Source organism: Spirosoma oryzicola, from assembly GCF_021233055.1.
GTDB lineage: Bacteria > Bacteroidota > Bacteroidia > Cytophagales > Spirosomataceae > Spirosoma > Spirosoma oryzicola.
In genome coordinates, this window is the sequence record NZ_CP089540.1 from 115,343 (window position 1) to 230,685 (window position 115,343).

General features: G+C 47.5%; 91 protein-coding genes (2 of these 91 running past the window's edge). 31 read left to right on the forward strand and 60 right to left on the reverse strand.

Annotated features, from left to right (window positions below; all coding sequences use genetic code 11):
- Positions 1-166, forward strand: partial view of an SDR family NAD(P)-dependent oxidoreductase gene (locus tag LQ777_RS25780; RefSeq protein ID WP_232563320.1) — the 3' end only. Its footprint begins 587 nt before the window's first position; the window shows 166 of its 753 coding nt (coding positions 588-753); its start codon lies off the left edge, out of view; its stop codon occupies positions 164-166.
- Positions 167-313: 147 nt separating this feature from the next.
- Here LQ777_RS25780 and LQ777_RS25785 read toward each other — a convergent pair whose 3' ends face one another.
- From LQ777_RS25785 to LQ777_RS25795, 3 genes are all read right to left on the reverse strand, one after another.
- On the reverse strand, positions 314-802 hold the full coding sequence (locus LQ777_RS25785; protein ID WP_232563321.1) for an RES family NAD+ phosphorylase: 489 nt from the start codon (positions 800-802) through the stop codon (positions 314-316).
- 5 nt (positions 803-807) lie between these two features.
- The gene (gene parS / locus LQ777_RS25790; protein ID WP_232563322.1) at positions 808-1,218 is read right to left on the reverse strand and encodes a type II RES/Xre toxin-antitoxin system antitoxin; all 411 of its coding nucleotides are present in this window, start codon (positions 1,216-1,218) and stop codon (positions 808-810) included.
- Between the two features lie 191 nt (positions 1,219-1,409).
- On the reverse strand, positions 1,410-2,306 hold the full coding sequence (locus tag LQ777_RS25795; RefSeq protein ID WP_232563323.1) for an SDR family oxidoreductase: 897 nt from the start codon (positions 2,304-2,306) through the stop codon (positions 1,410-1,412).
- Between the two features lie 353 nt (positions 2,307-2,659).
- Between LQ777_RS25795 and LQ777_RS25800 the strand changes: the two genes are divergently transcribed.
- From LQ777_RS25800 to LQ777_RS25855, 12 genes are all read left to right on the forward strand, one after another.
- Entirely contained in the window at positions 2,660-3,718 is a 1,059-nt protein-coding gene (locus LQ777_RS25800; protein WP_232563324.1) for a LacI family DNA-binding transcriptional regulator, read from the forward strand.
- 178 nt (positions 3,719-3,896) lie between these two features.
- Complete coding sequence (locus LQ777_RS25805; RefSeq protein ID WP_232563325.1) at positions 3,897-4,910, forward strand: Gfo/Idh/MocA family protein; 1,014 nt, start codon at positions 3,897-3,899, stop codon at positions 4,908-4,910.
- A 41-nt stretch (positions 4,911-4,951) separates the two neighbouring features.
- On the forward strand, positions 4,952-6,319 hold the full coding sequence (locus LQ777_RS25810; RefSeq protein ID WP_232563159.1) for a Gfo/Idh/MocA family protein: 1,368 nt from the start codon (positions 4,952-4,954) through the stop codon (positions 6,317-6,319).
- A gap of 35 nt (positions 6,320-6,354) precedes the next feature.
- Positions 6,355-7,554, forward strand: a complete 1,200-nt coding sequence (gene nagA / locus LQ777_RS25815; protein WP_232563160.1) for an N-acetylglucosamine-6-phosphate deacetylase — start codon at positions 6,355-6,357, stop codon at positions 7,552-7,554.
- A gap of 49 nt (positions 7,555-7,603) precedes the next feature.
- The gene (locus LQ777_RS25820; RefSeq protein ID WP_425276963.1) at positions 7,604-8,770 is read left to right on the forward strand and encodes an acyltransferase family protein; all 1,167 of its coding nucleotides are present in this window, start codon (positions 7,604-7,606) and stop codon (positions 8,768-8,770) included.
- A 338-nt stretch (positions 8,771-9,108) separates the two neighbouring features.
- Positions 9,109-12,180: a SusC/RagA family TonB-linked outer membrane protein gene (locus tag LQ777_RS25825; protein ID WP_232563161.1), complete on the forward strand. Its 3,072-nt coding sequence runs from the start codon at positions 9,109-9,111 to the stop codon at positions 12,178-12,180.
- A gap of 14 nt (positions 12,181-12,194) precedes the next feature.
- The gene (locus tag LQ777_RS25830) at positions 12,195-13,622 is read left to right on the forward strand and encodes a RagB/SusD family nutrient uptake outer membrane protein (RefSeq protein WP_232563162.1); all 1,428 of its coding nucleotides are present in this window, start codon (positions 12,195-12,197) and stop codon (positions 13,620-13,622) included.
- Between the two features lie 43 nt (positions 13,623-13,665).
- Positions 13,666-14,433: a glucosamine-6-phosphate deaminase gene (locus tag LQ777_RS25835; protein ID WP_232563163.1), complete on the forward strand. Its 768-nt coding sequence runs from the start codon at positions 13,666-13,668 to the stop codon at positions 14,431-14,433.
- A 129-nt stretch (positions 14,434-14,562) separates the two neighbouring features.
- Positions 14,563-15,879: a sugar MFS transporter gene (locus tag LQ777_RS25840; protein ID WP_232563164.1), complete on the forward strand. Its 1,317-nt coding sequence runs from the start codon at positions 14,563-14,565 to the stop codon at positions 15,877-15,879.
- Positions 15,880-15,896: 17 nt separating this feature from the next.
- On the forward strand, positions 15,897-17,486 hold the full coding sequence (locus tag LQ777_RS25845) for a beta-N-acetylhexosaminidase (RefSeq protein ID WP_232563165.1): 1,590 nt from the start codon (positions 15,897-15,899) through the stop codon (positions 17,484-17,486).
- Positions 17,476-18,690, forward strand: a complete 1,215-nt coding sequence (locus LQ777_RS25850; RefSeq protein ID WP_232563166.1) for a Gfo/Idh/MocA family protein — start codon at positions 17,476-17,478, stop codon at positions 18,688-18,690. The genes LQ777_RS25845 and LQ777_RS25850 overlap by 11 nt, the downstream gene beginning before the upstream one ends.
- A gap of 20 nt (positions 18,691-18,710) precedes the next feature.
- Entirely contained in the window at positions 18,711-19,790 is a 1,080-nt protein-coding gene (locus LQ777_RS25855) for an FAD:protein FMN transferase (RefSeq protein ID WP_232563167.1), read from the forward strand.
- Positions 19,791-19,815: 25 nt separating this feature from the next.
- On the opposite strand, the gene LQ777_RS25860 is transcribed toward LQ777_RS25855, so the two are convergent.
- Both LQ777_RS25860 and LQ777_RS25865 read right to left on the reverse strand, forming a co-directional pair.
- Positions 19,816-20,805: an acyltransferase family protein gene (locus LQ777_RS25860; RefSeq protein ID WP_232563168.1), complete on the reverse strand. Its 990-nt coding sequence runs from the start codon at positions 20,803-20,805 to the stop codon at positions 19,816-19,818.
- Positions 20,806-21,102: 297 nt separating this feature from the next.
- Positions 21,103-21,396, reverse strand: coding sequence for a winged helix-turn-helix transcriptional regulator (locus LQ777_RS25865; protein ID WP_232563169.1), 294 nt, complete (start codon positions 21,394-21,396; stop codon positions 21,103-21,105).
- Between the two features lie 427 nt (positions 21,397-21,823).
- On the opposite strand from LQ777_RS25865, the gene LQ777_RS25870 reads away from it, so the two are divergent.
- The gene (locus LQ777_RS25870; RefSeq protein ID WP_232563170.1) at positions 21,824-22,726 is read left to right on the forward strand and encodes a ClpXP adapter SpxH family protein; all 903 of its coding nucleotides are present in this window, start codon (positions 21,824-21,826) and stop codon (positions 22,724-22,726) included.
- A gap of 423 nt (positions 22,727-23,149) precedes the next feature.
- Here the strand turns inward: LQ777_RS25870 and LQ777_RS25875 are convergent, their stop codons facing one another.
- From LQ777_RS25875 to LQ777_RS25885, 3 genes are all read right to left on the reverse strand, one after another.
- Positions 23,150-24,541, reverse strand: a complete 1,392-nt coding sequence (locus LQ777_RS25875) for a SusD/RagB family nutrient-binding outer membrane lipoprotein (protein WP_232563171.1) — start codon at positions 24,539-24,541, stop codon at positions 23,150-23,152.
- A 19-nt stretch (positions 24,542-24,560) separates the two neighbouring features.
- Entirely contained in the window at positions 24,561-27,590 is a 3,030-nt protein-coding gene (locus LQ777_RS25880) for a SusC/RagA family TonB-linked outer membrane protein (protein ID WP_232563172.1), read from the reverse strand.
- Positions 27,591-28,038: 448 nt separating this feature from the next.
- Positions 28,039-28,914 carry a helix-turn-helix transcriptional regulator gene (locus tag LQ777_RS25885; RefSeq protein ID WP_232563173.1) on the reverse strand — a complete coding sequence of 292 codons (876 nt, stop codon included), beginning with the start codon at positions 28,912-28,914 and terminating at the stop codon, positions 28,039-28,041.
- Between the two features lie 146 nt (positions 28,915-29,060).
- Here LQ777_RS25885 and LQ777_RS25890 point away from each other — a divergent pair, with 146 nt between their 5' ends.
- The 3 genes from LQ777_RS25890 to LQ777_RS25900 all read left to right on the forward strand — a co-directional run bounded on the left by LQ777_RS25890 (position 29,061) and on the right by LQ777_RS25900 (position 32,356).
- On the forward strand, positions 29,061-29,984 hold the full coding sequence (locus LQ777_RS25890; protein ID WP_232563174.1) for a dihydrodipicolinate synthase family protein: 924 nt from the start codon (positions 29,061-29,063) through the stop codon (positions 29,982-29,984).
- 42 nt (positions 29,985-30,026) lie between these two features.
- Complete coding sequence (locus LQ777_RS25895; protein ID WP_232563175.1) at positions 30,027-31,031, forward strand: 4-hydroxyproline epimerase; 1,005 nt, start codon at positions 30,027-30,029, stop codon at positions 31,029-31,031.
- A gap of 80 nt (positions 31,032-31,111) precedes the next feature.
- Entirely contained in the window at positions 31,112-32,356 is a 1,245-nt protein-coding gene (locus LQ777_RS25900) for an NAD(P)/FAD-dependent oxidoreductase (RefSeq protein WP_232563176.1), read from the forward strand.
- A 53-nt stretch (positions 32,357-32,409) separates the two neighbouring features.
- Here LQ777_RS25900 and LQ777_RS25905 read toward each other — a convergent pair whose 3' ends face one another.
- A complete protein-coding gene (locus tag LQ777_RS25905) occupies positions 32,410-34,785 on the reverse strand; it encodes a glycoside hydrolase family 127 protein (RefSeq protein WP_232563177.1) in 2,376 nt (791 codons plus the stop codon).
- A 199-nt stretch (positions 34,786-34,984) separates the two neighbouring features.
- Complete coding sequence (locus LQ777_RS25910; RefSeq protein WP_232563178.1) at positions 34,985-37,420, reverse strand: glycoside hydrolase family 127 protein; 2,436 nt, start codon at positions 37,418-37,420, stop codon at positions 34,985-34,987.
- A 241-nt stretch (positions 37,421-37,661) separates the two neighbouring features.
- Between LQ777_RS25910 and LQ777_RS25915 the strand changes: the two genes are divergently transcribed.
- Positions 37,662-39,071, forward strand: coding sequence for an APC family permease (locus tag LQ777_RS25915; RefSeq protein ID WP_232563179.1), 1,410 nt, complete (start codon positions 37,662-37,664; stop codon positions 39,069-39,071).
- 39 nt (positions 39,072-39,110) lie between these two features.
- Complete coding sequence (locus LQ777_RS25920) at positions 39,111-40,856, forward strand: DUF885 family protein (RefSeq protein ID WP_232563180.1); 1,746 nt, start codon at positions 39,111-39,113, stop codon at positions 40,854-40,856.
- A gap of 439 nt (positions 40,857-41,295) precedes the next feature.
- Here LQ777_RS25920 and LQ777_RS25925 read toward each other — a convergent pair whose 3' ends face one another.
- From LQ777_RS25925 to LQ777_RS25940, 4 genes are all read right to left on the reverse strand, one after another.
- Complete coding sequence (locus LQ777_RS25925; RefSeq protein ID WP_232563181.1) at positions 41,296-41,487, reverse strand: penicillin acylase family protein; 192 nt, start codon at positions 41,485-41,487, stop codon at positions 41,296-41,298.
- A gap of 222 nt (positions 41,488-41,709) precedes the next feature.
- Positions 41,710-44,112 carry an ABC transporter permease gene (locus tag LQ777_RS25930; RefSeq protein ID WP_232563182.1) on the reverse strand — a complete coding sequence of 801 codons (2,403 nt, stop codon included), beginning with the start codon at positions 44,110-44,112 and terminating at the stop codon, positions 41,710-41,712.
- Positions 44,113-44,161: 49 nt separating this feature from the next.
- Entirely contained in the window at positions 44,162-44,653 is a 492-nt protein-coding gene (locus tag LQ777_RS25935) for a hypothetical protein (RefSeq protein ID WP_232563183.1), read from the reverse strand.
- A 44-nt stretch (positions 44,654-44,697) separates the two neighbouring features.
- Positions 44,698-45,051, reverse strand: coding sequence for a PadR family transcriptional regulator (locus tag LQ777_RS25940; protein ID WP_232563184.1), 354 nt, complete (start codon positions 45,049-45,051; stop codon positions 44,698-44,700).
- A gap of 506 nt (positions 45,052-45,557) precedes the next feature.
- Between LQ777_RS25940 and LQ777_RS25945 the strand changes: the two genes are divergently transcribed.
- On the forward strand, positions 45,558-45,974 hold the full coding sequence (locus LQ777_RS25945; RefSeq protein WP_232563185.1) for a hypothetical protein: 417 nt from the start codon (positions 45,558-45,560) through the stop codon (positions 45,972-45,974).
- A gap of 785 nt (positions 45,975-46,759) precedes the next feature.
- Positions 46,760-48,481, forward strand: a complete 1,722-nt coding sequence (locus LQ777_RS25950; protein WP_232563186.1) for a GH39 family glycosyl hydrolase — start codon at positions 46,760-46,762, stop codon at positions 48,479-48,481.
- Between the two features lie 257 nt (positions 48,482-48,738).
- Here LQ777_RS25950 and LQ777_RS25955 read toward each other — a convergent pair whose 3' ends face one another.
- The 37 genes from LQ777_RS25955 to LQ777_RS26140 all read right to left on the reverse strand — a co-directional run bounded on the left by LQ777_RS25955 (position 48,739) and on the right by LQ777_RS26140 (position 86,677).
- Entirely contained in the window at positions 48,739-49,248 is a 510-nt protein-coding gene (locus LQ777_RS25955) for a UpxY family transcription antiterminator (protein ID WP_232563187.1), read from the reverse strand.
- Positions 49,249-49,362: 114 nt separating this feature from the next.
- Positions 49,363-50,505, reverse strand: a complete 1,143-nt coding sequence (gene wecB, locus LQ777_RS25960; protein WP_341871383.1) for a non-hydrolyzing UDP-N-acetylglucosamine 2-epimerase — start codon at positions 50,503-50,505, stop codon at positions 49,363-49,365.
- A 14-nt stretch (positions 50,506-50,519) separates the two neighbouring features.
- Positions 50,520-51,272, reverse strand: coding sequence for a hypothetical protein (locus tag LQ777_RS25965; RefSeq protein ID WP_232563188.1), 753 nt, complete (start codon positions 51,270-51,272; stop codon positions 50,520-50,522).
- Positions 51,273-51,294: 22 nt separating this feature from the next.
- Positions 51,295-52,374 (reverse strand): DUF354 domain-containing protein, encoded by a 1,080-nt coding sequence (locus tag LQ777_RS25970; protein ID WP_232563189.1) that lies wholly within the window; start codon positions 52,372-52,374, stop codon positions 51,295-51,297.
- Positions 52,355-53,536, reverse strand: a complete 1,182-nt coding sequence (locus LQ777_RS25975; RefSeq protein ID WP_232563190.1) for a DegT/DnrJ/EryC1/StrS family aminotransferase — start codon at positions 53,534-53,536, stop codon at positions 52,355-52,357. Before LQ777_RS25975 ends, LQ777_RS25970 begins: the two co-directional genes overlap by 20 nt.
- Positions 53,533-54,549, reverse strand: coding sequence for a lipid II:glycine glycyltransferase FemX (locus LQ777_RS25980; RefSeq protein WP_232563191.1), 1,017 nt, complete (start codon positions 54,547-54,549; stop codon positions 53,533-53,535). Before LQ777_RS25980 ends, LQ777_RS25975 begins: the two co-directional genes overlap by 4 nt.
- 34 nt (positions 54,550-54,583) lie before the next feature.
- Complete coding sequence (locus tag LQ777_RS25985) at positions 54,584-55,675, reverse strand: hypothetical protein (RefSeq protein ID WP_232563192.1); 1,092 nt, start codon at positions 55,673-55,675, stop codon at positions 54,584-54,586.
- Positions 55,672-56,829 carry an N-acetyl sugar amidotransferase gene (locus LQ777_RS25990; protein WP_232563193.1) on the reverse strand — a complete coding sequence of 386 codons (1,158 nt, stop codon included), beginning with the start codon at positions 56,827-56,829 and terminating at the stop codon, positions 55,672-55,674. The genes LQ777_RS25985 and LQ777_RS25990 overlap by 4 nt, the downstream gene beginning before the upstream one ends.
- Positions 56,826-57,533 (reverse strand): AglZ/HisF2 family acetamidino modification protein, encoded by a 708-nt coding sequence (locus tag LQ777_RS25995; RefSeq protein WP_232563194.1) that lies wholly within the window; start codon positions 57,531-57,533, stop codon positions 56,826-56,828. The genes LQ777_RS25990 and LQ777_RS25995 overlap by 4 nt, the downstream gene beginning before the upstream one ends.
- 169 nt (positions 57,534-57,702) lie before the next feature.
- A complete protein-coding gene (gene hisH / locus LQ777_RS26005) occupies positions 57,703-58,329 on the reverse strand; it encodes an imidazole glycerol phosphate synthase subunit HisH (protein ID WP_232563195.1) in 627 nt (208 codons plus the stop codon).
- Positions 58,330-58,380: 51 nt separating this feature from the next.
- Positions 58,381-59,124, reverse strand: a complete 744-nt coding sequence (locus tag LQ777_RS26010; RefSeq protein WP_232563196.1) for a TauD/TfdA family dioxygenase — start codon at positions 59,122-59,124, stop codon at positions 58,381-58,383.
- Between the two features lie 113 nt (positions 59,125-59,237).
- Positions 59,238-60,173: a glycosyltransferase gene (locus LQ777_RS26015; protein WP_232563197.1), complete on the reverse strand. Its 936-nt coding sequence runs from the start codon at positions 60,171-60,173 to the stop codon at positions 59,238-59,240.
- Positions 60,174-60,175: 2 nt separating this feature from the next.
- Positions 60,176-61,606: a glycosyltransferase family 39 protein gene (locus LQ777_RS26020; protein WP_232563198.1), complete on the reverse strand. Its 1,431-nt coding sequence runs from the start codon at positions 61,604-61,606 to the stop codon at positions 60,176-60,178.
- Positions 61,607-61,642: 36 nt separating this feature from the next.
- Positions 61,643-62,797, reverse strand: a complete 1,155-nt coding sequence (locus LQ777_RS26025; RefSeq protein ID WP_232563199.1) for a glycosyltransferase family 4 protein — start codon at positions 62,795-62,797, stop codon at positions 61,643-61,645.
- A gap of 26 nt (positions 62,798-62,823) precedes the next feature.
- Positions 62,824-63,834 (reverse strand): glycosyltransferase, encoded by a 1,011-nt coding sequence (locus LQ777_RS26030; RefSeq protein ID WP_232563200.1) that lies wholly within the window; start codon positions 63,832-63,834, stop codon positions 62,824-62,826.
- Positions 63,835-63,844: 10 nt separating this feature from the next.
- Positions 63,845-64,816 carry a glycosyltransferase family 2 protein gene (locus LQ777_RS26035; RefSeq protein ID WP_232563201.1) on the reverse strand — a complete coding sequence of 324 codons (972 nt, stop codon included), beginning with the start codon at positions 64,814-64,816 and terminating at the stop codon, positions 63,845-63,847.
- 146 nt (positions 64,817-64,962) lie between these two features.
- Positions 64,963-65,775 carry a glycosyltransferase family 2 protein gene (locus LQ777_RS26040; protein WP_341871384.1) on the reverse strand — a complete coding sequence of 271 codons (813 nt, stop codon included), beginning with the start codon at positions 65,773-65,775 and terminating at the stop codon, positions 64,963-64,965.
- A 31-nt stretch (positions 65,776-65,806) separates the two neighbouring features.
- A complete protein-coding gene (locus LQ777_RS26045; RefSeq protein WP_232563203.1) occupies positions 65,807-66,532 on the reverse strand; it encodes an NAD-dependent epimerase/dehydratase family protein in 726 nt (241 codons plus the stop codon).
- The gene (locus LQ777_RS26050) at positions 66,529-67,770 is read right to left on the reverse strand and encodes a glycosyltransferase (protein WP_232563204.1); all 1,242 of its coding nucleotides are present in this window, start codon (positions 67,768-67,770) and stop codon (positions 66,529-66,531) included. The genes LQ777_RS26045 and LQ777_RS26050 overlap by 4 nt, the downstream gene beginning before the upstream one ends.
- Positions 67,771-67,773: 3 nt before the next feature.
- The gene (locus LQ777_RS26055; RefSeq protein WP_232563205.1) at positions 67,774-68,700 is read right to left on the reverse strand and encodes a nucleotide-diphospho-sugar transferase; all 927 of its coding nucleotides are present in this window, start codon (positions 68,698-68,700) and stop codon (positions 67,774-67,776) included.
- Between the two features lies 1 nt (position 68,701).
- Positions 68,702-69,553 carry a glycosyltransferase family 2 protein gene (locus LQ777_RS26060; protein ID WP_232563206.1) on the reverse strand — a complete coding sequence of 284 codons (852 nt, stop codon included), beginning with the start codon at positions 69,551-69,553 and terminating at the stop codon, positions 68,702-68,704.
- The gene (locus tag LQ777_RS26065) at positions 69,550-70,257 is read right to left on the reverse strand and encodes an FkbM family methyltransferase (RefSeq protein ID WP_232563207.1); all 708 of its coding nucleotides are present in this window, start codon (positions 70,255-70,257) and stop codon (positions 69,550-69,552) included. The genes LQ777_RS26060 and LQ777_RS26065 overlap by 4 nt, the downstream gene beginning before the upstream one ends.
- On the reverse strand, positions 70,254-71,111 hold the full coding sequence (locus LQ777_RS26070) for a glycosyltransferase family 2 protein (RefSeq protein WP_232563208.1): 858 nt from the start codon (positions 71,109-71,111) through the stop codon (positions 70,254-70,256). The genes LQ777_RS26065 and LQ777_RS26070 overlap by 4 nt, the downstream gene beginning before the upstream one ends.
- Positions 71,112-71,168: 57 nt before the next feature.
- Positions 71,169-72,149 carry a GT-D fold domain-containing protein gene (locus tag LQ777_RS26075; RefSeq protein WP_232563209.1) on the reverse strand — a complete coding sequence of 327 codons (981 nt, stop codon included), beginning with the start codon at positions 72,147-72,149 and terminating at the stop codon, positions 71,169-71,171.
- Positions 72,150-72,191: 42 nt separating this feature from the next.
- Positions 72,192-73,130 (reverse strand): nucleotide-diphospho-sugar transferase, encoded by a 939-nt coding sequence (locus LQ777_RS26080; RefSeq protein ID WP_232563210.1) that lies wholly within the window; start codon positions 73,128-73,130, stop codon positions 72,192-72,194.
- Between the two features lie 51 nt (positions 73,131-73,181).
- On the reverse strand, positions 73,182-74,048 hold the full coding sequence (locus LQ777_RS26085) for an FkbM family methyltransferase (RefSeq protein ID WP_232563211.1): 867 nt from the start codon (positions 74,046-74,048) through the stop codon (positions 73,182-73,184).
- 81 nt (positions 74,049-74,129) lie between these two features.
- Entirely contained in the window at positions 74,130-75,131 is a 1,002-nt protein-coding gene (locus tag LQ777_RS26090) for a glycosyltransferase family 2 protein (RefSeq protein WP_232563212.1), read from the reverse strand.
- 9 nt (positions 75,132-75,140) lie between these two features.
- Entirely contained in the window at positions 75,141-75,992 is an 852-nt protein-coding gene (locus LQ777_RS26095; protein ID WP_232563213.1) for an FkbM family methyltransferase, read from the reverse strand.
- Positions 75,989-77,260 carry an ABC transporter ATP-binding protein gene (locus LQ777_RS26100; protein WP_232563214.1) on the reverse strand — a complete coding sequence of 424 codons (1,272 nt, stop codon included), beginning with the start codon at positions 77,258-77,260 and terminating at the stop codon, positions 75,989-75,991. Before LQ777_RS26100 ends, LQ777_RS26095 begins: the two co-directional genes overlap by 4 nt.
- 14 nt (positions 77,261-77,274) lie before the next feature.
- Positions 77,275-78,150: an ABC transporter permease gene (locus LQ777_RS26105; RefSeq protein ID WP_232563215.1), complete on the reverse strand. Its 876-nt coding sequence runs from the start codon at positions 78,148-78,150 to the stop codon at positions 77,275-77,277.
- A complete protein-coding gene (locus tag LQ777_RS26110; RefSeq protein WP_232563216.1) occupies positions 78,128-79,105 on the reverse strand; it encodes a Gfo/Idh/MocA family oxidoreductase in 978 nt (325 codons plus the stop codon). Before LQ777_RS26110 ends, LQ777_RS26105 begins: the two co-directional genes overlap by 23 nt.
- 45 nt (positions 79,106-79,150) lie before the next feature.
- A complete protein-coding gene (locus tag LQ777_RS26115; RefSeq protein WP_232563217.1) occupies positions 79,151-79,777 on the reverse strand; it encodes an acyltransferase in 627 nt (208 codons plus the stop codon).
- Positions 79,728-80,870, reverse strand: coding sequence for a DegT/DnrJ/EryC1/StrS family aminotransferase (locus tag LQ777_RS26120; protein WP_232563218.1), 1,143 nt, complete (start codon positions 80,868-80,870; stop codon positions 79,728-79,730). Before LQ777_RS26120 ends, LQ777_RS26115 begins: the two co-directional genes overlap by 50 nt.
- A 21-nt stretch (positions 80,871-80,891) precedes the next feature.
- Positions 80,892-81,998: a sugar transferase gene (locus tag LQ777_RS26125; RefSeq protein WP_232563219.1), complete on the reverse strand. Its 1,107-nt coding sequence runs from the start codon at positions 81,996-81,998 to the stop codon at positions 80,892-80,894.
- A 72-nt stretch (positions 81,999-82,070) separates the two neighbouring features.
- Positions 82,071-83,342 (reverse strand): nucleotide sugar dehydrogenase, encoded by a 1,272-nt coding sequence (locus tag LQ777_RS26130; protein WP_232563220.1) that lies wholly within the window; start codon positions 83,340-83,342, stop codon positions 82,071-82,073.
- Between the two features lie 31 nt (positions 83,343-83,373).
- Complete coding sequence (locus LQ777_RS26135; protein WP_232563221.1) at positions 83,374-85,731, reverse strand: GumC family protein; 2,358 nt, start codon at positions 85,729-85,731, stop codon at positions 83,374-83,376.
- Positions 85,732-85,810: 79 nt separating this feature from the next.
- The gene (locus LQ777_RS26140; RefSeq protein WP_232563222.1) at positions 85,811-86,677 is read right to left on the reverse strand and encodes a polysaccharide biosynthesis/export family protein; all 867 of its coding nucleotides are present in this window, start codon (positions 86,675-86,677) and stop codon (positions 85,811-85,813) included.
- Positions 86,678-88,456: 1,779 nt separating this feature from the next.
- Here LQ777_RS26140 and LQ777_RS26145 point away from each other — a divergent pair.
- From LQ777_RS26145 to LQ777_RS26155, 3 genes are all read left to right on the forward strand, one after another.
- Positions 88,457-89,644, forward strand: a complete 1,188-nt coding sequence (locus LQ777_RS26145) for an MFS transporter (protein WP_232563223.1) — start codon at positions 88,457-88,459, stop codon at positions 89,642-89,644.
- 163 nt (positions 89,645-89,807) lie between these two features.
- Positions 89,808-90,641 carry an SDR family NAD(P)-dependent oxidoreductase gene (locus tag LQ777_RS26150; RefSeq protein WP_232563224.1) on the forward strand — a complete coding sequence of 278 codons (834 nt, stop codon included), beginning with the start codon at positions 89,808-89,810 and terminating at the stop codon, positions 90,639-90,641.
- A gap of 44 nt (positions 90,642-90,685) precedes the next feature.
- A complete protein-coding gene (locus LQ777_RS26155) occupies positions 90,686-91,600 on the forward strand; it encodes a helix-turn-helix domain-containing protein (RefSeq protein WP_232563225.1) in 915 nt (304 codons plus the stop codon).
- A gap of 101 nt (positions 91,601-91,701) precedes the next feature.
- Here the strand turns inward: LQ777_RS26155 and LQ777_RS26160 are convergent, their stop codons facing one another.
- Together LQ777_RS26160 and LQ777_RS26165 are read right to left on the reverse strand one after the other, a co-directional pair.
- Complete coding sequence (locus LQ777_RS26160) at positions 91,702-94,317, reverse strand: MGH1-like glycoside hydrolase domain-containing protein (protein ID WP_232563226.1); 2,616 nt, start codon at positions 94,315-94,317, stop codon at positions 91,702-91,704.
- 50 nt (positions 94,318-94,367) lie between these two features.
- Complete coding sequence (locus tag LQ777_RS26165) at positions 94,368-95,339, reverse strand: TIGR03885 family FMN-dependent LLM class oxidoreductase (protein ID WP_232563227.1); 972 nt, start codon at positions 95,337-95,339, stop codon at positions 94,368-94,370.
- A gap of 482 nt (positions 95,340-95,821) precedes the next feature.
- On the opposite strand from LQ777_RS26165, the gene LQ777_RS26170 reads away from it, so the two are divergent.
- The 5 genes from LQ777_RS26170 (at position 95,822) to LQ777_RS26190 (ending at position 102,924) form a co-directional block, all read left to right on the forward strand.
- A complete protein-coding gene (locus LQ777_RS26170; protein ID WP_232563228.1) occupies positions 95,822-96,256 on the forward strand; it encodes a hypothetical protein in 435 nt (144 codons plus the stop codon).
- 694 nt (positions 96,257-96,950) lie between these two features.
- Complete coding sequence (locus LQ777_RS26175) at positions 96,951-99,395, forward strand: TonB-dependent receptor domain-containing protein (RefSeq protein WP_232563331.1); 2,445 nt, start codon at positions 96,951-96,953, stop codon at positions 99,393-99,395.
- Between the two features lie 4 nt (positions 99,396-99,399).
- On the forward strand, positions 99,400-100,848 hold the full coding sequence (locus LQ777_RS26180) for an ABC transporter permease (RefSeq protein ID WP_232563229.1): 1,449 nt from the start codon (positions 99,400-99,402) through the stop codon (positions 100,846-100,848).
- Between the two features lies 1 nt (position 100,849).
- Positions 100,850-102,202 carry a DUF3526 domain-containing protein gene (locus LQ777_RS26185; RefSeq protein WP_232563230.1) on the forward strand — a complete coding sequence of 451 codons (1,353 nt, stop codon included), beginning with the start codon at positions 100,850-100,852 and terminating at the stop codon, positions 102,200-102,202.
- Positions 102,203-102,222: 20 nt separating this feature from the next.
- Positions 102,223-102,924, forward strand: coding sequence for an ABC transporter ATP-binding protein (locus LQ777_RS26190; protein WP_232563231.1), 702 nt, complete (start codon positions 102,223-102,225; stop codon positions 102,922-102,924).
- A 112-nt stretch (positions 102,925-103,036) separates the two neighbouring features.
- Here LQ777_RS26190 and LQ777_RS26195 read toward each other — a convergent pair whose 3' ends face one another.
- Both LQ777_RS26195 and LQ777_RS26200 read right to left on the reverse strand, forming a co-directional pair.
- Positions 103,037-104,659, reverse strand: a complete 1,623-nt coding sequence (locus LQ777_RS26195; RefSeq protein ID WP_232563232.1) for a GAF domain-containing hybrid sensor histidine kinase/response regulator — start codon at positions 104,657-104,659, stop codon at positions 103,037-103,039.
- A 620-nt stretch (positions 104,660-105,279) separates the two neighbouring features.
- Entirely contained in the window at positions 105,280-107,175 is a 1,896-nt protein-coding gene (locus LQ777_RS26200; RefSeq protein ID WP_232563233.1) for a YgiQ family radical SAM protein, read from the reverse strand.
- A gap of 737 nt (positions 107,176-107,912) precedes the next feature.
- Between LQ777_RS26200 and LQ777_RS26205 the strand changes: the two genes are divergently transcribed.
- Positions 107,913-108,599: a CAP domain-containing protein gene (locus tag LQ777_RS26205; RefSeq protein WP_232563234.1), complete on the forward strand. Its 687-nt coding sequence runs from the start codon at positions 107,913-107,915 to the stop codon at positions 108,597-108,599.
- A 607-nt stretch (positions 108,600-109,206) separates the two neighbouring features.
- Positions 109,207-110,190, forward strand: a complete 984-nt coding sequence (locus tag LQ777_RS26210; RefSeq protein WP_232563235.1) for a substrate-binding domain-containing protein — start codon at positions 109,207-109,209, stop codon at positions 110,188-110,190.
- Between the two features lie 261 nt (positions 110,191-110,451).
- Here LQ777_RS26210 and LQ777_RS26215 read toward each other — a convergent pair whose 3' ends face one another.
- The 5 genes from LQ777_RS26215 to LQ777_RS26235 form a co-directional block, all read right to left on the reverse strand.
- Positions 110,452-111,363, reverse strand: a complete 912-nt coding sequence (locus LQ777_RS26215; RefSeq protein WP_232563236.1) for a ThuA domain-containing protein — start codon at positions 111,361-111,363, stop codon at positions 110,452-110,454.
- An 85-nt stretch (positions 111,364-111,448) separates the two neighbouring features.
- Positions 111,449-112,837, reverse strand: a complete 1,389-nt coding sequence (locus LQ777_RS26220) for a glycoside hydrolase family 140 protein (RefSeq protein ID WP_232563237.1) — start codon at positions 112,835-112,837, stop codon at positions 111,449-111,451.
- Positions 112,838-112,863: 26 nt separating this feature from the next.
- The gene (locus LQ777_RS26225; protein ID WP_232563238.1) at positions 112,864-113,781 is read right to left on the reverse strand and encodes a sugar phosphate isomerase/epimerase family protein; all 918 of its coding nucleotides are present in this window, start codon (positions 113,779-113,781) and stop codon (positions 112,864-112,866) included.
- A 19-nt stretch (positions 113,782-113,800) separates the two neighbouring features.
- Positions 113,801-114,694 carry a phytanoyl-CoA dioxygenase family protein gene (locus tag LQ777_RS26230; protein ID WP_232563239.1) on the reverse strand — a complete coding sequence of 298 codons (894 nt, stop codon included), beginning with the start codon at positions 114,692-114,694 and terminating at the stop codon, positions 113,801-113,803.
- 127 nt (positions 114,695-114,821) lie between these two features.
- Positions 114,822-115,343: the 3' portion of a Gfo/Idh/MocA family protein gene (locus LQ777_RS26235; RefSeq protein WP_232563240.1), read on the reverse strand. Its footprint extends 639 nt past the window's final position; 522 of the gene's 1,161 nt are visible here — the last part of the coding sequence; the start codon falls outside the window, past its right edge; its stop codon occupies positions 114,822-114,824.

The following is a 115,343-nucleotide window of genomic DNA, read 5'->3' on the forward strand; positions in this document are numbered from 1 at the left end:
TATGGAAGATACCCCGGCGATGCGGAATTTCGTGGCGGGTGTTACGGCCTTGGGACGCGTCGGCTTACCAGACGATATCGGGGGCGTGGTGGCGTTCTTGTGTAGTGACGACGCCAAATGGGTGAATGGTCAACGAATTGAGGTTACCGGCGGCATGAATCTTTGATCGATGAGCGCTCTTTCGGGCGCTCATTCTTCTGTATTATGAGCAATAGTAAACAACGTCAACTTTATCGGTAAATTCTGGGTACAACGTTGGTTAACTGATTATTCGGTTGCGATCCGGACGGTTTACCCGTACACAAAACTTACTTTATTCGGTTTCGGAAGAAAGCCCTTCGTCACGCCATAATCGTCGCTCAACCGGGAAGATTTCTTGTTTGATGATCTCGATCTCACGGAAGCGGGGATGAGCGGGATGAAGTAAGTAGTTATAGGACATCGGAACCACAACCGAAGGCACCGCGGCTACTAAGTTCGTCGGGGCCGTGAGCCAGTCGCGCAGCAACCATTGGGTGCGCTCATAACTTTCCTCATTCCAATAGGCCGGAAGCGACTCTGCGGGGAAAAAGACTACGTCGTCGGGTACTTGCAGGGTAAACAACACCAGTTTCGGCAGCTTCTCGTACTTTACCCGAGGTTGGTGAACCAGCGATTCCACCAGGGCAAGGGCGGGGGAGGAAGTGGTGTACAACAAGGCATATCCTTTTGGATTCCACCGACCGCCAAACAAGCGCGCTCCTTCGGTAGCTAAGGGTTCCTGGCTGTATTTGGCTTTTACAGTGCGGTAAACAGTCAGCATTGCCCTTATCCAACAATGCCGTGTTCAATACGACCCAGCACATCATCGACCAGCCCAAAGCCAGTTGTCGTATCCAGCAATTGCAGGGGCGATTGGGAATTCAGCTCACGAATGGGTGAGCGCAACCAGTCGGCGAGGGTTTCCGCATCATCGTCAAAGACATCCAGCCCATGCCGAAGCAAATTGGTCAATAGCAATAATCGTTCGGAGGTATCGCGAGACAACCGCTCCTGGGGTTTCAGGCGATGCAAATTACGATCCGACATACTAAGGGTGCGGGCCATCTCAATATCGGTTAAGCCCACCATGTTTGCTACCTGATCGACTTCTGAACGAAGCACGCCCTGACGTGACTTGTCAATCAGCGTATAAGGCGCGTAAACAGCCGTGTGAGGAGGAAGTGTTGCGGAAGCCATAAGTAGTGACCGAAATTTGTCAGTCTTATAACCGCAATATGGCGCATTGGGTTCATCTGGGCAACTCGCTTAGTCGGTTATCTACGTGATTTGTCTTTACTGGTGGGCCTTTGCCGAGCCAAAAGCCGGGCAAAGGCCCTATCCAGCATGCTTCGAGCAAGTGCGTGATAGCCACCGCTACGTTCTTCTCCCTAGATCGTTGGCGTACCACCAGTCACCTGCACGGTACTGCTCGTCATGTAGCTAGAATCATTGGATGCCAGCAGCACGTAAGCCGGAGCCAGTTCGGCGGGTTGACCTGCTCGCTTCAACGGCACATCCTGACCAAAACTTTTTACTTTTTCAGGAGGCATCGTCGAAGGAATCAATGGCGTCCAGATCGGGCCGGGCGCAACGCAGTTTACCCGAATGCCTTTTTCGGCCCATAGCTGCCCCAGATTAGCCGTAAAATTTTGAATAGCTGCCTTGGTAGCCGCATAATCCAGCAATGTAGGGCTGGGCTTGTAGGCATTGATCGATGTTGTGTTGACCACCGTACTACCCGGCTTGAGGTGATTTTCAGCTGCTTTGCACAGAAAAAACATCGAGAAAATGTTAGTGCGGAATGTTCGCTCTAACTGTTCCTCGTTAATATCCTGCAAAGACTCCTGCGACATCTGATACGCGGCATTATTGACCAGAATGTCCAGACCGCCTAACTCATCCACGGCACGCTGCACGAGTTGCTGGCAATGCGCTTCACTGCGGATATCGCCAGCCATCAGCACCGCTTTTTGCCCCGCTTCTTCGACATAGCGGGCGGTTTCGCGCGCATCGTCCTCTTCGTCCAGATACGCAATAAGTATGTCGGCCCCTTCGCGGGCAAAAGCAATTGCTACAGCCCGGCCAATGCCCGAATCGGCTCCGGTGATGAGCGCTTTACGCCCTGTCAACTTTCCTGAACCTTTGTACGATTCTTCCCCATGATCGGCCTTAGGCTGCAACTGATCTTCATGGCCTGGTACATCCTGTTGCTGCTCAGGATGAGGAGGTTGAGGGTATTTTTTCAGCGGGTCCTCCATTGAGGACGTTGTGGGTTGAGCTGTCATAGTTGTTGGTTAAATTTTTGCGACCTATGGCAATAACCGCTTCGCAACCGGGATAAGACGGTAAAATTTTCCTGAGTAAGGAAACGGTACCGCAACATTGAAAGGCTTTTAGGTCAGCATCTCTGGAAGCTGATGCGTCTTGTTACGTAGCATTTTTGGAGAAGTTACCGATTTGCTTTTCGAGGTCAGTGTACCTGAGTAAATCGAATCTGTAGTCCTTCTTTTACCGCCGTGCTTGTCAGTAAGTCCGATTCGTCAGCGCAGTTTTTGGGGAGAACGTCCATAATTATTGCCTAACTTTCGTGAAATACTGAACTGATCCAGGTTTCACGGCCTATCCGTTATTGCAACCAATGAAAAAAAAGGAGATACCAGGTGTTAAAGAAATTGCTCGTCGTGCCAACGTCGCTATCGCCACCGTCGATCGGGTAATTCATAATCGAACTGGTGTTTCGGCTAAAACGCGGGAAAAAATAAACCAGATCATCGCCGAGCTTAATTACCAACCCAACCTGCTAGCCAGGCGATTAGCTTCCAATAAGATTCTTTCCATTGCCGTTTTGATTCCGTCGGTCACCGAAGAAACCGACTTCTGGGAAGCGCCGTTGCAGGGAGTCCGACAGGCCGAAGCCGAAATCCGACAATACGGAATCAACGTTGATCTTTATTTTTTCAACCTAAGCGATCCCCGCACTTTTGTCGAACAGGCGAACCGAATTGTAGACGCTTCCGTCGATGGCCTTGTTTTAGCGCCCTCCTTTGTGGACGAAGCCCGTGAGTTTACCGACGCATGTCAAAAAGCCAATATCCCGTTTGTCTTCATCGACTCCACTATACCCAATCAACGGAGCCTGTCTTACATCGGTCCGCCGTTGTTTCAGAGTGGTTATCTGGCCGGAAAATTATGTACCTATCGCTTGCAGGAGCACAGTAAGTTGCTGGTTGTTAATATCGCTACGTCGCTGGATAGCTTTACGTACCAGCAAATTGAAGAAGGATTTCGGGCTTACTTTACCGACCACAAGCTGACCTACCCAATTTTAAAGGCCAATATCCAGCAGACCGACTACCCCTCTATTGCTCTACACTTGCAAGATCTGTTTACCGCTCACGAAGCGATTGATGCCGTGTTTGTTAGTAATTCCCGCGTCTTCTCGGTTGCCCGTTTTCTCGAAAGTGCCGATTTACTAAAGAGACCGCTGTTGATCGGTTATGATTTCGTTAATGAAAACATCCGCTTTCTGGCTAGTGGTATCATTGATTTCCTGATTTGCCACCAGCCAAAAGAACAAGGCTACCGAAGCATCATGGCTTTATACCAACACTTAATTCTTTCGGCTTCCGTCGCGAAGGAACATTACATGCCCATCGACATCGTCACCCAGGAAAACCAGGCTTTTTATCGAAATTAATTAGCTAGGGTCACAAAGCTTTAGGCCATACTTTATCGCTGTCAAACTTTATCAGGCAGAATTAAATGAAACTTTTGGACTGATTTATTGCTACTCTAAAAATGTGTGTATATTTACGGGTACGTACCCGTAAAAACGTATTTCTCCTTCGTTCACCCCGCTATCAGCCATCCGTTTTATGACTACTTTATTGCACGATCGTCGGCAATTTATCCAGAAAGCTTCGTTGGGAAGTCTGGCACTTGGCTTATCACCAATGGCATGGTCAACAAAACAGGAATCGGCAGAAGGTAAGCGGGTGGGAATCATTGGCCTGGATACATCGCACAGCGTAGCTTTTACGAAAGCCTTGAACGGAGGTGGTTCAGACTATGCCAATTACAAAATAGTAGCTGCTTACCCGTATGGGAGCAAGACGATTGAGAGCAGCGCGAAGCGAATTCCTGACTACATCAACGAGGTAAAAAAATTAGGGGTTGACATCGTCGATTCAATTGATGAGCTGCTCAAAAAAGTTGACGTGGTTTTGCTGGAAACCAACGATGGTCGGCTTCATCTGGAACAGCTTAGACCGGTACTCAAAGCCGGGAAGCGCGTTTTTATCGACAAGCCCATCGCTGCGTCACTAAGCGACGTAGTAGCCATATTTGATCTGGCTCGTTCCTATAATCTACCTATTTTCTCAGCCTCGTCGCTGCGGTATATCAAGGGCGTTGACAGCATCGATAAAAGTCAGGTGCTGGGAGCGGATACGTTTAGCCCGGCGGTATTGGAAAAAACACATCCCGACTTTTTCTGGTACGGCGTCCACGGCGTTGAAACGCTGTATACTGTTATGGGAACGGGTTGCCAGCAAGTAATTCGGGCGCACACCGATGGAACCGACGTTGTCGTCGGAACGTGGGCGGATGGTCGGATTGGTACGTTTCGGGGAACGCGGACCGGCAAACACGAATACGGAGGAACCGTTTACACGCAGGCTGGTGCTGTCAAGCTGGGTCCTTACGACGGGTACAATGCCTTGTTGAAGGAAATCATTACCTATTTCGAAACCGGTAAGCCTCCCGTATCGCCCGAAGAAACAATCGAAATCTTTACGTTCATGGAAGCCGCCGATGAAAGTAAACGACAGGGGGGAGCGGCTGTCGTTCTGGCGAGTGTCCTAGAAAAAGCAAAACGAAAAAATCCTTAGTCAACCCAGCGTTCCCAGGCATTCCTAAACCCAACTTTTATATGCATAATGAGGAACAGACTCATTTCGACAGCGCACGCCGACGTTTCATTAGCCGTACTTTGACAGGCGCTACTGCGTTGGCTGTGGGTGGCATACTACCGAGCTTTAGCCCTAAAAGTTATGCACGTATTCTTGGAGCCAACGAAAAAGTACGAGTGGGCATGATGGGTGTAAACAGCCGGGGCCTGGCACTAGCCAGTAACTTTGCTTTACAACCCAACTGTGAGGTAATTTCGATTTCGGATGTCGATCAGCGAGCCGCTGCCAAATGCCTGACTACTGTTGAAGGCATTCAGCAAACGAAGCCCAAAAATCTGCCTGATTTCAGGAAGGCGCTGGAAAACAAAGACCTGGATGCCTTAATTATTGCTGCGCCGGACCACTGGCATGCCCCAGCCGCCCTGCTGGCGTCTAAAGCGGGCAAGCATGTTTACCTCGAAAAGCCGTGTAGTCACAATCCGCACGAGGGTGAACTGCTGGTAGCCAGTGTCAAAAAATATAAGAATGTTGTCCAGATGGGCAATCAGCGCCGATCCTGGCCCAACGTAGCCCAGGCGATCAAGGACGTTCAAGGTGGCGTTATTGGCCGGCCTTATTTTGCGAAAGGCTGGTATACCAACAACCGCGCTTCGATTGGCACGGGTAAAGCGGTCGCCGTACCATCCTGGCTGGATTACGAACTCTGGCAGGGACCGGCTCCGCGCCAAACCTTCAAAGACAACCTTATTCACTACAACTGGCACTGGTTCTGGCACTGGGGCACCGGTGAAGCCTGCAACAACGGTACGCACATGCTCGACCTGATGCGGTGGGGGCTGGGCGTCGATTATCCGACCAAGGTAACCTCAACGGGTGGCCGTTATCGGTACAAAGACGACTGGGAAACGCCCGATACGCAGGTCATCAATCTGGAATTTCCGAATAATACGGCCATGACTTGGGAAGGCCGAAGCTGTAATGGCCGAACCGTTGAAGGCACCAGCGTGGGGGTTATGTTTTATGGCGAATCGGGTTCGCTTCTGATTGAATCCGGCAATTCGTACAAAGTTTTTGATCTGGAAAACAAGCTGGTGAAGGACGTCAAGAACGATCTTCAGATTGATCCGAGAAATCGGATGAATCCATCGCAGGCGCTCGATGCCATTCATATCCAGAACTTTTTCGACAGCATCAAAAAAGGCGCAACGCTAGCATCCGATATTACCGGAGGACATAAAAGCACATTGCTTTGTCAACTCGGTAACATTGCGCAGCGGACGGGCGGAATGCTCGCTATTGACCCGTCAAACGGGCACATCAAAAACAACAAAGAAGCCGAAAAACTCTGGCGCCGGACGTACCAATCGGGTTGGGAGCCAACGATTTAAACGGATCATCGTGTCAACCGCATATCAGCCGTAGCATGGGCTATCTTAAACTTAAAAATGGAACGCTCATCACACCCTTTCGGTATATCCGGGGTGGAACAGTCGTGATGCAGGATGGGTTGATTGTCGGCGTTCACGAACGGGATGTCGACGTACCCGGTGCCGTCGAACGGGATGTGGAAGGACGCTATGTAGCGCCGGGTTTTATTGACATTCACGTTCACGGGGGAGGAGGACACGATTTTATGGATGGTACCGACACGGCATTCCTGAAAATCGCTGAATTGCACGCTCAATACGGAACGACATCGCTGGTACCAACTACGCTAACGGCTGAAAAAGAGGATCTGCTTAAAACGCTGGACAATTACGAGCGCGCTAATCAACAGAACCGTCAGGGTGCAAATTTTCTGGGCATTCACCTGGAGGGACCTTACTTTGCGTTAAGTCAGCGGGGTGCTCAGGACCCGCGTTACATCCGCAATCCGAACCCCGCCGAATACGAAGAAATACTGGCTTATTCATCGTCCATCGCCCGGTGGAGTGCGGCCCCTGAACTGAATGGTGCTATTTCGTTTGGCCGTCGACTACGCGAAAAAGGCATTCTAGCCGCCATTGCCCATACCGACGCCGTTTACGAAGACGTGCTCGAAGCGTATGAGAACGGGTATACACTGGCTACCCACTTGTACTCGGCTATGTCGGGCGTAACGCGCCGGAACGCGTTCCGTTACGCGGGGGCTATTGAAAGCGCTTTGCTACTCGATATGGACGTTGAAATCATCACCGATGGTATTCACCTGCCTCCTCCGTTGTTGAAACTGGTATACAAAATTAAAGGTGCAGACCGAACGGCGTTGATCACAGATGCTATGCGGGCGGCTGGTATGCCAGAAGGAGACAGCATTCTTGGCTCACTGACCAACGGGCTACCTGTTCTGGTTGAAGACGGCGTAGCGAAACTGCCCGACCGATCTTCGTTCGCGGGGAGCATCGCTACGGCTAATCAGTTGGTTCGTAACATGGTTCAACTGGCTGACGTGTCATTGCTCGATGCCGTTCGCATGGCCAGCACTACGCCCGCCCGTATTATGAGCGTCGATTCCAGAAAAGGGTCGCTGGTTGCTGGTAAAGATGCAGACGTAGTGGTTTTCGATGAGAATATCACGATTGATACTACGATTGTCGGGGGAAACATCGTCTACTCGAAAGCGCAGGTTGCTCATACCATTTAGTGCATACCATACTGTTCAATGCCTTACTCTCTAGCTAAATCCGAAAAAGATGCTGACCGACCTTTCTGCTGAACAGGCAAAGACTGAACCTAACCAGCTGCCATTGGATTCCTCAGCGCCATTTCGGCTGCAATCCCTGGATACATTGCGGGGATTCGATATGTTCTGGATTGCGGGGGGCGACAAGCTGGTCCATGTGTTGGCCGACGTAACGGGCTGGGGTTGGGCACTGGTGGTGGCTGATCAATTTACCCATGTTTACTGGCACGGTTTCCACGCTTATGATCTGATTTTCCCGCTGTTCCTGTTCCTGGCCGGCGTTTCTACTCCTTTTTCGTTAGGCAGCCGACTGGAAAAAGGAGTAAGTCCCAACCAGTTGATTCGAAAAGTAATCCAACGTGGGATTGTCCTGGTTTTGCTTGGGATTTTGTACAACAATGGCTTATTCAAAACCGAATGGACGCATATGCGCTACCCAAGCGTATTGGGACGAATTGGGCTGGCGGGCATGTTTGCCCAGCTAATTTATCTATACGCGTCCCGGCGATCGCAGTACGTGTGGTTCGCCGGATTGCTCATTGGTTACTGGCTAATCATTCAGTTGGTGCCCGTTCCCGGTTGCGGAGCTGGTTTGATTACTCCTGAATGCAATCCGGCAACGTACCTGGATAAGACCTTATTACCGGGCCGAATGTACAATGAAGTCTATGACCCGGTGGGTATCTTATCAACATTGCCCGCTATTGCTACCGCTTTACTGGGAATTTTTGCGGGTAATCTGCTCCGAACACCAGAACAAACATTGTCCAAATCCCGAAAAGCGATGTGGCTTACAGGGAGTGGTTTAGTATGCCTGGTCGTTGCGCTAGGCTGGAATCAGGTTTTTCCCATCAACAAAATTCTTTGGTCGAGTTCATTCGTCATGCTGACGGGTGGTTTTAGCTTGTTGTTACTAGCGCTCTTTTATAGCATCATCGACATTCTCCACTGGCGTCGGTGGACCTTCTTTTTTATTGTTATCGGCATGAATTCCATCGTCATCTATATGATCGGCGGATTCGTTGACTTTCGGTACACCGCCAAAGCGTTGTTTGGCGGGATGCTAGGCTTTTTTCCTGAACCTGTTCAGGCCGTAGGGTTAGTGATAGCCACAATAGCGGTCCTGTGGAGCTTTATGTATGTATTGTACAAACAGAAATGGTTTCTCAGATTGTAAGCTGTATAAGCGTAAGTTCAAACAGGAAAAATATTATGTACTTAGTTCAAGCATAAATTGCTCGTTAATTTTCTTTGAATAGAGATGTGCAAAATAAATTTCTGTCAATGATTTGATTGTATTTAATTGTTTTTTACTTTTCGGGTACGTACCCGAAACCGTTCAAGCTAAAGTAAGAATGTGATCGTCAACGTCCCTGGAAAGGAATAGGCGAGTGGCAAATCATAAAAAAGTAAAGCGTAATCAATTCTGATTATTTTTTTGTCTGGTTGCGGGTACGTACCCGCAACCAGACAGACGTAAACGTAGCCTTACCTATATAGACCAATTCTACATCTATGATTCGACTAAAACTACTTATCACAGGCATGCTCTGGCTCATCCTGATAACAGCCGAGGCTCAAACGAAGCGGATATCCGGTAAGGTGCTGGATGCGCAGAATGCTCCGTTACCAGGCGCGTCGGTTCTGCTAAAAGGAAGTACGACGGGTACTGTTACCGATGCCGAAGGCACCTTCACGATTAATGCTCCTGCTAATGCAGTGCTGGTCGTTTCTTACACCGGCTACCTGGCTAAAGAAGTGCCTGTTGGTCAATCGACAACGCTGAACATTACCCTTGCTGAGTCGCCCCAGTTGTTGAGTGATGTTGTTGTGGTTGGTTACGGTACGCAGCGAAAAAGGGATTTGACCGGATCAATTGCTTCTATTTCGCAGACGGAAGTAAAGAATCTGCCCATCGCCCGGGCCGATCAGATTCTACAGGGCCGTATCAGCGGAGTGCAGGTCACCCAAACCAATGCGGAACCGGGCGGTAACATCAGCATTCGCATCCGGGGGACAAACTCCATCAACTCGGGCAACGAACCGCTGTTTGTGATTGACGGCTTTCCGGGCGCAGGCGATCTGAATTCCATAAACCCCAGCGATATCGAATCCATTGAAGTGTTGAAGGATGCTTCTGCTACGGCTATCTACGGAAGCCGGGGGGCCAACGGTGTCGTGATCGTTACGACGAAAAAAGGGTCCAGCAAACAATCATCCATCAATTTTGAAGCGTATCACGGTGTTCAGTCCGTCAGCAAGCTGTACGATATGATGAACGCCAGAGAGTTTGCGACCTATCTGAATGACGTTCAGGGTCTGATTAATCAGGAAACGCCCGCTTCTGCGAAAGCACTGCCTTACACCCCAGAACAGGTTGCGGCATTGGGCGAAGGCACAAACTGGCAAAAAGAAGTGCTGCGAACAGCGCCGATCAGTAACTACCAGCTTAACTTCCTGGGCGGCAACAGCGATACCCGCTACAACCTGAGCTTCAACTATTTTAACCAGCAGGGTATCGTCATCAATTCGGGCTTCCAGCGAGGCTCTATTCGGTTTAATCTGGACAAAAAGATAAGCGACAAAATCAATGTTGGCTTCACGTCACAACTGACCCGGTCGGGAGAGAACCGCGCGTTGGTCAATACTGCCGGATCGACGGAAATGGGTGGTATTATTCTGGATGCCATGCGTTTTAATCCGGCACTGCCAGTTCGTGATCAGGCGGGAACTTATACGTACCTCAATGGTCCTGCGGGCTATCTGGAGCTAGTCGGTAACCCTGTCGCCTACGCCAACAAAGTCAAAAATCAGTACAACAACCTGCGGGGTCTACTTAATTTTTTTGCTGACTATGAGATCGTCAAAGGACTTAAGCTTAGAAGTACCGCCGGAACGGATTTTAATTATGCGTCGCTGGAGTATTATGTACCGTCCGATATTTACGCCGGTTCGAATAGCAAAGGCACCGCTACGCGCTCATCGGGAAACCGTTACAGCTGGGTTAACGAAAATACCTTGACCTACGACCGGGAGTTCAACAAATCGCACGCGCTCACGCTTCTCGGTGGTCTGACGTTTCAGGAATTTTACAACACCGACTTCGCGGCATCGAATAGTAATTTCTTCACGAATCTGCTGGAATCCGACAACATCGGCATTGGTGCCAACGTATTGCCACCGAGTTCAAGCCGTACCAAAAATAGCCTGATGTCTTACTTTGGCCGGGCCAACTACCGCTTTCTGGATAAGTACTTGTTTACGTTCACGATGCGGGCCGATGGTTCATCGCGCTTCGGACCGAACAACAAATGGGGCTATTTTCCCTCGGGGGCTTTCGCCTGGCGCGTCATCGACGAATCCTTTATGAAGTCGGTACCCGTCATTTCTGATCTGAAATTACGGGCAAGCTACGGCATCACCGGTAATCAGGAAATCGCATCGTATTCGTCGTTTGCCCGCTACACTAACAACGCTTACACACTGGGGGGCGGCACACGCGTGATTGGTTTATCGCCGAACAACATCCCGAACCCAGGTATTAGCTGGGAATCAACCGCTTCGTTGGATTTCGGTGTTGACCTGAGTGTGTTAAGCAATCGAATTACGTTTACTGCGGACTATTACTACAAACGCACGAGAGACTTACTACTGAACGTGTCGATTCCGGTGTCAACGGGCTACAGCACAGTCCTGTTAAACGCGGGTGGGGTGCAAAACAAAGGGATCGAGCTGAGTGTCAATAGCGTCAATATGAATTCGGGTCGCTTCAAATGGACAACAGCCGCCAACCTTTCCGCCAACCGCAATAAAGTTCTTGACCTGAATGGCGAATACGAACGCTTTGTCGGTACGTCGAGCGGCAGTCTTTTCCCGAGTGCCAGCAATGGCGCAACCAGCGTTCTGCGCGTAGGCGAACCGATTGGCTCTTTTTACGGATATGTATTCGAAGGTATCTGGCAAACACCCGACGAAATCAGCGCCAGCAAACGAACGGGTGTTCGTCCGGGCGATCCGCGCTACGCCGATCTCAACGGCGATGGCGTACTCGACGCGAAGGATCGCACCATCATTGGTCGGGCGCAACCCAAGTTTATTTACGGACTTACCAACAATTTCACGCTGGGCAATTTCAACCTGAACGTTTTCCTGCAAGGCGTTCAGGGTAGCGACATATTGAACCTCAACCGGTATTACCTAGAAACGGGCGGCTATATTAACGGCAACAAACTAAAGTCGCAGACGCAGCGCTGGACCGGGCCGGGTACCAGCAACACCATTGCCAAGGCAAACAGCACTCTACGGCGTGGAACTGGTATCACGAGTGATGTGGTTGAAGATGGCAGTTTTCTGCGCGTTAAAACCGTTTCGCTTTCCTACACGCTACCGAAGTTAGGCTCAATCAGCAACGTCCTGAAATCGGCGAATGTCTACGTTACCGCTCAGAACCTGTTCACCTTCACCAAGTATTCTGGCTACGATCCGGAAGTCAACTCGTTCGGAGCTTCCAACCTCAGTCTGAACACCGACTTCAACGCGTATCCAAACGTCCGAACATTCACCGCCGGTATTCGCCTTGGCCTCTAATCCACCTGACACCCATGAAAACTACGAAAAAAGGTTTGTTGCTCCTGTTGGGAGCGCTTGCGATGACGGGCGTTTCCTGCGACAATTTTTTGAAGGAAGAACCCTACGATTTTGTCAGCACCGATAATTTTTACCGGAGCGAGGCCGACGCCGTTACCGCGCTGAACGGTGTATTCAATCTCATGCAGAATGGATTGTACTACGCCCGTACGTTCTGGATCTTGTCGGAGTTGACCGGTGATCTGATGAAGGTCGGAAATCCGCAGGCGGGCCGGCCTGATCTGGATGAACTAACGTATACGTCCACCAATCCGGAAGTAGCCAACTGGTGGACGTACTCGTACCTGATGGTCAACCGCGCGAATGATGTCATTGCTAATACGCCGTCGATTAGCATGGATGCCGCCAGACGCGCCAATATCGAAGGAAACGCTCGTTTTCTGCGGGCGCTGGCTTATTTTGATTTGGTGCGTAGTTACGGCGATGTTCCGCTGCTGACCAAGCCAACCGGAGCAGATGGTAATTTACGACCCGCCCGAACACCGATCAAAGATGTATACAAGCAAATCGTTGATGACCTGACCTTTGCCGAAGCGAACTGCCTTCCTGAAAATAAAATTACGGCGGCTGAAAAAGGGCGCGTATCCAGCGGAGCAGCCGCTTCCTTGCTGGCTAAGGTGTATCTGACCCGGGCTTCTTCATCAGCTGCCGAAGCAACGGATACTCAGTCAGCCCTCGACGCTACCAACCGGGTGATCAACTCGAAAATTTATTCGCTGGTGCCTTACGCCAACGTATTCGATGTCGCCACCGAAAATGGTCCTGAACACATTTTCTCAGTTCAGTTCGATTTGCCGCCCAACGCGGGTAACATCACGGCGCGGATGCATTTGCCTGCGTCGCTAGACGGCAATCAGGCGTTTTACGTTGAGGAATGGTTCTACAACTCGTTCGCGCCTGCTGATACCATTCGTAAGAACTGGACGATGACCAAAAAAGCCGGGAGTCAGACATTAGCTAACGCGTATTACGTCAAGTTTCGGGACCCGCTTAGACAAGGAAACAACGCCCGCAACAACACGCTGATTTTACGCTATGCCGATGTACTGCTGATGCAATCGGAGGCCATGAATCAACTCAATCCGGCCAATGCGGCCAAATTTGACGGTATCAATGCTGTCCGGACGAGGGCGGGTATCAGCAAGCTAAGTTTGACGACGACTCCTTCAAAAGAAGACTTTATTACGGCTTTGGTCGATGAGCGGGGTTGGGAGTTCAGCGCCGAAGGAATCCGTCGGTTCGATCTTCTACGGCTGGGTCGGTACAAGGAAGTTCAGAAGCGGGTGTACAACCGGACCGTTGACAATAAATACCTGCTTTACCCGATTCCGCAGACCGAAATAACCTTGAATCCTAATCTGACACAAAATCCTGGTTTTTAGGCTAATTTAAAGCCAGGATAGTTTTTTACTTAGCAACAAAATAATGAGATTAACAGTCGAACAGGTTGACGCTCTGCAAGTGCGCGTTTTTGAAACCAGACAAGAAATGGGTGTCGCTGCCGGCGCGGATGTTGCCCTTAAAATCAGAGAGCTACAAACCGAGCAGGCAATTCTCCGAATGGTGTTTGCGGCAGCCCCTTCCCAAAACGAAATGCTGGATTATCTAGCCACCGCCGAGGGTATTGACTGGTCACGGATTGATGCCTTTCACATGGACGAATACGTGGGCCTACCCGCAGACGCACCCCAGCGGTTTGGTTCTTTCTTGACCACAAAGTTGTTTAGCCGGGTATCACCCCGTACTGTCCATTTGATCGATGATTCAGCGGGCGCAACGGAAGCCTGCCAGCGGTACAAACAGTTGCTGGAGGAAGGGCCAATCGACATCGTTTGCCTGGGTATAGGAGAAAATGGGCACTTGGCGTTCAACGATCCACCCGTAGCTGATTTTGATGATCCTGAAGTGATTAAGCGCGTTCAACTCGATGATGTGTGCCGCCAGCAACAGGTAAATGACGGTTGCTTCGATACCTTCGACGACGTTCCAGAAGAAGCGCTGACCCTGACCATTCCGACGTTATTATCCGGTCGTCACCTATTTTGTGTGGTTCCCGGCAAAACGAAGCATCAGGCGGTGAAAGCAGTGCTCAATGGGCCAATTACAACGGCCTGTCCCGCTTCCATACTTCGTCAGCATCCTGACTGTACCCTGTATGTCGATCAGGATTCATACGGAGCTATAACGGAGTAAATACGTTTTATCCGCGCGATCAATTACCCCCGCGCATTCCCGTATCGTACCGCAGCTAAATCGCGGGAGTAACTGATCGTAATAAACGTCAACCTAAACGGCCTAACCCAGCTTTTCTGCCCTTCGACTATGGTTACCACAAACGCAGTAAATAACAAGGCTACCCAAGTGCAGCGAACAACGGGTCCCATTATCATCATTGGGGTGATGTTTTTTGTGTTTGGTTTTGTGACGTGGATCAATTCCATCCTGATCCCTTATTTCAAAATAGCCTGTGAGCTAACACACTTTCAGTCGTATCTGGTTGCCTTTGCGTTTTACATCTCCTACCTGGTGATGTCGATGCCCGCATCGGTGCTGCTGAAACGGGTTGGTTTCAAACGGGGCATGATGGTTGGGTTTTTCATTATGTCGCTGGGGGCGCTGCTGTTTGTTCCGGCTGCATACACGCGAACGTACGCACTGTTTCTGACGGGTCTTTTCACCATAGGAACGGGACTAGCGGTGCTCCAGACAGCCTCTAATCCGTACGTAACGATTCTAGGGCCGATCGAGCGGGCCGCCCAGCGAATCAGCATCATGGGAATTTGCAATAAGACTGCTGGCATTGTGGCGCCACTCCTGTTTGCCGCCGTTATTCTGCGCTCGTCGGACGCTGCCTTGTTTAAGCAACTGCCCCTGATGACAGCCGAAGCGCGTAGCGTGGTGCTCGATGAGTTGATTCGCCGGGTAATGGTCCCCTACGCCTGCGTAAGCATCGTACTGTTTGGTCTGGGGTTATTCATCCGCTATTCCTCCCTGCCCGAGATTGACACGGAACAGGAAAGCGCGGAAGTTTCTGTTGCCAACTCCGACAAGACAAGCGTGCTGCAATTCCCGCATCTGGTGCTGGGTGCGCTGGCCATCTTTTTTCACGTTGGTTCCCAGGTTATTGCGATTGATACCGTCATCGGTTACGCCAGTTCGATGGGAGTATCGTTGCTGGAAGCCAAAGGGTTTCCGTCCTACATCCTGTTTGCGACGATCTGCGGCTACGTGATTGGCATCATCACCATTCCCCGGTTCATCCGACAGGTCAACGCGCTCCGAATCTGTACCTTGCTGGGTGTATTATTTAGCGTTGGTATCCTGTTTGCATCAGGTAGTCTTACCCTGTTTGGGCATGCTATGCCGCTATCGTTTTGGTTTCTGGTAAGCCTGGGTCTCCCAAATTCGCTGGTTTGGGCGGGTATCTGGCCGTTGGCGCTAGCCCGGCTGGGACGTTTTACCAAAGCGGGCGGTTCGCTGATGATCATGGGACTTTGCGGGAACGCTCTGATGCCGCTTGTCTACGGCTATTTTGCGGATTCTTTATCCCTTCGCGAAGCGTATTGGGTGCTTGTACCTTGTTATCTCTACCTGCTCTTTTACGCCGTTTACGGCCATACCATAAAACGCTGGCGGTAATCTGATTCTATCGTATTATGAAACATTTCTTTTTCGCCCTGCTATTCATCGTGCTGGGATTCCAGCCGGGTCTAAGCCAGCAACTAGCTCAAAGCTCCTCGTCTAAAACGGTGAAAGGATTTCATCTTGATCTGCGGATTCAGGTCATGACGATGAGCGCCCTTAAAGAACTTGCCCAGAAGCTTCAAAAGCAGGGCGTCAATACCCTGATCATGGAATGGGAAGCCACCTACCCATTTGAGAAGCATCCGATGATTCCCAACCGATACGCGTACAGCCGGTCGGATGTGACGTCGTTCGTGAAGTATTGCAATGGTCTGGGTATCGACGTGATTCCCCTGCAACAAAGCTTCGGACACGTAGAGTACATCCTGCGCAACCCTCGGTATACGACTTTACGGGAAGATCAGAAAGACTTCTCGCAGGTATGTCCCATCGAAAGCGAAGCCAATAAAGCCTTGTTCACGGATCTCTTTCGTGATCTGGTGTCTACGCATAACTCTCCTTATTTTCATATTGGGGGGGACGAAACGTATCTGCTCGGTCATTGCCACAAGTGCCAGGCAAAAGCCGCCAAAGAAGGAAAGTCAAAACTGTTTGTCGATCACATCAAGATGCTGTGCGACATTGTTACGAGTTTGGGCAAGCGTCCGGTTCTCTGGGCCGACATCGCGCTGAAACATCCTGAATCACTATCGCTGCTTCCCAAAGAAACGATTTTGATAGACTGGAACTACGGCTGGGCGCTGAACCGCTTTGGTGACCCCCGCAAATTAATCGAAACCGGGTTTGAAATCTGGGGAGCCCCTGCTTTGCGAAGTGGTCCCGATAACTACTTCGTGACCCAGTGGGAAAAGCATTTCAAGAATATCCGTGACTTTATTCCCACCACGAAGCAACTGGGTTACAAAGGTATTGTGATGACTTCCTGGTCTACTTCCGGCTTGTATTCGCCTGTTTTCGAGTCCGGCTCCGACATCGTTGACCTGTATGCCATTCGGCACGTTTATCCCCTGTCTGGTTTTACTATGTTGTTGGCCGCTTATGGCGAAAGTCTGAAAACGACGCAGCCGCTAAATATCGGGCAGTTTGTTGAGACATACACGAGAGACACCTACGGGTTTACCAAAGAACAGGCAAATCAATTCTGGCAGGCGCTGATCACGGCTCCTTATGAAGTGAAACAAGGTGTGGTTGCTTCCCCCAAACCCATGACGGTCCAGGCATTATTGGACAGCACCCGATGGGCGGCTAAGACCTTACACGACTTAAACCCCGTCAGGAACAAGCCAGAATTTGAACAGTACCGCCTTATGATGGACATTCGACTGGAATACCTGACTTATCAGGCGCTCGAAAAGGAAGTCAATGAGCCTAGTTTTACAACCGCGCAGATGCCGACTGTTTTGTCCAAGCTAAAAACCCTGATCGCCGATTCCGAAAAGATCAGCAATCGGTTTATCGCTTTAAACAAAAATTACTTCCATCCAGCTGAACTCGAACAAGAAGTTTATTGGCGGACAATTAAACCCCGTTTACTGTACGAACGCCTGGCCCGAGTAACGAGTCAGACTCCCACCGATTTCCCTTCAAATCATGGCAACTAATTTAACTTCCCGCCGACAGTTTATTGAAACGGGGGCTACAGCCCTTACGGGTCTACTCGCAATTGGCTCCGCAGCCTGGGCCAGACCGACCGCCAAAGCGGATACCCTTCGGCTGGGCATGATTGGCACGGGGGCTCGCGGGGCGGGGCTGGCTACGCTTATCCGGAACATGCCGGGCGTTGAACTCGTAGCCTGCTGCGACACCATTCCAGAGCACTTACAAAAAGGCATGGCTCTGGCCGCTAAGGGTGCAAAAGCGTATACGGATTACCGAAAACTACTCGATGACAAAACCATTGATGCGGTTGTCATTGCTACTCCGCTGTATCTGCACTATCCAATGGCGGTGGCAGCCATTCAGGCTGGCAAGCATGTCTATTTGGAGAAGTCGATGACGTATGATATTCCGCAGGCGATTGATCTGGTAAAGAAAGTACGCGACGCCAATCTGATCTTTCAGGTAGGGTATCAGTATCGCTATTATGATCTTTACCACCGGGTGAAGGAAGTGATTAACCAGAACTGGCTGGGCAAGATTACCCACTTTGAGTGTCAGTACAACCGAAACTCCAACTGGCGATTTCCAGTGAGTGATCCAAAGCTGGAACGGGCTATCAACTGGCGGATGCACCGGGAATACTGCGGAGGGCCACTGTCTGAACTGTGTGCGCATGAAATTGACGTGGTGAATTTTATGCTGAACGCGCATCCCGCCAAAGTGGTGGGTGTTGGCGGAATCAACTATTGGAAAGACGGACGCGATACGTACGATAATATTCGAACCGTTTATGAATATCCCAATGGCGTTAAGGCCAGCGTTACGTCGGTTCTATCGAACGCGTACAATGGCTATAGCATCCGGATCCTGGGCGACAAAGCAACTGTCGAAATCCTGCGGGATAAAGCGTACATCTACGCCGAATCAACCAACAACGTTCGCGGTACGGTCGATGGGGTGACGGGAGCGACCATTGCCGTAACGACTCAGGGTAAAGGCGTTGAACTGGACTTTGGAAAACCCGGTGAACCTAAGCTTGAACCAACAACCTATGCGCTTCAGGACTTTTTTGCCTGCATTCGTACCAAAAAACAACCCTTCTCGAACGTAGAGACTGGCCGTGATGGGTCTATTGCCATTCACTTGGGTAACGCGGCAGCAGATACCGAAACGGTTCAGTTCTGGAAGCCTGAGTACTCAGTCTAATCCACATTCTCTCAAAGGGCATGGCTGCACAATCCATCAACAAGTCGGCGAAATTTTCGCCTGCTATTGGCCGACCGCCAGGTAGTAACACCCTGTTATGGTCGGGCGTCGGCCTGTTGATGCTGTGCTTGACTTTTACGTCGTTTCGGGATAATAGATCGCTACAGCCTTTCCGAATAACGGGTCTGGCTCAGGGAACAAGCTATTCCATTACGTACTACCACCAGCGGGAACTAGTGCATCAGCGGCAAATCGACAGTATTTTCAACCGGCTCGACCAATCGCTTTCCATTTATTCGCCGACTTCGCTCATCAGTCGGTTCAATCAGTCCGCAACGGGTATCGAAGTTGACATTCACTTGCGGAAGGTAACTAAACGATCGCTGGAGATTTTCAACGATACCGATGGCGCATTTGACATAACGGTTTATCCGCTGGTTAAAAAATGGGGGTTTGGCGTAGAGAAAGTAGCGCTATTACCCGACTCTGCTACGATCCGTTCCATACTGCCTTGCGTGGGTTCGGGAAAAATTCGATTGGTCCAAAACCAGTTGGTGAAGGCTGTACCGTGTACCCAGATTGACGTGAACGGTATTGCACAGGGCTACAGCGTTGATGTTATTGCGGCTTATCTCGAAAGAAAAGGCATTCGAAACTACCTGGTAGAAGTCGGCGGTGAACTACGCGTGAAAGGCCGAAAATACCCTGAAAACAAGGTTATGTCCATTGGCATTCAGACGCCAACCGAAAACGATTTCGAATCGGGCGACATTCAGCGTGTCATTGAAATCGATCAGGGGGGTATCACAACATCCGGAAATTACCGCAAATACCGGCAAATTGGCTCCCGCCGACTCTCTCATATCATTGATCCGAAAACGGGTTTTACGACGCAAAGTGAAATCATCAGCGTTACGGTTCTGGCCAAGGATGCGTTGACTGCCGATGGGTATGATAACGCCTTGCTGTCTATGGGCTTACCAAAAGCCTTGTCTTTCCTCGAACACCACCCGTCGCTGAACGCTTACATTATCTACCAAAAACAGGATGGATCGGTCAGTGACACAGCGACTGCTGGCTTTTATAAATCGAACCGATAGTGGTCCCGCTGTGCCTGGAACTATGCTATACTTTTTCGACCAGGGCATAGCGCCGAAAATTACCCGTCAACAGGCGAAAGCAACGGGGGCTAATCCGATCTAGAAAGAGAAACAGGCAAAACAGAATCAGCAGGGATAAAAACGGATTAAGCCAGTAAGAAATCGTGCCCGGTTTCGACCACGCTTTGGAAAGCAAGTAATTAACCGCAGGGTGATACAAGTAAAAAGCCATGGAGTACCGACGGCCATAATGGCTTAGCACATTATTTTCGGGTATCCGTGATTGCAGGGCTACGAAGAACATACCTACCGAAAAGAGCAGGGTTCCAAGTACAAAATTGAAGTTTAGTGTGTCTTGCCAGCTTTTGGTTAATAGCCAGGCTTCGACTAGCTGTATTCCTATTCCAACAGCAACCATCTGGCAAGCCATGCGCAGTGAAACATTTATTTCCAGCGTGTACTTGGCAATCATGAAACCAATACAAAGAAAAGGAATCGACAAAAGGGAACGGGCGTAAACAGGATGCGCGGGCAAGCCGATCAGGCTACTATAAGGGTTTAGAAAAAGGATGAGCAGAATAACCTGGCCGGTCAGGTGTGGTATGTATTTTTCATTATTGCACACTAGAAAAAGCCAGAGCACACCATAACCCAACAAGAGTGATGTTAGAAACCAGAGGTGAAAATAAGTGCCTACGACCAACGTAAAATGAGTCGTGAGTGACTTGATCGAGCCATCTGTAACGCCCACAAACAGCAGATAAAAAGAATTAGCCAACACATAGATGGTCAACACAGATTTAACTGTCTTCGCAAAAGCGCTGATCGATAGCTTCGTATAAGCTTGCTGAAAATAGTAACCGCTCACCATAAAAAAGAAAGGGACCGTCCATCGTCCTATCAGGGCGAGAGCAGGTGCTTGACCGGAATACGCACTATGGTTCACAAAGACCATTAAAGCTGCTAGCAGTCGAAACAGGTCAATGCTTGCATTCCGATTAGAGGTAACGGACACAATTTTGTATTTTCAGGTATATATTTTTGTAAATCTATTATTTATTATTTTAAAAAATAGTAAACATTTAAATCTTAGTGTTTCTTTCTAATGGATGTTGCTTCACTTTCTGGTAGACTCAATCTAAGCAGTAAAGCTGTCTTTGATATGAAGTCTCTCAGTTGACTAAGCGCCTGATTAACCTAGTTGAGCAGAAAGTAAAGAGGTGAGCTACATAAAAAATAGTATGGAGAACTCCCCCAATAGCTGACTCGTAAAGGATAAGTCGTGCTTGCCGAATTGATCCGAGTAATTCTGCTATAATCGCTCTAATTGCTGAAAAATAGGGATTAACGCTTTGCCCTGGTCAGAAAGCATGTATTCAATATGTAAAGGTTTTTGGCTAATCACTTCTTTCGCCAAATAGCCTTCATCTACCAACTCTTTGAGGGCAATGGCCAGGGACTGTTTATTGGCACCTTCAATTTCGCGTAGTAATGAATTAAACCGCAAGGGACCACTCAACGCAAGTTGAAAGATTTGCGGTTTTAACTTTCCGGAAAGCAACTTCAACAGTTCTTCGGCTGGACACCTATTTCCAACTTTTTGCATTTTTCTGATAGTCAGGTTTTTTTGACTAATTGACTTGCTGCCTACTACTAAACCAACTTTGTGGGACAATTACCAGTACAGCAAAATATGATGAGCAATTAAGCTTCGACAGTAGGGTAAACTATGGCTGGTGCACTGGCAGAGTGCGACATCAAAGCTATAACGCAGACCGTATCAGAAAATTCAACCTGACGTATTGCGGGACAAATAACATTCAGTTCTTTCATACCAAACAATGAATACCAGTCATTTGGTCTACAAACAAGCCGTAGCTGCTTTGAAACGAGATAACTATTCCAAACGGATGAGCTTTTATATTCGAGCACGTTTGGCTACAGTGCATCTACTGTCTTTGTGCCTGATTGGCTTCTTAACCAGTGAATGCAATGCACAGGCCGATCGGTTGAACCAAGTAACGAAGAAAACAATGGAAAATAAGATTCAAAACCCACTTTTGTGTGATATAGAAACGGGTATGTGTGAAATGCCGGACTCAGCGACCACTGTAGCCGTACAGACCGTTTCGCCCGTAAAAATCATTTACTTTACCGATCCCATTTGCTCATCCTGCTGGGGCATAGAACCGCAATTGCGTAAGCTAAAACTTGAGTACGGCAAAAGCATTGAGCTAGAATACCGGATGGGCGGACTTCTGCCCGACTGGAGTTATAATAGTGGTGGAATTAGTAAACCCTCCGATGTGGCCCACCACTGGGATGAAGTAAGTCTGCATTATGATATGCCAATTGACGGAGATGTGTGGCTAGAAGATCCACTAGACTCGTCCTACCCGGCTTCCATTGCTTTTAAAGCGGCTCAGTTACAGGATCCCCACAAAGCAGTACTCTTTTTGCGGGAAATGCGCGAAATGGTTTTTCTGCATAAAAAGAATATCGCCAAATGGGAGCATCTGGCAACGGCTGCGCAAACAGTAGGCTTGGACCTCGAACAATTAAAGACTGATTATCAGGGTAAAGCTAAAACGCTTTTTCAGGCAGATTTGGCCTTGGGCAAGCAGTTAGGAGTGCGTGGCTTTCCCACGATGTTTTTTGTTGATAGCCAGGGTCAGCCGGAAAAAGTATACGGCTCCAAACCGTATATCGCCTACGAAGATGCCCTTCAGAAGCAATTACCCTCCGTGAAAAAGACTACCATTGATCCAAACTGGGAAAGCTTATTTTCCGTCTATCATACACTTACTTCCCGCGAGTTCGCTGAACTGTCGGGCCGCAAGCGCCAGGAGGTTGACAGCTATCTTCAACACTTGACTGATGAGGGAAAGTTGAGAAAAGTAACCACTAAGAACGGCGTCTTGTGGATTCTCCAATAAACGCGTTTACTCGTAGGCTTACGTGCGTCTATCGGTGAGTGAGTCAAATTCACTAGTAGTACAGCACCCATGATTGTCTATTGCCAGGTTTAGTAAGTACGATACCAAATCAACCATTTGTTTGAAATGGTCCTGAACTGTTTGAAAAGAATCGCTCGATCTTACTTGTCTGTCGTAATGATACGATGGACATGTGAGATAGAGCGACTTTAACGATTGTGAAAAGATACTGACTAAATCAAAACTAGGCTGTTTATGATTGATTCGCCGATTTACCCTGCTGAGGTGGAGTGAAACTATTTCCTCAAAACAGGCTTCTTGCAACCTGGTAGCCGCCCGAACCATCCTGAGTAAGCTACAACGAATAATGGTTTTGAATTACTCAGGACGGTGTGTATGGTCTCAATCTTATCTCGGCGGCCGTTATTTGCTTACATCCCACCACACCCGGTCGGTGAGTTTGGCGTCCTGCCCGGATTGCGGATTAGTCGTTAGTTCGGAGCGCGGATACAGAAAACGGCGGGGAATGTCTGACAACGCATTTGGTACTTTAGCCAGGAGCGGATACCCCGTCCGACGCCAATCGGTATAGTTCTCGGGGGAGAGGTAATTGGCAATTACTTTCTCTTCGATGATCAGGCGAAGCGCGTTGCTGCTTGTGAGTTTACCCCGCCGGTTCAGGTACGTACTCGCATCCGTATCCGATACGCCCAACGCGCTCATGTTGGCTTTCACCGCGCTCTGGTAGATGGGTTCGGCCGCCGTTGCCCCCGATTTGTAGAGCGTAGCTTCGGCTTTCAGGAACAAGGCTTCGGCGTAGGTCAGGATATACAGGTTTGCGCTGGCGGCTCCGTAGAAATCGCCCAGAATAGAATAGGAGGCCAGCGAGCCAATGTCTTGTAAACCAATGGCCCGACCCGTGTATTTGCCGGTTTCGGTAGCAGGCGCGATAATTTTACTCAGCCGGGGATCATTCCGAAGCACCAGTGTATCGACCGCCTGTTTCGACATAATCTGCGTTGATACCGGCAGGAAGTTCTGATTCTGTTTGTTCTGCTGACCCGCCCCACCGAGGTAAAACATCTTCATGTCGTCGCTGTTGGCAGTCATCCCGTTTTGCAGCGCTGCCAATGCTAGATCAGCCTGTGCAGTTACAGTACGACCCGGCGCTTTGATCAGGTGCATGGCAAAGCGGGCTTTGAGCGTATAGGCCGCCCGGCGCCATTTGCTCATGTCACCGCCGTAGTAATAATCGTCGCCACTTGGTTTCAGCGAAGACTTTTTGTCGATGCTGGCGATGGCTCGATCAAGCAGGGAGTCGATGCTTTTGTAAATGTCTTCCTGTTTATCGTAAGCGGGCCGGAAATTGGCGCTGCCCTGAAAGGCCTGCGAGTACGGCACGTCGCCCCACAGATCGGTGGTCATCCCCAGTGTTAACGCGGTCAGAATATCGGCAATGGCTGAGTAATTGTAGCTGTTGTCGGCTTCGGCTCGCTCACGCAGCACCTTCATATTTTGCAGACAGGTCGTATAATTAATCCACCACTGGTTGTTAACCTCTTCGTTCAACTGCCGATACGTTCCTTCGTTGGGAGCCGGCTGGTTGGACGCAATCATCTGAGTCCAGTGGTTGGTGAACCGGGCCGCATCACCCGCCATCAGCTCGTTGGCGACGGCCAGCTCCAGCGGGGCCAGCAGCAACGCGGGCTGAACCGTGAGAGGCTGGTTGGGATTCTTGTTGACGTCGATATAGGTCTGGCAGCCCGTCAGACTCAGCAGCAGGCTTCCCAGGGCAATAACACTGTATTTTTTCATGATTTGGTGAGCTGAATCGTTAGAAACTGAAACGAAGTGAGAACATAACCGAGCGCGACGTAGGGGCCGAGTTGGCATATATTCCCTGCGCCGAATTCGACGAACCGTAAGAACTTACTTCGGGATCTGGCCCAGTGAAATGTGGCCGGTATATGAACAGGTTACGACCTGTTACGCTCAGCGATGCGGTTTTAAACGGTGTCTTGGCTAATAAGGACGATGGAACGGAATAGCTCAGGCCCAAGGTTCGGAGTTTGAGATACGTAACGTCCTGAACAACTGACTCACCGACAGCATTCAGTCGCTGGTAGTAATCCTGCGCCTGAACTACTTTCGTGTTGGTGCTTCCGTCCGAGGCATTGACCCCGGCAACTACGCGTGACTCGCGATTTTCGGTGACTTTAGGCGTGCCGTAGAAATAGCCGTAGCGGTCGTCGGAATTGATCACGTCGCCACCTTTACGCATGTCAACGAAGGCGTTGAGCGAGAAAGCACCGTAGCGCAGGCTGTTGTTCAGACCCATCAGCCAGTCGGGCGAAAGGTTACCGAGTATACCGGTGCCACCGCTGTAAGGCAGTCCCTGGGCGTCGATCAATAGCTGGCCGTTGTCGTTCCGTGCAAACTTATTATCGATCAGAACGCCATACTGCTGGCCGACAACGGCCCATGACGTACCGATCTGTACCCGGTCCAGACCACCATTGACCTGCGTAACGACACTGCGAATCCGGGTGAATGTGTAGGTCAGATCCCAGGCAAACTTGCCCGCCCGAACCGGCGTTGCGTTCAGCAGAAACTCAAACCCTTTGGTTTGCATTGATCCGGCGTTCAGAATAGTACTGCCGTAGCCTGAAGCCGCTGAAACGGGTATTCCGTCGGTAAGTAGGTCAATGCTGTTCTTGCGGAAGTAAGACGTTTCAAAACTCAGGCGGTTTTTTAAGAAGCGCATTTCCAGTCCTACCTCAAACTCGTTGGTACGTTCGTTGCGTAAATTCGCATTGCCCAGATTAGGACTCAACAGAAAGCCGTTCTGTCCCTGGAAAGGAAAAGTATAGGCTCCGTAGCTAATACTAGCCGCCTGAAACGGCGTATTGAGTCGGTAAGCACCAATGTTATCGTTACCAACGCTGGCCATCGACACCCGTAGTTTACCGAAGCTAATCGCCGATGACAGACTGGCCGGGAGTAGTTCCGAGAAAATGAAAGCAAAAGCAGCCGATCCATAGGGGTAAAACTGGCGTTCCTGCGACAAGACCGAACTACCGTCGTAGCGGCCTGTTAATGCCAGTACCAGCATCCGGCGGTAATCGAAATTGGCCTGTGCGTAAAAGCCAATCTTGCGGGTGAGGTAATGATTCTCCGCATACGTTTGTTTTTCGGTGTTCGACATATTGTCGAAGCCAGCGATAGCTACCCCAACGCCCCTTGTGGTGATGTACTGCCCATACGACGAATACAGGTTGTTGCCCAGCGTCAGACTCATGTCCAGGTCACGAACCTGTTTGCTGGCCCGTACAATCAGGTCGTTGTTGAACTGCCGGAACGTGTTGACCTGGTCAACAATTTGCCCGGTAGGTACGTTGGTCGATCCCCGTGCTTCGGAATATTTCACCTGTTCGCCGTACATATCGGCCCCGGCCCGTTCGGTAATTGTCAGCCAGCTCGTTGGCTGGTAGTTGATCGTTACGACCGGAATGTAGCGGCTGACAAGCGAACGGTTGTGAATATTATCGAGCCCCCAGAACGGGTTATTTCGCGAAAACCGGAACACGCGCTGACTACCATCGGAATTGGTGGTTGGAAACGGATTCCATGAGATCGGTCCAGAATATACGGTCCAGAGCGGACTTTGCAGACCATAGCCTTCCGGTACGCGGTTGTTATCTGTGCTTGAGTAATTCAGCTGAAACGTAGCATTGACCTTTGGCGAAATCTGGGTGACGTATTTGGCAAAGAGCGTGTGCCGGAGCAGATCGGTCGTTGGAATAGTTCCTAATTGCTTGAAGAACGTATACGATGTAAAGTAAGTAGATCGGTCGCCGGTACTGCCACTCAGGCTGACAGAGTTGTTGGTGCTCACGCCCGTGCGGAAAAATAGGTCGGGCAAAAAATAACGGGGGGCTGGCTGGCCGTTAATTTTCAAAGTATCCATCAGCGGTCCCCACGAGAGACTCGTTTTCTGATCTTCTCCGTTAAAAAATACGCCCCGGCTACCCTGTGCGTATTTCTGTTGCAAATCGGGGTACAACGCCTTGTCGAACGATAGATCAGAGGAAACGGCAATAGTGGGCTTACGGTTGCCTGATCCGCTTTTAGTCGTTATGATTACGACCCCACGCGCTCCGGCTGATCCGTATAACGTAGTAGCGGCTGCTCCTTTCAGTACGTTGACACTTTCAATAATCGACGGGTCTAGGTCAACCAGTCGACTACCACCACCACCCTGGTCGGCATTTCCCGTTTCATCGTTGTTGATCGGAATGCCATCGAGCACGATCAGTGCCTGGTTGTTTCCCAGTAGCGACGTAGCGCCCCGCACTACAATCCGGGCCGAAGCACCCGGCATCCCCGATGAACTGGTAATTTGTACGCCCGCTACCTTTCCCGTCAGTGCGTTCAGGACATTCGGCTCTTTGGCTTTCATGATCTGCTCGCTTTTCAGTTCCTGCGTGCTGTAGGTCAGCGTACGTTTTTCCTGACTGACACCTAACGCCGTTACTACGACTTCGTTCAATACGCTACTGCTTTGGGTCAATTGTACATCGATAGCCGTACGATTTTGAAGGGCGATTTCCTGCGTACTAAATCCGATAGCGCTGACAACTAATGTGCTGCTAGGCGGTACGCTGAGCATAAAACTGCCATCGACAGCCGTTGTCGTACCGGTCTTCTGTGTATTTTTCAAGACGACCGTTGCGCCCGGTACGGGTGAACCACCGGTTTCGGTTACTTTACCCGTAACCGTCATCTTTACGGCCTGTGCCCAGCCCTGGACCACCGTAAGGCAGAGCATTAGACACATGCACCCGTGTAGTAGTTGCTTTCTCATCTGATCAAATAGTGAGGTTAAAGATCTCGCTTAATTGCTAAGCAAAATTACCTATGCATCACCTTTTTGATTTATCAGCGATTAGCCAAACATAATATTAAATTAACCAGTTGATTATGTTTAATAATCCATAAATAGCTATTTACGCGAAATAAAATTAATATTTAATAGCATCATGTTTGTGAAAATAGTACCAGTATGTGTTATTATTTTATTAAGTCGTTTTGCTCATTATACCTATTTATAATCCATTTTGGACACTTTAAAAATTCTATACTGTAGGTACCTAAAGTAATCGATTGCGTGAATAGTGACCTCTCACCGGTTTACTACTTGTCCCGTAAACCGAGGGCCGATTTATCAAGGTAAGATCCTGTTGTTACCCAAGCTTTACTTAATCTTATGGCGCGATAATTCTTGTCAAGTAAAGCCGGATTAAGAACAAACTTTAGTCGGGTGACCGGTTGTAACTGCGGATGTACTCTCCGGGGGGCATACCGGTGATTTCCTTAAACTGGCGATTGAAATTAGACAGGTTGGTATAGCCGCACGAAAAGGCAATCTGACTGATGGTCTGCTTGGATTCACGCAGGTATCGACAGGCGTGTTCGACCCGGACTTCGTTAAGCAGCGTCGAAAAGGTTTTGCGGGTGTGTTGGCGAAAGAAACGGCAGAAAGCGCCCGGCGTCAGATTAGCCGTGTTGGCAACGTCTTCCAGCGTGATAGGAGAATGGTAGTTGTCCAGAATAAACGAAAAAACCCGTTCGAGACGCTGGTGATCTTCGGGTCGCTGCGGATGCGTAAAGGCCGTTACCGACAGAACCTCGCGGTTGGAGTGGGTGACTAAATAATCCAAAATGCTCAACAGGGTCAAAAACTGCTCAAGGGGGCGTTGCGTGGGTAAGGCTTCGAACTGAGCTGTCAACGGATGCCCTTCTCCGCACCGGAACCGAACGCCATGCTGCGACTCGTGCAGGAGCTGTAGTAAATGCCGGGTCTCGGGCAAACTGAATACGGTCGATTCCATGTGCTCGGCCCGGAAGAACACCGTGGTCGAGGTTGACCGCCGGGTCGATTCAGGGGCGAAATAGTCCGGGTCACTGCGGAGTACGTGGGGGAGATTAGAGCCAAGCATCAGCACATCGTTGCGGCTAAATCGGTCAATTTTGTCGCCGACAATCAAGGTGCCTTCGCCTTCCTGAATGAGGGTTAGCTGAATTTCGGGGTGGAAATGCAGCAATCTGTAAAAATGGGAGGAGTCATGCTGTTCAACCCGAAAGGTGCGATCATCGATTGCCGGAACTTTGAATAATAGTGGCTTCATTAGTAGTTTTTTCGCATCCAGACCATGTGTTTTGCGCCAATGTAGTGAAAATAATATTATTATTGACTAATTGTGAATAATACATTCATACCGTCGGCACGTAACTTTGTAAAGAAATCGTAGTCGCACTTATATCGATCAATCGTATGAACGTTTCTGTCGCCTGGGAGGGTGTTTATCCTGCTCTTCTTACCCCGTTTACCGCTGACGATCAGCTTGATTTACCCTTATTCGAGAAAAACTTACATGCCCAGCTCGATGCCGGTGTGCACGGTTTTATCATTGGTGGATCGCTGGGAGAAGCCAGCACACTGTTGAATCACGAAAAAATTGACCTTCTTCAATCTGCACTGGCGGTTTGCGAAAGCAACGTTCCCGTATTGGTAAACATCGCCGAGCAGGCTACCAAACAGGCGGTTGCCTGCGCGCAGGAAGCCGAAGCGGCTGGTGCCGATGGTCTGATGCTGCTGCCTCCCATGCGTTACCCCGCCGATGCCCGCGAAACCGTTACGTTTTTTAAGACAGTGGCGCAGGAAACCGCTTTGCCAATCATGATTTATAACAATCCGTACGATTATAAAATCATGACTACCGTTGCCATGTTCGACGAACTGGCTAAGTTGCCGAATATCCAGGCCGTGAAAGAATCGACCCGTGACCTGACCAACATCACCCGAATGCGGAACGCGTTTGGTGATCGGTTCAAACTAATGGGTGGTGTCGATACGCTGGCTCTGGAAGCCTTGTTGCTGGGTTGTGATGGCTGGGTAGGTGGCCTGGTCGATGCGTTCCCGCAGGAAACGATGGCGATCTATGAATTGGCCAAAGCCGGTCAGGTTGCCGACGCGCTGGAGATTTACCGCTGGTTTATGCCCCTGCTGGAATTAGACATTCACCCTAAGTTGGTACAGTACATCAAGCTGGCGGCTCAGGCTACCGGTATCGGTTCAGAATACGTACGCGCCCCTCGTCTGCCCCTCATCGGCACCGAACGCGAGCAGGTTCTGAACGTAATTAACACCGCCCTGGCTAAGCGCCCAACTGCGGAAAAATTGATGAGTTATAAATAATTGAGTTGGCTGTCCAGCTCATCATTCATTAGTACAAAAAACGTGGCTGAGTATCATTTCTTCTGTATCGACGCCCACACCTGTGGTAATCCCGTTCGGGTCGTAACGGGTGGGAGTATTCCGTTTTTGCAAGGCGAAAGCATGAGCGAGAAGCGGCAGCATTTTCTGCGCGAGTACGACTGGATACGTACCGGACTTATGTTCGAACCGCGCGGGCACGATATGATGTCGGGCAGTATTCTATACCCACCCACTGATCCGGCCAACGACGCTGGAGTGCTGTTCATCGAAACATCGGGTTGTCTACCCATGTGCGGTCATGGCACCATCGGAACCGTTACGGTAGCCATCGAGCAAAACCTGATTCGGCCCAAAACGCCGGGCGTTCTAAATCTGGAAGTACCCGCTGGTCTGGTACGGGCTGAGTACGTGCAGGAAGGCAAGAAAGTAACGTCGGTAAAGATCACGAACATCAAATCGTATCTGGCCGCCGAAGCCTTGACCGTCGAGTGTCCTGATCTGGGTACGCTGACTGTCGATGTGGCTTATGGAGGAAACTTCTACGCCATCGTCGATCCGCAACCGAACTTTCCGGGGCTGGAACATTACAAAGCTGAGCAGCTCGTTGCCTGGGCGCGGGTTATGCGGCAGCGGCTAAACGAGCAGTACACGTTCGTTCATCCAGAGAACTCGACCATCAACGGATTGAGTCACATTCTCTGGACGGGTAAACCGCTGGCCGAAACCTCAACGGCTCGCAATGCCGTGTTCTATGGCGATAAAGCCATCGACCGGTCCCCCTGCGGCACGGGAACCTCCGCGCGGATGGCACAGCGTTACGGAAAAGGATTGCTTAAACCGGGTGACGTTTTTGTGCACGAGAGCATCATCGGCTCTATTTTCAACGGGCGGATCGAAGCCGAAACCGAACTGGCGGGCAAGTCAGCCATCATTCCGAGCATCGAAGGGTGGGCGCGTATTCACGGATATAACCACATCCTGCTCGACGAAGACGACCCCTACGTTCACGGATTTCAGGTAATTTAAACGAGTATCGAACGAGTGAGGGGTCTTTAACAGACCCCTCACTCGTTCACCGTGTTATTCACTTTATCGATCTTTCTACAATGCACGTTGGTATTGTGGGCGGAGGCATCGTTGGACTTTGCTCAGCCTATTATTTACAGAAAGCGGGTCATCAGGTAACCCTGTTCGACCAGAATCCGATTGCAGACGGCTGTTCGTTCGGAAACGCCGGTATGATTGTGCCTAGCCACATTATACCGCTGGCACAGCCGGGGATGATGGCTAAAGGTATGCGCTGGATGCTTCAATCGACCAGTCCGTTTTACGTCAAACCCCGTCTCAACAAAGACTTGATGCGCTGGGGCTGGCTGTTTTACCGGCACGCTACGCCCGAGCATGTCGAACGGTCGATTCCGGTATTGCGCGACCTGAGTCTGTTGAGCAAAACGCTTTTTCAGGATTTGGCCAAACCCGCCAGTGATCTGTCGTTCGAGTGGCATGAACGGGGCTTGCTGATGCTATACAAAACAGCCCTATCCGAACACGAAATGGCCGAAGAGGCTGAAATTGCCAACCGTGCCGGTATCGACGCGCAAATCCTGAACGGACAGCAGGTACAGGACATGGAGCCTAATGTCCGCGTTGACGTGCGCGGTGGAATATGGTACCCCGGCGACGCCCACGTCAATCCGGGCGAACTGGTTCGGTCGCTGGTGTCTTATCTGCGGAAAAATAAGGTAGAAATCCGGGAAAGCTGCCCGGTTGCGGGTTTTACAAAGAGGGGTACCCAGATTACGGAAGTAAAAACAGCGCAGGGACCTGTCAACGTCGATGCGGTGGTGGTAGCGGGTGGTGCCTGGTCGGCCGATATGGCGCGGCAGCTAGGGATGAACTTGTCGATGCAGGGCGGAAAAGGGTACAGTTTTATGCTGAAAAACATGACCAACAACGTGCACGTTCCGGCCATCATGCTCGAAGCCCGCGCCACAGCAACCCCGATGGGAACCGATCTGCGGTTTGCGGGTACGCTGGAAGTAGCCGGTACTGACATGACCGTCAACATGAACCGGGTGCGGGGTATCGTGCAATCCATCAACAACTACTACCCGGATGTCAAGGTTGATATGCCAGCGGTTGAAGCCGTCTGGCGGGGCTTACGGCCCTGTTCGCCCGACGGGTTGCCTTATATCGGCAAGGCCGACCGCTTCGATAACGTGGTACTGGCAACGGGCCACGGCATGATGGGACTCAGCCTGGGACCCGCAACGGGTAAGTTGGTTAGCGAAGTGGTCGGCAATCACGTATCAAGCATGGATATTTCCGCCTTCGATCCAAATCGGTTTTAGTGATATATTGATCATACTATTTTGTTTTGTAAATAAGGCATCGATGAGATGCCTTATTCTTTTACCAGGCGTATTCCGTAAACAGGTCCGGCGGAGTTGGTAGGTTTAGCCTGAAGTTTGATGGTAACCGACGTTTTACCGGCCGTCAGGGCAGGCGGAATCGGGTACGAAATATCGTAAAAACGGCTCGCCTTGTACTTGTTCAGGTCTTCGCTGGCAATCTCCTTATCATCGATCAGCACGCTAAACTGACGACCCCGGTTGTCCATGCCCCAATACGTAGCAATCAGGGTATTTTGGGCGTTGGGATCGGTTTTCATCGTGAAAGTCATAAAACCTCCATTGTTAGCCACCCGAAACTTACGGGTATGGTCTTCGCCTGTTTCCAGCTTGTCGCCGGTGAACGTATGGTCGCGTTCGGGCTGCATTTCTCCCAGACGAAGCAAATCGATGGTTCGGCGTTCCAGATCGGCGGCTTCCCGGCGCTTCTGCTCGTACACTGCCTGTTGGTCTTTCCAGCTTTCGGGCGTGAACACATCCCAGTACACTGTGTAATAATTGGATTGAAGGTCGTAAAATGGCTTTAGGCCAACGGTACGCCCATCGCCGGTCTGGCTTGTTTCAAAGGAAAGCGGTTCGTTCGTGGGTTTAATCCAGCCGTTCGGGTCAGCCTTGCTCGTCACAAATACGGGTACGCCCTGCATTGGATCAGGCTCGCTGGCTCCCAAGTCGCCCGCCAAAAGTACGGGACCAACGAAGAAAGCCTGACGGGCCGGGTTATCAGGCATTGGTACGGAGCGTAGTTTGGCCGGTAAAGTCAGTTCGATTTTGTCGCCGGTTTTCCAGGTTTGCGACAGCACGATATACCCTTCTTCCAGTTTGCCCGACACCAGTTTGCCATTAACGGTCACGGCCATATCGCCCGAAAGCCAGTACGGTTTACGAATCCGAATGGGAAACGATTGGTTTTTTTTGGTTTGGACAGTCAATGCTACGTTTGGATCGGTAGGCAGGTTGGCGGTCATCGCTACCCGTAGCCCTTTCTCTACCCAGTTTAGTTCGGACGGAATAAACAGGTTGACGTACAGACTACCATCGGCTCCTTTGAAATAGATGCTTTCCCCGTATTTGACGTGGTTTTCCATGCCTGTACCTACGCAGCAGGTAAACGATTCTTCCTCATCGCTGAAATGCTTCCGCGTACCCATCCTGAGCGGTACGAAGTAGCAAACCATACCGGTCTTGTGATGCTGCGATGCCAATATGTGGTTGTACAAACCCCGCTCGTAAAAATCCATGTACGATGCGTTGGGGTTCAGCGCGAACAGATGCCGGGTTAGTTTGAGCATGTTATGCGTGTTACAAGTCTCCATCGTATTGTCGGTCAGCTTATCAGACAACTGATCGGGCGTGCTCAGGTACTCGTAATTGCTGTTGCCACCAGGCGCATAGGTATGATGGTTGACAATGGTTTTCCAGAAAAAATCCGACATGGCAAAATCCTTTGAATCACCCGTTAATTCGTAGCGCCGGAGCGTACCGATTAGTTTCGGAATCTGAGTATTCGAGTGCTTACCCGGTAGAATGTCTTTCTGAATCGCCAACGAATCCAAGATCTTCCGGTCGTGAAACTTGTACGACAGATCGAGGTATTTCTTAGTGCCCGTCAACGCGTAGGTATTGACCAGCGCGTCATTCATACCCCCGTATTCGCAGAGTAGCATTTTCTGAATTTGGCTGTCATTGAGGTTTTTAAGTGTTTCACCTGTCCAGTCAGCTATGCCTACGTTGACGGCTAAGGCTTTGTCGTTGTGGCAATACAGATAAGCATCGAACAGGCCCGCCATGACCTTGTGCACAGTATACCAGGGCGACCAGGCTCCGTTGAGATCGAACCCCCGCGACCGGATATTCCCCTGTGCTACTTCGGCAAATACGGAATCTTCTTTCGGAATGGCTCCGATGTACCCCGTCTTGCGCGCTTTCTGGCATTCGGCTAGCTCATCGACCATGTAATTGACCCGTTTCAGACATTCAGGATCGTTTGTGGCCGCGTAGTGCAGGGCCAGCGCCGACAGGTAGTGCCCAAGTGAATGCCCGGCCAGCCCCGACGATTCCCATCCACCGTATTTTTTGTCTTTTGGAGCTAATCCCGAATGAACCCGGAAATCCGACAACAGCCGGTCAGGTTTGAGGTCTAGTAGAAAGCGAACGTCGGCTTCCTGCGCGGTTTTAAACGGGCCGTCGAGTACCTTGACCTCGTTGAGCGGAAATGTATAGGCCTTGATCGGAACCGCCGTTTTTACCTTGATTCGAGCATCGTTTTTTTCAGGCAGATACGTCTGGGCTAGTGCGAACGAGTGAAAGAATATTGTAACGGAAAAAAGTAGAGCGTGCTTTCTATTAAGGTATTTACGCGATAAGGACATAGCACAGGTTATATTTTTCGTCAATGAATGGGTCTCTTTTTGTAGTGTCAATGGGGCCGCCCGCACCGCATACTGTGGTGTCGGCGGGGCCGCCCGCGCGGTTCTCAAAACCGACACATCTGGGCAATGGCAGGTGTCGGTTTCTCGAAACCGACACCACGGTCTCGCCGATACCACACCGACAAAGCCAGTAAACCCCTTATTTTTTACGTTTTGGCTCCTCGACGCTCCATTCCAGAATACCGCTGGAAGCTTCTTTGGGCAGTTGGATGACCATCCGCAGGGCCTGGGTCTGCACTGGCTCGAACGTCACCGTGTCGAACGCATCCTTGCTGACTACGTACGGGCTTTTGTTTTTGACGGGCTTCCATTCGCCGGTTGCGGTTTGGTAAAGCAATTTCCACGAGGCCGGAATGCGGCAACCGCCCCACGGGCTATCGTCGAACCAGTACACCTTCGAGGATGCTACCGTCGTGGGTTTGGCAAACGTGTACTGCACCCATTGCAGCGTATCTTTCTTGGGCCACCAGTGGTAATAGATATTGTCGTGATCGTTGGAATTTTTGGGCGTATCCTGATCGTTGAGGGCCATCAGGGTTTTGGTCGGGTAAGAAGCCGTGAGCTTGCTGGTCGAGGCAATGGTGGGCGCGGCTGTCGGTTTGGCTGCGGCAGGGCGGGTCCCCATCCAGACTGCCATCTCGCCCGCACCCCGGTTTGCCCAGGTGTAGTACGGAATGGCCGTAAGCGTAGCGGGACTGGTCTCCAGCTGATTGGTTGCTGTCCGCTTTACTTTTTCAACCTGACCGGTAATCACCTCTACTCCCCCCAGCAAATCGGGTTTGAACTCGGCTTGAAGCGAAGCCTGCGCGGGCAGTACAAGATCCAGTACGTGTCCGTTCGGCGAGTCGGGCCATTCGGCGCAGTACACAATCGGTCCCCGCTCCAGGGCTACCTTACCCTCGTCGGCCTTCACGTTTTTGCTGGCCATTACGCGCCGGATTTCCATCGGTAGCGATAACCGAATCACGTTGCCCGGTTGCCAGGTCTGGCTTAGAATTGCGTACCCATCTTCCAGCTTGTAATCCACTTTTTTGCCATTGATAGTCAGTTCAACAGGTGCTGACGACTGATTAGCAAACGCATACAGATTGCCCGGCACGGGTTGATTACGCGCCCAGCCCGGAATCCGAATGGCTAGTTCGAAGGCTTTTGCCGTTGCCGGATTAACCGTAAACGCAATAGCACCTTCCCACGGGTAGCGGGTTTCCTGGGCTACGCTAAGGGGCATACCATCGAGGGTCACGTTAGCGGTACTATTGACAAACAGGTTGGCATAGAGCCGATTTCCCCGCTGGGCATATATGTAACCCGGCATCGATGGAATAAACCGACAGACATTGCTGGGGCAGCAGGCACAGCCAAACCATGCGCTACGAGCGTGCTGGCCTTTTGATTCGAGAGGGTTGGGATAAAAGAAACGGTCGCCACTTAGCGATACACCCGACAACATGCCGTTGAAAAGCGTACGTTCCAGCACGTCGTAAAACTTCGCGTCGCCGTGCAGCAGAAACAGGCGCTGGTTCCAGTAGATGTTGCCGATGGCCGCGCAGGTTTCGTTATAAGCCGACATATTCGGTAAATCGTAGGCGGGGCCAAACCCTTCGTGTCCCCCCTGCGCGCCGATGCCGCCCGTAATGTAATATTTGTCGTACACGACGTCGTGCCAGATTTGGTCGATGGCTTTCAGATACGCTTTGTCGCCCGTAATAGCGGCCACGTCGGCCATGCCTGAGTACATGTACGTAGCTCGTACAGAGTGACCCACGGCTTCCGCTTGTTCGGTTACGGGTTTGTGATCCTGGCTATACTCCTGGCCCTTACCGCGTACGTCGAGCAGAAATTTAGCCAGATCGAGGTATTGTTTATTCCCCGTTGTGCGGTAGAGCTTCACCAGACCCATTTCCACAATCTGGTGGCCGGGCGCGTAGCTGAGCTTGCCGGGCCCAAAATCCTTCACCAGCAAATCGGCGTTTTTGAGGGCTACGTCGAGCAGCGTTTTCTTGCCCGTAGCCTGATAATGGGCGACAGCCGCTTCAAACAGGTGACCGCTGTTGTAGAGTTCGTGGCTCAGATCGGATTCTTTTTCCCAACGTTTCAGGCCCGACCAGGGGTGCGGATGGGCCGGGTCAATGGTGCGGGCCGTGTACAGATAACCGTCAGGCTCCTGCGCGCTGGCTACGTAGCTAATCAGCGAATCGACCTGCTTATCCAGTTTTTTGTCGGGAAACGTTTGCAACGAATAGCTGGCCCCTTCGATGATCTTGTAGATGTCGGTATCATCGAACGGATATTCGGTGCAAAACTTCGTTCCCGGTTTCAGGTGGCCCGCTACCAGAAAATTATCGACCCGCCCCGTACTGTAGCAGTGCTTGAGAGCAATCGGAATTGTTACATCGTGGTTGAGCCGAATGCGGGGTGCCCAGAATTGATCCGTCACCTTCACCGCCGTAAACGGAACGGGCTGAATCGGATAATCGCCCCCCAATTTTGGTTGAGCCGTACCCGGACGGACCAGACTTACAACGGTTAGCCCGGTAATAAGCAGGCTCAGCAGAGGTCGATGAAGTAGATGCATGAGAAAAAAGGTAACAACAAGCTAGGGGAATTAAACAGCACAACGAAGATACTAGGCTACTTAGGTGCGGGTTTTGCAAAGATTCGCCGGTAGTAATAGTTTATTAACAAATGCAGCTATCAGGCTATTTGACTATGCGGCTAAACCATTTACTTACCATATAATTGACTGGCTAACGCCAGCTGACCCAAAATTTATTCGGCCTAACTGGTTGTTACTACCCACTACGAGAACCCCCGCCATGAATAAACCTTTTCACGAATTTATACCCCGTTTGGGCTTACTAGATGCTACCATGATCGTAGCTGGCTCTATGATCGGATCGGGTATTTTTATTGTACCAGCCGAAATTATCCGTAGTGTTGGCGGAGCAGGCTGGATGCTGGGTATGTGGCTGCTGGCCGGTCTGATCACGGTTATTGCTGCGGTGAGCTATGGCGAGTTGGCGGCCATGTTTCCCCGAGCGGGTGGTCAGTATGTTTACCTGCGTGAAGCCTATAATTCATTGGTTGGGTTCCTATACGGCTGGTCTTTTTTCGCTGTTATTCAGACTGGTACCATTGCCGCCGTGGGTGTAGCGTTCGCCAAGTTCACGGCTTACCTGGTCCCCGCCTTTAGTGATACCAATGTTCTGTTTCGTCTCGGTTTTGTCAATGTGTCGGCTGCGCAGCTCGTTTCGATTGGCGTCATTACCTTGCTGACTTACATCAATAGTAGGGGGGTGAAACACGGCGCGGCCCTGCAAACCTTCCTGACGATTATTAAACTAGTTTCCTTGTTTGGGCTGATTAGCTGTGGATTTATCTGGGGAGCCCGTGCTGATATCTGGAACGCCAACTGGCAGAACGCCTGGAATTTATCGAGTTTGACCTTGTCGGGCGGGGCACTTTCGTCCTCTTCGCTTTCTGGTCTGGCGGCTTTTGGCGCCATCGCCATTGCCATGAAAGGAACCTTATTTTCGAGTGATTCCTGGCACAGTATTACATCGATTGCGGGAGAAGTCAAACAGCCTCAGCGCAACATCGGCCTGAGCTTGGTGCTGGGCACGCTAATTGTTACAGTAATCTACGTCCTGACCAACATCATGTTTCTGGCCGTCGTGCCGCTGAAAGACATTGCCTTTGCGCCCAGTGACCGGGTAGGCGTAGTGGCGGCCGATTACATTTTTGGCAACAGCGGTACCGTGATTATTGCCGTAATGGTCATGATTTCGACGTTTGGTTGTAACAACGGGCTGATTCTGTCGGGGGCACGGGTCTACTACATCATGGCTAAAGACGGGCTATTTTTCCGGCAGGCTGGTACGCTCAATAAAAATGAGGTACCAGGCTACAGTCTGTGGACCCAGTGTATTTGGGCGAGTATACTTTGCTTGACGGGCGAATACAACAACCTGCTGGCCTTGGTAATTTTCGGTGTCCTGATTTTTTACGTCCTGACTATTTTAGGAATTTATCGCCTACGCCAGCGTCGACCCGACTTACCCCGACCGTACAAAACGCCCGGTTATCCTTTTCTGCCCGCTATTTATGTCGTGACGGCCCTCGCGCTGGCGGTTCTGCTGCTCATTTTCGAGACGCGCTACACTCTGCCGGGGCTGGGCGTCATTCTGGCGGGTATACCCGTGTATTACGTGATCGTGCGACGGTAACGAGTTGTGATACCTAACATACAATAGCGTTTTATTCTTATGACTCTATCTACCTTTCGCTTATACACTGGCGCGTTAGCCATTGGCTTACTGCTAGTTGTTCGTACCGGTATCACGGCCCAACCCAATCCATTGATTGGTGTTGATCCACAAACCAGCGCCGTACACCATCTGCTCACACAGTTCTACGCCGATCGGGGAAGCCTGAACCGCTTCTACATTGTCACGGGGTCGCCGGAGCGTCGGGTGCGCTTCCAGACGTTCTATACCGATTACCTGAACCGGCTGGAAGCGCTGAATTTTGACCGGATGAACACCGACAGTCGGGTTGACTACCTGCTTTTCAAGCGTGATTTGGCTGAGCAATTGCACAAGCTAAACATTGAAGCCGTTGAACGAGACCGTATCAACGCCTGGTTTCCCTTCGCGGATTCTCTGTATGCCGTCGAGAAACGGCGTCGTCGGGGTCATCTACCCAACGCCCAGCAGTTTGCCCGCAACCTGACCGATCTTGCCAAACAAATCAGCGAGCTTCATATCAAACTGGATAAAGAAGACAAACCCGATCCGTCGTTGATGCGTCGAGCGGCATCAACGGCAAATGGATTGCAGATCGCGTTACGTAGCGTTTACTCGTTCTACAACCATTACGACCCCAGCTTTAGCTGGTGGATCCCTAAACCCTATCAGCAGGCAGACAGTCTGCTTGGGGCTTACGAGTCAGTTTTTCGGCGTAAAAGCCGGGAGTCGTCTCCCGTCAACGATGAGAGCGGTATCGTGGGCGTTCCGGTTGGACGTGACGAGTTAGTACGACAGTTACAGATCGAAATGATTCCGTACAGCCCGGAAGAATTAATCCAGATTGCCAATAAAGAGTTTGCCTGGTGCGACCGCGAACTGCTGAAAGCTTCCCGCGAGATGGGGTTTGGCGATGACTGGAAAGCGGCCCAAGAAAAGGTCAAAAACAGTTACGTCCCCATTGGCAGACAACCCGAAATGGTTTTGGGCTTGTTCAATGAGTCCGTTGCGTTTTTGAAAGCGAAAAACCTGATTACGATTCCGCCAATTGCCGAAGAAACGTGGCGCATGGGCATGATGTCGCCGAGCCGTCAGCTTGTCAATCCGTTTTTTACCGGGGGTGAAGAACTGTCGATCTCTTACCCAACTGACGACATGAATTACGCCGATAAAGTGATGAGCATGCGGGGTAATAATCCTCATTTTTCGCGGGCCACGGTTCATCACGAGCTTATTGCCGGGCATCATTTGCAGGGATTCATGAATAACCGGTACAAAGTTTACCGCAATTTCGACACACCTTTCTGGATTGAAGGCTGGGCCTTGTATTGGGAAATGCTGCTATGGGATCAGGGCTTTGCCAAGTCTCCCGAAGATCGGATTGGTATGTTGTTCTGGCGGATGCATCGCTGTGCCCGAATTATTTTCTCGCTAAATTTCCACCTTGGCAAATGGAGACCGCAGCAATGCGTTGACTTTTTAGTAGACCGTGTAGGTCATGAGCGGGCCAATGCTATCGGTGAAGTCCGACGGTCGTTTCTCGGTGTTGATCCTCCATTGTACCAGCTGGCTTACATGACGGGCGGTTTTCAGTTTCTGGCGCTCAAAAAAGAACTGGTTGATACAGGAAAAATGACCTACAAACAGTTTCATGATGCCGTTCTGCAAATCAATTCCATGCCCGTCGAAATGATCCGTGCCATCCTGACGAATCAGTCTTTTCCAAAGGATTTCAGGACTAAGTGGCGATTTTATGATCTTAATTAAACGATGACTGGGTTTGTGTCAACAATTAGAGAAATTGTCTTTAACGCTTTAGAGTAGCAGATCAAGAAAATTGAGTTTGAGACGACAAGTGGTGGTGTTCATGGTGATCGTCACTAGCAATTTTACCACTTGATGTGAAGAAACGTCCGTTTTATGACTACTGAGTCGAATCATAGACATGAATTAGATTCGAGCCGTCTGTACTGTTAGGAATTTGCTCTTGTGTCGGACCGCTACCGCCGATCCGACACAACTTTTTTAATTTAATGATGATCGGTAAACGGAGTGAATTGTAACGACTCTCTTTTTTCTGACGAATAATGTCAAGGTGTACCGGTCGGCCGCGTCCAGTGGGTTCACCGTGTGCGTTTAGCCGAGCTGTCTTTTAAAGGCAATGGACCCACCATCGAAGCGCCGTAAGCCATAAAATCGGGCCCGTTCAGGTGGGCTTCAAAAACAGGGAAAAACCCTCCCAGGGGAGGTGCGGATTACGCACAAGCGTCGCTTTTTTGAAGGCTGATTTAGCGGGTGCAATCGCGTATGCGTTTGATCTTAGTAGCATTACCTGAGCCGCTACGGCTTCTCTTCCGCCGATAAATTCCAGACAACACGTTGGGCGTAACCAAAGCATAATACATGGCGTCAAGACTCTAGCCGTAAGTGTGAGGTACGCCAGCAGTATCTCATAAAACATGGGGTAGGGCCTCTCGTTTTTATGGACCTGTGAACACCGTATTGGGCATAGGCTACTAAATTGAGCAGTACTAAGCAAATCGTAAGCAATTTTATGAACAGCTATATGAAATAGAGGATGAAGGGTTAACAGGCACTTACTCAGGAACATCAATTAGGACTATTCGCTTTTTAGGTAATGAACGGGATTCATACAGGCCGCTTTTAAGGCCTGACGGGAGACGGTTAGGGCTGTGATGAGCCCGGTCAGGATAAATGTTCCGGCTAATAACCAGCCGTTGACCGAAATGCGGTGTGCATACTGCTGTAGCCAGCCCGACAACACCCACGCCCCGATGGGCGCGGCCACCAGAAAACCTAGCCCGAGAAGTTTACCGAACTCCCGTCCCAACAACCATAGCAACTGCTCGGTGCGTGCTCCCAGCACCCGCCGGACACCAATCTCCTTTGCTTTAGCTTCGCTTAAAAACGTAACCAGCCCATAGAGACCCAGACAACTCAGGCCAATCGCTACCAAGGCAAGGGCCTGAACCAGACCTGCCAGTAGATACTCGATTTCCGTAAAATGATTCATGATCGTCAGTAGGTCTTCACCGTGATAAACCTCATCTGGTAGCACTTTATCCCACGCCTGCTGGATACCCCGCTGAGCGCTGGATGCCTTTGCCGGGTTTAGGCGAAGCATTGCTACCCGGCTATGCGGAAAATCGTTGATAAGTGTGATGGGCAAAACAGGCTGGTGTAAATCTCCACTACGAAAATCCCGCACGACGCCTACAATAACCCGATCGGTATCTTTCACCCGGATGGATTTACCCACCACCGCATTCGGTGAGGAAATGCCCAACTGCTTTACCAATGTTTCATTGACCAGCACATCATGCCCTGTCGTATCAGTTGGCCGGACGTTTTGGCCAGCTACCAGCGATAAGCCGAAGAGGGACAGATAATGATCATCAATGGCCCGCACTCGTGTTTCAAACGATTCTGGTTCAGTGGCTGTGTGGTAGCTGAATGCCGAAGGACGGTTATAGGGCGACGCGGGGGGATCACTCCCGAATGTTACGCCCTCGACGCCCGGTACACGTAACCACTGTTCGCGCAAGGGTTCCCTTGGTACAATGCCTCGTTGGGGTAAGAAAACTACCTGTATCGATTCGCGATTGAAACCCCAGGTGACTCGCTGCATAAACTGGAGCTGGGTCGAGATGACCAGAACGCTAAGGATAAAGAACTGCATAAGAACAAACTGCCCCCAAATAAGTCCCTGCCGGACGGTAATTCGACCGACAAATCGAGTGGTCAATTGGTTGGTGAGAGCTTTTGCGGGATTGAAACGGGCCAGCACAAGCGCAGGATATAGACCCGAAAGAAGAATAACGCCGACAAGTAATCCCAGAAACCAGCCAATCGCCCGGGGCTGAATCACATTGGCAATGGAAAGATTTGGCCGAAGCATGTCAGCCGCATTCGCCAATGTGTGATTAACAAGAGGTAAGGTCAGTTGGGTCAGCAGCAGCGCGACAATCATAGCCAAGAGAACTAACAAACTGGTTTCGAGCATGAACTGGCCGATCAACTGCCAGCGCGTACTACCCATTACTTTGCGCACCCCCACCTCACGCGCCCGTTTGAGCGCTCGGGCAGTTGCCAGGTTGATGAAGTTGATACAACCAGCCATCACCATGAGTATTCCCACCGCAATCAGGGCGTAAAGGATCGGTCTCGGAGCCATACCACTACGTTGGTGATTGAGTTCGGCCAGGGGCAGCACGTGGTAGTCGAACATACTCGCTTCTTTCGGAGACAGATACTTTCGTCTGATAGCGGGTAGGCGCTGGCGGAGCAGGTTTGGATCGGTACCTTCTCGCAGTCGGACAAAACACATGGCCTGCAAGCCCTGCCAGTCGGCCAAAGCGGATGGTCCCTCAAGAACCGGAATGGTAGCGTAGGAAACGAAAGCATCGTACCGAAGCTGGGTATTAGCCGGAGGGTTTTTTACAATGCCTGTTACCGTTAAGTTCGTTCGATTGTCTAACCGCAAAATCCGTCCCATGGCTGGGGCGTTGTCAAAATATTTGCGGGCGTAGCGTTCGCTGAGCACAATGGTATTCGGGGTTGCCAGAGCCGTTTTGGGATTGCCACTTACCCACTCGACACCAAACATCTCAAAATATTGGGGCTCTGTAAAACAAACGACACGGGCCTCCCCAAACTTTTTCAACCAACCCCGCTTTCCGTTTGGGATGCTAAGGGTTCTCCCGAAAAATGTTTCCAGCCGGACAGCGCTTTCTACAAAGGCATAATCACGTCGCAATACGTCGGCTAATGGCCTGGGAGCTGCATCAGTAGGCTGTGTTGTTTCATGCTTTATGTCCGTAACAATCCAGTAGGAACGATCAAGGTGCGGATGGTAGCGGTCGAAGCTAAACATGTAATTGACTAGCAGAAATATGACTAGTCCACTAGCTAAGCCAATTGCTAGGCCTAATAGGCTGATTAAATTGACATGCCAATGCTGCCATAAGTGGCGCCGGGCCACCCTGAGGTAGTGAATGATCATCAGAAAAGGGGGTTATGATGAATAGCGGAGTGGTAGGAGCAAGGCAGGGTTAAGCCATAGTAAACAGCTTTGATTTACTAGAGCGACGCGTTAGCCACCAGCGGATTATCAGTACACCCGTTAGACTAGTCAGACCCATTCCCCACGCTGTTTGAAAGACGCCAATTGGTATTGAAAGAGGACGACTAACTACGATGAGAAAACCCATCAGGACCAGGAACGTGAGTACGCTGGATAGTAGCATGTATTGAAACGGTTTTGTCGCCGGACGCCGTTTTTGTCTTATTTTAAGCCTTGTTGTGCGCGCAGTACTACCTCCAAACTCCCGGCTATAAACCTGTCGTAACTGATTCATAGCCTGTACAGTAGCTTGTTGCGTTAATTGGTTATAAGCTGCTGAGAAGTCTTCCCCCTGGTCCATTCGCTGTTCAATCAATGAGGCCATGTGATCTATTAGTTCGGCCTGTAGCGCATGATGCGGTTTGGCTTGCTGGATGTGTTGGACAACTAGGTCGAGTTGAGCGCGAGTTAGTTTGTTCATACGTTAAAGTGATGCTGCTTGAGTTAAGGAAAGGTTATAGTGGGTTATTTGCCAAAGGCCATGTTTGGAGAAGGACGAATAAGAAGCTTAATCAGCTGGATGAATCGTTCAAACTCACCCGCTTTGCGAACGGCTGTTGCACTACCCATCGAAGTAAGCTGATAATACTTGCGTAACCGACCGTCTACCTCTTGACTCTGGGTGATTAATAAACCCTCGTCTTCAAGTTTGTGAAGTACAGGATACAAGGCACCAAAAGTAAGAATTAACTCGCCACCCGTTCGCTCGTCAACCGATTGGGTGATTTCGTAACCATACATCCTTCCTTTTTGCGCCAGTAACTGAAGTACAATTGTTTTGATCGTCCCTCGGATAAATTCTTGGTTAGCGGAGTTCATAAGTCTAGATGATTACATAGCTCTATTATGAGACAAATATATAAAGGAAAATTATATATACAAGTTAAATTTTCGCGCATAGATTATCTATGTTGAAGCGGTCGATTCCTATTTGATCGGTTATATAAGTGTAGCTAGAACGCACTTATGAGTTGCGTAGCACTTCTTAATTCTCTCCAAGTTTTGGAGAGAATTAAGAAGTGCTATTCAGTTATTAGAATCGCACGCACGATTCAGAAAACCGACAGAGGTCAGGGTTAAGAATATGTGGCCCTACGACTTTATTCGCTAATTTCAGCCTATCTATGGAATACACCTAAGCAATACGGAAGGATTTGACAACGGTATAGATTAACTTTTTACATTTGCTATGTGTGGTCACAGTATATATGTGTATATTTGTCCGATTTATGGCATAAATAATTTACAAAAACGCTTAATAGTTAATTCATTTATGAACTTAATGCGTAAAAATCTATATTAAAAACGATATTTGTTCTATATCAATGATTAAACGATTTTCACTATTCGTAGTCTGGCTCTGGGTCAATGCTTGCAGTTCGCCCCCCAATATTGCTCCTTCATCTCGCATTGCCGGTTCTTACAAATTCACTCAGTACTCAACAGCTAGCAAAGACGATCTGGCTCCTGTAGGCTTGGTCACTTTGACAGTGGTTGATGAGCAGCACATTGACCTCATAGTTAAGGGTTCTTCGGGAAAGTCTAAAATTGACTATTCTTACCACAATGTTGATGTCGTTAATGACGAACGCAACTACTTAGGTGAAGATACGTTTAGCTTGATTTACAAGAAAAGTCAAATCGGGATTGTCACGAGTAACGAGCAGGGGCACTATATTTCGTTAACCCCAAAGCCTTATACCACCTTATTGGCTTCGTTACCAGGAGATGAGGATTGGTAGGTTAGTGATCGCTCATAAACCGCATAGCAACTCGTGTTCTATCTGTTTCGCAGGAGCAGTGCTAAACCCTGCCTATTCATCGAACTAGTGGTATCATAAGGCGAAAGCTTTTTCCTCCTTACTTGTTTCAAGAGATCGAATGGAGATTAATCAGACTCTTCATATGAATTCTTACAACAACACGCACAAAGTGCAAACATTATGTCCAATAATTTAACTTTATCGGAATAAATAGATCAATAGTAATTGTGCAATTGTCATAAAAGCTTTTAGAAAGAAAACTGAATAGGTGGCTTCTGCACAATTTTTGGTTTCAATTCTGCTCGAATTATTACCAGACTATTCATTGGCACTAATTCAATCAATAAACGATCTGCTCCAATTCAATCTATCTTTTACCCGCCTGCTTTATAAGCTCATCTATAGCGTTTTACTGATCTATATTGTAGACAAATGATCAAATAAAGTCCTAGTTGTATCGTCAGACGCATAACCTCAGAAAGATTGGCTTTGTCCAGACTATCAGTCATAAATAAAGACTTGTAAATCAGACTTGTGTAGCTCTATCTATAAGGAATTACAAAATTATCCTCCTATCATAGCAGTAAATTAAATCAACAGGCTGTTTTACTAACAGCAGGAATCAATGTCTCGTATTCTTAAAGAAAGCCTACTTACTTTGATGTAAATATTGCCTGACACAGGTCTATCCAGAATGTATACAAATGTATGTGGCACTTAAGTATCATTTATCAATTGACCCACTGTTTCATCTCTACCTATCTATGAATCAACTTAAGACAAAATTTCGGCGAGTTTCGTCCGCCTTATTGCTGTCAACATTTTACCTGGCAACGCTTACCAACTGCTTAGCGCAGGCTAATGGGGAAAAGCCCGTCACCATTCAGGTAGACTTAGCAAAAAGCATGGGACCTCTGAAGCCTATATGGGCTTGGTTCGGTTACGACGAACCGAACTACACCTACATGAAGGACGGCAAAAAACTACTCACTGAATTATCCACTATAGGCAAAGCCCCTGTGTATGTTCGAGTGCATAGCCTACTGGTGACTGGCGATGGGGAGGCCGCGTTGAAATGGGGCTCTACCAATGCGTATACGGAAGACGCCAATGGGAAACCCGTTTACAACTGGACTATCGTAGACAAAATTTTCGATACGTTTATTCAGCGGGGCATGAAGCCTATTGCTCAGATTGGCTTCATGCCGCAAGCGCTTTCGGTGAAGCCTGAACCGTATCGCCATCACTGGAAGCCGGGAGATAACTACAATGATATTTACCTGGGTTGGGCTTATCCGCCTAAAGATTACAACAAGTGGGCCGAGCTGGTTTATCAGTGGGTAAAGCACTCGGTCAAGCGGTACGGCCAGAAAGAAGTGGAGAGCTGGTACTGGGAATTGTGGAATGAGCCTAATATTAGCTATTGGAAAGGAACTGTGGATGAGTACATTAAACTCTACGATTATACAGCCGATGCGGTTAAGCGGGCGCTGCCCACTGCCCGAATAGGTGGTCCTGAGGTAACCGGACCTGGTTGGGAGGGTTCAAGAAAGTTTTTCATTCCGTTTATGGAACACGTAGTCAACGGGAAAAACTACGTAACAGGTGAAACGGGTAGCCCAATCGATTTTATAACGTTTCACGCCAAAGGTGCTCCTAAAGTGGTGGATGGGCATGTGCAGATGAACATGGGCACGCAACTGCGCGACATTGATAAAGGCTTCGAGATTGTTGCTTCTTACCCAAAACTAAAAAACTTGCCAATCATTATCGGCGAGTCCGACCCGGAGGGCTGTGCGGCCTGTTCCGAAGATGTTAATCCAGAAAACGCCTACCGCAATGGCACGATGTATTCCAGTTATACGGCGGCTTCATTCGCGCGCAAGTATGACTTAGCGCAGGCACGGAGTGTGAATCTGGCGGGGGCTGTTACGTGGGCGTTCGAGTTTGAAAATCAACCCTGGTTTCGGGGCTTCCGCGATCTGGCGACCAATGGCGTTGATAAGCCTGTACTGAATGTCTTTCGCATGTTTGGCATGATGCCGACCACCCGCGTCGAAGTAAAGAATGACCTTGCTTATGACTACATCCGGGTGCGGGACGAAAGCGTACGAAAAGAAGCGGATATTAACGCACTGGCCTCTAAAAATGATGAATCGGCAGCGGTAATGGTTTGGAACTACCACGATGATAACGTAGCTGGCCCGGATGCATCCGTTTCACTTCGTTTAAGCGGATTGCCCAACAAAGGCGTTACCGTGCATCATTACCGGATTGATCAAAAATTCAGCAACTCATACGAGGCATGGAAAAAAATGGGGTCCCCCAAAACACCTACAAAAGAGCAGATCGCTGAACTTGAAAAGGCGGGACAACTGCAACAATTTGCAGCACCACAACGCTTACAAGTAACGAATCAGGAGGCTACTCTTAACTTTGCTCTACCTCGACAAGGTGTTTCGCTGTTGAAATTAACCTGGAATTAAACCCCGGTCTGTTGGCTACACGATACTTTACTTCTCTGATTAACTGTATTATCGGTTGTCCTGCTTAGCTGTTAACCAATGAAAACGGCTTCAATGCAGCACCTAGTACGATTGTACGAATGGGCTGGATTGAAGCCGTTTTCAACGAGTAATAGGCTTCATTTGTCACCGGCTAATTGGTGACTAATAAGCCTACAGACGCATAACGTTCGCTGGCCCATAAACTTCGGTTTGTGTATCGCCTTTGATCCCGATCACTAGTTGATTATTGTACCGAAAGCGCCTACCTTCTCGATTTTGGTTTTGCTACTATCGATCGAGATACATAGGCCCATTGACTCGAGTTGCACAACAATTGTTTTTCCCTGTTGGGAAACCATTTCGCCCTCTTGGTCCATGAAGACCCCCGACGTAATTTTGAGTCGATCAGCTGGTTTGAAATCAATTACTTCGAGCGCGTCATGTTCAAAGTCGTTCAGCATATTTTTTATTTGATCAATTTCGTGCTGTTTGACAATAGCCGGTTTTTTCAACCAGTACAGGTAATTAACTACCCCAGGTACACCAAAAACCAGCGAACGCTGGCGCTCCTCCAGATTGACAAAGCAATACGAGCGAAACAGTGGCTCCTCGACTGTTTTTATTCGATCCGACCAACGCCGTTTCGTTATCCGGAGCGGGCAGTATACTTCCAGCCCAAGTTGCCGTAAGCCTTTTGCGACTAATTTTTCTGATTTTGATTTCGTGTAAAGAACAAACCATGCCATGCGCGTTTTTGGATAAAGAGTATCACTCGTTTTATTTTTTAGACTTCACTTTTCTGTAGAAGGAGTAGAACTAAAGCCCGAACAGCCTGCCAATTTATCTAAAGGTGGTAGAGCCTATAGAATTAATAGATTTAAAAGCTGCGCAGCCGCATCGCCCTCCCCATAAATTGGGTTGAAAGTGATGCTAGTAGGCCCTTCAAAGGATTGAAAAGCCTCTATAATCTGAGTTGGATCAGCGTCACAAAGCACCGCGGCCCCCTGATCCACTATTTCAACCCACTCTGTTTCTGCGCGTAAAATGATACACGGTTTTTTGAAGAAGTAGGCTTCCTTCTGAACACCCCCCGAATCGGTAATAATTAGTTTGGCATGCTGTTCGAGTACGATCATTTCCAGGTACGATACCGGTGGACACAGTTGTATAGCTGGGTGATTAATTATCGACTGATGTAGTTCGGATGATAGGAGAGCACTCATCTGTTTCAGCGTGCGCGGATGCAACGGCATAACCAGATTGATACGATACTTCTCAACTAGTATCAGCAGGGCTTCAAAAATTGAATTTAATCGACTAGCATCGTCGGTATTGGCATTTCGATGGATCGTTACGAGCACATACGTTTCCGGCTGAACGCCCAAACGTTCCAGTATATACGTTTTCTGTTTAGCCAGGTCAGCAAAATAAAGTGTGTTGTCGTACATGATGTCGCCCACATTAAACACCCCAGGATTATCGATGGTGTAAGGCGGCTGATTATCCGTCCGAAATCCTTCCCGGATCAGATTATTTACACCGGTTTGCGTTGGCGAAAAGAGGTAGGTAGATACATGATCGGTTAGGACGCGATTAATCTCTTCGGGCATGGTTTTGTTGTACGACCGGAGTCCTGCTTCGATGTGTACAATGGGAACGTGCACCTTAGAGGCTGCAATGGCACCAGCTAATGTCGAATTTGTATCGCCGTATAACACGATAAAATCGGGACGCTCAGTAACTACAATTTCTTCAATACCCTTGATCATTCGGCCAGTTTGCTCGCCATGATTGCCTGAACCAACACCCAGGTTGTAGGTTGGCTGTGGGATAGCAAGTTCGTCGAAGAAAACGCCCGACATATTTTCGTCGTAATGCTGACCGGTATGAACCAGAACTTCAGTAATCTGATGGGCAAAACGCGTCCGAATAGCGCGGCTGAGAGCTGATGCCTTAATAATCTGCGGCCTGGCTCCAATAATTGTTATTAATTTGATTCCCAAAACGCGAGGATAGGTTATTTTACGTAGAAGTATTGCTTGACTACATTTTTGGTCTTTTGAAAAACCAGTTCCTGCAACCAATAAATGGGATTGTTATTCCAGCGCTGCGGATGAAACGTAAACATGACCTGACTTGAGAGCTGTTTGTTTTTTAGTCCAGCAATCAGATCGGCGGTGCTTCTGAACGGATGATTAAAACCCGCATTTACTTTGTCCCGAACGCTTACCTTGTGACCGTCCCATCGTCTACCCGTATCGGTCAGATAGGCAACCTTCGAGAAATCAACGTCCAGATACGGTTCGCCCACTATATCGAAGTCGCTGTATGAATAGGTTTTCCAAAGATCTTTGGAATCATACTTCGACATCGGACTTCCATGCATGCATATAGTGGACACTGGGGCCAGTCTGCGTAAGGCTGTCAAATTTTTCTCGAAATCCAGAATAGCTAATTCTTTGTTGCCCTTACAGGTAGTCAGGCACTCATAGTGGTAACCTACCTCGTGTCCCATATCAGCAATCTGCCGAATAATTCGGTCATTCCAGCTGCCGGAAGTTGCCCGAAAATAATACACACCCCGAATGTTCTGGCTGTGCTGAATCTGGGCGAACGCCAATGAGTTTTGGGGCATGGCGTCTACATCATGCCGAAGAATGAACGTATTGGGTGTAGGATTGCGTAAAAAGGCTTCGAGTGTTGAAAAGCTATAGCCAGCAGCCTGCATGGCCTGAAGCAGTTCGGTGTACATGCGGATTGTAAAGTCCATCGCTGTAGGTATGCTGATTTGCTCACCGATAAGCAACTTCCGCTTTGGCTTCGGCTACACTTTGTGGATAGTTTAAGATCAGTGCTGTTAAAAAAGAGGTTAAGTCAACTTTATCGGCCAGCATACTTTCTTTACGATCCTGCCACACCGCCTTACTGTCGCTATTCAAAGCCAATTCTTTGACCGTACGCATCATAGCCGGAAAATTGTCAGGCTGGAAGGAATAGCAGAGTTGGTATTTTTGCTCGATCTCGTTTGGAATCGACAGTTGCCCGGCAAACGTATTGAGTTTTATAGCCGGTGTACCCAGCAAAGCCGCTTCCGTAGTCATGGTCTGGCTATCGCCAACAAAAAGCGTTGCGTAGTAAAGAAGGGTGTGTATTTTCTCGGGTGAAATGGGCAATTGATACAGGGCCAGCTCCGGCTCAGTGGTTCGTTCTGTGGTGATAAAAACCCGACCGAATCGTTTCAGAAAGTCAACCAATTCAATTTTCTGGTCAAGAGTCAAGCCTTTCGCCCCTCCGTCGTGGTGGGCTTTGAACGCATTAAATCGTAACACAAAGTAGGCGTCACCAGGCGTTAACCCTAGTTCGGTCAAAACGTCAGGATCAGGTCTGAATCGATTGGGATGTAGGTACGCCAGTTCGTGATAGCTCGGATGAGAGATGCGTTGTTTTCCTCGGTCTTCGTGAGCCAGCGCGCTGGGAGTGAGGATGACATTGGCGTATGACGTGAACTTACCAAAGATAGGCGTAGCTACCAGATCGTCGTCGTCGAGCGCAAACGACTTCATGACGGTTAGCTTCGATACGACAGGCAATACCATCGATATACCGATACCGTAATCGATTCGTCGGCCAAGCACAATGCCAAGCACTTTCAGCAGGTGAAAAAACTCATAGACGTATTTCCACAACAGGTGATCTTTCTTGCGGCCCGTGCTGATGTAGGGAATATGGTACAGATCCAGCAGCTTTGTAATTGATTCAACGTTTTTTGACGTGACAATGACTTTGTATCCCCTACTTTTAAGCTCTTTTATAAGATGCTTAAACAGGTGTACATGAGCTGGATGATTGATGTCAACTAAAACTTTCTTCATGGGTGGGTAGTGGATGCCGCGTAAAATGGTGCAGGCTTTGGTTAATGATTTCTAAATCGCGCTGCGTTAAGCCATAGTGACACGGTATGGTCAATAGGTTGTCAACAAGTTGTTCAAACTGCGGGCATTGACCAGATTGATAGCCAAATTCCCGAGTCCAGATTTTGGCGTGCTGAAAGTGTTTGGCACCACCAATGCCCTTTTCCCGCAAGTAATTATATAGGTCGTTGCGGTTTTTACACAGCAGGACTACAACATATGCATTTTCCTGCGCTGATTTGTTTAGTACGGTAAAACTTGATCGGTTGTGATCGATCAGGAGCCGGGCGTTTTCGCGCTGCGTTGCCGCACGTTCGACAATCCGACTGATGTAAGTTGGCAACCCAGATGCTACGCTACGGTGAGCTTTTTTGAAACGATCAGGAAAGGCTGAAACAGCACTGTTTCGCTTACTGACAATCGTTTCGCTCACTAACCATTTCTGAAGAATACCACCCATTCGGGAATGGACCGCAGCTTTTAGGATTCGTTTGCCAATTAAAGCCAATTCGCTCAGCAGACCGGGCTCAGCTAGTTCGCTCACCATCTCCGCAATACGTCTGCCGTAGACGTGATTATTTACGACCAGTAATGCTCCACTTCCGAACGACGGAAACTTGCCATCACCAAACGAGAAAACGGCGCAATCGAAAAAATTTCCGACAAGCGTACCATCGTAGTAACTTAAGAACGCGTGAGCACAATCTTCAATGACAGGCAGGTTTCCTACAATTTGTCTGATCTGATGGATATTAGCGGGTTTCCCAAACGTATGCGTTACGATCAGTGCATCCAACTGTACTTGTTTACATTGTAGGTCGTTCGTATCAATAGTCAGATGTTCGTCAATATCGATAAACAAGGGTTTATACCCAGCTGCAACAATGGCCGACAACACCGATGAGCAGGTATATGGCTGCACACCTACACGGGCTCCCGGTACAAGATCAAACGCTTTGAGCGCTAGGAAAATACCCACACGTGCCTGACTAACGAAATGAAGCGTCGCTTGCGGAAATAACGCGTTTATGGTTTCATAATTTGTAGGCTGCTTGTCGATTAGCGATTGAAGTGCATTCCAGAAATCACCCACTGAATACGAATAATTAAACCGTGGGATCATCGTTTTACTGCTCTCCAAAGCGTAAATAATTTGTTCGCCACTGCGAGCAAAGCAGGGTAATGGTTTTTCTCATACCGACCATGATTGATGAAGCTGCCGCCAAATTTCTTTTTGTAGTCCCGCACACCATAGGGCACATCGGGTTTGCCAGCTCCCCCGAAGTCGAACCAGGAAAAACCGTTTTCTTTTCCCCACATGAATACTGCCCAGGGTAATAGATCATTCGGATACTTGCTGTAATAGCGGCTGTAGGCTCCGGCATAATAATCGTATAGCGTGTCGCCACAAGCCAGACAGAGGACGCACCCGATGATCTGCCCTTCCCACATCGCCGTGAAAAGGCGAAGTCCTATCTGATCGGTTGAATGCTGCCAGATAGCGTCAAAATGGCTGTAATTGGGCAATGGCAGTTTTGCCCGTTGGTACACTTCGGTGAGTATTGCGTAGCATTCGGTCAGCGCTTCCGGATTTTTATTCAGTACAACCGTACAACCTTCTTTTTCGGCCCGTCGGATTTCGTTGCGCCGTTTGGTATGCACCTGTTTCCAAAGCTCATCTTGCGGGTACGTCAGATCAACTAAAATGTTCAAGTGATCATCATAGCGAAACCCAGCCTCTTCAAACACAGACTGCACGGAATTAGTATCCTGAAAATTACGCACCTGGGTATACAGGCTCTTTAATCCGTACGTCCGGTAAGCATCCAGCAACCCCTGCGTAATCACTGCGTTGTTATGAGCAACCACTGGACCACCAATGATTAGATTACGGCTGCTCAGAAAACGAACAACCGGCAGACCAAGCTGCAATTGTCTATACGCAAGCAAAACACCCACGATTTCGTTTTCCTGTCTGGCAATCACGTAAAAAGGTTCAGACCGTTCTGAGGACCGGCATACATTGAAAAAAACCGGAGACTGAAAATAATGAAAGCCGGGACAGGTCAGTAAAAACTGAGTTATAGCCTGTTCGTCTGTTGGGGTTAACTTGCGTAGCAGACTATACTGATACATGCGGTAGTGGACGAAAGCGGTTCGTCGCGCTTTGTTATTCAGGCGTTGATGATGCTTCGTACTTACCCTGCTTACTAGCCGGATAATTCTGAAAAAACGATGTCAGGAATGCACTGACGTTAATCTGATCGGCAAGCATCTTCTGCCGCTTTTCCTGAAAGATTTCCCCTAAATTATTGGTTGTCAGTAAATCATAGAGTTTAGACAACAACCGATCAGGTTGTCCGGTTGTAATCCCAAACGTTAATCCGTACCGATGTTCCAGTTCGCTTAATATAGATATTTTGCTTGTAAAACCGCTGTACCGTATTGACGGTATGCCTAACATTGCCGCTTCGACGCTCATACTCTGACTGTCTGATATCAGCAACGTTGCGTAGGCCAGGACATGGTGCATATCAGATGGATGGATCGGCAATTGATAGGCTTTATACATTTCCGCAAGCTTGCCTTCTGCACTGATCCAGACTTGGTAGCCATAGCGATTCATAATTTCGTGAATGATTTCATCAAGCAACCGTTGATCAATTCCCCGCATACCAATATCATGGTGGGCCGCCAAGCGGGAAAGTCGGATAAGTACGTATTTTTTTGTAAGCGAGTACGTGGCCAGGACAGAAGCGTCGGGACTGAATACAGTTGGGTGCAAATAGCCCAGTTTCATATAGCCTCGGTAACCAAATTTCTTTGCCCCCCAGTTGCCTACCTCGCAGATTTCCGGGCACAGAATTGTTTGGGTAAACGGATAAGTCAGATCGGCTAATTTTTTGATAACTCCATAATCGTCTTCAACAATAGTAATCCGGTTGATGCGAAGCAGTCGGCCAAGCTGAGCGATGGCGGCATCAGTTCCAATCAGTAAGTCAGGTTTACTTCTGATCAGCACGGGCAGCATGATGGCCATGCGCTTCAACAAACTAATCAGCATCGCTAGCCTGGAGTGGCCACGCTCGACAGGCAGAATGTTGCGGTGGGGAATACCGTCTTTCTGAATGAGTGTCTCCAGTACATCCTTACTTCTAATTAGCACGGTCACCTGATTTTCATTCTTGGCCAGTAAACTGCGGATGGTTTCGCGCATGGCGAGGTACTGAGCCGGATGGCCAAAGTAGAAAAGAAATTTCATGATTGACGGGATGAACCCAGTGCTTCATTAGCCATTACAGTCATCGGTGTGAACGCATACAATCGGCGAACAAGTGGTCTTAAGCCACTGGCAAGCTTGACAATCAGACTGTAATTCGACGGATAATCGAACGTATTTCTAGCCACTGCTGACCAGATCTTTCCGAAAGCGTCATCGGTTAGCGACAGTTTTTTCTGCACGTAGGCGCGGGTTGCTTCCAGTTCATGATCCGGTGCAAACGGCTTATTCAACTGCGCTAGTGCCTCGTCACGTGTGATAGCGTTGCTGAGCACCTGTGCCGACAAGTTAATCTTTCGTTTGTCGATGCCAAACTTACGCGGCAGCCAATAAGCCATGGCGAATTTTGTAAACAGGTTTTCGTGATGATGGCCTCCGTAGTCTTTCCAATCGTACAGTTCCATCATCAACTGCCGGGCATCCTGCTTTTTGTAATCCAGATAGTAGTATGGGCGAACATCTTTAACACCTTTGATCAGTCCCGAATAAGCCATACGGGGTAGTGTCAGCATCGGGTACGTTTTTAGTGGCACGCCTGACCCATACCGCTTGTGAATATAACGTAACTGCCGGTCGTCAGCGTAAGTCCACTCTTTGGGTTGTTTGCCTTCGGACCGAAAATCGTTTCCCCGCAAAATATATTGAATACCTTCAGCCTGCGCTACTTTATACATGCAGGCTTTAATAGCCAGATCAGTAGGCGCATCAATCCAGGGAATACCGGCTTTCATATATGACCGTAGAAGATCCTGAATTTCTGCGTAGTCGATCACGTAGGTTTCGAGGTCGATACCCAGCGCCGACGTCACTTTATAGATATTCTGAACCGCGATTTCGCTGCTAAATCCGTTATCGAGATTAACGGCCAGAGGGCGCAAGCCGTACTGAATAGCAGTGTGCAGAAGATATGAACTATCTACGCCCCCACTCACGCCTACCACACAATTGTAGCGTTGGTTATGTCCAGCCTTTTTGATTGCCGTAACGAACGCATTCCACGTAGCCAAACCCTTTTCACCACGTGGATAGGTATCCATCATGGTTTCCTGCAATTTGCAAAAGTTTGATACGCCGTTCTCATCAAACGTGATACCCGGAATTGTTTCATCCCAAACGCCTTTGGTACAGATTTTCATGCCAGATTGAAAAGATTTACTAATTCGTCGTTTTTCGGGTAATTCACCAGAACAGCTTTGCGAGGACCATGATAGACAAACAATGACCCAGCCGCTACGGCTGACGCATGGGCTTCCTCGACAGCCAATTTAAAATCAGCTAATTGCCCGGCCCCGCCAGCGGCTACAACCGGAATGCTCACGGCAGCAGCTATGGTACGCGTCAGGGTCAGGTCATATCCCTGCATCATACCGTCATGCTCAATGGATGTTACCAGCAATTCACCCGCGCCATTGGCTTCCATCTGCTGTGCCCACGCTACCGGATCATGACCAGTTGCCCGGCTGCCACCTGCTGTGTATACCTGCGCTTTTCGCCAGAAATTTTTCTTTACGTCGATAGCCACCACGATAGTCGAACTGCCAAACTCATCGGCAGCGGCTTTCACGAAAGCGGGGTTTTGTAATGCGTATGTGTTCAGCACTACTTTTTCGGCGCCAGCGTTAATCAACTCTTTGATTTGTTGAATGGTCTGAATACCTCCGCCCACCGCAAACGGCATATTCGCTTCATCACCCACTTGCCGCACAAAATCCAGATCGATGACGCGATTTTCTTTCGTCGCCAGAATATCGACCAACACTAACTCATCGGCGCGCAGGTCGTTAAAAATCTTAACGGCATTGATTGGGTCACCGACGTAAGTATAATCGCGAAACTTCATCGACTTGACCAAACCTTTATTTCGCAGCAACAACAGCGGTATAACACGGGGCCTAAACATTCAGAAAATTACGGCATTGATTGGGTCACCGACGTAAGTATAATCGCGAAACTTCATCGACTTGACCAAACCTTTATTTCGCAGCAACAACAGCGGTATAACACGGGGCCTAAACATTCAGAAAATTTGCGATTAGTTGTTCGCCCCAGTCGTGACTTTTTTCTGGATGGAATTGTGTACCGTAGATGTTCTCTTTCTGGATGGCCGATGCAAACGCGTAATCATAGGTGGTTAGCGCCAGTGCATCCTGCGGTTGCCGACAAACCACGTGGTACGAATGGACAAAATAAAACATGGCTTCCGGCGACATATTCGCGAACAGACCCGATGTTTTCGCCGTCTCGGCTGTGTTCCAACCCATATGCGGCACTTTGTAGGTCAGGCAGTTACTAACAGCAAATCGCCTAACGTCAGCATCAAACCACCCGAGCCCCTCAACGTCACCTTCTTCGCTCCAGCGAGCCATCAGCTGCATGCCAAGACAAATACCCAGAATAGGCGTGCGCTCGATAATCACTTTGTGATTCAACGCATTCCATAGCCCCAACTCTTTTAATTTGCGAACGCCATTGGCAAAATGACCCACGCCGGGTAGTACGAGTTTATCAGCTCGAGCCAGTACGTTAGGGTCCGACGAAATGCGGACATTAGCCTTGAGCCGATCAAACGTTTTCTGTACCGACCGCAAGTTACCCATGCCGTAATCAACAATCACAATCAGATCGGACGGACTCATTGCTACGCTTTATGAATGTTATAAAGGGAAAGAGCGTATTTGTTTTAGCGACTAAGACACGCTAAATCCAAAATTCATTGTACCAAATTTGGAATCAATTAACGCTCTGTTCATTAGTCGATCGCCTTCAAACGAATGTCTTCCGTGCAGCCATCTACCGTTTTGCACAATATATCCTTGACCATTATCTAACTTGAAAACATGTTGGCACTGATAAACTAGTGTTAAGAACACGCTCAACGCCTGAATTATTTCTGCTGAAAAATAGGCTATGTCGTCATAGCGGAACCGTATGTACTTACTGGCAGAACCCTGGCTATTAAAGATAGCCGAGCTATATTGGTGACTGCCCCTACCAAAAATCGCTCCGTCCGGCTGTTCCAGCAAACTTAATTCTGAAGGAAAACGGTTTTTCATTACATCATATATCTCTTTACCATCCGCCAGAATCGTATCGCCACCATGCGCAGCGGTTTTTATACAAAGCAGAGACGTATAAAACGGAGGATCAGCTACCGTTGCCCGATCTGTATGAGGCACCAGATTTTTGTCGGTGAGACCGGGTACGCCAGGTCTATCGATGCCATCTACTTTATGCGTAATCTGGGTCAGACCGTTTACGTCGGCGTCGGGATGATTAAAAAGAGGACCTATTTTACTACAAAGATCCAGAAAACAATCTATCTCAAAAATGCCATTGAACGTTATAATACCATGCTTGTCTAAAGCATCAAGAATGCTTTCTTCGTTCGCCTTATCAACGTCGATAAGATGCTTGAGAAAGAAGGAGTCCATTATAAATAGTTATCTATAAAGTGAATGAATTGTAGGCTGTTCTGTACGAGATATTCGGTGTATTGTTACCTGTTTCATTAATCAAGACCTTCTGAAGCGACCTGAGTGAGCAATTACAGTTGCTGGTAAACAGCATTGATTTGTTGCGCGATGAGTCGGCTATCGAACTGCGGTATATGTTCTCGTGCCTTAATAGGCTGCGGATTGTTCAGCACTAGCCGCAGTTTATCGGCCACATCGACAGGATCGTAGGTAGTGATATAACAGCCTTGAATTGACTGAATAACAGTACGGACATCTCCCACATCGGTTGATACAACGGGACAGTTACAGGCCAAGGCTTCTTTTACAAACTGCGGTGATCCTTCCCAAAATGAGGTCATCAGAGCCGCATCGACAGCCGTCATTAGGATGGCTACTTCCTGTCGGCTATAATTTTTCAGCTCTAGTAACTCGACGCTATCATCATGGAGCAAGCCAATTGCCTGTTTCGCCAATGGATAATTTTTGACTGCTGTAGCAAAGTTCGACGAAAATAGCACGTAGCGTTTATGCGGCAAAAGACCCATATGCTGACGGCTCTGTTGCTTGGGTCGTGGCCTGAATAGTTCGAAATCGACCCCGCACGGAACGACAACTCGTTTACGATGATCCGTAAAAATGGCCTTCTCAACCAGTGGCTGCGTAATATAGATCGTTCGGTGGCTTAACCAATCGACTAATGAGGACACTCCACGCAACACGGGTACGACGATGTCTGATCCATGAAATGTGGTCACAACCGGCACCTTTCGTTGAAGGTTAGCTAATAAACCCGCCACCGCTACGTGAGCATGGATGCAGTGATACATTTGACTATCAAGCTGTTGTTCCAGGGCGTTCAGGCACGACAGGTAGCCCGTCAGTCCTTTCCCTTTGATAAAAAAATAATCGAACTGGAGCGTATCGTTCACCTGTTTCAGCGCTTCCACCTGGTCGTAAATGAACGCCTGATGTTTCTCGAAATTGAAATTCAGTGCGTTGCCGCTGCACACAACAAGAATACGCATAGCTATGACCGTCCGGCTATTTTGAACCAGTTCCAACCAACAATCAGCAGAACGATAAATACTAAGTAGGGCTGGTAATATTTTTTGTTTCTCTGGTTCATCTGTGAAATACCATAGGCAGCAAACATTAGCAGAAAAGGCAGCAGAGGCAGATGAAACCGCTCCGACAGCGCAAAACCACTTGAGGCTAGTATGAGAATATACGAAGCAATGAACGCCAGTAACAGTACATGTTCGCGTAGTTTTCTTTGCTTGAACAAAGTAATGAGCGCTACGAAAACAAAGAAAGCATACACATTTCGGGTGAAGTAAGCGCCGGCCAGCATCATGGCACTCTGTTGCTCAGCAATGTTGACTAACGTGGGAAAGGGGGCCATAAGCATCAGCGGCAGAAATACACTGGTGGAGCCATAAACGGCCAGTTTGTTGTTTTCCCCTTTCGCTCTGTGGGCAGAGAAATTACGCATCTGGCTCGAAACGTTATTGCTACTATTCGCCAGGTATTCGTTTACATTATCCGCCAACGGTGTGGTTGCCAAGAGCATAATTCCGGTTAATAGGATGAGTACTAATCCGATCCGTTTGGCTAATCCCGAAATTCGACTTGATGTAAACAAAGCCGCTATGAACATTGAAGCGATCAGGCAAGCCGCCAGTACTGTTCGGAAGAAAAACAAGACGATAGCGAGCAAGCTGAGCAAGGCAAAATCAGCAAGTTTCAATTGGCGCGATCGAATAACCCGATCACCCAAATAAATAAAGCTTACTACCACAAAAACCATTTCCGTTTCTTTCAGGTGCAGGCCGGTATAGTAAATCAGATTGGGAACAAGCATGGTCATGATACCAGCCATTCGTCCGGTCGCTTCACCAAAGTTATTCCGAGCGAGTTTGTAGGTAATGAGCGCCCCAAAACTGCCGATCACTGCTTTTAGTAGACGGGGAATCAGCAGGTTTTCGCCTACTATGTAATAGACAAGGCCCAAATACATCGGATAACCCATATCCGAGTAATTCTTACCGATATACGACACGTATTGACTCCATTTGTTATCCTTAATAAGACCGAGTAACCAGAGCGCTTCCCCGTGATACCCCTTTGCATCGCCGGCTTCGAACTCAAACGGTTCGCCCAACATAGTGGTATAGAAAACGTAACTGAAAACAACCCAGACAATCCGAATCCAAAGCGAAGTCCGGAAGAGTTTTTTTTCAAAAACGGCGTTCGAAACATGGCTCCATCGCCGGGTCAGTTTATGAAGAAAAAAGAAAAAGCAGTAAACCTCCGCAAACCCGAACAAAATCCACAAGGGTGGTAATAATCGACTAAAAAAGAAAGCTGAACAAAGCAGAAAAGCGGTAAAAAAAGCCGTAATGCTTTTTTGCGTAAAAAATCGAGGTATGTAGCCAAGTAACGCTGCTGGAGCTCGCATGGAAATAAACAAAAAGTAGAGCGTTAATTGTACCCTTCAGCTTTTGTACAAGTTGGTGAGTGTTGCTGCTATGTGACTCCAGCGGTACTGCTCCGCCTGAATCAAATTGTTTTGACTAAAGTAATCGTGAAGTGGTTTGTCGATTAGTATCTGTACAATACTACGAGCGAAGGTATCAACATCACCATAAGTCGTTAGGAGCCCATTAAGACCATGGTTCACTACGTACGGAATACCCCCTACGTTGGTCGCTACAATGGGCTTACCGAGTGCCATTGCTTCACAAAACACAATACCCTGCGACTCTTCGTGCGAATGCAAAATAAAAAGGGCAGCCTGTTGCAGATAGGCCAAAAGCTGGTCCTGGCTCGCATCGGTAATAACGTGTACGCAATCCAGTAGCGCCAATGTTTCAATCAAGCGGATCAACTTCTGATAGTACGCTTCATCGTTTCGAAAGCCAATGATATACAGATGCTGACCGGGCAGGGATGTCCGCACCTGCCCAAACGCACGAATGGTATACTCAAATCCTTTGCGTTCCGAGATGGACCCAATAGAAACAAGGTGTTGCTCCTGCTTGCCTGTTGACGGCTGGTAATAGCGTTCGTCAATTCCTTGCGGAACAACCATCAACTGTCGACAAGGCAGCAGCCGGTGTCGTTGTACCCATTCTTTGACGTAATCGGTGTCGACAACTATCTTCGCTGTATTGTTGATAAGTAGCCATTCAATAAAACCGTAAAGCCATTGCTTCACTAAAAAGGTTTTACGCCGGTTGCGTTCATAGGCTTTCTGGTATTCTACATTGGCTATACCATGCACTGTTACCACGTAGTTACACCCCGACAATCGGAGATATATTGATATCAGAAAAACCAGCAGTGTCGTACCGTGCAGGTGGCACATATCCGGTTCATAATTTCTGATTTCGCGAATCAACGTACCAACCGATAATACCGAAAGTACCGTATAAGCGTAGCGGTTAGGGAGTCGTACCACCTCAAGGTTAGCCGTCGAATGATCACGTTCAAACACCAGGTATTGTTGATCAGGATAGGTAATTACTTTTACGTGTACGTTTGGCTGTTGCGTTAGTGCCTTGGTCAGCCCATAAACCGACGCTTCCATACCCCCTTTAATCAGGTCGTAGCTTTGCGGATAGACGCCATACTGAATTACTTTATACACGTGTATTACCGGAGAGATTTGGTTATTCAGACGACAACCAAGTGTTTTGTCAGCAGGCGCTGTAGAACAGCTCTTGGCTGAACGTAATCGAGGTAATACTGCCGAGCCCCCTGTTCGAGCGATTCACGGTAGGTTGTGTCGGACAGCACGTGCTCTACAGCCTGCCGAATTTCGCCTTCTGAGCCCAAAACAAAATGAACATGCTTACCATTAATCAATTCAAAGGGCAATTCGTTGACCAATGGCGTTGTTATGATGGCTTTGCCTAGCGCCAGGTATTCAGCGAGTTTCCAGCCATGACATAGATCCCAGGCAGGCGTATTAAAAACAAGCACCGACTGCTTTGTTTTGGCTAAGTACTCTGTTTTAGGCAACCATTTGTCCGTTACAAAAGACTGAAATAGCGGATTCAAGTTTCGCTTCGTGCTGTAGATAAAACCAACCTCATTGTGTAACCCCGATTGCTGCGTGATAACCTTGTAGAAATTGTAGCGTTTTTGGTTTACAGTCTCGTCGTTCCTGATCCACTCATCACTATTCCACAACGTATTGAACGAAAAAGCGTAGTCCGGTTTCACTTCACCTGGACTGTACTCAGTGATCGGTAAATGCCTGATTTGTTTAGCGTAACCTGATACAAACCGCTTCGTATAAAGACCGGTCCGAAGCATATTGACAAAGCATAACCACAGCGTAGGAATAAGACCCCATATTCGAATACCAAAGCTTGGTGGAATATTAACTATTTTCTGCTGATCGTCCTCGAACAAACCCGCCCGCAGATTTATCTTCCCGTAACAGTCGCACCAGCAGTAAGCAACCTGGCTGATGGCCGAAACATCATTGTAGTCGATTGTGTAGCGGATAATGATATTGTCCTGCTGAACCACAAAGTTCAGATTTGAATCGTCGGGCAGTTCGGAAAAATAGTGCTGGTTAAAACGTACATTCGTTCGACCAAACAGATCGTACAACCCTTTGATGTAAAAGGCGCTGTACTCGATGTTAGCTCTCGGATCGATATAAACACGCGGCATGAAAAGAAATTTACAGGGTTGTAGGAATACGACGGCCCAATCGCACAAGTTTCTGTTTGCTTCGAGCTCCTATTTTCATTAGCCTGAAATAGAGTTGCAATAATAGTCTTGGGGTTTGATAGGCCCACCGGTAATAAACAGGTTGCTGAGGAAAGTCGACCTTCGCCAAAATCGCCTGTACTTCCGATTTATATTTATTGGCTAAATAATACGGCAGTAGTGTACGAACCCGCAGACCGTCGAGCAACCGTTTCATCGCTACTGATTGCTGCTCGGCAGCTTTTAGGTAATCGGCATTGAAAATAAAATGAGCATCCGGATGATACAACTTGTACCCCCCAATGGCGCGGCTTTGGGCAATAACGTCTTGATTGGAGTAAGCCAAAGGCGTGTTCAGATAAGCCACTTTCCCAACTAAAGCCAGGCGTATCCACAGATCGAAATCTTCGCTAAACCGGAGGTTAGGTTTGAAGCCACCAACGTCTAGAAAAGCCTGCTTTTGAACGACCACAAATGAACAATTAAGCAATACGCAAAACTGCGAACTATACGCCGAGATATAGTCTATATAGCCATCCCTGAATGTTTCGGTTAAGCCCTTCGGCTCAACTTTGCATCTGCCGTGTTTGACATAGTAGTAATTGCATCCAAACAGAATAGCCTCGTTGTATTTCTGAATCAGCTGTGCCATTTGCTCCAGAAAGGTTGGCTCCCACCAATCATCAGCATCCAGAAAAGCTACGTACTCAAAGCTAGCGACCAAAACACCCCGGTTGCGAGTCACAGATACACCTGCGTTTGGTTGGTCAATGAGCTGAATTCTAGCGTCATTATAGCGAGCCACTCGTTGCCAACTGTCATCAGTAGATCCATCGTTGATGATAATAAGCTCAAAAGTTGGGTAAGTCTGTTGTAAAACAGACACCACAGCCTTTTCAATGTAGTCGGCTTTATTGTAAAGTGGAATGACAACCGAGAACATAGGCTCTGCATTTAGCTTTTTTTCACTGTTGCAAGGTGTTTCAAGCTTAAGTGTGCATCCGCCAAAACAAGCCTAACTTTTGAACAACGACGTTGACTTTAGTCGACAATTTTTGTTTTTCAACCAGCTATTAGCTTCTAAGCTTTCTACGCGAACAGTTTATCAGTCCAGAACAGGACTCTGTACAGATTGACAACCAAAAACCAGGTGAACCGATTGGCTTTTAGACGGCCTAAAATAATACTATCCGTAGCAAAACGCTCGTAATCAGCCAGAATGCGTTGAGGTAATTCCTGCTTTAGCACAGCAGCTCTTTCGTATTGATCCAGCGCTTGGTTTAAGGTACTAATGCCTGTATTGTCGAACCAAACTAAATCGATATTGCAGTATGCTACCTGTTCATTTTGCAATCCAACGGCAACGAGGTAGAACTTCCAGTCAGAGACTATCTTAAACGACTCGTCATATAGACCATACTTATCAAAGAGCGATCGTTTGATGTAAGCTGAGCCGTGAAAAATTGTGCCTCGGTACAGGTCCAGAAACGTAATTGGCCGACCGGCGTAGCTTTTTTTAACTACCCGTTTGTTACCAATGTCTCTAATTTCATTACCGTACACAATGCTGCAATCGCTGGGCATATCCGTCAGCATGCGTTCAGTTACCTCAGAAGCAAGCAAATAATCGCCTGAGTTCAAAAACTGGCAATAATCGCCCGTCGCCTGCCTTATCCCTTTATTCATAGCGTGATAAATACCGCGATCCGGCTCAGATACCCAATAACTTAAGCTCTTTTCGTACTTTTTTATTATGTCGAGGCTACCATCTCTTGACCCTCCGTCAATGACAATATATTCATAATCTGTTGACGTTTGCGTGATCACACTTTCAATCGTTTTTGCTAAACCAACCGTATTGTTATAGTTTATAGTAATGATGGATAGCCTAGGCATATACATGTACACTTACTGCTTTGACGCAGAAATGCGACTATAACTCGTAGTACTTTGAAAGCAGCCGATGTATATATTGGTCAGGTTGCCAGTAGCTTTCTTCTACATCTAGCAGCTGCTTAATATCGGTGCGAATGTCGAAAGATATACCTTTTTCAACTTGCTCATACACCGCACGCTTACCTATATACGTCTCAATAGCTTCAACAATTTGAAGCGGTTTTACAGAGTATGGATTGACGAGAGTAAGTATTCGATTTTGATAGGACCCACAGAGAACGGCCTGTTCGACCGCCAAATACAGATCATCAAGGCCAATCAGGTTACGTGTTGCGTGTTGCCAAATGGCAAATGACTTGCCTTGTTGAATATGCTCCCAGAAATAATTCATAATGGTGTGTCGGTTTCCCAATCCACCAACTACGTTTGATGCCCGAACAATCAAATAGTTCGGTGCCCAAGTGCTTATCAGTTGTTCAGCGGCCAGTTTATGAAGTATGTAAGGACTGTTTTTTTCCGTTGGATCATTTACACTCGCCGTACTGAAGTATACGAACAACTGGTCGGTCAGTTTGGCTAGTGTTTTTTCTAAGAGTACCCGTTCTCGGATGTAGGGTGCCGTACGAGTCTCTTTTGAGTTCGACACGCCAGAGGCAAATAATACAATATCAGTTTGACCTGTATACTTCCTAAAGCGTTGCGCAATCATACCGTTACCAATGACGGTGGCTGGAGCTAACAGCGAGTTAAATACCTGGTTCATGTCTGTATCAGTTGGGACATCCTCTCGAGATAGCTTTCGTTGCCACCGTACATATTGATCACGAAATTTCGACTGTCTTGTCGAAGTTGTTGTAACTCGCACTCCGATAGGTTCAGCAGATAGTTGATACCAGCCGCTAAGTCCTGAGAATCATTATGCTTGGCCCGGTAACCTGTCTTACCGGTATAGACTAAATCACCACCAATACCTGTTTCAAAAGAAACGACTGGCGTCCCACACATGACTGCCTGATTAATCATTGTTGGTCCAGAATCCTCCAAAGTGGGGCAGACGAAAAGATCAGCAGCCTGATATGCCTTTATAAGTTGCTCTTCGGTTAGATTACCTACCAGCTTAAACTGAGGACGCTCTTCGGATAGTGGTGCCGACCCAGCAACTAGATACGTTACATTTTTCGCTTCAATGTGTTCTAATGCATTAATTAACAAATGCATTCCCTTTCGTTTTTCGACTAGTGAAGTAGCGCCAAAAAATACGACTCGCTGTTTTTCGTCAATGTTAAAAAAAGCTTTTGCATCCGACTGATTCCCTGGTCTGTACTTGGTTTCATCGACAAGGTATCCCGGTAATTTTATAATTGATTTATGCTTAAACAAGGCAGAATTTCTAGCTCTCTTCAGGTCGTTATCAGAAAAAACCAGTAGTGTCACGTCATCGGGAAGGTATTGTTTTTTGAGCGCTAAATTCTTTTTTGGAATCGCTTTGATACTTGCTTTCAGCATCGCCGGACAACCGCTGCAATCTGTTTCGAAACCTGCACAATCCCAGGGATAATGACATCCCCCCGTGATTGGAGCGTTATCCAGCATCAAGATGTATACTTTGGCACCAGATCGCTTTTGTAATTCATGCAACGTCTCAGCATTGATAAAATCGCTGACCCAATGAACAATAATAACATCTGGTTTAACAGGTAGCAAAGCCAGTATTTTACCGGCTGTTATCGTAGAAAACCGATCATAAAGTGTATAAAAATAATAGTCATTTGCTGTATCAGATTCCGTGTACTGCTGCTTTGCTAATTTTCTTTGCAGTTTGGCGATAGGTTTTTCAAGACCTTTAGGATAGGGTATCAGATGAGGATAACTCGTCTTCACATCCATAACAACCAGATACGTATTACAATCTGTCTTTCTCAGGAGATCATTGAAATGTAGCGTAAACTTGCCTGCACCACCGTAATCAAAAGCCGAAAGATTTAGTACTACTTTTTTCATTAATCAAACCGTTGATGCTGTTAAAATCTTGATCAGTTTAAGGGTTACCCTTTTAAAAGTAGTGCGCTTTTCCTGGCTAATAAACCGCTCAAACAGATACCAGTCAAACAGCTTATCCAGCTTTTTTGCAGGTGCCTTTAACGGGAGGTCCATACGATATAAGGGAATATTGGCTAACAGATCGTTTTCGTAAAACGAGTGCGTTGCATCAGCATTAAAGCCTATGTTCTCAACTAAGTTAACGGCTGGAACGGCTGTCTTTCCGCCGTTTACCCATCTGGCAAAAGCCCACTGAAAGTCCCAGACGTCATCCGGTCTTGTCGCCTGATACTTCGAAAATTCGGTCTGATAATGGTTGAAATACGCTTGATTAAATAGCGTGTTTTTCACCTTTTGCTGGCCGGCAGAAGTGTCCCAGCCAGTCATCTCATAGTCAAAGGTGTTCCAGGCTCTTCGCCAGGTAGCCCACCCCAGACTATGAGCCATATAACTAAAAAAGTAGCTGCATTTCTGGTAACCCCATTTTCGTAAGGCATTGGTACCCGTAATCATATATACCTGTTCATCATGCCTGTATTTTTCCAGCAATGATTGACAGTACGGAAAGAAACTGGGGTCTGGTACACAGTCGTCTTCCAGAATAATACCTTCTTCAACTTGCTCGAAAAACCAAGTGATTGCCTCCGCCGGACCACGGCCACACCCCCGGTTTTCGGTTCTGAATAACGTCTTAACTGTACAGGGCCAGTCAATCTGTTCGATTACTGCCCGCGCAGCTTGGCACCGCACTACATCCGTCGGTTTGTCGGGGCGTGGGCCATCACCAGCTACAAACAGGTATTGAGGCTTTGCGGCACGAATGGCGTCGAATGTTCGCTGGGTGGTGTCGGGGCGATTAAAAATAAGTAGTAAGATAGGGATCTCGAACATATTATTGGTCAGACTTACGCGCGAACAATCTTTGCTTCAAAGCGACTATTCCAACCGCTCGATCATATATGAACTGTATTGTTCCATAAAGCAGTCCTTTCGATTTTACCCACTCCCACATGCTTAATTCAATTCTTTTGACCATCCAGGTTTCATAATCAGCTAATACCCGTTCAGGAACTACCTGTTGAAGAATCTGCCGGATCTCTTCCTGCGATTGAACGCTATATTCAGGTCTGTTCGAGAGGCCCTCCAAATTATAATCGGCAACGACGAAATCAAGCATAGCGACAGAACATTGATGCGTAATAACGGACCGAATCCAGAATTCGTAGTCACCGTGGATCTTGTATGTTTCCCTATAATTACCCAGCCTATCGAAAAGCGCTTTTTTTATGAAAGTTGACTGGTGTGGAATCGTAGTTTTATAAAATGAATTGAATGTTATTTCTCCAGTCGGTTTATACGTATGAATGATGCGTCCATTTTTTGATACATGACAACCACCAATCAATAAATCAGCCGTTTGTCTTTCGTTAAAACACCGTTCAAGAACCTGCTCATCTACGAACCAATCCCCCGAATTGAGAAAAAGACAGTATTGCCCCGTTGCCCGTTCGATGCCTTTGTTCATCGCATGGTAGATACCTCTATCGGGCTCAGATACCCAATAACTAATCGCATCAGTATAGAAGTCAATTATTTCGTGACTTCCGTCATTGGAACCACCATCTATTATTAAAAACTCGAAGCTCGTAAATTTCTGATTTATAACACCTTGTATTGTTTGCTCTAGGCCTGCCCGGTTGTTTAGGTTAACCGTAATAATTGACAGGAGTGGCGCAGTCTTCATCGAAAAAAATAGCCTTCCACTTGTAGCAGTTCGCCTGTTTCATAATTACGATGTCCACTATCGATAAGTTTTAGCTTATATCCTTCCTCCCGCAGCAGATTTATCATTTCCTCCATTAACGTTTCCCCTTCATACATTGGCTGAAGCGAAAGTTCCATCTGGAATCCTTTGATTTTGTTGAACGACTGCCGACTTCCTTCAAACACCTGTCGCTCAAAACCCTGCGTGTCGATTTTTACGTATAAGTTTTTGCCAGGTCTGTAATACTGATCAATGATTGAATCAATTTTCTGTACACGAATGGTTTCCTGTCGAGTGTAGACGGCGTCAGGAGCACTTTCAATATGCACGGGCAGCATATCAAGTATTGAACTACTGTATGAATTTGTCGACACATTTATTTCAGTAGAACCATCATAATGACCTATTGCACAATGCACCGTTTTCCAGTTTGGATCGGATGCCACATTCGTCTGTAGTTGCTGGTGTGTATCAGCAATTGGTTCAAACGAGACAAGTTCCCCTGAATAACCTAACGTCCGGGCTCTTCGTCCAAACTGTCCAGTATTGGCGCCCACGTCAAAAATTAGGTTAATCTGGAAGGCATTTATTAAGTCGAGCCACTGCCGGACAATCGGGTCCGTTGGCAGATGCAGGATGTCGTAGCCGAACCGCTGGGCGACGTTCTTTACTAATTTTCTCACGAAGTACGCTGATTAAAAAAAGTTCGCTGTAGAAAACGCTTCAAGCGGTGACCAAACACGCCTACGCGGATAACGCCCGTACGTTTCAGAAAGTGATAAACCTGATATTCTCGGCTTTGTAACCACAGTTGGCTCTGGCTCTCAAGGGCACTAAGCTCTTCATAATCAGCCATGAATAACGGATATCGTTGTTGTAGAACATTCAATTGCTCTCGGCGCGGCAACAAGGCTGTGTTGGGGTTGCAGCTTATTCCGTCCATGTTGAAGTTCGCAACTGTAACGGGGTAATGCTGGTACGAACAACCATGAATGAGTAGCGCTTCTAAAAAAAACAACCAGTCGGACGTGATTTTCAACTGTTCATTGTACAAACCAACGGCGTCAAACAAACTGCGCCGAATAAAGGTGGCTTGATGAGGCAACGTACCCAGAAACAAGGTTTTAGCAGTGAGCTTATCGGGTGAAGGGACGAACCATTTAACCGCGCTCGTCTGGGTATCGTAAAAATAAATGTCACCTGCCACGATGTCGGCTTTCGGCTTCTTGGCAAAGACAGTTGCCAGCGTTGTTGACTCCACAAGCCAGTCACCCGAATTTAAAAACAGGCAGTACTCACCTGTAGATGCTTGTATTCCTTTGTTCATCGCATGGTAGATACCCTTGTCGGGTTCGGATACCCAATACGCCAGTTTATCAACGTGTGATTTCACTAGTTCAACACTACCATCGGTGGAGCCGCCATCGATTATAATAAATTCATAATCAACAAATGTCTGATCGAGGAGACTTTTAATTGTTTTAGCTAATCCGTCAACATTGTTTAGATTAACAGTAATAACCGATACCAAACTCATAACACACAAGACATCTGCCAAACGCTTTTCGAATGATGGGGGTCTTGGTAGCAAAACTTACCAGTAACATCCGTCTTCAATCAACGTAAATTTTTGGGGTCTTTCGCTATCCGAGGGTCTTACCCAATGGTCATTCATCAATTCGCGACTACCATCGTACTTCTCCCAGCGCTTGCCTCTTATGCCGAAAAGCATTTGGGTAGCCCCGCCTAAGTGAATACCAATTTTATTATTTCGTTTCGCATGAGCCGCTAAATGAAACCCGTAAGCACCGCATCCAACAATAGCAATGTCATAGTCTCGCTGATCCATTTGTGCTTTCATGTAGTTGAGCGATTGAAACCAGTCAGCAAACTGCGTTTTTGATTGACCAGCACTTTGCACAGCCTTTAATACATCTAACTGTAAGTCAGGTAAAACGCGCTTATCGTCAAATAAAAGATGGCGAAGCAAGTACTGCTTTCTGATGGTGTCCTCAAACGGATGAACTACCAAAACCTTTTTCCCGGCCAGCACTTCGCTCCAGGGATTTTGATGATAGTAAGGCTCAAGGTCCGGCAGCTGCACTTTTATTACATGACGAAGTTCGGGGGTAAGCAACCGCTCGCGGTATAGCCAAGAACCCAAAATATCTAACTGTCGTATATCCTCTAACACTAAGTTGGTGTATCGGTGAGCGTTTGTTAAACTGTACGGAAAGAAGCCCGAAACATTTATCATATCATCGATAACCCTATTTTCCCAGCCGAATGCTCGGATCTGGTTACGAACATAGTAAAGCCTTTTTCGAAGCCACCAGCTCTTTTCTTCTGTTATAAGATACGTTGTCAGGAATGCAAGCTCGGTTGCTCCAAAGCGGGCAACCATCAAAGGTTTACCCGCAGTGATCCGTTCTTTAATTAAGTCAGACGCGACCTGCCCTCGAAACTGGGCATCTTCGAAATGGTACGATACACCATCGTACGATCCGTTTTGAGGATGCAGGTTATTAACTAGTATTTTTAATAACGACAAGGTTTTTCGCTCAACCACATTCATACTCAGCTATTTTACAACCTGTCAGCGCAACCGCGCGAATCGTCAGGCAGTTTGTTTATAACGAATTATTCGCTTTATCAGCCTTTTGAATTTCTTGAAACGGGTATCAACATCCATAGCACCAAATAGCGTGTTTTGAATGAATTCATCAGCTTCATAATTACGCTGAATTTTGCCTGGATGACGTACCGGAAACGCTAGATCATGAGTGGGCACATTCGCAAAATAATTAGTAGGGTCTTTCGAATGTGTTGCGTCGGGACCATAGCCAATATTAGAAATCAGGTTTGCCGCCGGTATAACCGCAAGTTGATTTCGCTTCATGCAGTGGTAATGGAATTGGATGTCCCAAGTATCATCCGGTTTTTTTTCATACGCCCAATCGAAGAGTTGTTTCCAGAACAACTGGTATTTCTTTTCCCGAAAAAGTGAGTTTAGAAATCTCTTCTGGTCCAGCGTTGGCCAAGATGCGATATGGTATTCATAAGCGTCCCAGCTTCGTTTCCAGGTTGCCCATCCGTTGGTACTCGGAAACAGCGAGAAGTAATAGTCAGCCCCTAGCTGCATAGGCTGTACTGGTTGGAAATTGTTGCCCGAGATGATTGAAATTTTCGAATCGTACCGGTATCGTTCGAGCAGCTCCGCACTAAACCGGAAAAACGCTTCATTAGGCAAACAGTCATCTTCGAGAATTATACCTTCATTGACATGTTCGAAAAACCACGATATGGCTTTGGATGGCCCACGCCCGCATCCGATATTCTGGTCGAGAAATCGGGTATTAACCTCACACTCCCAATCAATCTGCCCTAGCACCCATTCCCGCACATATTGACAGGTATTCACTTCGCCTTCTTTATCAACCCTGGGGCCGTCGGCGGCAATAAAAAGTTGTTTTGGCTGCTGACTTCGAATAACGTTAAAAACTCGCTTGGTCTCTTCTCTTTTATTGAAAATGATGAACAGAATCGGTACCTGCATAAAAACAGCACGTTAGTAATTCTCTTTTATGAACCAAACGCCAGAAACGTTTTACGCCAGAAAATTTCGGTTAATACCAATCGTCAACTCGCCCGTGTTGATGAAGTCGAACCCGTAATCGGACAGGCATTGATAAATGGTTTGACGACAATCGAACTCGTCATGGATTTCGAGTGCAATGCTCTTCGTATATTTCAGAAAAGTAGGTTCAGCAAAGAGTTCTTTTTCGGCCCCTTCGATATCAATTTTTAAGATATCAATACAATCAAAGTTATACTGTTCCTTGATGTGCATTATGCTATAAGCCGGTACGACGTGGTTTGTGTTTTGCTCAACTTCTTGAACCCGACGAGACCAGCTAAGTTGATCTCTAAAATCGTTAACTAATGTTAGCTGACCATTGTGACACCAGACCGCACCCCAAACACAGGTTACGTTTTTTTGGGTCAGATTTGCCGTCAATACGTTGAAATTATCTATATCGGGCTCTACACTAACAATAGAAGCATTCGGGAAATAAGCCGAAAAATACACTGACGTTAACCCGATATTACCGCCTGCGTCTATGATAGAAGCCGCGTCTGCCCCAAAATGATTTTTATATGTCTCTACAACCGGTTTATATTCTTCCCAGCCAAGTATCTGTTTAAAAACAGCCACATCACTGCTATCAGATCCAGTTCTTAAGCGAACGGGTGTGCTGTAAATACCAGGAAAGGATATTGTAATTGAAGATTGCTCCTGTTGACTGATATACCCGTTCGCCAGACGAAGGCAATCGAAGAATTCTAAATCCTGAAGCTGCTGTTCTGACAATTGCAGACCAGCCCTTTTTCTGAGCAATAACCCAAGCATGGCAGCTGCCGTTGCGGGATCTAGCCGTCTTATATCCAGAATTTTTTTGACTTGCTGAATCAACCTATAGTAAAAGTTAAAGCTGTAAACATCTTAACCAACCTAAACAAATTCCAGGAATACGCTGATGATCAGATCTTATTGCTACTTTTTGTCATTAACAAACACATAAACGAGCCATTTTAGTAAACGAGGTGGGTTTTGGTCTGACGCAAAATAAGGCGCGTGTAAATTCCCAAGCAGGGCGAAGAAATCTAACGCGACGATTGGGCTAAAGAGTTGTTTGTAATTTCCAATCAACCAGCGAGCAACCCGTTTGGCTACGCCCACATTGTCTTTATAGATAAGTTCATACCTGTTGTTAGTCAGCACTTCATTATGTGCTTTTATGAATGACTTGCAACCGGCGTAAGTCTGTTTTTTTAAATACTTAAATGTGCTTTTTCTTGGCTCAATATTATGATTGATCACCAAATCAGGTGCCAAACCAACATGCATACCCTGATCAACAGCATGAAAAACGATCTGCGTATCTCCTCCACTTGAAAGAGATTTGCCTAATCTGTCAGTCAGTGTATATCGTCCTTTTTCTACACTTTCTACGTAGCCTGTGAGTATGTTTTTGTCAATAAGCATTCCTGTACCGGCAGGATGACAGATAGACCACATTTTCTCATTCGAAAAGATTACGTTATTGATATGCTTCTCCTGAAACATGTCTTTTCGATTAGCAATCCAGGACTGGATACGCGGGTCAAGCAGCCTAACATTTACATGTCCTGGCCCCCAACATTTTACAAATGGATATTTATGAATCAGCGTATAGGCGTGGAGCAGATAATCGTCAACGGGTTCATTGTCATCGTCCAGGAAAAGTATCCAGTCGCCTTTACTTTGGTTCAAACCAGTAATTCGGGCATTAGTCAAGCCGGCTTTAGATTCCCTGATAATGGAAATATGTTTTTGCTCGGATAAACTCTTCTTGAGTAAGAAAACATCGTTGACGAAAGGCTTACTCCCATTATCAACAATCAACCACTCGTAGTCGAAACGCGTATCAATGCGCAGTGCGTTAACCGCCTTGACGAGTTTTACCAGAACAGCAGGGTTAGGGTTATAAGCGCACGTAATAATAGAAAACAGCATGAAGCCAGTTTAAATAACAGACTGATTGTTTGTCACATGGTTCATGCTGTTCTGTATACAGCTAGCGCTGATAGCAACCAAGGTCTGTTTGGACTCAACCAAAAGAAAGTTATGATTTATCAGTTGCGATATAATGCTGTCTCTTACATTGAACTCATTATGTATTTCTATCGCTATTACCTTCACTTTATCGAGAAAATCATTTTGTTCACTCACCTTAAACAACTCAGCTTCAGCACCTTCTATATCTATCTTTATTAAATCGATCTCGTCTAGATTGTTATGCAGAATGATTTCGTCAATTGTCATTGTATTCACTTCTGCGTAGGAGCCAGACTTGTTATTAGATACGGCGATTGCCCAATCTTTGCCATCCCTAAAATTTCTGTTGAGGTAAATATTTTTTTGTGTACTCCATATAGCTTTTTGATACAGTACAGTCTTACCATAACCTGATAAATTCGCTTGAAGAGACTCAAAGTTTCGTTCGTCGGGTTCGGCACATATGAATGTGGCGTCTGGAAAATTTTCCCTCAAATAGATTGTAGCTAACCCTATGTTGGCACCTAAATCTATTACCGTTCTTATCGAAATTTTATTTAATCGTATTAAGTCAACTAACTCCGAGTACTCTTTGTAAATAAAAAGTTGCTCAAACACCATCAAGTCGCTTGATGCTTTTCGTAGCGTTATGGTATGGCCATTCCTAGTCAATCGAATAGTTGACGCATCCTCAACGGCATCAGAATAGTACCCCTTAAATTTTGATAAATCATCTTGGCTCGAAAAAGGCTCCATTTTAGCTGCCAGATATCCAAGTTGTTTAGCTACGAACCTTCGCAGTTTACGGTAGACGTTCATGATACAATCTGGGGGCTACTCTGGTGTACTATCAATTTGGAGTCGGGTACGATATAACCGTGATCGGCTGTATGCGGAAATGTTCTGCCCTCAGTTGGTGAACTGTATATTGTAAATGATGTAGCAAATTCAACCCAATCCAGTGTCTCCGTATTATGGCTACCAATCCAGATGTTTGTAAAATATTCACCGGGAATTAGTTTAGGCAAATCAATGGTGATAAAAAATCTATTTGTTTGCGCTGAATATGGAATCAATTTTCTCAGTGTAGGCAATGCTTGCATTAAGGCTACTCCCTGCTGATTGACTATATCAACCGCCACAAAAGCATCTTTATGCATATCGTTACTGACATAGTCTATGTCTAGCGAAAGGATACGGTTGGTTAAACTTTGCTCTACCCGAAGAATACTAAGTTTACTGTTTTTTAGCTTACCACTTCTTTTATTCCGCATCCACACATTTCCTCTGTTTCTATCCTGATTCTCAAGGTATTTATTGATGCTTTCATCGACATTCCCAACGAAACCAACAGTTCCGTTACTAATAATAACTATTCGGTTGCACAAAGCTTTTACCGCTCCCATGCTGTGGCTTACGAACAATACCGTTCTCCCCTCATTGCGGCTTACCTCCTGCATCTTGCCAATCGCTTTTTTTTGAAACTCATCATCCCCAACAGCCAGAACTTCGTCTATAATCAGAATCTCGGGGTCGAGGTGGGCGGCTACGGCAAAGCCTAAACGAACGGTCATTCCACTCGAATAACGCTTGACGGGAGTGTCGATGTAACGTTCGCAACCCGAAAAGTCGATGATTTCGTCAAGTTTAGAGCGGATTTCCCGCTTGGTCATGCCAAGAATAGCTCCATTCAAAAATATATTTTCGCGTCCAGTCAGATCAGGATGAAAACCGGTGCCCACTTCAAGCAGGCTACCGATACGGCCATTAAAGTCAATACGACCGGTAGTTGGCCCGGTTACCTTCGAAAGTATTTTAAGCAGCGTCGATTTACCCGCTCCATTCTTGCCAATGATGCCGAGCACTTCGCCGGGCATTACCTCGAAATTGATGTCTTTCAACGCCCAGACGTAGTCACTGTTAGCTTTCGTACTTCGGTCATTGGTATCACCTACTTTTAGAAATGGGTCTTCCTTTCCCCGGACGCGGTGCCACCATCGCTGTACATCATCGCGTATGGTTCCGGTTCCAATTGCACCCAGCCGATACTGTTTAGACACATTTTCTACTTTAATAATTGGTTTCATACACGAAATCAGCCTTATACGACATCCATGAAATTTTTCTCAGTTCGATTAAATACCATCAGTCCGAGTAGAAAAGAGATTACGGTAAAACCAATGGAGTAACCGAGTGAGCCCCAGGAAAACGTTCCGGTCCCAAAAAAGCCGTATTTAAACGTTTCAATGACTCCAGTCATTGGATTGATCAGCATGAGGAGCCTGTATTTTTCAGGAATAGCCGATAAGGGAATAATAACTGGTGTTGCATACATCAGCAATTGCACGCCAAATTCTACCAAGTATTGCAGATCGCGGTAACGGGTCGTCATGGCCGAAACCAGCATCCCTAAACCCAGACCCATTGCGCCCATGATCACAATAAGTAGGGGCAACAACAACAGGACTCTGTTGGGTTGTAACGGACTGCCATCAGATGCGTAGAATGCATAGATCAGAAGGAACAACAAAAGACCAATACCGAATTGAATCAGGTTACTGATCACAATGGATAAGGGGGTTACGGCTCTCGGAAAGTATACCTTTCCGAAGAGAGATGCATTGGCTGTAAACGTATTCGAAGTGGTTCGTAAACAGTTAGAAAAGTAGTTCCAAGCTGTTATTCCCGCCAGGTAGAACAAAATCGGGGGAACACCATCGGTCGAAAGGTTAGCCATACCGCCAAAAACGATAGCTAAAACAGCCGTCTGAAAAATGGGCTGAATGAAAAACCAAATAGGTCCTAAAATCGTCTGCTTGTATTTCGCCACGAAATCGCGTCGGACGAACAGCAACAGCAGATCACGGTATTGCCAGATTTCAGCCAAACGCAAGTCGAGTAAGCTGCGCTGGGGCGTAATGGAATGAGCGTAAACTGGTTTATCAGCGTTCATATCAGCCATTGATTGCCGCATCATAGCCGACTAGCAAACGTTGTTTACGCGCCATCGGATGGTAATCACTGCTTAACCGGGCAAGACTGGCATTCCGGATGTTATGTACGATATCAATGGAAGGGTAAGCTTCGGCCAATCCAAAGCCTTTTCCCGCCAGAATATTTTCATAACTCTTCGTATGTAGATCCGTAAATCCGTCGCTAAATTCGATTTCTTCACCTTCCAGTTGGAGCGAACGAAACGTGCTTTTATTGGCAACTTTCACGGCTTCGGGCAGGTTATCGTAGTCGGTGCTCAGAAACCAGCGAACCCGTGCTTTAGCCAGCTCTAGATACCCAGCGGCCGTGTTTTCCTCGTGAACGTGAACACGGTTTAATTTAACCGGCCCAAAAATCCACGTAAGCATGTCAAAAAAATGCACCCCAATGTTGGTAGCTATACCGCCCGATTTTGCCGGATCTCCTTTCCAGCTAATGTTGTACCATTTGCCACGACAGGTTATGTAAGCCAAATCCAGATCATATATCTTGTCGGCTGGTCCGTTACACACCCGTTCTTTGAGCGCTATGATGCTTGGGTGCAACCGCAATTGCAGAATGTTATTGACCTGCTTGCCAGTTTCGGCTTCCATTTCGGCCAGTCCATCAATGTTCCACGGATTTAATACCAACGGTTTTTCACAAATAACGTTAGCTCCGTTTCTTAGCCCAAACCGGATATGTGCATCGTGCAGGTAGTTAGGACTGCAAATACTCATGAAATCAACCCCTTGACCCGATCTGTGTAGTTTATCAATGTGCCTGTCGAATCGTTCGAATTCGGTAAAAAACTCAGCTGCTGGAAAATAACTATCCATGATGCCGACCGAATCAAACTTATCGAAGGCTGTAACCAGTTGATTGCCAGTATCCTTGATGGCTTTGAGATGGCGGGGAGCAATAAAGCCTGCCGCACCAATCAGGGCAAAAGTGTGCATAGAGGAAGACAATTAGCCGTAATCAATGAAAACTGTTTGTATTAATTAGATCGGATGGACAAGTCCGTTTGTTAACGCATAGCTTATTGCACTTTCGGGGCAGGTAGCTCGGCCGTCTGGGTCGAAAGTGAGTCGATGACCATATTCGCTTACCCAGCCTACCTGCCGGGCAGGATTCCCAACGACCAACGCGTAAGGCGGCACATCTTTGGTTACGACTGCTCCTGCTCCCACAAAAGCGTATTCACCAATGGTATGACCGCAGACGATGGTAGCATTTGCGCCAATACTCGCGCCTTTGCCAACGTGCGTTTTCAGGTATTGCCCCCGTCGGTTGATAGCGCTGCGGGGGTTATTTACGTTGGTAAATACCATGGACGGTCCAAGAAATACATCGTCGTCGCAGGTAACTCCCGTGTATATGGATACGTTATTCTGAACCTTCACATTCCGGCCAAGCACTACCTGCGGTGAAATCACGACATTCTGTCCAATGTTACAATCTGCACCAATGATACAACCGGACATAATGTGGCAGAAGTGCCATACTTTGGTGCCTTCGCCAAGCTGACAACCCTCATCAACAACAGCCGTTGGATGGATCAATACAGCATTTACAGGCTCAGTTGAAGTAGGTAGTGACTGACTCAGTAATGTATTGGATTTGTTCATTCGATAACTCCGTGTGGATTGGTAATGAAATCACTTGCTTGCACAACTCTTCTGTTACGGACAATTCGCCGACCACCCGACCTAACCCCTGATACGCTTTCTGCTTGTGCAGCGGCATGGGATAATAGATCATGCTTGGAATTTTCCGATCATCTAAATAAGCTTTTAGTTCATCGCGTTCTGCTGCCGGTACCTTGAGCGTATATTGGTTAAAAACGTGCGTCGAGCCAAGCATCCGGTAAGGAATTTCTATTGCTGTAATGCCGCTAAAAACGGCATCATACATGTCGGCAACCTGCTGACGGTATAGTGTATACGTTGAAAGAAATTTCAGCTTTTCGAGTAAAATGGCCGCCTGAATTGAATCGAGTCTGGAGTTGATGCCGATAGCATCGTGTTCGTACTTTTTAGCCTGACCATGATTGGCAATCATTCTAACGTGGCTGGCAATTGTGTCATTGTTTGTAAACACCGCTCCCCCATCGCCGAAGCACCCCAGATTTTTCGAGGGAAAAAAGGATGTTGTTCCGAGCGTACCCATTGCCCCCGCCGAAACCGTGTTGCCATTTGTGTAGGAATAGGTAGCACCAATCGCCTGAGCGGCATCCTCGATCACAAACAGATCGTAAGCAGAACACAAATCGGAGATTCGTTCCATGTCAGCGCACTGACCAAACAGATGCACAGGAACGACAGCTTTTGTTTTCTGACTTATTGCCTGTTCAATTGCTGACGGACAAATTGTGAACGTTTTGGGATCTACATCAACCATGACCGGTTGCAGCCGCAACAAAGCAATCACCTCAGCAGTTGCCACATACGTGAACGACGGCACAATCACTTCGTCGCCGGGTTGAAGATTTAAAGCCATCATGGCTACCTGTAAGGCATCGGTACCATTGGCGCAGGCTACTACGTTCCCAATAGTTAGGTAGTGTCCTAACTGTTGTTCAAACGCGCTTACCTGTGGCCCTTTGATAAAAGCCGCTGAATTAACGCACTCCTGAATGGCCTCATCAATGGCGGGCTTAATTTTCAGATACTGATTTTTCAGATCAACCATCTGAATAGACTCCACGGAACTGGTCAGCATGGGCATTGGTTCGTTACTTCGTTATTTACTGCGCGCTTTATGAATGACTATGTTTTTCATAATCTTCAGCAAATACGTTAAATCAGTTGCGACAGGATCACGTTCATAACGGGTGAGGTAGTTCACCTCTGATTGCACAATCTGCTCGAACGTTGTCGGTAGATCGGCATAATACGGAGGGAGCAGACCTGGCTTATGCTGACGCCGGAGTTGCTGGGCGGCTTCCGGGTACAGGCTAAAATAATGTTCGCTGATAGGCCGTACACCCAATAATTTAATGTCGCCTTTGAGCAGATTGATTAGCATGGGCAGTTCGTCAATCCAATACTTGCGTATCAGACGACCTCCCGTGCTGACTCGAAAATCGTTTTTAAATTTTCCGCCAAGATCAATGCCGTTGGTTTTGTGAAGATATTCCTGAACGTACTCCGCGTACGGATGCATGGACCGAAACTTGTACACGGTAATTGGTTTTCCGTGTTTGCCGATCCGCTGCATACGAAACAGACACCCTTCGTTCGATTCGGCTTTCGACTCACTTGGATTGTTTAGCGGGTTGATTTTGGCAACGAACAGTGTCTCGTCGACGGTTTCAATAATATCAACAAGCTCAAAACCATTGTACATCAAACGTCCTATGATCTCCGCTTTCGACATATCGACGGGTGCGTTAAGCAAGCGACAAATCTTTCGAAACCCTTTGAGTTTAGGCAACGCCCGCCTGACCAGGAAATGTACGCCATAGTATCCATAAAACGACACACCCGACAATCGTTGCTGAATACAGGCTTTTATGTTTTCGGCCGTTGTCACCCGAAAAGCAAAGTAACTATCACTCGCCAATGTTCTGCGTACCTGCCCGAAAAGCCAGTTAGGCCCATGTGCCTTGAGCAGCATCTCATCGATGTACAGGTTTTGTATGGTTGGCTGGAGCTTATTTTGGTGCACCTCCTCCAAACAAACAAACTGCCATGACTCCTGCCGTGCATACCGGTTCAATACCGCTGGTATTTGCCTGTGTAACAGATGTCGATCAGTTGTCGTAACAGTGATCGGTAACGAAATTAATGGGGGTTGGGGAGCGCCACCCGAATAACGTTCTGGTAGAATAGCTTCATTAACAGACATTTTGGTGCGGGTATAGGTGCAAAAAAGAAGAGTGCTGTATGACATGCCAAGGCATCCTGTGCCTGTACATGTTTATAGCCGAATATCGACGTAGCTTCTATCTGCAATCGATTTGACATCAAAAAGAACAGACTTTTCGTCTTTTTTGAGGCCATTTATGTCTAACTCCATAAACTGCTTGTGCGCAACCGCCAGTATAATTCCATCGTACCGGCGACTGCCTATCTGCTCTAGGAGGTCTATTCCGTGTTCATGTTTCACGGCTTCGGGACTAGCCCAGGGGTCATACACATCTACCTGAATGCCAAAATCAGTAAGCTCATAATAAATGTCGGTCACCTTAGTATTACGCGTATCAGGACAGTTCTCTTTAAACGTAAAGCCCAGCACCAGAATCCGGCTTCGCTGAATTTGTAGCCCGTTGGCTATAAGTTTCTTCAGGATCTTCTTCGCGACGAATACCCCCATACTATCGTTGACCAACCGTCCGGATGCAATTACTTGTGGATAGTAGCCCAGGCTCTGCGCTTTGTGAACGAGGTAGTACGGATCAACCCCGATGCAGTGGCCGCCCACTAGCCCCGGCCTGAATTTCAAGAAATTCCATTTGGTACTGGCAGCATCGAGCACGTCATTGGTATCGATCCCCATCCGGTCGAACATGAGAGCGAGTTCGTTCACAAAAGAGATGTTAAGATCGCGCTGCGCGTTTTCGATGGCTTTTGCCGCTTCAGCAACTTTGATAGATGGTGCCTTGTACGTGCCGGCTACAATAATAGAACTATAAAGCTGGTTAATAAACTCGCCCGCTTTTGCGGTTGATCCAGATGTGATTTTAGGAATACGAGTGAGCGTTTGTTCCTTATCGCCGGGATTAATGCGCTCGGGAGAATAGCCACAAAAGAAGTCCTGATTGTAAGTCAGTTTACTGCATTTTTCCAATATGGGCACACAATCTTCTTCGGTACAGCCCGGATAAACGGTCGATTCATAGATCACCGTATCGCCGGGTTTAAGTAGTTTGCCAACGTCAGCCGATGCTTTGAGCAGGTAACTCAGGTCGGGCTTTTTGAAGTTATCGACGGGTGTTGGAACGGTGATAATAAAGACCGTACAGGAACGCAACCTATTGATGTCGGTGGTAAAACAAAGCTGTCGCGAAACGGCAATCTGTTCCTCACTTATTTCCAGCGTACGATCATGACCGGTCATCAACTGGTTAACACGTTCCGGGTTAATGTCAAAACCGATAACCGGGTACTTTTTACCGAATTCGACTGCCAGCGGTAAGCCAACGTATCCCAGCCCTATAACGGCAATTGATACTTCTTCTAAAGGGGCCATACTATGTTGGAAATGGACAAATGGCGTGAACTTACAGGCGAGCTGGCAGGCGTCTCAACCAACCTTTACTTCTGGTATCCTCCTTGTAATAACCGTTACTACCGTGTCCGTACCCGTATCTGTGATCGGACGAATGCTTGTAGTCAACGGCATTGAAAACAACATGTAACGATTTGAAAATACCTTGTTTGTGTAAGTCATTAAGGTTTTTCAGGTAGAACCTTGGCGTTACTTTGTGCCGGACAATGTAGAAACAGATGTCCACAAAAGGAGCGAGTAACGTGGCATCGGTAACTAACCCAACGGGGGCGGTATCAATCAAAATGTAATCGAACGAGCGCTGTAACGAATGTATCAACTCGTCAACTCTGCCATTAGCAATCAGTTCCGACGGATTCGTCGGTGTGTATCCACTGGGGATAATGTATAAATTAGGTGTGTTTGTGTCGAGGATAATATCCTCAATTTCCAGTTCGCCAACCAGATAGGACGAGATACCAGCGGTGTTTGTTGTGCCGGGATAGTCGTCTGTTTTTGGCTTGCGCAAGTCAAGTCCGAGTATGACTACTTTCTTGTTTAACATTGCCAGAGAAGCGGCCAGGTTAAGCGTAATAAAACTTTTGCCTTCACCACAGGTTGAAGAAGTAATTAGCACAGTCCGCCCCGATCCTTTTTTTGTGTTTAAAAACAGATAGTGCAGGTTGGAACGAAGCATTCTGATTTGTTCACTCATCAGGCTACGAGCGTGGGCATCGACAACCTCTTTTCCTTTACCTTTCGGCTTCGAACTGATCTCGGCAAAAATGGGCAATCCAGTTTTACGTTCAACCTCCTGCTTCGACTGTATACTACTGGTCAATAAATCGTTCAACGTGATAAAAGCAATCGGAATAGCGAACCCCAGCAGTAACGCCATCAGATAAATGTTTTTTGTTTTGGGCTTAATTGGTTCACCGGTCGAATAGGGGGCGTCTACAATGCGGCTGTCGGCTACGGCTGATGCGTAGTGGATTGCCGTTTGTTCGCGTGTTTTCAGCAGGAGCAGATACAGGTTTTCTTTAATGTTGGCCTGCCGCTTGATTCCAACAAGTTCACGCTCTTTTTGGGGTATAGCCGCAATAGCTCCTTCCAGCCGGTTATTGAGATTAATCAAACCACGCCTATTTGCGTTCAGACCGCGTTTTCGGTTGCTGAGGTTATCCCGAACCGCTTGCTTTACAGTGTGCATCTGGTTATTAATTGATTCCAGATACGGATTACCCGGCTGAACCGTTTGGGCTAATTTACTACGCTCGGCTTCCAGATGGGCTAGCTGTTCAATGTACGATTTTAGAACGGGATCGTTAAAACCCATCATTATACCCGGAGCCACAACGCCCACTTGCGCACTGTTGAGATACCCTTCAACGCCGTCCAGCACGTTTACCTGAATCTCTAACTCATTCAGTTTAGAGTCGTTTTCCTTTACTTTGTTTAGTAAAAGATTCGTTTCAGAACTTAAGTCTGTGATGCCTTTGACTCGTCGATAGTGCTCGATGTTATGTTCGACTCCGCCTAATTCAGCTGTTACAAGTTTCAGACGTTCTTCAATAAAACTCAGCGTACTGGCAGCCTCCCGCTTTTTGTCGGCCAGCGATGCAACGGTATATACATCCACCAATCTGGACAATATCGCTTTACCTTTGGCGGGTATGGTGGTCTCCAGACTCAACGAAATAAGGCTACTCTCGTAATTCAGTAATGTGATTTGAAGCTGGTTCGTCAGGTTATTGATCAGCGCATCTCGGTTCTGAAAAACAACTTTTACGATTGTAAGGTGAGCTTTAGCTAAACTATCGTTATTATTAATTTTGAACTTGCCGTACTTGGTTTCTACCAACTGATTGAAGGCAAACCGACCCAGGTTATTTCGTTCACGATCAAAGAGCGTGTATTCGTTCGCTGAGTCTAGTTGGATTAGCAATGGATTACTATAAGCAAAATCGGTTAGTCTGGTATCGCTTAACAGAACAGGAGATTCGTTAAACAGCTCGCTATCACGCAGATTTCCTTCTCGCCAGTAGGTTACACCTAATTTAAGACTATCAACTACGTTACCAAGCAAAACCCGCGATTTCAGCTTTTCTATTTCGTTCTCCACCAGTTTGCTGGAGCTTTCCATGTCCAGTTTTTCCAGTACATCGCTGTTTACCTTTTTGGTGTCTTTAATCAGCAACGTAGCATTAACCTCATAAACTGGCGTGTAAAACTTCAGATAAAAATAAGCACACCCTAAGCTGATCACCATTGACACCAGAATTAAATACCAGTATCTCAGGTATTTAAAAGCGTAGTCGAGAATGCTAGTGTCCTCCTGGTCGTCAATAAAAGCCTGATCGTCTTGACTCATATACAATCCGAACCCAACTAGGCAATTTGGCCCAGATAAGTTAATCTGCCAGGTTTAATAAAGAAACGCCAACGTATGTTTATCGTGAAAACAGATAAACCACTGTCACAAGGGTTGTGACAAAAGTGAGGTAGAAGGGAGCGCGCTGTACAAACAGACTTGGCTGCTTCTGCGGTGGCTGTGACTCTGGTATTGTCTTCTGTTTTGTCGGCTCCACATAAATAATATCGTCGTTTTGCACGTAGAAGTAAGGTGACGAAAAAACATCCCGATTACGCAGACTCACCAGTCCAATTTCGCGTCGATTAGCAACGCTACGAATAACTTTGACACTATCTCGTTTACCGAAGATGGTCAAATCGCCGGCTGCCGTAATCGCTTCAATAATTGTAGTATGATCGTTCAGCAGGTTAAACGTCCCTACCCGGCTCACTTCGCCCAATACGGTAAATTTATGATTTACAAACCGGATGCTCACCGCCGGACTCTTAATGGTTTTCCCAACTTCTACACGAATTTTTTCTTCTGCCTGCGGAATCGTTAACCCGTCCAGTTTTTGTTTGCCCAGTAAAGGAATTGATACGTACCCCAGCGAATCGACTGGATACCCCAGCGGCTGACCACTAGCTCCACTTGATGCTCCCCCAGGTGTAAAACTGGCGACTGGCAGTGAACTAATGTTGTATGCATTCATAATCTCATTCAAATCCTTATTCAGACTACTGATTATAATTCCGAGGATATCGCCCACCTGTATCCGTGATACATGTGGTGCAATCGTCTGAATGTTTGCTGGAAACAACGAGTCTTTACTTTGAAAATATTCAAGTTTAGCAGGCGGTACAACAGGCTTTACGACCGCGCATGAACCTAAAAGAAAAGTAGCAATACAGACTAAAAAAAAACCAGTAGCAGCCCTAAAAATAGCCACAAAACTTGCAATCATAAATGAATAGAGATCGAGTGAAACCCTTATATGATAAGTCAAAAAAGACGTTCACATGTACTGTTTTTGGTATGGCTCCGCCACTTCAGTCCCATACGAAGACTTCCACTCAAAAATTTCCAAAATCGAAGTGATTTTTTACTGGCGAGATCATATTGGATCTCTGAAACTTTTCTATCCGTCAGTCTTTGTTTCGGTAAGTACAAGGACTATTCAAAGCATCAGTTTCTACCGTCTGCGAAACAGTAAACAAATGTAAAATGAAAATAATTATAATAAAAAATCGTAGAATTCCACTTTATTAACCGGTGCATAAATGCAAGTTGATGCCTACAACTGAAGTAAACTATTCCTTCATCGGTGAGAAAACATAAACATTCACATGAACATAATCCCATCAGAATAATAATATATAATTGAGTGTTTGTGTACAAGTTCAGGTATTTAATTTTCTAGTGTTGAACGTAAAAATTATTTTAAACTATACTTAATTTTCTACACTAGCCCCTAGGTGCAATTTATCTACACAACTGTTTAGTGTCAACACATAAATTATTATTGTCTTTTAATGGACGGTAACCTACTATCTTCAATAACTGTCCACATACATACCAGACGTACTCAAACGTGAATTTTTGTTTAATATTTTTCGCTATCATATACTCTGTGATTAATAAATGCGTAAGTTATTTATTCAAAAGGATTATACGTAGAAGCTGCTTTAAGTGCCCTACCAGACAAACTTTTAAAGAATAAACCTTTTGTTAATCAGTTGATTATAATTAAAACTTTATTTTCACAACTTTCTCACTGCATTACTATTTCTACACTTTCTATACGTATTGTTAGCTATTTCTCATAACAGTATCTTTTCGGCTCTTAAAGCCGTATTTATTCTCTAAAAAATTGTGGAGTTAGCAAAATATGCTATCTGGTTCCGAAACATGGTCTATAAACGGCTATATAGAACTAAAACAAATAAAAAATATAACACTGTTTTTTGATCAACAAGCTGCTCAATGAAAATCAATAATTTTTTAACGAGTAGCCAAATAAAACTGAATATTTCATATGATTGCTTTACCGTTTATTGCTGATATTTAAGCTCTCATTTTTAGTATATCTATAAAGTGTCTTAACTTTTAATTATTAACAATAACAGTCAGTAAGAGATATTACCTTTATTTAGCGAGTCATTACTTTGAAAAAACAAATTCTTATTTTAAAAATCAAAACGTTATACATATCCAATCGATAGTAATTGATTAATATCTAACTATGCAAAAAAATCCTATATATAAATACGGTGTGGAATACTTATTACTATCAGTCTATCTTTCACAATTCAACTTTTTAACTAGTTCTATACTACCTATTTTACTCTTAGCTTAAACTAAGAAAGCTATTTTTAATAATTCATAAATTGATGCACAAATTCAGTATAGGAATCAAATAATTATAAAAGCAAAGTTGGAATTACGCTAGTAAGTTATTTAACTGAACTTTTTGCGAGTTTACTATAGGCAGTAATAGTTCTATCATTATTTCATAGATAAGTAAGACCTGACCGCACGATCTGCCAGCATACGAATTACCGGCTAAAATAAGGGACTTCGTACAACGGTAAATGAAGACATACCTAATTTATCAATAGCCACGAGTACTTGGTACTGAAGTATGAATAATTTCTTACAAGGTGACAACACCAGAGTACAAATGCTAAATTAGCGCACTCGTTTTCGACGTTCAGGGTATAAACCCATTTGATTTTATTGCTTCATGAGTGTAGCTACACAACCAGGACAAGTACTTAAGGCACGCTTGGCCACCCAACTGATTTTTCTTGTCTGCGGACTAGGCATGTCCAGTTGGGCGCCAATGGTTCCGTTTGCCAAAGATCGCTTAGGTCTAAATGACGCTAATTTAGGTTTGTTATTACTGCTCCTGGGTGGTGGATCCATGCTGATGATGCCCACGTCGGGTTGGCTGGTTGCTCGCCTGGGCAGCCGTACTGTTATGGCTGGTGCGGCACTGGTGATGGCGGTCGCCTTACCCCTACTGGTTATTCTTTCCTCCACGATAGGCATGGCTATAACACTGTTTATATTCGGAGCAAGTATCGGCGCTATTGATGTGGCGATGAATGCTCATGGTGTACAAGTGCAGAACCTCTACGGTAAGCCGATTATGTCGTCATTACACGGCTTATTCAGCGTGGGCGGCTTATTGGGTTCGCTGTGCTTAGGCTTTTTGATTAAGCTCGGACTAAACCCCGTTTATGCCGCAACGAGTATTGCCGCGCTGATGATACTTATTACGCTGACGCAATACAAGTCTCTTTTTCCTTTAAAAGTAGAACAACAGGCGATTGCCCATTTTTCGGCTGCCGATGAGATGCCAACAACCACTAACCAGCGGATGGGTTGGTTAGACAATCGGGTTATTTTTTTGGGGTTGATGTGTTTTGCCGTTTTTCTGGCCGAAGGAGCTGTTCTTGATTGGAGTGCAATCTTTCTGAGGGATACCAAAGGCATTGAGCCGGAGTTAGCGGGCGTTGGCTACTCGGCCTTTTCGGTTGCCATGGCAACGATGCGTTTGGTCGGTGATCGGCTGGTAGCCCGTCTGAACAGTAGAACGGTTGTGGTCGGAGGTAGCTTGTTGGGAGCCGTGGGTTTGGGTATCGCGGTCTTGAGTCCCTGGATAGCTGGGGCGCTGATCGGCTTTATCCTGCTAGGCTTGGGTGCGGCTAATATTGTACCCGTATTTTTCAGCGAAGCAGGGAGGTTACCTGGTGTCTCGCCAACGGTGAGTTTACCTGCTATTACAACCATTGGGTATACAGGAATGCTGGCAGGTCCGGCTTTGCTGGGTTTTATCGCTCAACAGGCTTCGTTGAGTATTGCATTAGGCTTTATAACCTTGATTTTGTTGCTGGTAGCACTGAGTTATAGCCTGAAAAAAAGCTGAGCCATTACTGCCACAGATTAATTGTAAGGATAGCTGTCTTCCAGAAGACAGCTATTTTTTATTGAAAGCTAGCCCGACTATGGCTACAACTAACATCATTTCGGCTACTCTTATGGATTGGAAACAGCGGAACTTTGCCCCGTAATCAAACTCTATCAAAATTATGAATCAGCCGAAAACCTGGTTTGTCACCGGTACCTCCAAGGGAATCGGATTCATGTTAGTCAAAGAGCTATTGCAGGCGGGCCACAACGTGATCGCTACAACGCGCCAACCAGACACTTTACTTGATGCACTGGGAGGCCCTCACGAACACCTGTTGGCTTTGCCCGTAGACTTGTCGAACGAAGCTAGCGTAAAAAGCGCTGTTCAGCAGGCGATTGACCGCTTTGGCCGCTTGGATATCGTGATCAACAACGCTGGATATGCTTTGCTGGGTAGCCTCGAAGAAGTGACCGATGAAGAATTTCGTCAATCAATGGATATCAATTTGTTTGGCGCGATCAACGTAATACGCGCTGTGATTCCACCTATGCGCAATCAGAACAGCGGGCATGTAATTAATATCTCGTCAAATGCAGGCTATGTCGGCTATGGCAATGCGGGTGCTTACAATGCGGCTAAGTTTGCCTTGATCGGTATCTCGGAAGCGCTCGCGCTGGAAACTCAACCGTTCGGTATAAAGGTGACGGTTGTCGCACCGGGTCAGTTCAGAACCAACTTTATGGACAAAGGCTCTATGCAGTTTGCCAAAAACAGGATAGCAGCTTATGAACTCGACAAAGCCGAGCAACTATGGAATGATTTTAGTGGACAGCAGGCGGGGGACCCTCTGAAACTCGTAACCATTTTGATGGAGTTAGTCAATCATCCGGCCCCACCCCTGCATCTACTGCTAGGGCCTGATACGTACGAGTTAATCCAGACCCATCGCCAGCGCGAAAAAGAAGAGTTTGATGCCTGGAAAACCGTAAGTTTATCGACAAATTTTGATTAAGGTCAGGCTCTACATTAGGTTTTAAACGATTTGTAACTCAACCGATGGCTTCTCCTTATTTCATCCAATCCATTTCCCAGTTGCATCAGCTACTTCGTATCGACAAACCGGATAACCCTCTAGTTAGCGTCATTGACTTTTCTCAAATAACCTGTTTCTCCGACGAGCAGCTACGTAGTGTGATATACAATTTCTATTGCATTGCCTTAAAGAAAAACTTTCAGGGAAAGATGCGATACGGTCAGAACACGTATGATTTTGACGAGGGTGTGATGACGTTCTTTGCACCGGGTCAGGTGGTTACCACCGAGATTGTTGATGACCTTCGCCTGACGGGGTGGTGGTTGGTGATGCACCCTGATTTTGTGCAGGATGCTCCGCTTGCCCGGAAAATTAAAACGTACGATTACTTTTCTTATGCGGTCCACGAAGCATTGCATCTCTCGGCAAAGGAAGAAACCATTCTGGACTTTATTGTGAGTACAATCAAACAGGAAATCGGTGCGGCCATCGACACGTATTCGTATGATATCATTAGCTCACAGATTCAGGTATTGCTTGATTACTGCGCCCGCTTTTATAACCGTCAGTTTATCAGCCGTAAGCTTGTCAACAAGACCTCATTGGCGCGATTCGACGACGCATTGAATCGCTATGTGAACAGCGCGCTATTAGCGGAATCGGGACCACCCTCGGTCCAGTATCTGGCGGATCAACTAGCCATGTCCCCGTCCTACCTGAGCAGTATGTTACGCTCTCTTACGGGGCAAAACGCGCAACAGCATATTCATAACCGCCTGATTGAGAAAGCAAAGGAATTGCTAATCACTACGGAGCTGACTGTTAGCGAGGTAGCCTACTTACTAGGTTTTGCCCATGCTCAATCGTTCAACAAGTTATTCAAGAATAAAACCCGGCAATCACCGCTTCGCTTTCGTAGTGTGCACCGACTTCATTGACAGACGTAGCCCTATTTTCAGCCATCTGCCTTCTTTTTTGATCAACAAAGACGCCCACACCGGTTGACTGGTGTGGGCGTCAGAATTATCCGGCTTACTTACTACAAACGAGTCACGAGCGCCGTCCATCCCGTCTGGTGGCTCGCCCCTAAGCCACGGGACGTGTCGCCATCGAAATGCTCATAGAACAAGATCAGATCCTTGAAATGCGGGTCCGTCGCATAAATGGTGTCGGTGCCGTGGCACGGACGTTCTCCTTTCTCATTCGGTCGGAACGCATGCCATAGCCGCTTCGACAGAAATGCAGCTGCATCATTTAGCGTACCTTTGTTATCGCTCCCTGACGGTAAAGCCACCTGTACACGATCACCGTAGTAATTACCGAATTCCTGTAAGGCCCCTACGATGAAGAAATTAAGCGGATACCAGACCGGCCCGCGCCAATTCGAGTTACCACCGAACATCTTCGTATCCGACTCGCCTGGCGTATAGTGAATTTCGTTTTCTTCTCCGGCAATTTCCATCGTAAATGGCTCTTCGTACACTTTCGACAGCGAACGGATTCCGCCCGGTGCCAGTAATTCAGCTTCCGAGAAAAGGAAACCACTAAGTCGTTCTAGCTGATTGGCAGATAACAGCCCGAAAAGAATACAGTCTTTCTCCGGATCTTCGTTGATGACGCAATAGCACGGATTTTCCGAGGGCGGATTTTTAAGATAGTCTTGTACTTTCTGGTAGAACGAAGGTAACGCCGAAGCTGTCTCGTGATCGAGTGTCATGACCGCAAACAAATTAGCCAGCCCGACTAAGGAGCGGAGCGGAATCGGAATTTTTTCACCGTCGGGCATGTGCAACACATCGTAGGTAAATCCGTTGTTGCTTTCCTCATCGTCGTCGTCGATCCACAGCGTCGCTACCCGCTGTAGCGCATTACTAATTCGAATGTAATGATCAAAGTAGTAACAGCTAAGTGGCTCGTAAACGTCGGGATCTTTCTGAGCTAGTTCAACGGCGATACGCATCATGTAAAGCGTATATGTAGCCATCCAGGCAGTAGCATCAGCCTGATCCAACGTTCCTCCGCCCGGTATTTCTTCGTTACGATCAAACAGGCTTATGTTGTCCAGCCCCAAAAAGCCACCCTGAAACAACCCATCTTCTTTTCCGCTCACCTGATTTGTCCACCATTCGTAGTTCGGACGCAGGCGATCAAACATGGTTATCAGGAAGTCGTAATCCTTTTTGTCCGTTAGTTCGCGCTCCCGGCGGTAGAAAAGCCAGCTAATGGCTGCTCGTAAGGGCGGATTGGCCGCTGAGAAATCCCACTCATAGGCTGGTAAGCGCCCATCAGGAGCCTGATACTGAGGATCGGCGTGCAGGTAAAGCTGGTGTTTGGCAAATTCAAGATCAATATCCTCGACGGCAATGGATTGAAACGCCTGATCCCAGGCCGCAAACCAAGGGTACTCCCACTTGTCGGGCATGATCATAATGTGCTCTGCGTTCAGGTGCTGCCAATCGGCATTACGCCCGTTCCAACGTTCGGCAGGTGGAATTGGGTGGCCGGGATCGCCCTCCAGCCAGCGACGTACATTGTAATGGTAATACTGTTTCGACCAGAGTAAACCCGCCCAGGCCTGGCGTTTGATTTGAGCGTCATCGGGCGTGTTGCCTTCGGTAAGCGGTGCATAAAATTCATCCGCTTCTTTCTTGCGCTCAGCAAAAATGGCGTCGAACTCGTCGTCTAATGATGCATCCGACTGCTGACTTAACCGCAAACAAACCGTTGTCGACTGTCCAGCGTCGAGTGTAAGCTTGTAGACTGGTGCGCATTTCGTACCTGTTGGTTGCTCATCAAACGGCGAAGTCTGTCCTGTGGTTATCGCATCGTGAAAAGCGTCTTTCACGAAAGGTGATTCGTTTTGGTTACCAAATACGCGCTCCTGGTTTGTTTCGTTTTCGGTAACCAAGATGGTATCGGTTGGGTGGAAGGTAAGTGTGTACGTTCCCAGACTTTCGTGCACAGCCCGCAGGTGACTTGCATCAACTTTTTCGATGGCTGGCTTTTGCGTTTCGGGATGAAACGACCACCGATTTCGAAACCACAGCGTAGGCAACAGGTACAATGTTGCTTCTTTGTCAGCCCGGTTGTGGATTGTCAAGCGAATCAGGATATCATCGGTATCTTTTTTAGCATATTCTACCTCTACGTCGAAATAAGCGCTGTCGTTGAAGATGCCCGTATCCAGTAGCTCAAACTCCCGCTCGGATTGATCACGCTTTGCATTTTCGTCAACGAGCTGATCATAGGGAAAAGCCGTCTGCGGATATTTGTATAACATCCGCATGTAACTGTGCGTCGGCGTATTATCCAGGTAGTAATACAATTCCTTTACGTCTTCCCCGTGATTACCCTGCTCGTTAGAAATGCCGAACATCCGTTCTTTCAGGTAAGGGTCCTGACCGTTCCAGAGCGAGAGTGCAAAACAAAGCGTTTGGGTTTCGTCGGATATTCCGCCAAGGCCATCTTCTCCCCAGCGGTATACCCGCATCCGGGCGTGCTCGTACGGAAAAGCATCCCAGGCTTCTCCTTCAGCCGTATAATCTTCCCGAACAGTTCCCCACTGCCGTTCAGAAAGGTAAGGTCCCCATTTGTACCAGTTTTCTTCTTTAGCCCATTGTCTCGATAATCGTTGTTTCTCCAGGTTGTTATCCATTCGTAAATTGTTGTTTTGGGGGTAATTCGTCGTTGAGTAAGGGGTACTAATTAATTGGTATGCTTAAAAACGTGGGGCAACACATGCGTACCAAAGTCGTCGATAAACGCCTGCTGTTCTAGATTGACATTATGTAACGATAGCTGTTCGAACCCTAGGGATTGGTATTCAAGCAGCCAGTCGACATATTGATTATGATCAGCTGACACGTGGACGAACTTTTCGACCGCAGCAACGTCAACCATTGATGCCGCATCATCAAAGTAGCTAGGCATCCGTAGTTCAGTCATTACACTATTGGGGAAAACATTGCCGCGCCACTGGTCATAAGCACCCTGTCGCGCTTGCTCCAAATCGGATGTATAAGAAAGCTGTACCTTGAGAAACATCGGTTTGCCTGATCCTCCACCTTGCCGAAAAGCGTCCACAACCTGTCGCAATTCGTCGATTGGCCGGGATGTTGTAATCAGGGCATCTGCCCAACTACCTACCCATTCGGCAGTTTTACTGGTGACGGCTGCTCCTACAATAAGCGGCTTAATCTGGGGGCGTGTGTACAGACGCGCGTCGTCAACGGTCACCAGGCCACGATGGGTAACCGTCTCGCCGTTCCACAGAGCCCTCATGATATCGACGCACTCTTTCAAGCGCGTATTCCGATCTGCTTTCGAAGGCCAGCGTTCTCCGTTTATGTGTTCGTTCAGGTACTGGCCCGTCCCGACGGCAATCCAGAAACGTTCGGGAAACATATCGGCCAAAGTAGCCGCGGCCTGTGCAATAATAGCCGGATTATAGCGCTGTCCGGGCGCATTGACTACGCCAAAAGACAACGACGTCGCCTGTAGAGCAGCGCCCAGCCAGCTCCAGGCAAAACCACTTTCACCCTGCTTATCACTCCAAGGATGAAAATGGTCAGAGCATGTTCCAGCTGTAAAACCGGCTTGCTCCGCCTGCTGGATGCGAGACAATAACTCGCTTGGTTTAAACTGTTCATGGGAAGCGTGATACCCAATTTTGATCATCTGATTTTAATGGAATTTTAATCAAAAGACCCTGATCAGTTAAAATGTTTTTAGATATGAGTAATTTCAATTAGCCGTGAAAGCAATCAGAAAGCGTTGCTAGGTAATTTGTTTGCGGAAATCAAGCTAATCGAACGCTGTCTGAATGAAGCATTTATAACCGGTGTCAAAACGTAACTTTTACGGCTATTTCAGTTAAGAAAAGGCTTTATTTTACTAATTGAGGCCATTCCCTGACGTATTATCGCCTTTTAGATCTTCACAGGGAAACGGAAGAAACAGGTCTTAGAGAAGCTATGAGTTTGTGATTACCGACTCGCTAGTAATAGTTTCCTTGTTTGTCGCGCATCATTCGCTTGTCCGCGTGAATAAGTTTAAATACTCATGTGAATAGCTCTTTTAAAAACCTATAGCATCTCAGTAGCAGTATTTTTAAATGCTTTATACGTTTTGAAAAGACAAGCTATAAAAACACATACGTTATGAGAACTTCCTTATTTTCATTGCTTGGTTTTTCTGGTTGTTTACTACTTAGCAGTGCCTGCCAGCAAGATAAACAGGTATCGGCCTGCACATATGCTCACCAGGTAACGATTGATTCTGAGTGTTATACCGGAAACGGTTTGAGACTAACAGCTACTGACTATGGCAATACACCTGACGGTTTTGAGTGGAACGTTATTGCGTTGAAAGACACCTCAGAAAGTTGGGGATGGACTCCTAAAGATGAAAAGATCATCATGACCGGACTCGACACGTTTACGATACCGGACAGCTTAGTCAGTAATTATGAAGGGTTAATCATCAAGGTAGCGACAAATTGCCAGGGCCAACTAAAACACTCGAAATACTACGGTCTAACGAAAACTAGTTCGACAACTGGAAACTGTACTATCTGGCGAGTGCGAACCAACTAAATAGCGTATACTTTCTAAATTGCTCATCTCCGTTTACAACCCTACTGCTCACTACTTTCTGCAGATATAAGTCAATACAGGCTGAGCCGGAAACGTCTGTAATGTCGTAATTTGTTTACCATCTAACACAGCCCTTTACTTCTCATCGGGCTCACGGCTTTCTTTGATCAATCATCCAGGTTTTCTTCTGTTTCAGCTCCAACAGCCGCACCATCAGACGTGCTCCTTTAGCTTTATCCGACAGCTTAGCCGTTGAACGAACCGCAAGGCTCACCAGCAGTGCCTAAATCAGTCAGGATTACATTGCCCGCTAGCTATTCGCGTGCGTATAGGGACTTCATAGCCTGTATTGATGCAACTACGCTGCAAAAAAAGGCCAGACTTATTGGTATTGTTAAGTTTTTAACTCATTTTTGCAACATTGTTGCATATTTGATAATCGTTGCCGTTTTATGACTCCATTGCATATCCAATCCTGCTTGTAAATCAGGACTGGGAAACAGTTTCCATTACCGGATCTAGTACTTCATCTCGTTAACGGGCAGTTCGTCAACCAGCCAAAACGCTTTCACCCCTAGAAAGCTACCTAGTCCACATTTCCAACAGCTGCATTTGTTGAAGCGTGTGAAAGCCCTGCTCAACACCAGTCAGCTCACTTTTTTAATCGCCATTTGCTCCCATGAAACTCTATTACATGAAGCACTTATTTACCTTATTTCTCATAATAACCCTAGGATGCGTTCAGGCACAGACCATCACGGGTAGTGTGACGGATGCCGTTACGGAGCAAGCTATCGTCGGTGCCACGGTCCGCTGGTTAAATTCGCAAACCGGAACGGTTACTGACTCCGCCGGACGGTTTAGCCTGTCGGGGCAAGGTATGCTACAAGTGTCGTTTGTTGGCTACCAAACGCTCACTGTCAGAGCCCGAGAACGCTTTTTTACGGTAGCCTTGATTCCAGATACAAAAGAGCTGCAAACCGTTGAAGTGGTGGGTCGAGTAGCCAAAGACTACAATAGCGAATACTCATTTTCGGCCACAAAAATTGCGGCACTCAATAAAGACATCCCACAGTCAATCAGTACGGTAACGAAAGAATTGATCGCCGACCGGCAGGCGTTTCAGCTGGCCGACGCCGTCAAACTGGTTAGTGGGGTCATTCCATCGAGTTACTACAATCAGTACGCAATCCGTGGCATTAGCCAAAACGAAGAAGGTCAGATTATCAATGGCATGCGTACACGCCAGTACTATTTTCTTCAACCGCTAACGGCCAACATCGAACGGGTGGAGGTGCTGAAAGGACCCGCTTCAGCGTCGTTTTCGTCGGTCGATCCGGGAGGCAGTATCAACCTCGTCACGAAAAAACCCTTGGCCGTTCGTCGGAACGAAGTAAGTTTAAGCGTGGGCAGCTTTAGTACGCTACGGGGAGCACTTGATTTTACGGGTCCGCTCAACGACAAGAAAACGCTGTTGTATCGGGTAAACGGAGCGTATCAGCAAGCCCGCAGCTATCGCGATCTGGTCGGTAACCAATCCTTTTTGCTGTCGCCGTCTTTTTCCTACATCCCCAATACCAAAACCGCCCTCAATGCTGAACTCATTTACAGCGACATGAATGGGAACCTGGACCGGGGGCAACCTATTTTCGGAGCGGTAGCGGGAGTAACAGATTTAAATAGTACGCCAATCAGTCTGAATCTAGGCGCACCGAACGATTTCTTTCGCTCGAAAGAATTGATCATGATGGGAAATCTGGCGCATAAGTTCACCGACCGGATCAGTCTGAACATGGCTTATATGAAACAGACGTGGTCCGAAAATTTGCAGGAACATCGTACGACCAATGCATTTGGCGTTGATCTTACGGGGCAACCCGTTCAGTCGCTGGCGGCCATGCAGTTTGTGCAACGTCAGCAATATTGGAACGTCGACAACCTGAGCAGTTATCTCAATTTTGATGGGAATACAGGTGCGATCCAACACAAGCTATTGATTGGCTATGATCTGAATCGCTGGCAAAAGCTAAAAGGAGGTGGACAGAACGCTGCGCGGGGTTATCTGCTGAAAGACGGGTCGGTAGCGGCTTCGTTCGTTGTAGCCAACGCAGCTAATTATCAGACCCAGACCGTCGCGGGTGTCACCATACCGAAACCGAACGTCCCGCATTTTGATTTAGCCAATCCGACCTACACCATTCGGAACGTCGAGGATTATGTGCTCAACGTTCGGACGGCGTTGCAACCCGCCTTGACGACAACCAAAGCAATCTATATTCAGGATCAATTGACCTGGCATAACCTGATTCTTTTGCTGGGACTGCGCCAGGAATGGTATGAAGATATTACCAATTTTAACGCCCCGAATCCGATTACGGTCAACAAGTCTGCCTTGCTACCCCGGTTGGGCATCACCTACGCCCTGACACCCCAAGTAAACGTATATGGCACGTATTTACGAGGCTACCAACCCCAATCGAACACAGTAACGTTGTTACCCGTTGCCGCTCCGACTGGCAGCACGTTCGATCCGCTGGAGAGTGATTTAAAAGAAGTGGGTCTTAAAGCCGATTTGTTTGGAAATCGGGTTCATATTACCTCGGCGATTTACGAGATCAACCAGCGGAACCTGTTGATGAATGCCAATGATCCAGCCAATCCAGACCTGTTGGTTACCAGGGGCGCTGAACGAAGCCGGGGCTTTGAACTCGATCTTGCCGGTTATCTGACACCCAACTGGCAAATCAATGCTTCGTACAGCTTTATTGATGCCATTATTGTCAACGATCGGGAAGCTTCACTGATTGGGGCTCGCAAGCAAAACACACCCCGACACAGTGGTAACCTCTGGACCCGCTATAACTTTTCGTCCAACTCCGCGCTGAGCGATCTGGGCGTTGGGCTTGGCGTTCAGTACAGCGACAGCAAGATTCCCTGGTTTTCAAGGGCGTTCGAGGTTCCTGCTTACACGCTGCTCGATATGGCCGTTTATTACACACCCCAGCGAAGTAACGTACAGGTTGCGCTCAACGTCAACAATTTGACCAACAGGACGTACTGGATCGGCGCTCAGAACTACCTGCGCCTGTTCCCAGGAGCTCCCCGTACGACAATGTTAACCCTGACTTACCGCTTTTGATACGATGCGTCTACGGAAAGAACGACTGATTGCCGGGCAAGTGTGGGATACCGTGTTCACAAACCGGATTGTCCCCTACCTGGGCTTGTTTGTAGGACTGCTGATTACGTACGCAGCTTATTCGGGGTGGGTCAGCTTCCGCCAGCAAAACCAACTGCGGGCCGCTTATCAACAGCAGGCCCGGCATGATTGGCTGAACAATCCCGATAAGCACCCCCACCGCATGGCGCACTACGGCCACTTTGTTTTTAGACCGAAAGCCCCATTGAGTATGTTCGATGGAGGTATGGAAAGCTTTCTGGGCAGCACCCTGTTTCTGGAAGCGCACAAGCAGAATTCGGTCAACTTCTCCGAAGCAGGTTTTTCAACTGGACTGCTGCGTTTTGGGGAGATTAGTCTGGCCATGATTCTTCAATTGTTACTTCCCCTGCTCATTTTTTTTGTAGGCTTTAGCAGTGTCGCTTCAGAACGAGACAACGGTACGCTAAAGATCGTTTTGAGTCAGGGGGTAAGCGGACAGGCACTCCATGTCGGCAAAAGCCTTGGTCTGATAGGCGTCATGTCAACTCTGTTTATTCCGGTCATGCTGACAACGGTGGTGCTGTGGTTAATAGCGCAGAACGGCACAGTAACGTTGGATGAAGCCATCCGGCTCGGGTTACTCGTCGTTGCCTACTTCGTATACCTGACATTTTTCTGCCTAATAGCGGTTCTCGTTTCGGCGCGTAGTCGATCAGCAAAAGCCGCTTTAGTCACGCTGATTGGTCTATGGCTGATGTTGACACTGGTGTTGCCCCGAGCCTCACAAGCGTTGGGAGCTACCTTGTTTGCCGCCCCTTCAAAGGTGGCTTTCTTCGACAAAGTTGGCGAGGATGTGCACAAAGAAGGGGATAGTCATAACCCCAACGATCCGCACTATAAAGCCCTTAAAGATTCGCTGCTGGCTGCGTATCGAGTTGACTCCGTTCAGCAGCTACCATTTAATTACAGTGGCTTTGTGATGGCCGAGGGTGAAAAAATCAGTGCTACTATTTACAACCAGCACTTCGACGAACTATTGACTATCTACGACCGACAGAACGAATTTTCGCGGGCTGTAGCCTTTCTGGACCCCTTCATGGCAATCAGAAACCTGTCGATGGCACTGTCGGGTACCGACTACGCCAACTATCTTGACTTTGGACAGCAGGCCGAGCAATACCGGTACGATATGGCTCAGAAACTCAATGTCTTGCAAATGAAATACGTCAGTAATTACAAACCCGGCCCTGGCGATCCACCGATTACCATCGACAACAAGCATTGGGAAGAAATTCCTGAATTTCACTACACTAAAATGAGTGTTCGCTCGGTGCTGGCCAATGAACCGATTTCTCTCTTTGCGCTAGCTTTCTGGGCGTTTGTCCTGCTTTATCTCGTGCATCCCCAGTCAAAAAATCTACGCGTCGTTTAAGATGATCTCACTAGCGTTTAAGCAGTTTATTCGAACAGGAGGAGTTCGGATCGGCCTGTCCTTTCTGCTCATCGCGGGCATAGCCAGTTTGCTGGTCGGTCGGCAATTTGTGCTTCGGCAAAATCAGGCTATCGCCGATGTGCAGGCTTTTCAACAGAAAGACTTTGTGCAAAAGGCGGCACTGCACCACGATGATTTGGGGTTGTTGCTGTATTATCTGAAATTTTCCCTGATCAACGAAACATCGCCACTGGCAGGACTGTCCATTGGTCAACGCGACGTAAACGCGTCGGTGCAGAGTGTGACGATTCGGGCGCTGGAAGGCCAGAAATACGACGCCGACCTGAACAACCCTCTGAATCTGCTGCTGGGTAACCTCGATTTTAGTTTTGTGCTAATCTATCTGTTTCCCCTGTTGATCATTGCCTTTACGTATAACCTCATCTCAGAGGAGCGGGAAAGTGGTACCTGGAAGTTGGTAGCGGTCCAGAGCCAAAAACTGTTTACCGTTGTTTTACAGCTTTTTGCCATCCGAGCGTTGCCCCTGCTTAGCGTATTGCTTGTCATCCTGCTGCTGGCCATTCCGATATTGGGTATCTTTTTCGATACTGCTTTTGTGGTCTTGGTAGCTACCTCAGTGCTGTATGGGCTATTCTGGTTTAGCGTTAGTTTTTGGGTCGCTTCGCTGAAACAGACCTCCGCCGTCAATGCCATGCTGCTGCTTGGTATCTGGCTGAGTCTCGTCATTTTACTACCAGCGTTGATCAACACTTACTTGGAGAATCGCTATCCGGTTCCTGAAGCCTTGGCAACTACGCTGAAACAGCGAAAGGGATACCACGAAAAATGGGACATGGACAAAAAAACGACGCTGGAAGCCTTCTATACGCATTACCCACAATTCAGAAAACTTCCCGCTGCGATCATGGAAACGGATTGGCGTTGGTATTATGCGATGCAGCAACTCGGTGATGACGAGTCGGCACCGGAGTCGGGCGAATTACGGGCGAAACTACAACAGCGGGACAACGCCAGCCGAGTTATTGCTCAGTTTGTTCCTACGCTTCACACGCAGCTTCAATTCAACGAGCTAGCCCGTACAGGATTAGGTAACCAGCTACGGTTTCTGGATCACACCACCCGCTTCCACGAAAAGCTACGGCTTTATTTTTACCCCAAAATATTCACCAATGCTCCGGTTAAAGCCGAACGATGGACGGACTTTCCGGAGGAAACCTTTTCTGATTCTGAGCCAATCCGGCCCGCAATCATTCTCGGGCCCTTGCTATTATTTACTACCCTGCTGGCCACTTTAGGCTGGCGGAATTACAGAAAAACCTTGTACAGCCTTTAATCTTCTAATACGTTACTGCCATGCTGCAAGCCATTGATCTTACCAAACGCTACGCCCCCGAAGCTCCCCCCTCCCTGAATGCATTGAACTTAACGGTCAACGCGGGCGAAATTTTTTGTCTGCTGGGTCAGAACGGAGCCGGTAAAACCACCACCATCAATCTGTTTTTGGGCTTTATTCAACCCACATCAGGGAAAGCTACGATCAACGGGCTAACCGTGGCCGAGCATCCGCAGGAAACCAAAAAATTTCTAGCTTACCTACCCGAAACGGTCATGCTGTACCCGAACCTGACGGGCTTGGAAAATCTACAATTCTTCTCCAAACTGGCGGGCTTTTCCTACAAGACTGATGAGTTGACCTTGTTTTTAGCAGAGGCTGGACTGCAAACCGAAGCCCACGCTAAACGGGTTGGCTCCTATTCAAAAGGTATGCGCCAGAAAGTAGGCATTGCCATTGCCCTGGCTAAACAAGCAAAGGTCTTGTTGCTTGACGAGCCGACAAGCGGCCTTGATCCGAAAGCTTCGAACGAATTTTCGGATTTACTATTGAAACTAAGTGACAAAGGAACGGCCATTTTGATGGCTACCCACGATATTTTTCGTTCTAAAGAAGTTGGTACGCGCATTGGTATCATGCGAGCGGGGCACCTGGTCGAAACGTTACCAGCCGCCGACCTGACGGCGAATGAACTTGAAGCAATTTATCTACAGACCGTATAACGACACCTAACCGGACGTATCATTACAGGTTTACGCTACGAACAGATCGCTATGCCATTTTCTAAGCCTGTTTAGGCTAACATATGGAAAAGCTTAATCAGGCGGTGCCTAATTAAGCCAATTCGGTCAGCGTGTGCATCAGTTCGTGGGGTAAAAAGGGTTTTCGCAAAAACGAATGAAACCCGGACGCTTTTACCCGTTCCATTGTTTCAACACTATCATCAGCGGACAAAGCGATAATGGGGATTCCGGGCTGCACGGTCTGTAAGCGCTGGGCTAGCTCATAACCGTCCAGTTCGGGCATGTACAAGTCTAGCAGCATGGCCCGGTACGAAGTCGTTTTAGCCGCTTCCAGCGCATCGAGCGGTGAGTTAAACGTATCTACCCGACCACCATTTTTGCCGATAAAGTGTGATAGCACCTTTGTATTCAATGGATTGTCGTCGACCGCTAGAAATAAATCTTCTGCGCTGAGCAGTGCGCCATTCGGTTTAATTGCTACAGCTTCGGCAATCGGTAATACCAGCGAAAACCCAAACGTTGACCCTTTTCCTTCCTGGCTGCGTACTTCCAGCTTACTGCCCATCATTTCCAACAACTGGCGTGTTATCGCTAAACCAAGCCCCGTGCCACCGTAAAGCCGAGTAGTTTCGGCGGAAACCTGCGTGTACTCGTTGAACAACATAGACAATGATGCCTCCGGTATACCAATCCCGGTATCGGTGACTTCTAGTCTTAGGCTTACTTCCGAAGAGCTGATCGATTCGACCTGCACCGCTATGCGTACCTCACCCACTTTTGTAAACTTGAGGGCGTTGTTTACTAGATTCAACAAAACCTGCAACAAACGAGTCGCGTCGCCTTCCAGCCGGTTTGGTAATTTGGGATCGATCTGGGTAACCAACTGAAGATTTTTCTGCTGTGCCTGCCAGGACTGCATCTCGACTGCCTGCTGAATCAGCTCTTGCAGCGAAAATGGCATCTTCTCCAAAGCAAGTTTGCCTGCCTGTAATTTACTGTAATCCAGAATGTTGTTGACGAGCCGAACGAGTGTGCGCCCGGTCATCTGTAGACGCTGAAGTCCCCCTTGCTGATCTGTCCGGGGTTGCTGATCCAGCAGAATTTGCGTATGCCCTTCTAACGCATGCAGGGGAGTCCGGATTTCATGACTCAATGTTGCTAGCAAATGCGCCTTTTGACGAGCCAATTCCTCCGCTTCTGCACGCGCCCGACTAAGTTGATTATTTGTCCGGCGTAACTCCATCAGCAACATGACCTGATCGGCTAAGGCCAGCATCGCCATTTGTTGGGATGGACTCAGCTTGCGGGGTTGGTGATCGATGACGCAAATAGACCCAATAGCCATCCCCTCGGCTGAGAGTAGCGGAATACCCACATAGAAAATAATGTTCGGCTGACCAATAACGGCTGGATTATCGAAAAAACGGTTGTCTTTCGTTGTGTCTTCCACTACCAATGGATGCACGTTTGTAATGGTATGCGCGCAAAGTGAAATTTCCCGTGGAATATTTTCAACCCCCAGCCCGTGAAACGATTTGACCCACTGCCGCTCCCGGTCAATAAAGCTAACCATAGCAATGGGCGTTTGACAGAGTTGAGAGGCAATATGAGAAACGCGGTCGTATTCGATTTCTGGGGCAGTATCCAGTAAATTATATTGGTATAACGACTCTAACCGTTTGGTTTCATTGACAGGAATAGGCGCAACTAACATACGAAGTAGATTATTAAGTACAATTACACATGAAAGGTAAGCAATATTTGCTTATCTACTTCCTGCTGCATTGGTTAATATTTAGTATACCATCGCTACAATATTTTCAACAAAGGTGCTTGCGTTGTAACGTATGTATAGTTAATTACTCAAATATCAATAATAAAGTTATTAGTAGGCAAAGAACGATAAAAATTAATACATCTAGCAACCTGTGAGCCGCTTAATGTAAGGTGCACATTTACAATATCTTATAGTACCACAACTAAATTTATAGGGTGATTTATATACTAGGTAAACTTAGCTTATTTTAAAGCGCTATCCTCCTTTTGCGCCCTAACGTTTTCAGAGCAAAACAATAGTTTAACGCCTGATAGATCAAGCCTCATTTTTACTATTCATATACCTGATTACTGAGTAAAATTACCCAATGGTCCGCTACTAAGCTACGCTGGATGATGATACAACTCCGTTCTCACTTACCTGTTTATCAGGCACTAACGGCAAAGACCAGCCGGTTTTAGGAATGCCTTCAGCAAAAACTTCAAAAACAGAAATACCATCCTTCTTGCCGTATACACAAGCGAAAAAGGATGGTACTCAAGACTGCAAACGCGCTTTTACCGTTTCTTCTTACCGAAATAATTTCCTTGGTTTTTCGGCTTACCTGTGTTATCTTTTTTTGGACTACCCAGCAACCGCTCCACCAAGTCTGGACGTTTCAGCTTGTTGAGCCGATTCCGAATCCAGTCTTTGTGTTCAGACTTGTACCAGAAGAAATACCGGTTTTGCGATAGCTTTTCCTCACGCGTTTTCGCCGTTTTAACGGGTTTCAGCGTGTACGGGTGAACGCCAGAGTAATAGATTACTTCGGCCACCGTCATGGGCGTCGGCGTAAAATCCTGTACCTGTTCCAGCTGAAAACCGAGATCTTTGGTTTCGGCAGCCAGGTTTGCCATATCCTGTTCCTCACAGCCGGGGTGCGACGAAATGAAATAAGGAATCAGCGGCTGTTTGAGGTTATGCTTTTCCTGAATTCGGTCGTACTTTTGCTTGAACAGCTTGAAATATTTGAACGATGGCTTCCGCATGATGCGCAGTGTATCGTCCGCCGTATGTTCCGGAGCAACCTTCAACCGACCCGAGACATGGCGCGTGGTGAGCTGTTCCATGTACTCATCGTGGTTACCGTCTTCGTTATTTTTATTAAAGTCGTCAACCAACAGATCGTACCGCACGCCCGAACCGACAAAGGCTTTCTTAATAGCTGGGTTAGCGTCGACTTTGCGGTACAACTCCGTTAACGGCTTGTGCGATGTATCGAGGTTCGAGCAGATAACCGGGTGAATACAACTTGGACTCTGACAGCGGGCGCAAATCGATTCGTCTTTGCCCTTCATCTTGTACATGTTGGCCGACGGACCGCCTAAGTCGGAAATGTAGCCTTTGAATTCCGGGTGTTTCGTGATCTCGTCTACTTCTTTCAGAACCGACTTTTCGCTTCGGGACGCGATGAACTTGCCCTGGTGTGCAGAGATCGTGCAGAAACTACAACCGCCGAAACAGCCCCGGTGCATATTGACCGAGAACTTGATCATCTCGTACGCTGGAATCGTTCCCCGCTTTTTGTATTTCGGGTGCGGCAGACGCGTATAAGGCAGGTCAAACGATTTATCAATTTCAACCTCGTCCATTGTTTTGAACGGCGGGTTGATCACCAGCACTTGGTCACCTACTTGTTGTATGATCCGGTTGGCTTGCCACTTATTTGATTCTACTTCGACAATCTTGAAGTTAGCTGCGTACTTTATCTTATCCCGCAGGCATTCTTCATGGCTCGTCAACTCAACCGTATTCCAGCTATTGTAATCGCGTAATTCCGTGCGGTTATCGTGCAGATAAGCTACCTGATTGACGTTCCGCATGGAGGAAAAGGGGACGCCTTTCTGTACCAGCTTCAGGATCTCGCGCAGAGGTTGCTCACCCATACCATACACCAGCATATCCGCTCCGGCATCGACCAGGATTGACGGCATCAGCTTATCCTGCCAGTAGTCGTAATGCGTCACCCGACGAAGGGACGCTTCGATACCACCGAGTAAAACGGGAACATCGGGGTACAGTTTCTTTAAGATATTGGTATAAACAATCGTGGCGTAATCAGGACGGAAGCCCGCTTCGCCACCGGGCGTATAAGAATCGTTCGAACGCAGTCGCTTATTGGCCGTGTAATGGTTAACCATCGAATCCATACAGCCCGCCGTGACACCAAAGAAATACTTGGGACGGCCAAATTTTTTGAAGTCGCGAAGATCGTCCTTCCAGTTAGGCTGAGCAATAACAGCCACGCGAAAGCCTTCGCTTTCCATGATGCGCCCAATCACAGCGGTTCCAAAAGCAGGATGGTCTACATAAGCATCCCCTGATACCAGCACAATATCAACTTCATCCCAGCCTCTTTTCTCGACTTCTTTCATTGTCAGAGGCAACCAATCTGTAAGGGGTCTTTCAATCATGAGTACGTGAAACTATCTCCTCAGAAAACGTAGATTCTGCGAAATAATTCAATGATCTATAACGAATTGTGATTATTCCCGGCAGTTATCTTGATTGTCAGAGCGATGTTCTAAAACATCCGTATAGAGACCAACAACGAACCTACTGGCTCACGCACTGAAAGACAAAGCCATTGGCCCTTGATTCAGTTGCGTTGAAATAAGCATGGCTCTACCCAAAAATAGCTTCTATGAGGTAGTCCGATTTAGCAGCACACTGAATTTGTCCGATGTGTGTAATGCTGCTGTTCGAGCTGGTCAGAACTTTTGTAGCCCAGCGACGACCGAACTGCCGGAGCAGTTTAGTAGGAAAATTATCGAACTGGTTTCTGGCTCAAGCTGATTTAAAACTCAAGCGTCCGGGCATGTTAGGCTACACAATTAGTTTTCGGATTTACGAGTCATATTACAACAAAGTCACGGACAAGTAAAAGGCATTAGCGGGTATTATCACGCTAGTTCATCCAAGCGAGCTTTATCAGCAAAGCGCCTACGGTCGACCATAAACCGAAAGCTTCGAACGGGACCGCAGTGGCGACGATCAGCCAGCCGTCTAGCGGACAGTTATTGTAAGTAGTCCGTCTCTAAAACTTCCTTTAAGCCCCAGAAAGATTGACAGGATCTGATCACCCCAAGAGGCAAGTAAATGGCTGTGTTTAAATGCTTTTGCGCTCATCTACTTAGCCCGGCTAAATCCTATGAACTGGTGGGTGCTTTTCCAATTCTTACAATGGGTTTCTTCGACTAAGAACACGCCTGATCTATACCTGCTCAACGATGAAGTGTTTTTTGCTCAGTCAAGTTGCCATCAACCCATCAATCTGGACCAACCAGATACGCTCTTGCTCGACGCAGCTTTATTTCAGGCTACTAATGAAGCGCGACGAGCGGCAAAAATGCCCATTCTTCTTTATAATCAGTCGTTGGATAAAGCGGCTCGCCATCATGCCCAATCCATGATTCGCTTTGATTTTTATAGCCATCAAAACTATCACCAACTAATAGCTATAAACCCGGTTAAGCGGATTGAGAACCAAACTAAATTCATCAGTCGTCTAGCCGAAAACATTGGTCAATACTCGACCATAAACACCACCGATTGGTATGGGGTACGTTTCAACAGGCGGAGTAAACGCTATGAATATCTTGATTTGGAGAACCAAACGCTTTGCCAGCCTTACACGTATGCGCAATATGCACGTTATGCCGTGCAGCAATGGCTGAATTCGCCCCATCACCGAGCTAACCTGTTAAACCCTTCTTTTACCCATCTTGGCACTGCCGGTCGTCTTTCCATCGATCCTTATCAACAGCGTCAAGCCCCCTTTGGACGGTTAGTTCAGAATTTTGGCTCATTCAATTTGTTAGCTCAGGAAAGCCGATAACCATCTTTTCAATTTCCTACGTTGTATAGACACTCTATCCAGGAAGCTAGTTCAGTTGAATGGGTCAGCCTGCTATTAGGCAACGTCCAAAGGTTGCTTGTACTGAAAGTGATTACGAATACACATCGCCAACAGGTCAAGCTGCTACGCCCCTAATTCTTTTTATTTTCTGTCCGTACCTGATAAACCTTAGTCCAGGTCATTACCAGTCCAAGCTTTTTTTGAATAGCGTAAAGCTGATCGTTTGACAGAACGCTCCCTGAAATGAAGTCCTTTGTTTAATTGAAGCGGCCTATCGATGATTCGGGTAAGCTAGTCTAGTATTTTAGCGATAAGATTTGTGCCTAATTGTTTGTTGACCACCTGCCTCACGTTCTATTACTGACCAATAGTATCCTCTCACGAAAAATAGAAACATGCTTAGTAAATATTATGGTTGCGCTACTCAAAATTATACGAATATAGGACTTACTATTTCACCCAATAAAAAGCAAATTTCACTAATTTTGAGAAAACACAGATCGCCATCAAACATAAGAACAAAACGATAGGTATCAAGGATATTGCCGAACGAGCCAACGTCTCAATTGGCCCCGTCGACCGTGTTTTGCATAACCGGGGTGGTGTATCCAAAGAAACAACCGAACGTATTCTGAAAGCCATTGAAGAGCTGAATTACCAGCCCAATCTTATGGCCAGTCGCCTTAAATCGACAAAAGAATATTTGCTCGCTGTGTTGCTCCCTAAGGCTACTGCTGATATACCATTCTGGAACGAGCACATTGTTGGTGTTACTCAGGCCGAAAAAGAAATCAGTTCATTCGACGTTTACACCAAAGTATTCTACTTTGATCAAAATAGTAAAACATCTTTTCAGGAGCAGGTTGATGAGATCATAGGCGACACGTTTGATGGTGTCTTTATGGTACCCGTTTTTTATGAAGAGTCGGTGAAGCTGATTACAGACTGTAAGGAGCGAGGTGTTCCTTGCCTGTTGTTCGACACTAATATTCCAGATCAGAACACCACTTGTTTCATTGGGCAAAATGCCTATGATAGTGGTTTTCTAGCGGCTGAACTGTTTAGTTACTGTTTACCTAGTGACTCCTGCGTGCTTATCGTTAATATTGTTCAAGAACACGACAACTACCTTCAGTTCGATCAGCGCGAAGAAGGGTTCAGAGCGTTCTTTGACCAACTTCCGCAACCCCATTCGTTTGAACTCGTTAAGATGGAATCCCGGCAGGGCATGAAGGAAGAGTTCGAAGACAAGCTAACGAAGCTCATCCATGACAATCCGCGTCTGAAAGGCATTTTCACCGTCAACGGCGTTCAGCATATTGCCCCCATTGTTGAAAAACAGAACCTCACTGGTCTTACGCTTATTGGGTACGACATTATACCCCAAACGATTCACTATCTTCAAAACGGCATCATCAACTTTATCATCAGTCAACAGCCTAAGATTCAAGCGTATAATGGCATAAAACTGCTGTACGAAAACGTACTTCTAAAAAAACAGCTCAATAAAAATTACTACCTTCCGATCGATATTGTCATGAAATCGAATCTGAAGTATTACACGAAATAACGCGAGTAATGGGGTTTTTATCGATAATCAATTCATTAGGCGCCACTTTTTTTGTCATCCCGAGGAACGAGGGATCTTCGGGAGCAGGTATTTTATGTCATTACCGAAAATCCCTCGTTCCTCGGGATGACTCACGTTAAATAAAGTCAACGTAGCTTGGCTTCAGTTCAGATACCGGTCGTTCAATATGCATCGCAGGAGCAGCGGCCGATCCATTCGGCAACTGTATACCATCAAAAGCTGACCCATACAGCGACAAAATCATTTCAAATACTCCTGAATCTGCTTATCGGTGTAGAATTTTGATTCGACCCCACCGGCGGGTACTTGCCCCCCGGCAGCCCATACAATGGCATTCAGCAGCATTTTTCTGTAGTTAGGCTCCTCCCAGTTGGCATAAAAGTGACCGCCCGTAAAACCGAATCCTCTCCCACCGTTTTTGCGCTCCACCGCCCAGGCCACCGTTTGTTCGTCAACGCCTGACAGCTTAACGGTTAGTACTGGTTTCAAGCGAGTATCCTTCTCCTGAAAATGAATCTTATAGTAGAACTCCTCGCGAAGCTGGAAAGGGACTAGACCCCGTGCAACGGGATGCACGGCAGGTTTACACAGAGCCGTCTCCGTAGTGATGGCTGAGTACCAGGCTTCTTTTCCCGAAGCACCCGGCTTTCCAGTTTCATAGTCGAAATACCCCCCTACCCACTCTAAAAACGCCTGGCTATGAGACTGTGGCGCAAAGGTAGAATAATGCATAAGCACCAGGCCACACCCTCGCTTCATCTGCTTCTCCAGGATGCGCCAATGGTCACCCACAAAAAGTGGATCATTGGCCATACCGAAATCGCTCCCGTCAGCATACATAAAAATAACGTCCGCATCGTCCAGCGTAGACGGATCGGCGGGCCATCCGTCGGCGTGTACTTCGGTTGACACACCGTTCACGTTTGGCGCCTGGTCCAGCATTACCTTGAGTAACCGTACCGATTTGAGGTATTCGTGTTCGCCGGGGTTATGTGATTTCTTACCCGCGATCAAGACGATCTTTTTGGACTGTTTCGCTGATTGAGCCACCGTGCCTTGCGCCAGCAGACCACACATCGATAAGACCATGACTACCGTCACCCAAGTTTGTAGAATGGCTTGAGGTATTCGTTTTGCCGGACTAATTTTCATGAATACTAACTTTTTAAGCATCACCCAAAGAATAGCGTTAGGGGATTTTCTAGACAATGGAGTACATAAACGGACCCGCTTCGCTCTACAATCTGGTAAACCGCTGGCTGGCATCGTCCAGGATCAATACCCAGTCCTGATCGTTGCCTTGCGTTGGTGGTGTAAATTTCTGAATACCCGTGTTTAGATACGTTTTTCCCGCAATAGCTGTGCCGGTGCGTGGGTTGTACCAACTGGCTTTGACTTTCTTTCCTGATAGGATACCCATCTTTACCTCGAATGCTTGACCGGATGACGAGTAAATGAACGCATAGCCATTACCGCGCGTCGCCTGAATACGATTTTTAGGGTTATCGGAGTTCGTTACAACCATCGACTGATCCGGAATGCGTTCCAGAAAGGGTCGTGACTCCATCAGCTTCCGCACATACGTCATCGAGATTGCACCTGGCAAATCCAGCGATTCAAACCAGGGTTTGGCAGGGTCAATGTAGTGTTTCCGACCGGGCTCATACATTTGCCAGACGCTATTGCACCCGTACGTATGGCCGTGGGCTCCTGCAAATAAATCCTGATAAGCCTTGCGCCGTACGTCGTTTACATCGGCATAGCCATTCTTCTTCAGATCAAAGCAAACCGGTATATCCTCGTACAAAGGCTCTCCGTCCATGGTCGGTTTGGTCGGCGATAAATTGTAGTCGTGGCTTATCTTCTCCCAAACGTTCACATCCGGGCAATGGCCCGTCTGCAACATGTTGAAGTCTAGCCAATCATCCTGGTGAAACCAGGTCGACGATCCCGTTTGCGGATGAAACGTCATCAACACGTTGTCTTTACCGCCAGCCGCTTCTGTGACTCCATTGGCCAGCGCCCGCCAAACCTGAACGTCGTTCGAGCCCTTACGAGGGTTACGATCACCGCCGATTATCCAGATGATGTTTTTCTTTGCTTTGTAGCGATTGCCAATAAATTTACCGTATTGGTAGCTGTTTTGTTCGTTGAAAATTTCTGGCCCTATTCCCCATTTATCCTTATTGATTTTATCACCCCAGGTTGGTAGCAAAGCCATGTGTAACCCAAGCTTCTCTGCTTGCTCAATTATGAAATCGACGTGCTTAAAATAAGCTTCGTTCGGTTTTGTCGGGTCTGTATCCACGAAGGGCACCTGTCCATACGCGTTAGGATCGCGCAGGCCGTCATGTTCCGCCAGTACGACGGCCTGAATAACCGTAAAGCCTTTATCCGCCCGGTTCGTTAAGTATTTGACGGCATCTTCCCGGTTAAGGCGGTGGAGAAGTTCCCAGGCCGTATCACCTAAGTAAAAAAAGGGCTTGCCGTTGGTATACATTAGAAAACGACCATTGTCACTCACACGCAAATCCGACTGCGCGTGAGCGACCGTTGGCATCAACGTAATACCTACCATCAGGCTTAGTACCAGTACTGCAATAAAGGGTGAAATGGAGACTTTCAAGTAGGGTAATTGATTAATGAGCAAATCTAGTTGTACGTTTTAAGCGCTGCCGAATCCCCCATCTTCTTTAGTTCGCGTTTTAGGCCATCCATGTTCATACGCAAGCCCACTTCGGCGTCGGGTGCAGTCTCTTCGTTGATAATGCCAATCGGACCACGGTACCCACTCGTCTTGAGGATGCGCATCATGTTCAATTCGGCGTCACCCTGACCAATGGGCACCACTTTGACTGGTGTACCCTTCTTCAGTCCAGACAGGTTTAGGGCCATCAGGTGCGGCAGCATCTTAGGCAAGAAAACAGGAAAACGGTCGATCTGCTCTTCGGCGTGGTGGAAGTTATAGACGATTCCAATGTTTGGCTTTTTAAGGAAGTCGATGATGGCGAGTTGATTCTCGGGTTCGCCAAACCAACCGCCGTGATTGTATAAACCGACAGTGCAGCCAATTTCGGCGGCTTTGTCAGCAATATAGCGCACGGGTTTAGCTACTGCTTTTATCTTCTCGTCTTGCGTCATGGCGTCCAGTCCTTTTATACCGCCGATCATGCACCAGATCTGCGTTTTCACGTTGTGCCGCTTCAACACATTCAGCACGGCCAGCAAGCCTTTATCGGTTTCGGGATTAGGACCTGAATAAAGCCAGAAAGCCTGCAAATCGATGTTGTGTTTTTTAAGCGCATCCAGTTCGGCGTCAAACGTAGGAATGTGCTTCTCGCGCCAATCGTAGGCCAGTTTGGTAATACCGAGGCTATTGAGCATTTGCGCCCGTTCTTCAGGTCCTCTTTCTTTGACATCGAACGGGACAATGCACCAGGCGACCAGATTGTCTCGCGCGTAGATGTTGTTCGTGCTGCCCTTTCCCTGTCCGTTGACGGTCCGACTGCCCATCGTTAGCAGGAAAAGGGCGACAGTTAGTAATGAATTGATGTGGGGCGATCGTTTCACAAGCCTCATTATAAAAAAATTACACCAACTGCTCGTCTGGAAAATTATACGCGCGTTTCCAGGTTTGGCTCATGTCGGGATACTGCTCACGACAAGCCAGGTATTCTTCCATCATGCCACGCATGGTAGGACTGAGCGTTGTCATGTATTCCGGCGTAAGCAGATCACCGTTCAGCAGGTAAAAATGCCAGGTTGGTGGGTACGCAGCACTGTGGTATCCCATGTGCAGGGTCCTGCGCGGAATTTTCATCGTTTCCGTAAAACCCCGGTGAATCAGGTTGTTGTTGTACAATACGGCTTGCCCGGCTTTCAACGGGACCGCGATTCCACCCGGCATTTCGACGCCAATGGGAGCATAATGCTTGGAACCCTGGAAAGCCTGATTTTCGGCTTCCGTGTTCGGGCGATTATGACTACCCGGAACAACCCATAGTGAATTTTCGTCCACCAAGGGTAGGTTGATCTGTACACTATTGTGGAACCGCTCGGGCGAAAACAACCAGTCTTCGATTTCAGCCTGTGGAATCTGAATGATGTCCCGGTGCCACCCTAACGAGTATTCCGTACCCTCATTGGCGGCCAGAATAGAGGCATTGTTCACAATGAGGTTCGGTCCAATTAGTTCTTCCACCGCTTTTAAAATGACCGGATGATGGAAGGCGTGGTGGATAGTTTCGGTTCCGGGCTTGGTCAGTAGATGAAAATAATATTGTCGCGCTTCTTTGCCAAAATCCCGAATTTCATCACCTAGATGCTGAAAAGACGAACTCCGTTTCTCCGTATCAGCCGATTTAACTTTGGGACTGATTAACGCGTCCATCAACGCTCTAAATTCACCGATTTCAGTCTCGGTCAGCACGTCGATGATCACGTAGCCATCCGTTTCGAATTTCTCTTTGTTAGACACACTCATGGCATTGAGATTTAAGTTGTTTATTGAAAATACATTAGATTATTTTTTGTCATGCTGACCGGCAGCATGACAAAAAACGTACATGCAGAATACTCTGAATTATTTGTGCTTGAGTACTTAGTTAGTTTTAATTGAGTTTAACGCGCTGACCTGTCGCAGCTGATTCAAGACCCGCTTCGAGCACGGTCAGGATTCGTAAGCCATCCGAAAAATTCGGTTCAATTGGTTTATTGCCGTCGATAGCCCAAAGGAAGTCAACGACCGCATGCACAAACGTGTGTTCGTAGCCAATGATGTGCCCCGGCGGCCACCAGCCCTGCATGTACGCGTGAGTGGGATCAGTAGCCTGAATCGTCCGAAAGCCTTGCTCACCGGCCTCGTCATTTAGCGAATAGTATTGCAGCTCATTCATACGCTCCAGATCGAATTTGACACTTCCTTTGCTGCCGTAGATTTCGAAGGTGAGGCCGTTCTTTTTACCGGTGGCAAAACGCGTCGCTTCGAAAGAGCCAACCGCACCGTTTTGAAACTGAACCAGCATCAAAGCCGCATCTTCAACCGTAACAGGGCCTTTCTGGTCACCGAGCGTTTCAGCGGTCAGGTTGCCCGACGTTGATTCATCGGCCAGTGGACGTTCGGTAACGAAATT

Excerpts from the sequence above, each read along its gene's own strand:
- LQ777_RS26015 (WP_232563197.1), bottom strand. The coding sequence starts at position 60,173 with ATGCGTATTCTTGTTGTGTGCAGCGGCAACGCACTGAATTTCAATTTC.
- LQ777_RS26040 (WP_341871384.1), bottom strand. The coding sequence starts at position 65,775 with ATGTATATGCCTAGGCTATCCATCATTACTATAAACTATAACAATACG.
- LQ777_RS25850 (WP_232563166.1), top strand. The coding sequence starts at position 17,476 with ATGGCAACTAATTTAACTTCCCGCCGACAGTTTATTGAAACGGGGGCT.
- LQ777_RS26175 (WP_232563331.1), top strand. The coding sequence starts at position 96,951 with ATGAAGCACTTATTTACCTTATTTCTCATAATAACCCTAGGATGCGTT.
- LQ777_RS25935 (WP_232563183.1), bottom strand. The coding sequence starts at position 44,653 with ATGAACAAACTAACTCGCGCTCAACTCGACCTAGTTGTCCAACACATC.
- LQ777_RS25950 (WP_232563186.1), top strand. The coding sequence starts at position 46,760 with ATGAATCAACTTAAGACAAAATTTCGGCGAGTTTCGTCCGCCTTATTG.
- LQ777_RS26105 (WP_232563215.1), bottom strand. The coding sequence starts at position 78,150 with ATGATGCGGCAATCAATGGCTGATATGAACGCTGATAAACCAGTTTAC.
- LQ777_RS26145 (WP_232563223.1), top strand. The coding sequence starts at position 88,457 with ATGAGTGTAGCTACACAACCAGGACAAGTACTTAAGGCACGCTTGGCC.
- LQ777_RS26135 (WP_232563221.1), bottom strand. The coding sequence starts at position 85,731 with ATGAGTCAAGACGATCAGGCTTTTATTGACGACCAGGAGGACACTAGC.
- LQ777_RS26070 (WP_232563208.1), bottom strand. The coding sequence starts at position 71,111 with ATGAGTTTGGTATCGGTTATTACTGTTAATCTAAACAATGTTGACGGA.
- LQ777_RS26155 (WP_232563225.1), top strand. The coding sequence starts at position 90,686 with ATGGCTTCTCCTTATTTCATCCAATCCATTTCCCAGTTGCATCAGCTA.
- LQ777_RS26030 (WP_232563200.1), bottom strand. The coding sequence starts at position 63,834 with ATGCCGCGTGTTTATATCGATCCGAGAGCTAACATCGAGTACAGCGCC.
- LQ777_RS25840 (WP_232563164.1), top strand. The coding sequence starts at position 14,563 with ATGGTTACCACAAACGCAGTAAATAACAAGGCTACCCAAGTGCAGCGA.
- LQ777_RS25890 (WP_232563174.1), top strand. The coding sequence starts at position 29,061 with ATGAACGTTTCTGTCGCCTGGGAGGGTGTTTATCCTGCTCTTCTTACC.
- LQ777_RS25800 (WP_232563324.1), top strand. The coding sequence starts at position 2,660 with ATGAAAAAAAAGGAGATACCAGGTGTTAAAGAAATTGCTCGTCGTGCC.
- LQ777_RS26190 (WP_232563231.1), top strand. The coding sequence starts at position 102,223 with ATGCTGCAAGCCATTGATCTTACCAAACGCTACGCCCCCGAAGCTCCC.
- LQ777_RS26180 (WP_232563229.1), top strand. The coding sequence starts at position 99,400 with ATGCGTCTACGGAAAGAACGACTGATTGCCGGGCAAGTGTGGGATACC.
- LQ777_RS26125 (WP_232563219.1), bottom strand. The coding sequence starts at position 81,998 with ATGTCTGTTAATGAAGCTATTCTACCAGAACGTTATTCGGGTGGCGCT.
- LQ777_RS25880 (WP_232563172.1), bottom strand. The coding sequence starts at position 27,590 with ATGAGAAAGCAACTACTACACGGGTGCATGTGTCTAATGCTCTGCCTT.
- LQ777_RS25875 (WP_232563171.1), bottom strand. The coding sequence starts at position 24,541 with ATGAAAAAATACAGTGTTATTGCCCTGGGAAGCCTGCTGCTGAGTCTG.
- LQ777_RS25970 (WP_232563189.1), bottom strand. The coding sequence starts at position 52,374 with ATGAAGAAAGTTTTAGTTGACATCAATCATCCAGCTCATGTACACCTG.
- LQ777_RS25940 (WP_232563184.1), bottom strand. The coding sequence starts at position 45,051 with ATGAACTCCGCTAACCAAGAATTTATCCGAGGGACGATCAAAACAATT.
- LQ777_RS26100 (WP_232563214.1), bottom strand. The coding sequence starts at position 77,260 with ATGAAACCAATTATTAAAGTAGAAAATGTGTCTAAACAGTATCGGCTG.
- LQ777_RS25785 (WP_232563321.1), bottom strand. The coding sequence starts at position 802 with ATGCTGACTGTTTACCGCACTGTAAAAGCCAAATACAGCCAGGAACCC.
- LQ777_RS25920 (WP_232563180.1), top strand. The coding sequence starts at position 39,111 with ATGACTCTATCTACCTTTCGCTTATACACTGGCGCGTTAGCCATTGGC.
- LQ777_RS26215 (WP_232563236.1), bottom strand. The coding sequence starts at position 111,363 with ATGAAAATTAGTCCGGCAAAACGAATACCTCAAGCCATTCTACAAACT.
- LQ777_RS25915 (WP_232563179.1), top strand. The coding sequence starts at position 37,662 with ATGAATAAACCTTTTCACGAATTTATACCCCGTTTGGGCTTACTAGAT.
- LQ777_RS26010 (WP_232563196.1), bottom strand. The coding sequence starts at position 59,124 with ATGGACTCCTTCTTTCTCAAGCATCTTATCGACGTTGATAAGGCGAAC.
- LQ777_RS25820 (WP_425276963.1), top strand. The coding sequence starts at position 7,604 with ATGCTGACCGACCTTTCTGCTGAACAGGCAAAGACTGAACCTAACCAG.
- LQ777_RS25945 (WP_232563185.1), top strand. The coding sequence starts at position 45,558 with ATGATTAAACGATTTTCACTATTCGTAGTCTGGCTCTGGGTCAATGCT.
- LQ777_RS25855 (WP_232563167.1), top strand. The coding sequence starts at position 18,711 with ATGGCTGCACAATCCATCAACAAGTCGGCGAAATTTTCGCCTGCTATT.
- LQ777_RS25990 (WP_232563193.1), bottom strand. The coding sequence starts at position 56,829 with ATGAAAATCTGTACCAAAGGCGTTTGGGATGAAACAATTCCGGGTATC.
- LQ777_RS26230 (WP_232563239.1), bottom strand. The coding sequence starts at position 114,694 with ATGAGTGTGTCTAACAAAGAGAAATTCGAAACGGATGGCTACGTGATC.
- LQ777_RS26185 (WP_232563230.1), top strand. The coding sequence starts at position 100,850 with ATGATCTCACTAGCGTTTAAGCAGTTTATTCGAACAGGAGGAGTTCGG.
- LQ777_RS26080 (WP_232563210.1), bottom strand. The coding sequence starts at position 73,130 with ATGCAGGTACCGATTCTGTTCATCATTTTCAATAAAAGAGAAGAGACC.
- hisH (WP_232563195.1), bottom strand. The coding sequence starts at position 58,329 with ATGAGTCCGTCCGATCTGATTGTGATTGTTGATTACGGCATGGGTAAC.
- LQ777_RS25910 (WP_232563178.1), bottom strand. The coding sequence starts at position 37,420 with ATGCATCTACTTCATCGACCTCTGCTGAGCCTGCTTATTACCGGGCTA.
- LQ777_RS26140 (WP_232563222.1), bottom strand. The coding sequence starts at position 86,677 with ATGATTGCAAGTTTTGTGGCTATTTTTAGGGCTGCTACTGGTTTTTTT.
- LQ777_RS25885 (WP_232563173.1), bottom strand. The coding sequence starts at position 28,914 with ATGAAGCCACTATTATTCAAAGTTCCGGCAATCGATGATCGCACCTTT.
- LQ777_RS26170 (WP_232563228.1), top strand. The coding sequence starts at position 95,822 with ATGAGAACTTCCTTATTTTCATTGCTTGGTTTTTCTGGTTGTTTACTA.
- LQ777_RS26110 (WP_232563216.1), bottom strand. The coding sequence starts at position 79,105 with ATGCACACTTTTGCCCTGATTGGTGCGGCAGGCTTTATTGCTCCCCGC.
- parS (WP_232563322.1), bottom strand. The coding sequence starts at position 1,218 with ATGGCTTCCGCAACACTTCCTCCTCACACGGCTGTTTACGCGCCTTAT.
- LQ777_RS25795 (WP_232563323.1), bottom strand. The coding sequence starts at position 2,306 with ATGACAGCTCAACCCACAACGTCCTCAATGGAGGACCCGCTGAAAAAA.
- LQ777_RS25835 (WP_232563163.1), top strand. The coding sequence starts at position 13,666 with ATGAGATTAACAGTCGAACAGGTTGACGCTCTGCAAGTGCGCGTTTTT.
- LQ777_RS25865 (WP_232563169.1), bottom strand. The coding sequence starts at position 21,396 with ATGCAAAAAGTTGGAAATAGGTGTCCAGCCGAAGAACTGTTGAAGTTG.
- LQ777_RS26095 (WP_232563213.1), bottom strand. The coding sequence starts at position 75,992 with ATGAACGTCTACCGTAAACTGCGAAGGTTCGTAGCTAAACAACTTGGA.
- LQ777_RS26060 (WP_232563206.1), bottom strand. The coding sequence starts at position 69,553 with ATGAAGACTGCGCCACTCCTGTCAATTATTACGGTTAACCTAAACAAC.
- LQ777_RS26115 (WP_232563217.1), bottom strand. The coding sequence starts at position 79,777 with ATGAACAAATCCAATACATTACTGAGTCAGTCACTACCTACTTCAACT.
- LQ777_RS26130 (WP_232563220.1), bottom strand. The coding sequence starts at position 83,342 with ATGGCCCCTTTAGAAGAAGTATCAATTGCCGTTATAGGGCTGGGATAC.
- LQ777_RS25870 (WP_232563170.1), top strand. The coding sequence starts at position 21,824 with ATGGAAAATAAGATTCAAAACCCACTTTTGTGTGATATAGAAACGGGT.
- LQ777_RS25845 (WP_232563165.1), top strand. The coding sequence starts at position 15,897 with ATGAAACATTTCTTTTTCGCCCTGCTATTCATCGTGCTGGGATTCCAG.
- LQ777_RS25905 (WP_232563177.1), bottom strand. The coding sequence starts at position 34,785 with ATGTCCTTATCGCGTAAATACCTTAATAGAAAGCACGCTCTACTTTTT.
- LQ777_RS25930 (WP_232563182.1), bottom strand. The coding sequence starts at position 44,112 with ATGATCATTCACTACCTCAGGGTGGCCCGGCGCCACTTATGGCAGCAT.
- LQ777_RS25975 (WP_232563190.1), bottom strand. The coding sequence starts at position 53,536 with ATGATCCCACGGTTTAATTATTCGTATTCAGTGGGTGATTTCTGGAAT.
- LQ777_RS25995 (WP_232563194.1), bottom strand. The coding sequence starts at position 57,533 with ATGAAGTTTCGCGATTATACTTACGTCGGTGACCCAATCAATGCCGTT.
- LQ777_RS26075 (WP_232563209.1), bottom strand. The coding sequence starts at position 72,149 with ATGAATGTGGTTGAGCGAAAAACCTTGTCGTTATTAAAAATACTAGTT.
- LQ777_RS26150 (WP_232563224.1), top strand. The coding sequence starts at position 89,808 with ATGAATCAGCCGAAAACCTGGTTTGTCACCGGTACCTCCAAGGGAATC.
- LQ777_RS26090 (WP_232563212.1), bottom strand. The coding sequence starts at position 75,131 with ATGCTGTTTTCTATTATTACGTGCGCTTATAACCCTAACCCTGCTGTT.
- LQ777_RS25830 (WP_232563162.1), top strand. The coding sequence starts at position 12,195 with ATGAAAACTACGAAAAAAGGTTTGTTGCTCCTGTTGGGAGCGCTTGCG.
- nagA (WP_232563160.1), top strand. The coding sequence starts at position 6,355 with ATGGGCTATCTTAAACTTAAAAATGGAACGCTCATCACACCCTTTCGG.
- LQ777_RS25965 (WP_232563188.1), bottom strand. The coding sequence starts at position 51,272 with ATGGACTTTACAATCCGCATGTACACCGAACTGCTTCAGGCCATGCAG.
- LQ777_RS26200 (WP_232563233.1), bottom strand. The coding sequence starts at position 107,175 with ATGATTGAAAGACCCCTTACAGATTGGTTGCCTCTGACAATGAAAGAA.
- LQ777_RS26055 (WP_232563205.1), bottom strand. The coding sequence starts at position 68,700 with ATGTTCGAGATCCCTATCTTACTACTTATTTTTAATCGCCCCGACACC.
- LQ777_RS25825 (WP_232563161.1), top strand. The coding sequence starts at position 9,109 with ATGATTCGACTAAAACTACTTATCACAGGCATGCTCTGGCTCATCCTG.
- LQ777_RS26205 (WP_232563234.1), top strand. The coding sequence starts at position 107,913 with ATGAACTGGTGGGTGCTTTTCCAATTCTTACAATGGGTTTCTTCGACT.
- LQ777_RS25985 (WP_232563192.1), bottom strand. The coding sequence starts at position 55,675 with ATGAAATTTCTTTTCTACTTTGGCCATCCGGCTCAGTACCTCGCCATG.
- LQ777_RS25925 (WP_232563181.1), bottom strand. The coding sequence starts at position 41,487 with ATGCTTTGGTTACGCCCAACGTGTTGTCTGGAATTTATCGGCGGAAGA.
- LQ777_RS25955 (WP_232563187.1), bottom strand. The coding sequence starts at position 49,248 with ATGGCATGGTTTGTTCTTTACACGAAATCAAAATCAGAAAAATTAGTC.
- LQ777_RS26165 (WP_232563227.1), bottom strand. The coding sequence starts at position 95,339 with ATGATCAAAATTGGGTATCACGCTTCCCATGAACAGTTTAAACCAAGC.
- LQ777_RS26120 (WP_232563218.1), bottom strand. The coding sequence starts at position 80,870 with ATGCTGACCAGTTCCGTGGAGTCTATTCAGATGGTTGATCTGAAAAAT.
- LQ777_RS26160 (WP_232563226.1), bottom strand. The coding sequence starts at position 94,317 with ATGGATAACAACCTGGAGAAACAACGATTATCGAGACAATGGGCTAAA.
- LQ777_RS25980 (WP_232563191.1), bottom strand. The coding sequence starts at position 54,549 with ATGTATCAGTATAGTCTGCTACGCAAGTTAACCCCAACAGACGAACAG.
- LQ777_RS25810 (WP_232563159.1), top strand. The coding sequence starts at position 4,952 with ATGCATAATGAGGAACAGACTCATTTCGACAGCGCACGCCGACGTTTC.
- LQ777_RS26045 (WP_232563203.1), bottom strand. The coding sequence starts at position 66,532 with ATGAACCAGGTATTTAACTCGCTGTTAGCTCCAGCCACCGTCATTGGT.
- LQ777_RS26035 (WP_232563201.1), bottom strand. The coding sequence starts at position 64,816 with ATGTTCTCGGTTGTCATTCCACTTTACAATAAAGCCGACTACATTGAA.
- LQ777_RS26050 (WP_232563204.1), bottom strand. The coding sequence starts at position 67,770 with ATGAAAAAAGTAGTACTAAATCTTTCGGCTTTTGATTACGGTGGTGCA.
- LQ777_RS25805 (WP_232563325.1), top strand. The coding sequence starts at position 3,897 with ATGACTACTTTATTGCACGATCGTCGGCAATTTATCCAGAAAGCTTCG.
- LQ777_RS25900 (WP_232563176.1), top strand. The coding sequence starts at position 31,112 with ATGCACGTTGGTATTGTGGGCGGAGGCATCGTTGGACTTTGCTCAGCC.
- LQ777_RS26195 (WP_232563232.1), bottom strand. The coding sequence starts at position 104,659 with ATGTTAGTTGCGCCTATTCCTGTCAATGAAACCAAACGGTTAGAGTCG.
- LQ777_RS26020 (WP_232563198.1), bottom strand. The coding sequence starts at position 61,606 with ATGCGAGCTCCAGCAGCGTTACTTGGCTACATACCTCGATTTTTTACG.